At 34.2% G+C, this 115,343-nt stretch carries 90 protein-coding genes, 1 tRNA gene and 1 pseudogene (1 of these 92 running past the window's edge); 46 read left to right on the forward strand and 46 right to left on the reverse strand.

Going from position 1 to position 115,343, the window contains the following annotated elements; translation table 11 throughout:
* On the forward strand, positions 1-3,849 hold a 3,849-nt coding region (locus AAYQ05_RS12185), incomplete at its 5' end, for an Ig-like domain-containing protein (protein WP_343543627.1).
* A gap of 844 nt (positions 3,850-4,693) precedes the next feature.
* Here AAYQ05_RS12185 and AAYQ05_RS12190 read toward each other — a convergent pair.
* The 5 genes and pseudogenes from AAYQ05_RS12190 to AAYQ05_RS12210 form a co-directional block, all read right to left on the reverse strand.
* Positions 4,694-4,774 (reverse strand) — tRNA-Tyr (locus AAYQ05_RS12190).
* A 410-nt stretch (positions 4,775-5,184) separates the two neighbouring features.
* A pseudogene (locus tag AAYQ05_RS12195) lies at positions 5,185-5,571 on the reverse strand (TlpA family protein disulfide reductase); the annotation flags it as partial.
* 18 nt (positions 5,572-5,589) lie between these two features.
* Positions 5,590-6,351, reverse strand: a complete 762-nt coding sequence (locus tag AAYQ05_RS12200; protein ID WP_281633126.1) for a DUF4369 domain-containing protein — start codon at positions 6,349-6,351, stop codon at positions 5,590-5,592.
* 261 nt (positions 6,352-6,612) lie between these two features.
* Complete coding sequence (locus AAYQ05_RS12205) at positions 6,613-7,053, reverse strand: KTSC domain-containing protein (protein WP_111366992.1); 441 nt, start codon at positions 7,051-7,053, stop codon at positions 6,613-6,615.
* Positions 7,054-7,469: 416 nt separating this feature from the next.
* A complete protein-coding gene (locus AAYQ05_RS12210) occupies positions 7,470-7,715 on the reverse strand; it encodes a hypothetical protein (RefSeq protein ID WP_343543629.1) in 246 nt (81 codons plus the stop codon).
* Positions 7,716-7,799: 84 nt separating this feature from the next.
* On the opposite strand from AAYQ05_RS12210, the gene AAYQ05_RS12215 reads away from it, so the two are divergent.
* The 9 genes from AAYQ05_RS12215 to AAYQ05_RS12255 all read left to right on the forward strand — a co-directional run bounded on the left by AAYQ05_RS12215 (position 7,800) and on the right by AAYQ05_RS12255 (position 16,102).
* Positions 7,800-8,342 (forward strand): hypothetical protein, encoded by a 543-nt coding sequence (locus AAYQ05_RS12215; RefSeq protein WP_343543630.1) that lies wholly within the window; start codon positions 7,800-7,802, stop codon positions 8,340-8,342.
* A complete protein-coding gene (locus tag AAYQ05_RS12220) occupies positions 8,342-8,482 on the forward strand; it encodes a hypothetical protein (protein ID WP_343543632.1) in 141 nt (46 codons plus the stop codon). The genes AAYQ05_RS12215 and AAYQ05_RS12220 overlap by 1 nt, the downstream gene beginning before the upstream one ends.
* 116 nt (positions 8,483-8,598) lie before the next feature.
* On the forward strand, positions 8,599-8,832 hold the full coding sequence (locus AAYQ05_RS12225) for a hypothetical protein (protein ID WP_111289368.1): 234 nt from the start codon (positions 8,599-8,601) through the stop codon (positions 8,830-8,832).
* Complete coding sequence (locus tag AAYQ05_RS12230; protein ID WP_343543634.1) at positions 8,804-9,202, forward strand: YchJ family protein; 399 nt, start codon at positions 8,804-8,806, stop codon at positions 9,200-9,202. The genes AAYQ05_RS12225 and AAYQ05_RS12230 overlap by 29 nt, the downstream gene beginning before the upstream one ends.
* 106 nt (positions 9,203-9,308) lie before the next feature.
* Positions 9,309-10,427 carry a vWA domain-containing protein gene (locus AAYQ05_RS12235; RefSeq protein ID WP_289057374.1) on the forward strand — a complete coding sequence of 373 codons (1,119 nt, stop codon included), beginning with the start codon at positions 9,309-9,311 and terminating at the stop codon, positions 10,425-10,427.
* Positions 10,428-10,588: 161 nt separating this feature from the next.
* Positions 10,589-12,052 (forward strand): MoxR family ATPase, encoded by a 1,464-nt coding sequence (locus AAYQ05_RS12240; protein ID WP_343543638.1) that lies wholly within the window; start codon positions 10,589-10,591, stop codon positions 12,050-12,052.
* A 100-nt stretch (positions 12,053-12,152) separates the two neighbouring features.
* Positions 12,153-13,007, forward strand: a complete 855-nt coding sequence (locus AAYQ05_RS12245) for an EamA family transporter (RefSeq protein WP_343543639.1) — start codon at positions 12,153-12,155, stop codon at positions 13,005-13,007.
* A 452-nt stretch (positions 13,008-13,459) separates the two neighbouring features.
* On the forward strand, positions 13,460-14,746 hold the full coding sequence (locus tag AAYQ05_RS12250; protein WP_343543641.1) for a Glu/Leu/Phe/Val family dehydrogenase: 1,287 nt from the start codon (positions 13,460-13,462) through the stop codon (positions 14,744-14,746).
* A 132-nt stretch (positions 14,747-14,878) separates the two neighbouring features.
* Positions 14,879-16,102 (forward strand): sterol desaturase family protein, encoded by a 1,224-nt coding sequence (locus AAYQ05_RS12255; protein ID WP_343543643.1) that lies wholly within the window; start codon positions 14,879-14,881, stop codon positions 16,100-16,102.
* 379 nt (positions 16,103-16,481) lie between these two features.
* On the opposite strand, the gene susR is transcribed toward AAYQ05_RS12255, so the two are convergent.
* Positions 16,482-18,080 (reverse strand): SusR family glycan utilization regulator, encoded by a 1,599-nt coding sequence (gene susR, locus AAYQ05_RS12260; RefSeq protein WP_281633115.1) that lies wholly within the window; start codon positions 18,078-18,080, stop codon positions 16,482-16,484.
* A gap of 480 nt (positions 18,081-18,560) precedes the next feature.
* On the opposite strand from susR, the gene AAYQ05_RS12265 reads away from it, so the two are divergent.
* The 6 genes from AAYQ05_RS12265 (at position 18,561) to AAYQ05_RS12290 (ending at position 28,222) form a co-directional block, all read left to right on the forward strand.
* Entirely contained in the window at positions 18,561-19,082 is a 522-nt protein-coding gene (locus AAYQ05_RS12265) for a DUF5004 domain-containing protein (protein ID WP_343543646.1), read from the forward strand.
* 8 nt (positions 19,083-19,090) lie between these two features.
* Positions 19,091-20,173 (forward strand): hypothetical protein, encoded by a 1,083-nt coding sequence (locus AAYQ05_RS12270; protein ID WP_281633113.1) that lies wholly within the window; start codon positions 19,091-19,093, stop codon positions 20,171-20,173.
* Between the two features lie 28 nt (positions 20,174-20,201).
* The gene (locus AAYQ05_RS12275; protein WP_343543647.1) at positions 20,202-23,219 is read left to right on the forward strand and encodes a SusC/RagA family TonB-linked outer membrane protein; all 3,018 of its coding nucleotides are present in this window, start codon (positions 20,202-20,204) and stop codon (positions 23,217-23,219) included.
* A 28-nt stretch (positions 23,220-23,247) separates the two neighbouring features.
* Positions 23,248-24,759, forward strand: coding sequence for a RagB/SusD family nutrient uptake outer membrane protein (locus AAYQ05_RS12280; RefSeq protein ID WP_343543649.1), 1,512 nt, complete (start codon positions 23,248-23,250; stop codon positions 24,757-24,759).
* A gap of 174 nt (positions 24,760-24,933) precedes the next feature.
* Positions 24,934-26,178: a glycoside hydrolase family 99 protein gene (locus AAYQ05_RS12285; protein WP_343543650.1), complete on the forward strand. Its 1,245-nt coding sequence runs from the start codon at positions 24,934-24,936 to the stop codon at positions 26,176-26,178.
* A 25-nt stretch (positions 26,179-26,203) separates the two neighbouring features.
* Positions 26,204-28,222 carry a glycoside hydrolase family 97 protein gene (locus AAYQ05_RS12290; protein WP_343543651.1) on the forward strand — a complete coding sequence of 673 codons (2,019 nt, stop codon included), beginning with the start codon at positions 26,204-26,206 and terminating at the stop codon, positions 28,220-28,222.
* A 321-nt stretch (positions 28,223-28,543) separates the two neighbouring features.
* On the opposite strand, the gene AAYQ05_RS12295 is transcribed toward AAYQ05_RS12290, so the two are convergent.
* Positions 28,544-29,458 carry a hypothetical protein gene (locus AAYQ05_RS12295; RefSeq protein WP_343543652.1) on the reverse strand — a complete coding sequence of 305 codons (915 nt, stop codon included), beginning with the start codon at positions 29,456-29,458 and terminating at the stop codon, positions 28,544-28,546.
* Positions 29,459-29,633: 175 nt separating this feature from the next.
* On the opposite strand from AAYQ05_RS12295, the gene AAYQ05_RS12300 reads away from it, so the two are divergent.
* The 3 genes from AAYQ05_RS12300 to AAYQ05_RS12310 all read left to right on the forward strand — a co-directional run bounded on the left by AAYQ05_RS12300 (position 29,634) and on the right by AAYQ05_RS12310 (position 32,921).
* Complete coding sequence (locus AAYQ05_RS12300) at positions 29,634-30,110, forward strand: MarR family winged helix-turn-helix transcriptional regulator (protein ID WP_343543654.1); 477 nt, start codon at positions 29,634-29,636, stop codon at positions 30,108-30,110.
* 60 nt (positions 30,111-30,170) lie between these two features.
* Positions 30,171-31,592 carry an MATE family efflux transporter gene (locus AAYQ05_RS12305; protein ID WP_343543656.1) on the forward strand — a complete coding sequence of 474 codons (1,422 nt, stop codon included), beginning with the start codon at positions 30,171-30,173 and terminating at the stop codon, positions 31,590-31,592.
* 165 nt (positions 31,593-31,757) lie between these two features.
* Positions 31,758-32,921 carry a hypothetical protein gene (locus tag AAYQ05_RS12310; RefSeq protein WP_343543658.1) on the forward strand — a complete coding sequence of 388 codons (1,164 nt, stop codon included), beginning with the start codon at positions 31,758-31,760 and terminating at the stop codon, positions 32,919-32,921.
* A 73-nt stretch (positions 32,922-32,994) separates the two neighbouring features.
* Here the strand turns inward: AAYQ05_RS12310 and AAYQ05_RS12315 are convergent, their stop codons facing one another.
* Positions 32,995-33,429, reverse strand: a complete 435-nt coding sequence (locus AAYQ05_RS12315) for a DUF6526 family protein (RefSeq protein WP_343543660.1) — start codon at positions 33,427-33,429, stop codon at positions 32,995-32,997.
* Between the two features lie 300 nt (positions 33,430-33,729).
* Positions 33,730-34,215: a DNA-deoxyinosine glycosylase gene (locus AAYQ05_RS12320; protein WP_343543662.1), complete on the reverse strand. Its 486-nt coding sequence runs from the start codon at positions 34,213-34,215 to the stop codon at positions 33,730-33,732.
* Positions 34,216-34,386: 171 nt separating this feature from the next.
* Between AAYQ05_RS12320 and AAYQ05_RS12325 the strand changes: the two genes are divergently transcribed.
* Entirely contained in the window at positions 34,387-35,412 is a 1,026-nt protein-coding gene (locus AAYQ05_RS12325) for a helix-turn-helix domain-containing protein (RefSeq protein WP_343543664.1), read from the forward strand.
* Positions 35,413-35,651: 239 nt separating this feature from the next.
* The gene (locus tag AAYQ05_RS12330; protein ID WP_343543666.1) at positions 35,652-36,602 is read left to right on the forward strand and encodes a bifunctional helix-turn-helix transcriptional regulator/GNAT family N-acetyltransferase; all 951 of its coding nucleotides are present in this window, start codon (positions 35,652-35,654) and stop codon (positions 36,600-36,602) included.
* Positions 36,603-36,678: 76 nt separating this feature from the next.
* Here AAYQ05_RS12330 and AAYQ05_RS12335 read toward each other — a convergent pair whose 3' ends face one another.
* From AAYQ05_RS12335 to AAYQ05_RS12420, 18 genes are all read right to left on the reverse strand, one after another.
* Entirely contained in the window at positions 36,679-37,878 is a 1,200-nt protein-coding gene (locus AAYQ05_RS12335; RefSeq protein WP_343543668.1) for an NAD(P)/FAD-dependent oxidoreductase, read from the reverse strand.
* Between the two features lie 6 nt (positions 37,879-37,884).
* Positions 37,885-38,388: a low affinity iron permease family protein gene (locus tag AAYQ05_RS12340; protein ID WP_343543670.1), complete on the reverse strand. Its 504-nt coding sequence runs from the start codon at positions 38,386-38,388 to the stop codon at positions 37,885-37,887.
* On the reverse strand, positions 38,388-41,210 hold the full coding sequence (locus tag AAYQ05_RS12345; RefSeq protein WP_343543672.1) for an AsmA family protein: 2,823 nt from the start codon (positions 41,208-41,210) through the stop codon (positions 38,388-38,390). The genes AAYQ05_RS12340 and AAYQ05_RS12345 overlap by 1 nt, the downstream gene beginning before the upstream one ends.
* A gap of 137 nt (positions 41,211-41,347) precedes the next feature.
* Entirely contained in the window at positions 41,348-42,175 is an 828-nt protein-coding gene (locus AAYQ05_RS12350; RefSeq protein WP_343543674.1) for an MlaD family protein, read from the reverse strand.
* A gap of 22 nt (positions 42,176-42,197) precedes the next feature.
* Positions 42,198-42,974: an ABC transporter ATP-binding protein gene (locus AAYQ05_RS12355; protein ID WP_445709715.1), complete on the reverse strand. Its 777-nt coding sequence runs from the start codon at positions 42,972-42,974 to the stop codon at positions 42,198-42,200.
* Positions 42,975-42,978: 4 nt separating this feature from the next.
* The gene (locus tag AAYQ05_RS12360) at positions 42,979-43,737 is read right to left on the reverse strand and encodes an MlaE family ABC transporter permease (protein WP_343543678.1); all 759 of its coding nucleotides are present in this window, start codon (positions 43,735-43,737) and stop codon (positions 42,979-42,981) included.
* 266 nt (positions 43,738-44,003) lie between these two features.
* Positions 44,004-46,274 carry a glycosyltransferase gene (locus AAYQ05_RS12365; protein WP_343543679.1) on the reverse strand — a complete coding sequence of 757 codons (2,271 nt, stop codon included), beginning with the start codon at positions 46,272-46,274 and terminating at the stop codon, positions 44,004-44,006.
* Positions 46,258-47,313 (reverse strand): glycoside hydrolase family 130 protein, encoded by a 1,056-nt coding sequence (locus tag AAYQ05_RS12370; protein WP_343543681.1) that lies wholly within the window; start codon positions 47,311-47,313, stop codon positions 46,258-46,260. The genes AAYQ05_RS12365 and AAYQ05_RS12370 overlap by 17 nt, the downstream gene beginning before the upstream one ends.
* A gap of 224 nt (positions 47,314-47,537) precedes the next feature.
* Positions 47,538-48,005 carry a DUF1440 domain-containing protein gene (locus AAYQ05_RS12375; RefSeq protein WP_281633093.1) on the reverse strand — a complete coding sequence of 156 codons (468 nt, stop codon included), beginning with the start codon at positions 48,003-48,005 and terminating at the stop codon, positions 47,538-47,540.
* A 24-nt stretch (positions 48,006-48,029) separates the two neighbouring features.
* The gene (locus tag AAYQ05_RS12380) at positions 48,030-48,539 is read right to left on the reverse strand and encodes a DinB family protein (protein ID WP_343543682.1); all 510 of its coding nucleotides are present in this window, start codon (positions 48,537-48,539) and stop codon (positions 48,030-48,032) included.
* A 173-nt stretch (positions 48,540-48,712) separates the two neighbouring features.
* On the reverse strand, positions 48,713-48,925 hold the full coding sequence (locus AAYQ05_RS12385) for a hypothetical protein (RefSeq protein ID WP_343543683.1): 213 nt from the start codon (positions 48,923-48,925) through the stop codon (positions 48,713-48,715).
* 13 nt (positions 48,926-48,938) lie between these two features.
* Positions 48,939-49,319, reverse strand: coding sequence for a DoxX family protein (locus tag AAYQ05_RS12390; protein WP_281633090.1), 381 nt, complete (start codon positions 49,317-49,319; stop codon positions 48,939-48,941).
* 339 nt (positions 49,320-49,658) lie between these two features.
* Positions 49,659-50,390: a GNAT family N-acetyltransferase gene (locus tag AAYQ05_RS12395; protein WP_343543685.1), complete on the reverse strand. Its 732-nt coding sequence runs from the start codon at positions 50,388-50,390 to the stop codon at positions 49,659-49,661.
* Between the two features lie 69 nt (positions 50,391-50,459).
* Positions 50,460-51,065: a Crp/Fnr family transcriptional regulator gene (locus AAYQ05_RS12400; protein WP_343543687.1), complete on the reverse strand. Its 606-nt coding sequence runs from the start codon at positions 51,063-51,065 to the stop codon at positions 50,460-50,462.
* Between the two features lie 246 nt (positions 51,066-51,311).
* Positions 51,312-52,730, reverse strand: a complete 1,419-nt coding sequence (locus tag AAYQ05_RS12405) for a TolC family protein (RefSeq protein WP_343543689.1) — start codon at positions 52,728-52,730, stop codon at positions 51,312-51,314.
* Between the two features lie 128 nt (positions 52,731-52,858).
* The gene (locus AAYQ05_RS12410) at positions 52,859-56,023 is read right to left on the reverse strand and encodes an efflux RND transporter permease subunit (RefSeq protein ID WP_343543690.1); all 3,165 of its coding nucleotides are present in this window, start codon (positions 56,021-56,023) and stop codon (positions 52,859-52,861) included.
* Between the two features lie 12 nt (positions 56,024-56,035).
* Complete coding sequence (locus AAYQ05_RS12415) at positions 56,036-57,253, reverse strand: efflux RND transporter periplasmic adaptor subunit (protein ID WP_343543691.1); 1,218 nt, start codon at positions 57,251-57,253, stop codon at positions 56,036-56,038.
* Positions 57,254-57,501: 248 nt separating this feature from the next.
* The gene (locus AAYQ05_RS12420; RefSeq protein WP_111377152.1) at positions 57,502-58,095 is read right to left on the reverse strand and encodes a TetR/AcrR family transcriptional regulator; all 594 of its coding nucleotides are present in this window, start codon (positions 58,093-58,095) and stop codon (positions 57,502-57,504) included.
* 542 nt (positions 58,096-58,637) lie between these two features.
* Here AAYQ05_RS12420 and AAYQ05_RS12425 point away from each other — a divergent pair.
* Together AAYQ05_RS12425 and AAYQ05_RS12430 are read left to right on the forward strand one after the other, a co-directional pair.
* On the forward strand, positions 58,638-61,697 hold the full coding sequence (locus tag AAYQ05_RS12425) for an AAA domain-containing protein (protein WP_343543694.1): 3,060 nt from the start codon (positions 58,638-58,640) through the stop codon (positions 61,695-61,697).
* 157 nt (positions 61,698-61,854) lie between these two features.
* A complete protein-coding gene (locus AAYQ05_RS12430) occupies positions 61,855-62,289 on the forward strand; it encodes a cupin domain-containing protein (protein ID WP_343543696.1) in 435 nt (144 codons plus the stop codon).
* Positions 62,290-62,372: 83 nt separating this feature from the next.
* Here the strand turns inward: AAYQ05_RS12430 and AAYQ05_RS12435 are convergent, their stop codons facing one another.
* From AAYQ05_RS12435 to AAYQ05_RS12460, 6 genes are all read right to left on the reverse strand, one after another.
* Positions 62,373-62,717 (reverse strand): dimethylsulfonioproprionate lyase family protein, encoded by a 345-nt coding sequence (locus tag AAYQ05_RS12435; RefSeq protein WP_343543698.1) that lies wholly within the window; start codon positions 62,715-62,717, stop codon positions 62,373-62,375.
* Positions 62,718-62,737: 20 nt separating this feature from the next.
* On the reverse strand, positions 62,738-63,160 hold the full coding sequence (locus AAYQ05_RS12440) for a DoxX family protein (RefSeq protein WP_343543700.1): 423 nt from the start codon (positions 63,158-63,160) through the stop codon (positions 62,738-62,740).
* A gap of 329 nt (positions 63,161-63,489) precedes the next feature.
* The gene (locus AAYQ05_RS12445; protein WP_343543702.1) at positions 63,490-64,284 is read right to left on the reverse strand and encodes a helix-turn-helix domain-containing protein; all 795 of its coding nucleotides are present in this window, start codon (positions 64,282-64,284) and stop codon (positions 63,490-63,492) included.
* Positions 64,285-64,379: 95 nt separating this feature from the next.
* On the reverse strand, positions 64,380-64,712 hold the full coding sequence (locus tag AAYQ05_RS12450; RefSeq protein WP_343543704.1) for a hypothetical protein: 333 nt from the start codon (positions 64,710-64,712) through the stop codon (positions 64,380-64,382).
* A 184-nt stretch (positions 64,713-64,896) separates the two neighbouring features.
* Positions 64,897-65,541: a hypothetical protein gene (locus AAYQ05_RS12455; RefSeq protein ID WP_343543706.1), complete on the reverse strand. Its 645-nt coding sequence runs from the start codon at positions 65,539-65,541 to the stop codon at positions 64,897-64,899.
* A gap of 79 nt (positions 65,542-65,620) precedes the next feature.
* On the reverse strand, positions 65,621-67,180 hold the full coding sequence (locus AAYQ05_RS12460) for a T9SS type A sorting domain-containing protein (protein WP_343543708.1): 1,560 nt from the start codon (positions 67,178-67,180) through the stop codon (positions 65,621-65,623).
* A 705-nt stretch (positions 67,181-67,885) separates the two neighbouring features.
* Here AAYQ05_RS12460 and AAYQ05_RS12465 point away from each other — a divergent pair.
* The gene (locus AAYQ05_RS12465) at positions 67,886-68,119 is read left to right on the forward strand and encodes a hypothetical protein (protein ID WP_343543710.1); all 234 of its coding nucleotides are present in this window, start codon (positions 67,886-67,888) and stop codon (positions 68,117-68,119) included.
* 50 nt (positions 68,120-68,169) lie between these two features.
* Here the strand turns inward: AAYQ05_RS12465 and AAYQ05_RS12470 are convergent, their stop codons facing one another.
* The 5 genes from AAYQ05_RS12470 to AAYQ05_RS12490 all read right to left on the reverse strand — a co-directional run bounded on the left by AAYQ05_RS12470 (position 68,170) and on the right by AAYQ05_RS12490 (position 77,581).
* Entirely contained in the window at positions 68,170-68,637 is a 468-nt protein-coding gene (locus AAYQ05_RS12470; protein ID WP_343543712.1) for a hypothetical protein, read from the reverse strand.
* Positions 68,638-68,779: 142 nt separating this feature from the next.
* Positions 68,780-71,302, reverse strand: coding sequence for an HD domain-containing protein (locus tag AAYQ05_RS12475; protein ID WP_343543714.1), 2,523 nt, complete (start codon positions 71,300-71,302; stop codon positions 68,780-68,782).
* Positions 71,303-71,598: 296 nt separating this feature from the next.
* Positions 71,599-72,684 carry an efflux RND transporter periplasmic adaptor subunit gene (locus AAYQ05_RS12480; RefSeq protein ID WP_343543716.1) on the reverse strand — a complete coding sequence of 362 codons (1,086 nt, stop codon included), beginning with the start codon at positions 72,682-72,684 and terminating at the stop codon, positions 71,599-71,601.
* Positions 72,685-72,892: 208 nt separating this feature from the next.
* Positions 72,893-76,183: an efflux RND transporter permease subunit gene (locus AAYQ05_RS12485; protein ID WP_343543718.1), complete on the reverse strand. Its 3,291-nt coding sequence runs from the start codon at positions 76,181-76,183 to the stop codon at positions 72,893-72,895.
* Between the two features lie 12 nt (positions 76,184-76,195).
* Positions 76,196-77,581, reverse strand: a complete 1,386-nt coding sequence (locus tag AAYQ05_RS12490) for a TolC family protein (RefSeq protein ID WP_343543720.1) — start codon at positions 77,579-77,581, stop codon at positions 76,196-76,198.
* Positions 77,582-77,756: 175 nt separating this feature from the next.
* Here AAYQ05_RS12490 and AAYQ05_RS12495 point away from each other — a divergent pair, with 175 nt between their 5' ends.
* The 3 genes from AAYQ05_RS12495 to AAYQ05_RS12505 all read left to right on the forward strand — a co-directional run bounded on the left by AAYQ05_RS12495 (position 77,757) and on the right by AAYQ05_RS12505 (position 80,092).
* A complete protein-coding gene (locus AAYQ05_RS12495; RefSeq protein WP_343543722.1) occupies positions 77,757-78,794 on the forward strand; it encodes a sensor histidine kinase in 1,038 nt (345 codons plus the stop codon).
* Positions 78,791-79,495, forward strand: coding sequence for a LytR/AlgR family response regulator transcription factor (locus tag AAYQ05_RS12500; protein ID WP_343543723.1), 705 nt, complete (start codon positions 78,791-78,793; stop codon positions 79,493-79,495). Before AAYQ05_RS12495 ends, AAYQ05_RS12500 begins: the two co-directional genes overlap by 4 nt.
* Before the next feature lie 192 nt (positions 79,496-79,687).
* Positions 79,688-80,092 carry a hypothetical protein gene (locus AAYQ05_RS12505; protein ID WP_343543724.1) on the forward strand — a complete coding sequence of 135 codons (405 nt, stop codon included), beginning with the start codon at positions 79,688-79,690 and terminating at the stop codon, positions 80,090-80,092.
* 147 nt (positions 80,093-80,239) lie between these two features.
* On the opposite strand, the gene AAYQ05_RS12510 is transcribed toward AAYQ05_RS12505, so the two are convergent.
* The 6 genes from AAYQ05_RS12510 to AAYQ05_RS12535 form a co-directional block, all read right to left on the reverse strand.
* Positions 80,240-81,004 (reverse strand): SDR family oxidoreductase, encoded by a 765-nt coding sequence (locus tag AAYQ05_RS12510; protein WP_343543725.1) that lies wholly within the window; start codon positions 81,002-81,004, stop codon positions 80,240-80,242.
* A 107-nt stretch (positions 81,005-81,111) separates the two neighbouring features.
* Complete coding sequence (locus AAYQ05_RS12515; RefSeq protein WP_343543726.1) at positions 81,112-81,834, reverse strand: SDR family oxidoreductase; 723 nt, start codon at positions 81,832-81,834, stop codon at positions 81,112-81,114.
* Positions 81,835-82,155: 321 nt separating this feature from the next.
* The gene (locus tag AAYQ05_RS12520) at positions 82,156-83,079 is read right to left on the reverse strand and encodes a helix-turn-helix domain-containing protein (protein WP_343543727.1); all 924 of its coding nucleotides are present in this window, start codon (positions 83,077-83,079) and stop codon (positions 82,156-82,158) included.
* Between the two features lie 226 nt (positions 83,080-83,305).
* Positions 83,306-83,866, reverse strand: coding sequence for a 2'-5' RNA ligase family protein (locus tag AAYQ05_RS12525; RefSeq protein WP_343543728.1), 561 nt, complete (start codon positions 83,864-83,866; stop codon positions 83,306-83,308).
* A 24-nt stretch (positions 83,867-83,890) separates the two neighbouring features.
* Complete coding sequence (locus tag AAYQ05_RS12530; RefSeq protein ID WP_343543730.1) at positions 83,891-84,205, reverse strand: hypothetical protein; 315 nt, start codon at positions 84,203-84,205, stop codon at positions 83,891-83,893.
* Positions 84,206-84,772: 567 nt separating this feature from the next.
* On the reverse strand, positions 84,773-85,804 hold the full coding sequence (locus AAYQ05_RS12535; RefSeq protein ID WP_343543731.1) for a helix-turn-helix domain-containing protein: 1,032 nt from the start codon (positions 85,802-85,804) through the stop codon (positions 84,773-84,775).
* A 107-nt stretch (positions 85,805-85,911) separates the two neighbouring features.
* Between AAYQ05_RS12535 and AAYQ05_RS12540 the strand changes: the two genes are divergently transcribed.
* From AAYQ05_RS12540 to AAYQ05_RS12550, 3 genes are all read left to right on the forward strand, one after another.
* A complete protein-coding gene (locus AAYQ05_RS12540) occupies positions 85,912-88,305 on the forward strand; it encodes a TonB-dependent receptor (protein WP_343543733.1) in 2,394 nt (797 codons plus the stop codon).
* Between the two features lie 25 nt (positions 88,306-88,330).
* A complete protein-coding gene (locus AAYQ05_RS12545; protein WP_343543735.1) occupies positions 88,331-89,560 on the forward strand; it encodes a DUF4374 domain-containing protein in 1,230 nt (409 codons plus the stop codon).
* 135 nt (positions 89,561-89,695) lie between these two features.
* Complete coding sequence (locus AAYQ05_RS12550; protein WP_343543736.1) at positions 89,696-91,066, forward strand: PepSY-associated TM helix domain-containing protein; 1,371 nt, start codon at positions 89,696-89,698, stop codon at positions 91,064-91,066.
* An 85-nt stretch (positions 91,067-91,151) separates the two neighbouring features.
* Here AAYQ05_RS12550 and AAYQ05_RS12555 read toward each other — a convergent pair whose 3' ends face one another.
* Positions 91,152-92,090 (reverse strand): alpha/beta hydrolase, encoded by a 939-nt coding sequence (locus tag AAYQ05_RS12555; protein ID WP_343543739.1) that lies wholly within the window; start codon positions 92,088-92,090, stop codon positions 91,152-91,154.
* 408 nt (positions 92,091-92,498) lie between these two features.
* Here AAYQ05_RS12555 and AAYQ05_RS12560 point away from each other — a divergent pair, with 408 nt between their 5' ends.
* The 9 genes from AAYQ05_RS12560 to AAYQ05_RS12600 all read left to right on the forward strand — a co-directional run bounded on the left by AAYQ05_RS12560 (position 92,499) and on the right by AAYQ05_RS12600 (position 103,617).
* Positions 92,499-93,968, forward strand: a complete 1,470-nt coding sequence (locus AAYQ05_RS12560) for an MFS transporter (RefSeq protein ID WP_343543740.1) — start codon at positions 92,499-92,501, stop codon at positions 93,966-93,968.
* A 45-nt stretch (positions 93,969-94,013) separates the two neighbouring features.
* Positions 94,014-95,330 carry an MFS transporter gene (locus AAYQ05_RS12565; RefSeq protein WP_343543742.1) on the forward strand — a complete coding sequence of 439 codons (1,317 nt, stop codon included), beginning with the start codon at positions 94,014-94,016 and terminating at the stop codon, positions 95,328-95,330.
* A 98-nt stretch (positions 95,331-95,428) separates the two neighbouring features.
* Positions 95,429-96,268 carry a 5-dehydro-4-deoxy-D-glucuronate isomerase gene (gene kduI / locus AAYQ05_RS12570; protein WP_198857980.1) on the forward strand — a complete coding sequence of 280 codons (840 nt, stop codon included), beginning with the start codon at positions 95,429-95,431 and terminating at the stop codon, positions 96,266-96,268.
* A gap of 1 nt (position 96,269) precedes the next feature.
* Entirely contained in the window at positions 96,270-97,061 is a 792-nt protein-coding gene (locus AAYQ05_RS12575) for a gluconate 5-dehydrogenase (protein WP_343543747.1), read from the forward strand.
* A gap of 24 nt (positions 97,062-97,085) precedes the next feature.
* A complete protein-coding gene (gene uxaC, locus AAYQ05_RS12580) occupies positions 97,086-98,486 on the forward strand; it encodes a glucuronate isomerase (protein WP_343543749.1) in 1,401 nt (466 codons plus the stop codon).
* A gap of 111 nt (positions 98,487-98,597) precedes the next feature.
* Positions 98,598-99,617: a PfkB family carbohydrate kinase gene (locus tag AAYQ05_RS12585; protein ID WP_343543751.1), complete on the forward strand. Its 1,020-nt coding sequence runs from the start codon at positions 98,598-98,600 to the stop codon at positions 99,615-99,617.
* A gap of 12 nt (positions 99,618-99,629) precedes the next feature.
* Complete coding sequence (locus AAYQ05_RS12590; protein ID WP_343543752.1) at positions 99,630-100,298, forward strand: bifunctional 4-hydroxy-2-oxoglutarate aldolase/2-dehydro-3-deoxy-phosphogluconate aldolase; 669 nt, start codon at positions 99,630-99,632, stop codon at positions 100,296-100,298.
* A gap of 220 nt (positions 100,299-100,518) precedes the next feature.
* Complete coding sequence (locus AAYQ05_RS12595; protein ID WP_343543753.1) at positions 100,519-101,964, forward strand: tagaturonate reductase; 1,446 nt, start codon at positions 100,519-100,521, stop codon at positions 101,962-101,964.
* A gap of 30 nt (positions 101,965-101,994) precedes the next feature.
* Positions 101,995-103,617 carry a UxaA family hydrolase gene (locus AAYQ05_RS12600; protein ID WP_281633050.1) on the forward strand — a complete coding sequence of 541 codons (1,623 nt, stop codon included), beginning with the start codon at positions 101,995-101,997 and terminating at the stop codon, positions 103,615-103,617.
* Positions 103,618-103,920: 303 nt separating this feature from the next.
* On the opposite strand, the gene AAYQ05_RS12605 is transcribed toward AAYQ05_RS12600, so the two are convergent.
* Positions 103,921-104,949: a LacI family DNA-binding transcriptional regulator gene (locus AAYQ05_RS12605; RefSeq protein WP_343543755.1), complete on the reverse strand. Its 1,029-nt coding sequence runs from the start codon at positions 104,947-104,949 to the stop codon at positions 103,921-103,923.
* Between the two features lie 288 nt (positions 104,950-105,237).
* On the opposite strand from AAYQ05_RS12605, the gene AAYQ05_RS12610 reads away from it, so the two are divergent.
* From AAYQ05_RS12610 to AAYQ05_RS12640, 7 genes are all read left to right on the forward strand, one after another.
* Positions 105,238-106,677, forward strand: coding sequence for a glycoside hydrolase family 28 protein (locus AAYQ05_RS12610; RefSeq protein ID WP_343543756.1), 1,440 nt, complete (start codon positions 105,238-105,240; stop codon positions 106,675-106,677).
* Positions 106,678-106,707: 30 nt separating this feature from the next.
* The gene (locus AAYQ05_RS12615; RefSeq protein ID WP_343543758.1) at positions 106,708-109,836 is read left to right on the forward strand and encodes a SusC/RagA family TonB-linked outer membrane protein; all 3,129 of its coding nucleotides are present in this window, start codon (positions 106,708-106,710) and stop codon (positions 109,834-109,836) included.
* A 13-nt stretch (positions 109,837-109,849) separates the two neighbouring features.
* Positions 109,850-111,523 (forward strand): RagB/SusD family nutrient uptake outer membrane protein, encoded by a 1,674-nt coding sequence (locus AAYQ05_RS12620; RefSeq protein WP_343543759.1) that lies wholly within the window; start codon positions 109,850-109,852, stop codon positions 111,521-111,523.
* A 100-nt stretch (positions 111,524-111,623) separates the two neighbouring features.
* A complete protein-coding gene (locus AAYQ05_RS12625) occupies positions 111,624-112,562 on the forward strand; it encodes an alpha/beta hydrolase fold domain-containing protein (protein WP_343543760.1) in 939 nt (312 codons plus the stop codon).
* A gap of 12 nt (positions 112,563-112,574) precedes the next feature.
* Positions 112,575-113,540, forward strand: coding sequence for a DUF4861 family protein (locus AAYQ05_RS12630; protein ID WP_281633044.1), 966 nt, complete (start codon positions 112,575-112,577; stop codon positions 113,538-113,540).
* Positions 113,541-113,594: 54 nt separating this feature from the next.
* A complete protein-coding gene (locus AAYQ05_RS12635; RefSeq protein ID WP_343543761.1) occupies positions 113,595-114,794 on the forward strand; it encodes a glycoside hydrolase family 88/105 protein in 1,200 nt (399 codons plus the stop codon).
* 9 nt (positions 114,795-114,803) lie between these two features.
* Positions 114,804-115,343 carry the 5' end (the start) of a glycoside hydrolase family 88/105 protein gene (locus AAYQ05_RS12640; RefSeq protein ID WP_445709714.1) on the forward strand. It continues 666 nt past the right edge of the window, so the window shows 540 of its 1,206 coding nt (coding positions 1-540); it begins with the start codon at positions 114,804-114,806; its stop codon lies off the right edge, out of view.

Genomic DNA, 115,343 nt, shown 5'->3' on the forward strand with positions numbered 1-115,343 from the left:
TTTAGATGGTATGCGGATCAGACAACGACTACGGCGCTATTTACAGGAGATACTTATAGCGTAACACCTGCAATAACAACAACGTATTATGTGAGTGTAAGCGGTGATGGAGTCTGCGAGAATGCCATTAACACCAGAAAAGCGGTTGTGGTTACTGTGAATAGATTAGGCTTGGATGCTGATATCACGGCCTCAGATGTCGCAATTTGTACGGGTTCATCAACTGCGCTTACAGCTTCAACGGCTATTACAACGCCAATTTTTAGATGGTATGCGGATCAGACAACGACTACGGCGCTATTTACAGGAGATACTTATAGCGTAACACCTGCAATAACGACAACGTATTATGTGAGTGTAAGCGGTGATGGAGTCTGCGAGAATGCTATTAACACCAGAAAAGCGGTTGTGGTTACTGTGAATAGATTAGGTTTGGATGCTGATATTACGGCTTCAGATGCTCTAATTTGCGCGGGTTCATCAACTACACTTACAGCTTCAGCTACTGGAATAACAAATCCAGTTTTCAGATGGTATGCTGATCAGACAAGTACCACAGTATTAAATACAGCAGATACATATACTGTAACTCCGGCAACAACAACAACGTATTACGTCAGCGTAAGCGGTGACGGAGTCTGTGAAAACGCGATCAATACCAGAAAAGCGGTTGTTGTTACTGTGAATAGATTAGGTTTGGATGCTGATATCACGGCTTCAGATGCATTAATTTGTACGGGTTCATCGACTACGCTCACAGCTTCAACAACTATTACAACGCCAGTTTTCAAATGGTATGCGGATCAGACAACGACTACAGCGCTATTTACAGGAGATACTTATAGCGTAACACCTGCAATAACGACAACGTATTATGTGAGCGTAAGCGGTGATGGAGTCTGCGAGAATGCCATTAACACCAGAAAAGCGGTTGTGGTTACTGTGAATAGATTAGGTTTGGATGCTGATATAACGGCTTCCGATGCTGTAATCTGTGCAGGTTCATCAGCCTCGCTTACAGCTTCAACGACTATTACAACGCCAGTTTTCAAATGGTACGCTGATCAGACAACGACTACGGTACTTTTTACAGGAGATACTTATAGCGTAACACCTGCAACAACGACAACGTATTATGTGAGTGTAAGCGGTGATGGAGTCTGCGAGAATGCTATTAACACCAGAAAAGCGGTTGTGGTTACTGTCAACAGATTAGGCTTGGACTCTGATATCGCAGCTTCCGATGCTGTAATCTGTGCGGGCTCATCGGTTGCGCTAACTGCCTCGTCTGCAGGAGTAACTACACCAGTATTCAGATGGTATGCTGATCAGATAACAACTACGGCACTTTTTACAGGAGATACTTATAATGTAACACCTACAGCAACGACAACGTATTATGTCAGCGTAAGCGGTGATGGAGTCTGCGAGAATGCTATTAACACTAGAAAAGCGGTTGTGGTTACTGTGAATCGATTAGGCTTGGATGCTGATATAACGGCTTCAGATGCTGTAATCTGTGCAGGTTCATCTACTATTCTTACTGCTTCAACTACCGGAATAACAACGCCAGTTTTCAGATGGTATGCGGATCAGACAACAACTACCGCACTTTTTACAGGAGATACTTATAATGTAACTCCTGCAACAACGACAACATATTACGTCAGTGTAAGCGGTGATGGAGTCTGTGAAAATGCCATCAATACCAGAAAAGCGGTTGTGGTTATTGTAAATAGATTAGGTTTGGATGCTGATATTACGGCTTCAGATGCAGTAGTTTGTGCAGGCTCTTCAGCTTCGCTAACAGCCTCATCAGTTGGAGTAACAACACCAATTTTCAGATGGTATGCCGATCAGACATCGACTACGGCACTCTTTACAGGAAATACTTATACCGTAACACCTCCAACAACGACAACGTATTATGTCAGCGTAAGCGGCGATGGCGTCTGCGAAAACGCCGTCAACACCAGAAAAGCGGTTGTGGCAACAGTCAATCCTTTGGCTTTGGCTTCTGATATTTCAGCAACTACTTCAAATGCTTCTTTATGTACTGGAGGCAGTGCATCAATTACAGCTTCTAGTGCTATTACTAATCCTATTTTCAAATGGTATCAAGATGCTAATTTATCTGTTTTGCTTTATACAGGTCCGACCTTTGTAACGCCTGCTATAACGGTAAATACATCTTACTACGTTACAGTGCAAAACAATGCTATTTGCGAAAATAGTATTGGCAATGCGTTAAAAGTTGATCTAACAGTTATTTTGTGTTCTGATATTGCTTTGACAAAATCGGTAAGCAATATGTCGCCTTTCGTTGGTGATCAGGTTGATTTTACAATAACTGTAAGTAATCTTGGGCCAAATGATGCTACTGGTGTACGTGCTAATGATGTATTACCGTCTGGTTATACTTTTATTAGTGCAAACAACAGTGGAGTGTTATCTGGAAATACAATTACTTGGCCGACTTTTAATGTTTCGGTTAATAATCCTGTTTCATTGGTTTACAGAGTCAGAGTTAATACAGCGACTGGAACAGCGGATGAATATAAAAATGTAGCTCAAATAATTGCTTCGGATAATTTTGATCCAAATTCAACTCCAAACAATAATGATCCAGCAGAAAATGATCAAGATAGTGTGATTTTGACTCCAATTATACCACAACCGTCAATTTTATTATATAAAGATGCTTCTTTCACCGCATCTAATGATAGTAACGGAAATGGTTTTCCTGATGTAAATGAAACAATTACATACACTTTTGCAGCGCAGAATACAGGAAATATTAGATTAGAAAATGTAAAAATCAACGATCAGTTTTTAGGCATAACTAATTTATCAGTAACGCCTAGCACTTTGGATCCTGGACAAACGGGCAGGGCTCAGTTAATTTATACAATCACGGAGTCAGATTTTGAGAAAGGAGTAATTTACAATAGCGCAATTGCTCAGGGAAATACACCGCCGACACCAGATAATCCGGGAGGTACTACTGTTACCGATACTTCTGAAGATCCTACAAATCCTGTTAAGCCGGGTGATGAATATTATGATCCGAATTGTCCGACTTGTACTGTAGTTCCGTTGCCAAATATTCCAAAAATTGCAATTGTTAAGGAGATTTCTTCATTTAGTGGAAACTTTAATAATGCAAAAGTGGGTGATATCATAAGTTATCTTTTTACGGTAAGCAATATCGGAAATACGCGTTTAAGTAATGTAAAAGTAACAGATCCGCTTCCTGGAATGTCAACACCTGCACTTGATCCTGTAGATTCGAGCAGTAAAACGGGAGACCTTAATTCAAACGGATATCTAGATACAAATGAGAAATGGCTTTATAGAGCTGATTATGTTATCACCTCAGATGATTTAGCAAAAGGTCAAGTTGTCAACCAGGCTTTGGCAGAAGCGAAAGGGCCTCCAACACCTGTAAATCCTAATGGGGAAGATGTTAGTGACTTGTCAGATAAATCGTCGCCAACTAATGAGGACAATGATCCAACAGTTCTTGATATAGTGGGTTGTCAAGTAGTCGTTCATAATGCATTTTCTCCAAATGGAGACAACGTAAATGATAGGTTTAAAATTGATGGTATTGAATGTTACCCAAACAATACGGTTGAAATTTATAACCGCTGGGGAGTAATTGTTTTTCATACCGATGGATACAATAATCAAAACAATGCTTTTGAGGGTTATTCTAATGGAAGAGCGGTGATCAATCAAAGCAAAGGACTTCCAACTGGTACTTACTACTATATTCTCAGATATCAAAATTCAGATCAAAAAGAAGTAACAACTGCGGGTTATCTTTATTTAAGCATGAACCAATAATGAGACCTTGAACATCTTTGCTTTTTAATTTAAGTTTGAACTGTTTTTTTATTTTAGTTATTGTAAAAAAAAGTTTTTTAAAATTAATGTGAAATATTTTTGAAAAGCCTGATTGCGCAATCAGGCTTTTCTCATATTTATATCAGTTTGGAATCTCATATATTGAAAATTATTTATATGAATACTCACTATTTTTTGCATTTCAAATATGCAAAAAGGTATGAGACAGGATTCTTAAACAAATTTTAAAGTGTTTTTTTCTTTATCTTTTTTATAGCTATGAATTTAGGGTTCTGTCGCATCTGTTACATAACTATTATCTTTAGATCTAAAAAATACATTAAATGAATACCAAAGGTCATTGTTATTCTAAAGCTATTATTTTGCAGGCCGTTTATTTCAAATTGCGATTTACAGTAATGTTGAGGGAATAATGAGAATGCACGGAATAGCAGTTGATCACGCTACTTTTCAGCGTAGGAGATTTAAATTTTCGCCTTTAATAGACTCGGCACTCACGAAGAGAAAGAACAGTGTAGGAGCCAGCTGGCGAATAGAAGAAACTATATAAAAATAAGTTGTAGATGTGTTGAGAAAGAATCAGATGCTTAAGCCAGGAACAAGTATGTTCAAATCATTTTGTAAATTAATTGCATAATTTTATGGCAATTGATTTATCTGTAATTGATATGGCAGATGCAACAGAACTCACGATTTTGTCACAGAAATTTTGGGAGGTCTTAAAAAATTTGGAAAGTATTATAAAGAAAAAAACTGTGAATCTAAGGATTTTCGGGTTTTTGTATATATAAAAAAAGTCCTAATTTTCATTAGGACTTTTTTGTGGGGAGAGCAGGATTCGAACCTGCGAAGTTCACACAGCAGATTTACAGTCTGCCCTCGTTGGCCGCTTGAGTATCTCCCCGATCTCAGCTTGTTGTGCTTTGTTGTTCTAAGCGGTGGCAAAGATAGGAACTCTTTCTACATTTCCAAACAAAAAAACGACTTAATTTTAAGTTATTTTATAGTTATTTTTTAATTCATTGGAATTGAATAAAATAAAATTCGATTAAATATTCTTTTTTAAAATTTATTTACCAAAGTAGGATTAGGATTACGGTAGATATAAGATCTTTTCTTTGAACTTAATCTTTCATAAACTCTTCACTTATTGTATTTATTGATCCTTGGAGTGAAATGTTGAAGAAAAAAGAAACTATAATGCGATAAGCTGAAATTTTATTTCTTCTTATGAATTTCTATTTCTAAGTTTATGGATTATGCCGTAAAACAAAAAAATCTCCACTAGGGAGATTTTTTTTATTTCAAGATATATTATTTAGCTAGCAATTCTTGAATCTTTGCTTTCAATTCATCACCTCTTAAATCTTGTGCAACCACTTTTCCTGATGCATCAAGAATGAAAGTAGCAGGAATAGCTTCAACATTATATTGTCTAGCAATTGGATCTTCCCAGAACTTTAAATTAGAAACCTGAGTCCAAGTTAAACCATCTTTTGCAATAGCTTCTTTCCATTTTGCAGCATCTTTATCAAGAGATACTCCAACAATATTTAATCCTTTCGAGTGAAATTCTTTGTAAAGAGCTACAACATGAGGATTTTCTTGTCTGCATGGTCCGCACCAAGAAGCCCAGAAATCTACAATAGTAACTTTGCCTAAACTTTCTTTAAGCGAAACCATTTTTCCTTCTGGATTTGGAGCAGAAAAATCTGCTCTTCATTTAGCGCTGCCTACCGCTGGAGCTGTAGCACCAACAGATGGCATTTTTGCTTGACCAAATCTAGTTTTGATTTCTTTACCTGGAGCAGTATTTTTTAAAGACTCATCTAAACCATTGTAAAGTCCTTCTAATTTTTTCATGTCAGCTGTTGGATCATTCAATAAACTTTGAATAATTAAAGCTGTAATGAAAGATTTTGGATGACTTTCAGCATAAGTCATGTATTTCTTTTTGCTGCTTTCTTGTACTTCTTTCTGAATTTCCATGTATTGCTTCATCAAGCCATTGATAACTGCTGTATCTTGCGCTTGTTGAGCTTGTTTCATTTTATCGTTGTTCTTTTTTTGGAAATCAATTAAACTTTTTTGAGTTTTGTTCATATCTTCCATGAAAGCAAAGTACTCGTCATTGTTGTAAGTTCCAGAGATTTTAGATTTATGGATACTATCTTTATCAATAGCAACATTAATTTCTCCAGTTTCAAGGATAAATGGAATAGGACCATTAGCACCTTGCAAAATTAATGTATGGAAAGCTGGTTCTGTAACTTTTCCTTTTATTTCAAATTTTCCATTTTCAACTTTTACTGTATCAAGAGAAACTGGCATTCTTGTAGCTGGGTCTTGACCTTGCAAAATGATCGTTTTTCCGTTTTCAATTCCTGTAGCAGTACCAGTAATAAGGTATTCTCCATCTTTAACTTTGCTGCAAGAAATGATAGCTGCAGAAGCTGTAAGTACAAAAAGTATTTTTTTCATTATAAAAAATTAATTAGTTAATTGATTTGTGCAACAAAAGTATCTAAAATTATAAAACATACAGAATTTTGTAACCTAAAATTTTGTTATAGTTTTTTTGGTTGTAAAACGCATAAAATCAGCTTGTTTGCTGGCTTAATCTGATTAAAAACTCTTAATGTGGAACATATTTGAGAGATCTCTATTCAAATTTTTAAATTTCGGACATAAAAAAAGCACTCGTTTAACAGAGTGCTTTTTTGTAAAATATAGTGGTATAAACTATTCTTGATTTGTTTTCTTTCTCCAAGTAAAAGCATTTAAAATATGTCTTTTTGCAAATCTTGCAGGAGAATCAGCATTTACCATTTTTACGTAAGTTGCTTTAGGAACACTAATGTATTCGTAAACACTTCCGTTAGAAAAGTCAATGATTAAACGTCCTTCAACAAATTTAAAATCTGTGATAGAACAAGTTGAAATTGTCTCTGTGTATTCAGGTAAATTAAGTTTGATAGTATCAGGGTGAATACTTACTAAAAAGTGGTAAGCTTCGATAATCGTTTTACTTTTTTCTTCTGCTTCTTTTAAACCAGCTTCATTTCCCACAAATTTATCAGGATGAGATTCTTTCATCGCATTACGATAAATTGTCTTTAAATCTTTTAACTCTGCAGTTTTTTCTACGTTTAGTAACTTGCGGTATTCAACTATTTTTTTCATAAATAAAAGGTAACTACTTGTCTATTAGTTTGAAATCGTTTTGTTTTAGTTCAAATCGACAAATTTTTTGCAAAGGTACACTTTTTTTTAACTTTTCAGTTTTGATCGAAAAAATATTGAAAAAAGTTAACTGAAAGTTTATTTAACCGTAAAGGGTGCAGGGATTTTTTAACCGCAAAGTACGCAAAGGTTTACGCAAAGTACACTAAGATTTTTTTAACCGCAAAGAACGCTAAGATTTACGCAAAGCACGCAAAGAATTTTATTTATAGATTATTTACAAAAGAAAAGTTCGCAAAGCTTTATATCAAACTTTGCGAACTTTGCGTAAATCTTAGCGTTCTTTGCGGTAAACTTAACCGTTCCAACAAAACTTGAAACTTGAAACTTGAAACTTGAAACTTGAAACAAAAAAACTATTCCGGCTTATGATTCGCCTTATCGAAGTTTCTTGATTTTTTAGGATATTTATCGTAACTCATGTCGCTTGGGTTTTCAATAACAGACTTTATTGTAATCCAATCGCCTTCTTTAAATTTAGCTTGAACCATTTTGTAGTCTAAAAGATATTCTCCGCAGAAATAATTATTGTTTTCATCTTTTTCGATAATACCGGTAAAAACTCCTTTTTGTGGCATTTTTTGTTCTGAATCTATAGACATGATTTTTTGTTTTGAATTAAAGTACAAAGGTAAGCAATTTAGGTTTGTTTTGGGGAGTTCGCTGTAATCTGAGTATATTTGCACATGCAGAAAAATTTTAAGCCACATCCTAATTCTTTTAAAAATACCTTTTGCGCATTTAATGAAGTGCTTCCAGAGGCCATTAAAGGATTGAAAAAGCAATTTGAAAGCAAGGCGGGAAGTAGTTATTACTATACAGAAGAAGGAATGTATCGTGTTTCAAATCATTGGGGGAGACTGGCAAACAGTAAATGGCGTCTAATTGCCCGTAATCCAGAAACAGAATCTAAAACTAAAATAGGTTTTGCAAAATGGACAGAATTTTATCCTGATAATGCCGAAGAAAAACTGTATTATATTAAAGCTGATTTTGAAAACAACCTTGCCAATTACGAGCACAAAAATAATCCGGAGTATGATGGAAAAGCAGTTTTAAGAACAAGTTTTGAAACCACAAAACGGTTAAAACAGATTCGAAACCTGCAGCAGCTGACCAATTGGGCAAAACATTTTGACTATGACGATATTGATGATTTGCGAAAACAAATTATCAACGAATTGATTTTTACTGAAAAAACGTTAGAACAAATTAAAAGAGAAGTGTAATGGGACGCAATAACGAAAGGAACATCAAAAAGCACAATGATAAATTGCACAAAGCCCAGGCAAAAGCCAAACAAGCAGAAATTGCAAGAAAAGAAAAATTAAAGGAAATCGTAAAGAAATTCAACGAAAGTAAAGATTAAATATAAGTTGCCGCGAATTTCACGAATTAGCACGAATTTTATTTAAAATCTGTGTTCAATGCAAATTAAAAATTAGTGAAAATTGGTGTAATTCGTGGCGAAAAAAACACAAACAAATGAATTCAAAATTTGAAACACTAAAAGCAAACGTGCAAGAGATTATTGATTTGATCGCTGCAAAAAACGATAGAGAAGCAAACAATAAATTATTGGAAGTAAGCGAAACACTTGACGAAATGATTGATTTTGCTGAGGAAGACGAAGAAGTGAGAGAAATCACTCGTTATCAGGTTTTGTTAAATCAGCTTCATGTAAAAATTAATGGAGAAGAACCAGTTGATGGAGAATAAAAAATGTTTCTGCGATACAGGATTGCCTTTTGAAAATTGCTGTGAATTGTATTTAAGCGGTAATCAAAAAGCTCCTTCGGCATTAGCTTTAATGCGATCTAGATATTCAGCTTATGCAACACATAATGCCGATTATTTGATGGAAACCACTTATGTTTCAGAAAGAAAATATTACTCAAAACCTGAAATTTTAAGATGGGCTGTTTCTAATAAATGGCAGAAACTTGAAATATTAAGTTTTACTGAAAATACAGTCGAATTCAAAGCTTATTTTTTAGATTCAAACAATAATCCGCAAGTACATTACGAATTCTCTACTTTTAAATTCGAAAATGGCGCTTGGTATTATGTAGATGGAAAGTTTGAATAATTATTATATCTAACACTGTTAGCTGTGGATTTTGGTTAAATATTTTAACTAAAAATTAATAAACGATTCGTTTTTCATAATTCTAAAAAGATGTAATTTTAGATTTATGAAAAACGAATTTAAAAAAGGCTTTTATTTTAAGACTTACGAAGCTCCTTTTCAGTCTCCGTTTGACAAACTTTTTACGATTTTTAAAGAGCTAATCACCCATACTTCGGGCGATTTTGATGAAGCAATAAACTGGCTTCGGGAACTGGACAAAGAATACAAACTTACAGACGAAAATTATACAATTGACGACTTTATTGAAGATCTGAAGAAGAAAGGATATATTAGAGATGAAGTAAAAGGAGATGGAAGTTCTGGTTTTGGAATTACTGCAAAAACAGAAAGAGCCATCAGACAGCAAGCTCTAGATCAGATTTTTGGAAACTTAAAAAAATCAGGGAGCGGAAATCATAAAACAAAATATGCGGGAAGCGGCGATGAGCACACAGGAGAATTCCGTGAATATAATTTTGGCGACAGCTTAGAAAGAATTTCTTTAACCGAAAGCCTTCGAAATGCTCAAGTTAATAACGGTGTCGAAAGTTTTATGCTCACTGAAAATGATTTGATTGTAGAAGACGCCCAATACAAAGCGCAAATGAGTACGGTTTTGATGATCGATATTAGTCACAGTATGATTTTGTATGGTGAAGATCGAATAACTCCTGCAAAGAAAGTAGCAATGGCTTTGGCTGAATTAATTACAACAAGATACCCAAAAGATACGTTAGATATATTGGTTTTTGGAAATGATGCTTGGACAATTCCTATTAAAGATTTACCATATTTGCAAGTTGGACCTTATCATACTAATACGGTTGCGGGTTTGCAATTGGCGATGGATATTCTACGCAGAAAGCGTAATACCAACAAACAGATTTTTATGATTACCGACGGAAAGCCAAGTTGCGTTCGCGAACGTGATGGTTCTTATTATATGAATAGTAACGGTTTGGATGAATATATTGTCGATAAATGCTACACACAGGCACAGCAGGCAAGAAAATTACACATTCCGATTACGACTTTTATGATTGCCAGAGATCCTTATTTACAGCGTTTTGTGAATCAGTTTACAGAAGCTAATCAAGGAAAAGCATTTTATACCGGAATTAAAGGTTTGGGTGAAATGATTTTTGAAGATTACGAAGCGAATAGGAAGAAGAGGATTAAGTAGAGTTGCTAAGGTTCTAAGATGCTAAGATACTAAGGTTTCTTTGCGCCTGAATATACGTTGCGTATATCGTAGAGACGCACCGCAGTGCGTCTAACACAAAGGAATGAAACAATGCTCATTTCTTTAAAACAAAACAATAATAAAATCTATATTTCAACACAATGGAAATAAATACTATAAAGACATTAGGTCAATTAAAAGCCGCTGGATATAAAAGTACAAGTATAAAGGACGAATTACGAAATAATCTTCGTGAAAAAATCAAATCGGGAAAACCTGTTTTTGAAGGTGTTCATGGATTCGAGAATACTGTAATTCCAGAATTGGAACGCGCAATTCTATCTCGCCATAATATTAATTTACTAGGACTTCGCGGACAGGCAAAAACTCGTTTGGCTCGTAAAATGGTAGAATTATTAGACGAATATATTCCGTTTGTGGAAGGTTCAGAAATTAACGACGATCCGTTAAATCCAATTTCCCGTTTTGCAAAAGATTTAATTGCTGAAAAAGGAGATGAAACACCGATTTCATGGCTACACAGAAGCGAACGTTTCTTTGAGAAGTTGGCAACTCCAGATGTAACAGTTGCTGATTTAATTGGAGATGTCGATCCAATAAAAGCGGCAAATTTGAAATTGTCTTATGCAGACGATCGTGTAATTCACTTCGGAATGATTCCAAGAGCGAATCGCTGTATTTTTGTAATCAACGAATTACCCGATTTACAGGCGAGAATTCAAGTAGCGTTATTCAATATATTGCAAGAAGGAGATATTCAGATTAGAGGTTTCAAATTGAGAATGCCTTTAGATATGCAATTTGTTTTCACTGCAAATCCAGAAGATTATACCAACAGAGGAAGTATTGTAACACCTTTAAAAGATAGAATTGGTTCACAAATTCTAACGCATTATCCGGAAAGTATCGAGATTGCACGAACAATTACTGAGCAAGAGTCTAAATTAGATCAAAATCAGACTGATGTTGTATATGTTCCGAGTTTAGCGAGAGATATTTTAGAACAAATTAGTTTTGAAGCACGCGAAAGCGAATACATTGACAATAAAAGTGGTGTGAGCGCCAGAATGAGTATTACGGCCTTCGAAAATTTAATTAGTACAGCCGAGCGTCGCGCTTTGATTTCGGGAGTTGATAAGACAACATTACGTTTATCGGACTTTGTGGGAATCATTCCAGCAATTACAGGTAAAGTAGAATTGGTTTATGAAGGAGAGCAGGAGGGAGCCGATGTTGTGGCCGAAAGCTTAATTGGTTCTGCAATCAGAACTTTATTCCCTGAATATTTTCCTAAAATCGAAAAATTGGAAAAACCAGACGAAAAAACGCCATACTCTGATGTGGTAGAATGGTTTTTCGCAGAAAGCGGTTTCGAATTATTGGATGATGCTTCAGACAAAGAATACAAAAGTATTTTAGATGAAGTAACGCCATTAGATGAGTTATTAAAAAAATATCAACCTCAATTGGCAAAAGAAGATGTTTATTTTATGAAAGAATTTATTCTTTGGGGATTGGTAGAATATAAGAAACTGAGCAAAGACCGTTTTGCAAAAGGAAGTCAGTTTAGAGATATTTACGGAAGTTATATTAGTAAATTTTAAAAACATAGTACTAAAATATAATCTGGTCTAGCTGGTTTTTTAAAACCGGCTGGACTTTTTTATTTTACAATAGCTACTTTTACAATCCAAAAATAAATTTATGTTATTTCTTATATTAAGTATTCTTTGCAGTGTTATTGTAGGTGTTATATTCAAAATTTCTAGAAAATATAATGCTAATCCGTCACAAATTATTTCGTTTAATTATATCGCTGCGATTACGCTTTGTTACTTTACTTTTGCACCAGATCTAAATGCATTAGACAATAATGCGCCATTAGAAATCTACACTTCTGTTGGAATTTTACTTCCGATTTTATTTCTGTTTTTAGCACTTTCTATAAAATATATGGGAATTGCAAAGACTGATGCAGCGCAAAGATTGTCGTTATTTATTCCTATTCTAGCAGCTTGGCTTTTGTTTAATGAAGGATTTAATACTTATAAAGTTGTAGGAGTTCTAGTTGGTTTTGCTGCACTTTTATTCATCTTAAAAAAGGCAGCGGACAACGCAGAAAACAAATGGATTTATCCAGCAACAGTTTTACTTGGTTTTGGAGTTATTGATATTCTTTTTAAGAAAATAGCCTTATATACAGTTGTTCCTTATACAACATCTTTGTTTTTTGTCTTTCTAATTGCTTTTGCTGTTTCTATTCTTATAGTGATTTATAAGTTCTTTATAACAAAAGAAAAATTTGTTTTAAAAAGCATTCCTTTCGGAATATTGGTCGGTATTTTTAACTTCGGAAATATATTATTCTACTTAAAGGCTCATAAAGCATTTGCAGAAAATCCGTCAACTGTTTTTGCAGGAATGAATATGGGCGTAATTATTTTAGGAACTCTTATAGGTGCTTTTTTCTTTAAAGAGAAACTCTCAAAAATTAATATTTTAGGTTTGTTTTTGGCTCTTATAGCAGTTGTTTTTATATTTTTATCACAATTACAGTAATTTTTTTTAGTTCATAAACCTTTAATTTACAGTTGTTTTTGTAAGTAAATTAAAAATCTTTTAAATTAACTCTACTAATTCTATAGAATTTATAAATATATTTTTGTAGCTTTGTCTCAACAATGAAAAACTATAGTCAAAATATAAGAACGTCTTTTCCATGCTGCTTTGCGATGTGCTGCATGATGAATCACGTTTTGAAATGGCGTTAATAGAGAAAGTACTTGTTAGTTATTTTTTTTTTAGCCTTTCATTGCACCATGAAAGGCTTTTTTTTGAATCATTAAAAAATCAAGATATGAGAACCAACAGAAATATGAAAATTTTGATGCGCCGTTGCCTAATCAAGATTCCGTGTTGCATCGAATTTGAATAATAAAAGAGAACGCATCTTCAAAAAAGAAGAAGATCAATAAAAATAAAAAGATAACCCAAACCTAACACTATATATTATGAGTTCAGAAATTATAAAACACAATCCGTTTCAATCGATGATTGATCGCTTTAATATCGCTGCAGATATTTTGAATTTAGATGATTCAATTAAACAAAAACTACAGCGCCCTGAAAAACAAATTACCGTAAACTTTTCCATTACTTTAGACAACGGAAACGTTCAAAATTTTGAAGGATATCGCGTAATTCACAATACAGCTTTAGGTCCTTCAAAAGGTGGAATTCGTTACGATACGGCTGTAAATTTAGATGAAGTAAAAGCACTTGCTGCCTGGATGACCTGGAAATCTGCTGTAACTGGAATTCCGTTTGGTGGTGCTAAAGGCGGCATTATTTGCGATCCGAGAAACCATTCTAAAACCGAATTAGAAAAAATCACACGAGCATATACCAAAGCTTTAGCTGATATTTTCGGACCAGAGAAAGATGTTCCTGCACCAGACATGGGAACAGGTCCAGACGAAATGGGCTGGTTGATGGATGAGTTTTCGTTATTGCACGGAAGACCTATTCATGCCGTTGTTACAGGAAAACATCTTCATTCTGGAGGATCTTTAGGCAGAGTAGAAGCTACTGGAAGAGGAGTAAGCATTATTACGCTTTTGGCGCTTCAAAAACTAAAAATCAGACCTGCAAGAGCTACGGCAGCAATTCAAGGTTTTGGAAATGTTGGATTGCATTCTGCTTTATTCCTTCATGAAAAAGGAGTGAAAATTGTAGCGGTAAGCGACGTTTCCGAAGCATTTTATAATCCGAACGGAATTAATATTCCAGAATTGATCTTGTATTATAATCTGAATAACAAAACGATAAAAGGTTATCCGAATTCGGTTGCTATAAAACATGAGGATTTATTGCTTTTAGATGTTGATGTTTTGATTCCGGCTGCAAAAGAAGATGTTATTACGCAGAAAAATGCTGGAGATATTCAAGCCAGAATTATCGTTGAAGGCGCCAATGGTCCAGTTGCTTCAGATGCAGATCAAATTTTACATGATAAAAATATATTAGTTGTTCCTGATATATTAGCCAATGCCGGTGGTGTTACCGTTTCTTACTTCGAATGGCTTCAGAATTCGCTTTTGGAGTCTTGGAGAATTCACCAGATTAACAAACGTCTGGAAGATATTTTAGAGAAAGGTTTTGAAACTGTTTTTAGAGTTGCAGTAAAACACAATGTAACGCCTCGTATTGCTGCTTATATTATTGCTTTGAAAAAAGTGGCCGGAACACAGTCGGTTAAAGAAGTGGCACTGGAAGCACCTTTATTTAAGCAGAATTAAAAATCAGGTTTAGTTCGTAAAAGATCATTTTCGTTGATTACGTTTTTTGTCTGCTAAAAACGTAATTGATGGAAGTGTCTTTTTCGTTTGAACCAGTAATTATAATTTTTAGAATCGAAAAGTATTAAATAAATGAAAAATATCAATTTTCTAGCATTTGCCATGCCGGCCTTTTTTCTTTTTTTGTTTTTGGAATATAAGCTTGCTCAACGCAGAAAAAAGCCTGAAATTTTTAACTATGAAAGTTCTGTTTCCAATATTTCCATCGGAATTGCAGAGCGTTTGATTAACTTATTTGTTGCTGCGAGTTTTTACCAATTGTATTATTTGATTTATGACGATTATAGAATATTTGAGATTCCGAGTAATGCTTTAGTTTGGTTTGCATTAATTCTAGCTACCGATTTTGTCTGGTATTGGTATCATCGATTAGGGCACGAAGTCAATTTTTTCTGGGCTGCGCATATTGTGCATCATCATAGTGAAGAATTTAATTTTACCGCTGCAGCTAGAATTACGACATTTCAAGCCATTATTAGAACAGGATTTTGGTGTGTTTTGCCCTTAATTGGTTTTCATCCTAAAATGGTTATTACAATGTTGATTGTTCATGGCGCTTATTCTTTCTTTACGCATACACAGCTTATCGGAAAAATAAAATGGTTGGAATATGTTTTTGTGACACCTTCTGTTCACGGCGTGCATCATGCTTCTGACGAAAAATATCTCGATAAAAATTACGGCGATATGTTTACTTTTTGGGATCGCCTTTTTGGAACTTTCCAAACCGAAGAGGAAAAACCTAAATACGGATTAACGCATCCGCTGAAAAGCTATAGTTTCTTATGGCAACATTTTCATTATTACTTCGAAATCTACGAATTATGGAAACGTTCCAGCGGATTCAAAGCCAGATGGAATGCAATTTTCGGAAGTCCAGCCGATATGGATCAGGATATTCGTCCGATTCTCGAAAAACGTTTTCTGCAAGATAAAGCAGCTCCAAACCAACGACTTCGATTTAAAAATTACCTTTATATACAATTAGGAATTTGTACGCTTATTCTAACTGCTTTCACTTATTATTTCGATTATTTAGAAAGCTACGATAAAATATTTGTGCTTTCGCTGGTCATTATAACTTTAATAAACTGTGGTGCTTTGTTAGAACAGCGAAAATGGATTTATTATCTAGAATATGCTCGTTTAGCCTTGATCTCAACTTATTTTTTATACGAAGAAGATTTAATCGCATTTTTCTTTGTTCCGATTGCCGTAATGATTTTTGCAGAGCAATTGTTTTCATTGAGTACGATTTACCAGAATACCATTTTGCAGCTGGAGTCTGCAGAATAATTTTTTTTTTTGCCACGACTCGAGCGATAGCGACTGGCGAAGCAATTCACGAATTATTTTTTTAATATCTATTTGTGTAATTATTTAGTACAAATTTCACGTATCATTTTAAATAAAAATTTGTGAATTTGTGGCTAAAAAAACTTAGTCCCAGAGGGACGAAATATTTATAGAAAAGAATTTGCAGATGTAGAAAAGCCCCAGCGGGGTGACATATATTTATGTCACCCCGCCGGGGCTTTTTTGATGGTCGTTTAAATTGCATTCTATAAATATGCCGCTCCTCCGGAGCTGTGATATTAAAATATAATTCGTTAATTGCTTTGCCAGTCCTTATAGCTAGAGCCGTGGCTAAAAAAAACTTAGAACCTTAGCAACTTTAAATAGTCTTTATCTCCATAATTTTCTGCTCAAACGTATCTTTAAAATCAGATTTGCTTTTAATTCTGGTTTTGTACGTATAAATTGTAGCTACCGAAAGTTCTAAGAATTCTGCCATTTGACTGCTATCTTGAATTCCCAATCTGTACAAAGCAAAAATTCGCAATTCAGTATTTAAAAGTTCGCCTTTTTTGACAATACATTTATGATCGTTTGGAAACAAATTATTGAAATCGGTTACAAATGTTGGAAACAATTTCAAGAAGATTTCGTCAAATTGATGGAACAGATTTTCGCGTTCTTCTTTCACATTATAACGCTTTAAGCTCGCAATAACTTCATCTGTTTTTTTGGTGATGATTTTATGCAGCGTACTTTTCTGAATATGGTCTATTTTATTAATGAAGGCTGATGTTGCTTTGATAAAATAGGTAATATATTCTTCTTTAATAGCATTGGCTTCACTCAAACTCACATTCATTTCCTGCAACTGCAAGTACGAATCGGCCATGATTTTTCTTGCTTTATTTTTCTCTTTTAATTGTTTAAAAATGATGCCGAGGAAAACGAAAATGATAACCGTTAAGATGGTCAAGAGAATAATAATCTTCTCCAATTTATCATTCTTATCCTTTACATTATTAAGCTGTGCTTTTTCGATAATAGGCAAAATAGACGAAATCTCAATTTTTCGATGTCTTGCATTATAAAACGTAGCATCATCCATTGCAATATTGATGTACTCGTTTGCTTTATCCAAATAGCCCATTTTAAAAAGTTCATTGGCTAAATTTCGGAGCGCAACGGTTTCTTTTGTAGCATTTTTAACATCGGCGATAGCTGCAAGTGCAAGATACTGAATGGCTTTTTTGGTATAACCCCGCTCAGAATAAATATAACCAAGACTCGAAGTAGCGATTCCGTAGTAATCCGGAGGCAGATTATAGTTGTTTATCCAGTAACTGAAAGCAAATTCGGCACCGCGCCAATCTTGTTGTTTCAAGCGTTTTAGGCTTTCGGCAGCCCAATATTCATTAGTATTGGTCCCGATTAATTCTAAAGCTTTCTTTAAGAAATGATTTCCTTGCTGTACATAATGGATATTAAAGCGTTGATCACGGTTGTAATCGGCTAAATCGTAATAAGCACGGGCTTTAATATTGTAATATTCAAATTTATTTCTTTGATCCAGTTTAGTATCATCTATAACATTTAGGGTATCAATCGCTTCTTTAAAAAGTCCAGAAGATAGAAGCACAAAACCTTCTTTTATTCGGCTTTTAGATAAATACTTCGGGTCTTTTAAGATTTTAGCTTTGATTTTGGATTGCTCTAAATAATAATAAGCCGAGTCGTATTTAAAAGATTTGTATTCATCAAATAAAGACATATAACAATTATACAGTTCTTCATTATTTTGGCTAAGGGTAAACTTAGAGACATTTTTCTTTAAAGCTTCAATTTTTCGATATTTCTGTTTCAGGTAAATCTCTTTTTTTAAGAGTACCTGATCTAATTCTTCTAAATAAGGATTTGTCTCTTTCGCAGTAAGAGAAAAACCTGCCAGGAAGAAAAGCAGCATCAATATTCTTTGCATGATTTTGTTTTGGTTTAGGGAAGTTGGTTGATAGATATAGTTAGTTAATTCGTTTTAAAATTAAGAATAAGTTTGAGATTAAGCTAAACCTGTTTTTCAAGAATCTTGTAAAATGTTTAATAACATAGCTTTAAAAGGTGATTTTCGGAGTGAAAATAAGCTGTAAATGTTAAAAACAGGTAATTTATTTGCAATTATACAATAAAAACTAGTTATATATATGCATAGTGAAAAAAATATACTGATTATTTTACATATTGTCATTTTTACCATATAAAAACTGCTTATTTTTATCTAAACAGCGTCTTGATTTTTTACTAAAATATAAAAAGTTAAATAACTGATTATTAGTTAATTGTGTTTTTTATTCTTTGAATTTCATCTTGATTTTTATCAGATTTTTTTTTTAAGATTTATTTAACGGCTAGTTTCGCTGTATCCTTTTGAAGGGGATAACAAACTAACAAAAACCAAAAATTTATGAAATGTAAAAGTCTTTATTGGCTAGCTTTTATGATGTGTTTTTTTGCAATTGGATGCGATAACACAGATGACGGAAGCTACGTAGCACCAATTACTCTTTATGAAAAAGTAAACGGGAATTGGGGATTAACAAATCTGAAAATGGTTGATGAAGTTGCGAAAGCAAATAATATCGAACCAAACGAAGAAAACTTGAGTACTTATTTTAACTACGAAGATTTTAAAATCAAATTTAACGTAGATGAAAAGAACAATCCAACAAGTTATGAAGTAACTGGAGACGTCCCTCCGTTATTTGCTCCTAAAGGATATTGGGCATTGAGTTCAGATTTTCAGCAGACCAACGGCGTTGGAACAAAAATCTACTTGTACAGCGATGCTCAAAAAACGCAGAAAACAGATGAATTGCGATTGGTTTCAGTTCCAGGTAAAACCAAAGAACTGCAGATTCAATTAACACATGCTTCTGGAGGTGTAGATTTTGTGTCTTATGTGTTTAAATTAAATGCTATTAATTAAAAAGTAATATGAAAAAGTTTATATATACAATTTTACTTGCCTTGTTGATGGCTCCTAATTTTATTCAGGCACAAGAAGCCGCTGGAGCTGTAGGGCCAATATCATCATTTCCTGTTATCTACAAATATGATGAAAAAGTTACGTGGTACTTTGATATGTCGGCATCGACATTTGCTGAGACAGAAGATTTGTACATCTGGATCTGGTCTCCATCTGAACCAGATGCAGGAAACTGGGAAAATTCATCAGATTTTGCAAAACTGAAATATGAAGGAAACAAAATCTGGAGTTTTACTTTGACTCCAACCACATATTTTTCTAAGACTCCAGAGGAAATAGCAGCAAGTGCAGGATTCTGGTTTCGTTTGAAAAATAAAAACGGTTCTAAACAAAGTGATGTTGGCAATGTGCCTTATACTGATTTTTCATCTTTCTATACTTCAGGTGAATTATTTAGATCGTACCCATCAAAACCATTAATCGATAAACCAGTAAGTATTATTTTTAATGCAAATCTTAATCCTGCATTTGCTGGCACTCCAAGTGTACATATGCATGGTGGTTTAAATGATTGGGCTATTCAGCAAATGTATGAAGCTGCAAAACCAGAAATTGCCGAAAAAACAAAATTGAAAGATTTAGGTAACGGTTTTTATAAAATGGATTTTGTTCCTAAGCAGTACTTCAATGCACCAGATGATTTTGTAATGGAAAAAATAAACTTTCTGATGGTAGCAGAGAATTGGACAGCAAATTCTGGAGATCAGGTTATTTACGCAGGAGAATTTGTTCCGCCACCGCCACCAAGTTTTGCTTTCTTTCCATCACAAATCAGTCAAAAAGATTTTCTTGGAATGTCGAGAAAAAATAACGAAGCAGGTGTAACCAAATTAATCTACACTATTACAGCTGGACCTAAAACAATTTCTGGTGAGTTTACTGGAGGAACTGCAGAAATTAAAGGTTTTGTCAATTTAGTTTCAGAGTTAAACGGAATTCCGAGTTTAAGCGAAATCCATGTTTTGGTAAAAGACAATAAAGACAAAACGATTTCGGATACAACGATTCCGCTTAAAACTTTAGATAAATAATCACTATTAAATTAAAACACCAATTCTAATGAATAGTAAAAATACAAAAAGCGTCCTGCATCAAATGTGGACTGCTAAAGGAGCGGTATTGATGATTTTTATGCTTTTTCTTTCTGCTAGTACTTTCGCGCAGACGAAAAAACAAATCTCAGGAACCGTTTATGACAATACGGGTACGGTATTGCCGGGAGCTTCTATCATTGAAGTAGGAACAAAAAACGGAACTACAACAGATTTTGATGGTAAATTTAGCCTTCAGGTAGCCGTAGGAGGTGCAATCGAAGTTTCGTTTATCGGATCGACAACACAAAAAATCCAAATTACAGGAAGTACTTCTAATGTTGAGGTGCGTCTGCAAAATGATGGATATACATTGGCAGAAGTTCAAGTAGTTTCTGTAGGTTACGGAAAAGTAAAAAAATCAGATTTAACTGGAGCAATTTCGACAGTTGGAGCAGATGATTTAGTAAAAGGAACTATTTCTTCTACAGAGCAAGTTTTGCAAGGAAAAGTAGCAGGATTGAATATTATTCGTCCTTCTGGAGATCCTGCAGCGGGTTCTACAATCCGTCTTCGTGGAGGAACTTCTTTAACAGCTAGCAACAGCCCGTTAATTGTGGTAGATGGTATTGCAGGTGTTGATATTAACGTGGTTCAGCCTTCAGATATTAAATCGGTTGACGTTCTTAAAGATGCTTCAGCAACAGCAATTTATGGTTCTCGTGGAGCAAATGGGGTAATCATGATTACAACAAAATCTGGCACAAAAGGTGTTTCGGTTGTGTACAGCGGATTATCTAGTGTTGGATATGTTAATGATAACTTAGATTTATTATCTGCAAATCAATGGAGAGGTTATGTTCGTCAGAACGGAATTGCTGATGCGGTTGATTATGGTGCAAATACAAACTGGCAAAAAGCAATTGAGCAGACAGCAATTTCTCAGTCTCATACTTTAAGCATCAATTCTGGAAAAGCTGACAGTGGTTTTAGAACTTCTCTTTCTTACTTAAACAATGAAGGAGTTATTAAAAAATCTGGTTTAGAAAGATTAAGCGGAAATGTAAGTGCTTACCAATTTTTGGGAGACAACAAAGAAGTAAAATTTGATATGGGATTATTTGCAAACATTGACAAATGGCACCCAATTGATTATAGAATTTTTGAAAGAGCTTACAACTTAAATCCAACAATTCCAGTTTACGATGCAAATGGAGATTTTAGTGTTGTAACAGGAAACCTTTATCAAAATCCAGTTGAGATTTTAACCAATAGAACTTTTGATAACGAAAGACACAGACTTTTAGGTTATTTTAAAACAGATGTGAAATTCTTGAATGATTTTACTGCCACTGCAAATATATCGTTAGAGCACAATGCGGTAAAAGGAGGAACTTACAAACCATCTTATGCGGTTATGGAAGGGCAGACTGAAGGCGGTTTTGCACAAAGAACGTATGGAGAATACACAAATGCACAAGGGGAGCTTTATGTAAATTATAGCAAGATTATAGATAAGCACAATATTAGCGCTTTGGCTGGTTATTCTTACCTAGAAAATATCTACGAAGGTTTTGGAGCGCAAAGAGGAGGATTTGTAACAGATGCTTTCAGCTACAATAATTTAGGAGCTGGTTACAACTACCGTTTAAGTGATGTGTATTCATACAAAGGAAAATCAAATTTAGTTTCTTTTTATGCTCGTGCTAACTACGGTTACGATGGCAAATACTTATTGACAGCAACTGTAAGACGCGACGGATCTAGCCGTTTTGGTGAAAACAATAAATGGGGAACTTTCCCATCTGCTTCTGCTGCTTGGAGAGTTTCTAATGAAGAATTCATGGAATCTTCAAAAGGATGGTTAGACAACTTAAAATTAAGAGTAGGTTGGGGGATCACAGGAAATCAAGATGGAATTGGTGAATACAAATCGCTTTCTATCTTAGGAGTTGGAAATGACAGTTATTACGATCCAGTTACTAAAACTTGGAGTTTGGCTTATTCTCCAAAACAAAACCCAAATCCTGATTTGAAATGGGAGTCTACAGAACAGGTTAACATTGGTTTCGATTTTGGTCTTTTCAATAGAATTACAGGATCTTTTGAATGGTATTCTAAAACAACAAAAGATTTATTATACACTTACGAAGTGCCTCAGCCACCATATTTAGTGGGAACAATGCTGGCAAACGTTGGAGAAATGTCAAACAAAGGGGTAGAGTTAACTTTGAATGCTGATATTATCAGAGGAGATAAATTCAACTGGAATGCTAATTTGACTCTTGGACACAACGTTCAGAAAATCGAAAAGCTTTCTAACCCAACTTATAAAACAGATGTTATCTACAGCGGATCTCTTCATGGTTTAGCTGGTATGTCTGGACAATATTCTCAAATTATTGCTGAAGGATATCCTGTTGGTACTTTCTGGGGATTCAAAAACGCAGGTTTAGATCCTAACGGAAAAATACAGTATTACAATGCCGCAGGACAAGTTGTTGACGAAAGCGCTTTGGTTGATGCAGATAAAACAGATTTAGGAAACATTCAGCCAGATTTGACAGTAGGTATCGGAATGAATTTTACATACGGAAATTTTGATCTTGGACTTTCTGGATACGGAATGTTTGGACAAAAAGCTTTGAACGCGACAAACATGATGTTGAACGATCCAACTAGATTGCCAGCGTATAATGTGCCAGATGCTTTCTTAAGCAGCGGCATTACTTCTGCGCCTAAGTATTCTGATTACTGGATCGAAGATGCTTCTTTCTTTAGACTTCAGACCTTAACTTTTGGTTATACTTTACCATTGAAATACAAAAAATCTAAAGTTAGAATGTATGTAATGGGAGAAAACTTATTTGTAATTACAGGTTACAAAGGTGTAGATCCAGAGATTGGTTTAAATGCTCAGGACGGAATTGGCCAGACGGGCGTAATGGATCAAACTGGTTTGGCAGCTCCTGGAATTGACAGATACAACAATTATCCTCGACCAACTACTATTTCTGTTGGATTAAATTTTACGCTGAATAACTAAGCGAATTGATAACCAAAAAATATTAACAATGAAAATCAAAATAACAGCAGCAATACTTTTAAGCATGCTTTTTACAGTATCTTGTACTGATTTGAACGAGCAGCTGTATGATCAGGTAGAAGATGGAAATTTCGGAAATACAACCAAAGAAGTTGATGCGCTGGTAGGTGGAGCTTATTCTTCTTTAAGAGGATTCAAAGATGATATCTCAAATAATTACCCGACTTGCGAATATGTTTTCTTTTTGAATGAAGTAGTTTCAGACGAAGCTACAATTCCGACAAGAGGTACAAACTGGTACGATGGAGGACAATACCAAGATGCGCAAAAGCATACTTGGAAATCAGATAATAGAATGATTCTTTCGGCGTGGCGTTACAACTATACCGGAATCGCTAAAATCAATGCAATTATCTATCAAATCAATAAATCATCTCTTAGCGACAAATCGAAAGAACCGATTTTTGCTGAATTAAAAGCGCTTAGAGCCTATTACTATTACAATCTTTTAGATTTATTCGGAAATGTGCCAATTGTAACCAATTTTGAAGATACAGATCTTCCAACCAATTCAACAAGAAAACAAGTTTATGATTTTGTTGAAAAAGAATTGACAGATGCTCTTCCATTTTTAAATCCAAATGTGGTGTATTCTAAGATGACTAGAAATGTTGCATATTCTATTTTGGCAAGATTGTATCTTAATTCAGAAGCGTTTATCGGTCAGCCACGTTGGCAAGAGTGTATCAATATGTGCCAAAAGGTTACAGGATACAGTTTGACACCAGATTTCTTTTCGAATTTCGTAACAGAAAATCAGACTTCGCCAGAAATTATTTTTGCGATCCCTTACGATTCAAAAGCAGGAACAGTTGGAAACTACATGAACTCAATGTCTTGCCATTACAGTCAAAATCTAGCTATTTCTGCAATTCCAAATAATTATCCTTGGAGTGCAAACGGAATGTGCGCGCAGCCAGGAGTTTATTCTTCTTTCGCAGATACAGACAAAAGAAAAAAATGTATGCTAGAAGGCGATCAGATCAATCTTGCGACAGGAAGCGTAATTATTATGAGTAACGGTGAACCTCTTACTTATACAGAGAACCTAACAAGTTTAGAAGATGCAAAAGAAAATGAAGGAGTTCGTTTGCATAAATACGAAATGAAAGCAGGAGAGCAATGGGAGCGTGATCATGATTTTGTATTAATTCGTTATGCAGAAATCTTAATGATGCAAGCAGAATGTTACGTTCGTTTAGGATCGCCAGATTTAGCAAGACCATTTGTACAGCAAGTTGCGTCTCGTGCAGGCGAAGAATTGCCAACAACAATTGACCTTAAATTTATTGATCAAGAGTTATTGAAAGAATTCACATTCGAAGGAAGAAGAAGAACAGATAACATTCGTTTTGGAACATTCTTCGAGCCATGGTGGTCAAAAGGCACAACGGAAAAATACAGAGCAATTTTCCCAATTCCTAGTACTGTTTTAACTACTAATAAAAATCTAAAACAAAATCCTGGGTATCCAAATTAGGTTACTAGAATGTCAGTCTTCCATGTTGGTTAGTCGTGGAAGGCTGACATGTTTTTAAAATGATTATCTGCCAGGCTTTATTTAGCCACAGATTAAAGGATTTTCACAGATTAATAATCCTTTTTAATCTTTTAATCTGTGGCAAAATATAAAAATAACAAACAGTACATCAATATGAAAAGATATATCACATCGTTGGCTTTTGGTTTGATGAGTATTGTGATGGTTGCCGGTTGCAGCAGCGATGACAAAGGCTCAGACCAACCAGTAGAACCAGAAATAACAAAACCTGTTGCGATTGAGAAAACCAACAGCACCAAAATTTATATGCACTACATGCCGTGGTTTGAAACTAACGAAAGCAGTGCCGATAAAAAATGGGGATATCATTGGACAATGGCAAACAAAAATCCGAACAACGTAGGAGCAAACGGCCGTAGAGAAATTGCATCGTACTATTATCCGCTGATTGGACCTTATCACTCAGGCGATAAAAATGTGATCGAAAATCATTTATTATTGATGAAATATTCAGGAATTGATGGAATTCTGATTGATTGGTATGGCACTTACGATGTAAATGATTACGGAATGATCAAAGAAAATACAGATCAGCTAATTGAAATGCTAGATAAAGTAGGTTTAGAATATGCCATTGTATACGAAGACCGATTTCTAACAAATGTTGTAAACGCAGGAAAAGCTATTTCGGTAACCGGTGCAGCAAAAACAGATTTGGCTTATGTAGAAAAGAATTATTTTTCTGATGCTAATTATATTAAGATTAATGGTAAACCGCTGTTAATGAATTTTGGACCAATTGTACTACAGACCCCAGCTGAATGGACAAATGTCTTTAATACTTTAACAGCAAAACCTACTTTCTTGACACTTTGGGATCACTCTTCAATGGCAGGAGAAAATGCTTCCGGCGAATATGCTTGGGTATACAAAGACAACACTTATCTCACAAACTTTTATACCAACACCAAACCAAAATTGAGTGTAGCAATGGGAAGTGCTTATCCTGGTTTTAAAGATTTTTATGCCGCAGGCGGAGGTGGAGCAGCAATTGGATGGACGATCGAACATAACAATGGAGCGACACTTGACGAAACTTTGACTTTAGCAAAAAACGCCAATGTAAATTGCCTGCAGCTGATTACGTGGAACGATTTCGGAGAAGGAACCATGATCGAACCAACAGCAGAATTTGGATATTCTTTTATCGAAAAAATCAAAACTTTTGCGGGAGTAAAAAGCACAGAAAGCGTATTTCCAGATATCAGCAAATTGTATGATTTGCGCGTACAGAAAAAAGGAAATGTCGACATCCAGAAAAAACTCGACCAAGCGTTTAATTATTTTGTTTCGATGCAGCCAGCAAAAGCAAAACAAATAATAAGCGAAATAAAATAGAGCTGTAATTAATACAATTTAAATAATGAAAAACAGAAAATATAGATACTGTCTTGTGGCTTTAGCATCAATGCTGGTTATGGCCTGCAGTACTAAAAAAACGTATAAAATCAGTTCTCCAGAAAAAGTCTCTGAATTAACTTTTGAATTAACTCCTTCAGGACAGCCGCAATACAGTTTTTCTTCTAACGGAAAATCGGTTATTGAACCTTCACTTATGGGATTTGAATTTCAAGGTTTAGCTAAAATGACAGATGGTTTTGAAGTCGTTTCTACAGAAGAAAAATCGGCAGATGAAACTTGGGAACAGCCTTGGGGCGAATTCAAAAAAGTAAGAGATCATCATAACGAACTGATTGTTCATTTAAAAGAAGCAAAAGGCGAGGAGCGCTTAGTCGATATTATTTTTAGAGTTTTTGATGATGGAGTTGGATTTCGTTTTGAATTTCCAAAACAGCCTCACTTAGGAAAAGTCAAAATTTCTAATGAAGTGACGCAATTTACTTTTAAAGATAATAACGAAGTTTGGTGGATTCCAGTTCATCGCGAAAACAGTTATTACGAAAGTGAATACCGCAAGACGTTAATGAGTAAAACCGATACTATTAATACGCCAGCCACTTTTGAAACCAAAGACAAATTGTATGTAGCCATTCACGAAGCCAATTTAACAGATTTTGCTTCAATGACGCTTTTAAAAACTACAGACAAACAATACAAAAGTGATTTGGTGCCATGGGCAGATGGTGTAAAAGTATATGCAGAAACACCATTTAAAACACCTTGGAGAACTATTGTTGTGGGTAAAACTCCTGGAGATGTAGCAACTTCAACTATTATGCTGAATTTAAATGAGCCTTCAAAAATTGAAGACTTATCTTGGATTACTCCTTCAAAATATATTGGAATCTGGTGGGGAATGCATTTAGAAAAATATACTTGGGGACAAGGTCCAAAACATGGCGCAACAACCAAAAACACAAAAGAATACATTGATTTTGCTGCGAAAAATGGTTTTGATGGAGTTTTAGTGGAAGGATGGAATGAAGGCTGGGATGGCGACTGGACTGCTGACGGTTCTGCATTTAGTTTTGTAAAAGCCTACCCAGACTTTAATTTGGAAGAAATTACCAAATATGCAGCTGTGAAAAATGTTCGTTTAATAGGACATCATGAAACGGCTGGAGCAACTAAAAATTATGAAAACCAATTAGAAGATGCGTTCAAGCTGTATCAGAAAATGGGAGTAAACTCAGTAAAAACGGGTTACGTAAACAAATATTTGGATAAAAAAGAATGGCATGATAGCCAATACGGAGCGCGTCATTACAGAAAAGTAATCGAAACTGCTGCTAAATATCATATCATGATCGATAACCACGAACCAATGAAAGGAACGGGTTTACAGCGTACATATCCAAACTTTATGTCTCAAGAAGGCGGACGTGGACAAGAATATAATGCATGGTCGGTAGACGGAGGAAATACACCAGAGCATTTAACAACTTTGCCATTTACAAGAATGCTTTCTGGACCATTTGATTACACACCTGGAAACTTCAATTTTGATTACAAAACTCCATCTGGAGCAAAAGTGCAAACTACATTAGCAAATCAATTGGCATTGTATGTTATTATTTTCAGTCCGTTACAAATGGCATCCGATTTACCTGAAAATTATGAAGGCAAACCAGAATTCCAATTCGTAAAAGATGTGCCATGTACTTGGTCTGATACTAAAGTATTAGATTCTAAAATTGGAGAATACACTACAATTGCCCGTAAAGATTGGGATGAGAAAAATTGGTACTTAGGATCAATCACAAATAGAAATGCAAGAGACTTAAAAGTAGCCTTGTCATTTTTAGATAAAGACAAAGAATACGAAGCAGAAATCTATGCAGACGGACCTGGAGCAAATTATAAAACCAATCCGTATCCAGTTACAATCTCTAAACAAAAAGTAAACAGTAAAACTGTTTTAGATATCAAATTGGCAGCTGGCGGAGGAACAGCAGTAAAATTCTCTCCAATCGAAAAATAAATATTTTGAGTTAAGTTTTATTTTGAGTTAAGTTAAGTAAGTTTAAGTTTGGCAATAAACCCGATAGCTGGAGAGTTATCGGGTTTATTTTTTTTTTGTTTCAGGTTTCAAGTTTCAGGTTGGAGATACTTTGAGTATAATTTTACCGCAAAGAGCGTAAAGTTTTTACGCAAAGCACGCAAAGATTTTTTTAATACAGATTTTTTTAAAACGCAAAGTTCGCAAAGTTTTGTATAAAACCTTTGCGAACTTTGCGTAATCCTTAGCGCTCTTTGCGGTTAAAAAAACTTAGAACCTTAGCATCTTAGCACCTCAGAATCTTTATTTAGTTACTTTAACATGTTTTCCAAAAGTATACACCGCTGTTATTGTTGGTCCGTTGTATCCCCATTTTAAGAAACCGTTTAAACGTTCTTGAACCGTGTCTACTCTAAAATTCAAGCCGGTATAACCTGCAGTAAGACTAAAGTTGTCTACTACATTATATAGAACCGATAAATTATAGCTTATGATTCGGCCATCGGTGTCATTAATTTTTACAGCAAGATAATTTACGTTGGCATATAAACCCCAGCGTTTTCCGAGAACAAATTCTCCCCAAATTCCAACATCTGGCAGTGGAGCAGTAAAGTCAAACTTATCATGATATTCTAAACTTTGTGTATTGGCATTTAATTTTAGACCTAAATCTGCAAAAAGAACATGCGCACCAATTAATAAACCAGCTTGATATTTTGGTTTGGATAAAATAGCGTAACCATAAGCAATTCTAGCAATCTGAACATTAAAAGTACCACGAACACTTCCATTCAATGGGTAAGTATGGTCTCCGAAATTTATATCTCTTTGCAATGTTTTTGTTGCAGTTCTATCTAGTACAAAATATTCAAAACCTAGTCGTGATCTTTTGGAAATACGCCAATCAAATGTTCCTAAAAATGATACGGTCGATTTAGAAAATCCTAAATCATTTTCAAGATCAATTTCAGTTCCTATATTTCCGTTATTGCCTTCAACTTTAACTTGAGTATTATTTACAGGAAAAAAACCACCAGCAGTAACTTTAAATTTTCTATTGTGCCAGGGCAGATCTTCTAAAGACGTATCTTGAAAATCATCTTTTTCAGTTTTTACAATTGTTGTTAAGTCTTCGTCTTTACTGGTTTCTGCAACTGTTTGAGCATTTAGCGGAATCCAAAGGAGCATCATTACCAAAAAAATAAATAATTGTTTCATCAGAGTAATTTTTAAGTTTTTATTAGGCAATATTTAACAATTAAAGTTAGTAAAAATAATCGTTCATTTTTCTTTTTTTCATCGAATTATTTTTATAAAATGATTGTATATCAGTAAAATAAGGAATTGTTTAGAAAAATGGTTGACATGTCACTCTTTTTTGTAATTTTGTCGCATGGAAATTAAACACACCGATAAAGAGAATTTTTCAAATTTTTGGAAAGAGGAAATATCAGATAGTTTCTTCTTCCAGATTCATCGTATAAAACGAGCAATTTTCAGACGTACAAATGCGTTAATGAATGAAGCTGGAATTACATTGCAGCTGGAACAATTGCCATTATTGATGATTCTGCACCATAAAAGCCTTTCGCAAAGAGAATTGTCAGACAAAACAATGCGTGACAAATCGTCGATTTTAAGAAGCATTACAGCACTCGAAAAAAAGAATCTTGTTGAGGTTGTAAAAGACAAAGTGGATAAACGTAAAAATATTGTAAGTCTTACAAACGAAGGAATTACTCTAGCCAAAAGCATTAGATCTTTGATGAAAAGAGCCGAAGAAGAAGTGATGTCTGTTTTTACTCCAAAAGAAAGAGTAGAAGCGCTCGATGCAGTTAGATCGTACGCAGACAAGTTAGAAACGCTTTAATTTTTTTTGAACTTTAAAAGTTGATATGTCAACTGATTTTTAAATAACTATTTGAACTAAATGAAAAAAAACGAATTGTTAGAAGGGCCAATCCTTTCTTCATTATTAAAATTAGCAGTCCCGATTATGATTGCTAATCTTTTACAAGCCGCATATCAGTTGGTAGATGCTTTTTGGGTAGGGCGTTTGGGCGGAGATGCCGTTGCGGCAGTTTCGATCAGTACGCCTGTAATATTTTTAACCATTGCTTTAGGAACGGGATTGGCAATTGCGGGTTCTATCTTAATTGCGCAATATTTTGGAGCCGGAAACCAGAAAATGGTCAATCACGTGGCAGCTCAGACTTTATCAATGGTAATTATTGTGTCTGTTTTTCTGTCAATTATAGGTTACATTTTGAGTCCGTATTTTTTATACCTATTAAAGGTCGAGCCTACAGTTTATGTAGATGCTTTAGGTTTTATGAGAGTGGCTTTTGTGGGACTGGTTTTTAGTTTCGGATTTATGATTTTCCAATCGATTATGCGTGGAGTTGGTCGCGTGACGTTGCCCGTTTATATTGTTCTCGGCACTGTTATTTTGAATTTTGCGCTAGATCCGTTATTTATTTACGGATGGAATTTCATTCCGGCATTAGGTGTAAAAGGAGCAGCTTTGGCAACTTTATTTACACAGCTTTTGGCTATTATGATCGGATTTGCAATTTTGTTTAGAGGAAAACACGGAATTCATCTACGCATTTCCGATTTTAAACCAGATTACAAACATATAAAAAGAGCTTTTGAAATTGGATTTCCATCTTCAATCGAGCAGTCAATGCGTGCTTTAGGAATGATGGCGATCACATTTTTGATTGTACGTTTTGGTACTTTAACTGTCGCTTCTTATGGTGCAGGTTCCAACTTGATTCAGCTGATTTTAATTCCGGCTTTGGGTCTATCAATGGCGATTGCAACTCTTGTTGGACAGAATATTGGAGCAGGAAATGTTGATCGTGCCGCTGAAATTTCAAAACTAGGAGCGTATTTAGGTTTCGGGTTATTGACTGGTCTTGGAATTATAGCTTTTATTTTTGCTCCGTATTTAATTGCATTCTTTGTTCCAAATGATCAAGCAGTTATTGAGGGTGGAACAGAATTGCTGAGAATTACTTGCCTTTCTTGGGGATTTTTAGGTTTGCAGCTTTGTTTGACAGGTGTTTTTAGAGCTGTTGGAAATACCAAATTGCCTATGATTCTGACTTTGGTTTCGCAATGGGTAATACAATTTCCGCTTGCTTTTATTTTGTCGCATAATACTTCATTAGGCAAAATTGGAATTTGGTGGGCTTTCCCAATTTCTTCTGTTGTAACGGCTTTAATTACTTTAATTCTTTATGTGAAAGGCGATTGGAAAAAAGAAAGATTAACAGGAAAAACGAATAAATTAATAGATAAGGTCGAAAGTGAAATAGTGAAGGAAGGGTTTGATATTTCTAAATAGAGGTTCTGAGTTGCTAAGGTACTAAGGTTTTTTAAAGACGCACATTGTGCGTCTTTTTTTTAGAATTTTTCTTATATTTTTTACTATCGAAGAAACAAAATTTCAGTATCTTTCAAACTTTGTAAATAAAAACTTAGAATCTCAGAACCTTAGCACCTTTTAAAAATGACCAAAAATCTAAAACGTTATTTTATAAAATCTTTTATTGTACTAGCCTTAATTCATTTAGCCTATTTTTTATACGGTTATTTTACTTTTAAAGGAATCGGAAAAATCAATATCTATGCAGAGTTTTACCGATTTAAGTTTTATGATGACGTTTCGATTTCTCATTTTTTTGTAAGCGGATTGTTTCTGCTTTTCTTTTTGATTTTTCTGGTTCGTAATCATTCGAGGGAAAATTATAAAGGAGGAAATCTTTTTAAAGTGGCCGTTTGTCTGCTGCTGATTTCGTTTTTGACTTTTTCGTTTTTCATGAGTTATAGTTTCGGAATGAATGCTAAACTGAAAACGGAATTGTCTGAAAATGATTTTAATAATGACAAAAAACTGCTGAATGTTTTAAATCCGTTTTTGTATGGATATACTTCTTACAGTTCTGAGAAATTATTTAATTATGAGAACATTTTATATCCAAAACCATATCCTGTAATTAAGCAGGACGATACTATTTCGCCTGGTGAATATCCGATAATAGAAACGAGTTATTATAGTGTTGACACCATAAAAGCCCTAACAAGCAGTTTTGATAAAACAACAAATAAAGCAGATAGCATTTTTGATATTCTTGGTTTTGATAAAGAAGAATTATACAAAAGAGTAATCTCAAAAACAGTTTTGGGAGATAGCACCGAAATTGTTTTTAAAAGCATTCAGGTGCATCCCGAACATGATGAGGACATTTGTATTTTTCTAGAGAATAAATCGTTATTCAATCCAATTAAAGGCGATTCTATTAACAAACAAACGTATCACGCAGCTGTAGATCGTTATAAATTGCTGTACAATTCTAAGAAAGATTCGCTAACGTATACTTTCCAGAAGTTGGATACGCTTTTGAAGAAATACAATATAGAAACAAACGTGATTCCAAAGCTTTTGACTCAAGATGTTTATCATTACAGAAATAATCAAGATGAACCTCTTAACGGAATTAGAAATAATTTTGATAGAAAAGCTTTAACCGAAAAATTCACGACTTTAGACAAACTGTTTTATAATCCTAACTTTCTGCACCCAAATATCAGTGCAATTTATTTTATTGTGATTTTTTCAGTTTGGATTATCTTGTTTCTGTTTTATCTTATTTTCAATAGAAAGAAAGTTTAATAGCAATATTCAATAAGAAAGCTCCATTTTGAAAACTTCAAATGGAGTTTTTTATTTTAATAGCATTGTTATTTTAGACCCTATGGTAATCTGCTTTCCAGTGTACGATTGCTTTTTTGATAGCATCGCCAGTTAAGCTGTTTTTTAAAACATCTTCTACAAGCGGAATCAATTCGTTATCTGGCGCAAATCTAAGAGCAAATATTTGATCGTCTGTAAGTTTGTATTCAAATTCTTCAAATCTTTTGCCAGTTAAAGTAAAATAACGATAACGCATTTCTAATCGTACAATTCTATTTTGAAGCGTCAATGCATAGTGCTGACGAAGCATATAAGCCAGTACAAAAAGAAAGATAAAGGCAACACTTATAAATGCCCATATCAAATGATCTTCTGTTGTAATGCTCAAATAAATGCTTGCAATCAAGAATAAAATTAAAACAGGATAGTATATAAAATGGTGCGGGGTATAAAATCGTATATGATTATAATATGTCTGAATTTTCATGTTTTTATTTTTTAATGGTAGCCTATAAAAACAAAACTACTCTATATTTCTATAGAGTAGCTTTTTCCCAAAAATAAACTAACATAACCAATGTTCTCTTTATAGACTAAACTTTTTACAGTTTGCTTTGTAAATTTTAATAAGAAGAAAGCCTTTTCATTTCGGTAATCAAATCTTCACTAGGGCTTATTTTTCTTTGATGTAAAATTAGATTGAGAGTGGCTATATTTTGTTATACTTTAAACGGAAAAAGTTACATGATTTCAATATTCATCTTTTTATTCTATAAAATAGCAGTATCTATAATAAGGTTTTAATGACTTTCCATTCGTTTAATTTGTCTTGAAAAGTCTTGCCAGCATTGGCTGGACTTGTAGACGGAAGTGTAAATGTTTTATACTCTTTGTTTAAATGAACATACTTTTTAAAAAACGCCTCCGCTTTCTGTCCGTTAAAAAGAATGTTCTCTATTTTAGGATGAGTTTCTAAGAAACTTTCAAAATCATTTGCGATTTCATTTTTAATAGCGCTATCCAAGCTTCCAACACGATCGCAAAATTGTAAGACATCCCAAAGCGCGATATTATTTTTAATTAACAGGTTTTTTCGTATTTCATAATCATTGGAAAATTCTTCGTCAAGAATTTGAAACATAAATTTCCAAAAGTTATTTTGGTTATGACCATAATACTGACTTAATTCTAAAGATTTTGTTCCTGGCATTGTGCCTAAAATCAGAATTTTGGAAGTTGGAGAACTTATTGGAGCAAACGAAAAACTTTTCATATTTATTTTTTAATGTAATTCTGGTTTGTGTTAAAATAAACATTAATAAGGAATTATAAAACAAAACCGAAAAATTATATAACATTTTTGGTCTGTCTTTAAACGAACTTTGAATTTCAGATTTCTAGAAATAATCTGTTTAGCAAATTATAATTTTAAATCCGGCGGACCATGAAAATAGTTACTATAAATACAGAAAAAACTCAAAATATATTTGACGAACTTCAAACTAGTTTTGGCGGAAAAGTGACTTTTGACTTAGACGAATATTCACTTGAAGTAGAAAACAGTTTTGCCGAAGGTGCAATTATTGGAGCTTCTTTTAATGATAATATATCGTACGTTCAGTTTGATATGACATTTTCTACAGATGTCAGGTTGGATATTCTGAATGTAAAATCGTCACCAATTTATTTTGCTTATTGTTCTAAAGGAAATCTTTCGCATAGTTTTGGATTAAATGGTGAGGAGCGAAAACTAAAAACTTTTCAGACGGCAATTGTTACATCAAAACACAATCAGGACAATGTTTTATTCTTTGAAAAAGGAAAGAAAACAAAACTGACTTTAATTATTGTTGGAACTCAAGTTGATGCTGTGAGTCAGACGCATTCTTTAAACCAGCAAGTAAAAGATACCTTTTTTGAGAATAATCAGGTAACAGATTTCTTTTACATCGGATCTTATAATTTGCAGATTGCGGAGAAAATCGAACAGCTTAATTCGATTACTCAAACCGGAATTGTTAGAAATTTATTGAAAGAAGGGATCATGAGAATTATCCTTGCCATGGAAATTCAGCAGCATTCTGACGATTTACATGCTTTTGCAAACGAAGCAAACGGATTGACATTAAGAGAACTAGAAGAAGTAAAAGAGCTTTCTGAATTTATAAAATCAAATCCAGAAGAAGCTTTTTCTATAAAATCGCTAAGCAAAAAATCGGGTCTTTCTCCAAATAAACTTCAGGAAGGTTTTAAAATGATTCATAATAGAACCGTAAATGATTATATCACACACATGAGAGTTCTAAAAGCAGAAATCCTCATCAGAACTTCAGATCTAAATATTTCAGAAATAGTCTATTGCATTGGTTTTACTAGTAGAAGCTATTTCTCTAAAATTTTCAAACAAAAATTCAACTGCAGCCCAAAAGAATACAAGTTTAATTTGAATGCATTGGCTATTACGGCCTAACGGCCGGAGTTGCTAAGGTTCTGAGATTCTAAGATACTAAGCTTTAAGGAGAACTTACAGCCTCAGAAGCTTAGCATCTAAAAAAAAATAAAGTCGCTAGCTATAAAGCACATTATATACACATTAAGGTTCTAAGATTCTATAGTTTTCAAAAAAAACTTAGAATCTTAGAACCTTAGTTTCTTAGTATAAAAAAAAATTATACATTTGTATAACTGGTTATATAATTAATTATTGTTATGGAATTTTTTAATAAAGTTGGAAAAGCGGCCTTAGGAAGTCGTTTACGTTTAATGACTGCTGTTGTTACAGACGATGCTGCGAAAATTTATGAATTGTATGGTGTTGAATTTGTGCCGAAATGGTTTCCTGTGTTTTATACGTTAGCGGAGGAACGCGAAATTACAATTACCGAAATCGCTAATGAAATTGGGCATTCTCAGCCTTCTGTGAGTAAAATTATTCAAGAAATGATTGGCGCTGGGCTGGTTGAAGAAACTGAAAAAACAGAAGATAAAAGAAAGAATAATGTCGTTCTTACTGAAAAAGGAAGTTTGATTTCTAAAAATATCAAACAGCAATTGGAAGATATCGATGTTGCAATTGATGAAATAATTGCAGAAAGCAAACATAATCTATGGGCAGCATTAGAAGAATGGGAATTTTTACTGGAGCAAAAATCTCTGATTAAAAGAGTTCGTGAACAAAAGAAAAAGAGAGAAAGTAAAGACGTAGAAATTGTGGAGTATAAAGCAGAATATCAGCAAGCTTTTAGGGAATTGAATGTAGAATGGATCTCGAAATATTTTGAAATGGAAGAAGCCGATTATAAAGCGCTGGATAATCCTGAAGATTATATTTTGAAAAAAGGCGGAAAAATTCTAGTGGCTTTATATCAAAATGAACCTGTCGGTGTTTGTGCTTTGATTAAAATGAATAATTCGGAATACGATTTTGAAATGGCAAAAATGGCTGTTTCGCCAAAAGCGCAAGGAAAAAGCATTGGCTGGCTTTTAGGAAAAGCAATTGCGGAGAAAGCAAAAGAACTCGGAGCAAAAAAAATATATTTAGAAAGCAATACTATCTTAAAACCTGCCATAAATTTATATTATAAATTAGGTTTCGAGAAAGTTTTCGGTCTTGAAACTCCGTACAAAAGATGTAATATTCAGATGGAGTTGGTGCTCTAAGTTGCTAAGTTTCTGAGTTGCTAAGTTTCTAAGTTTTTTTCTCAGAAACTTAGAATCTTAGCAACTTAGTATCTTTCTAACGCCCAAACCTATAATACTCCAAATCTGTATTTTTTTTGTTATGAAGAGAATCCAGGATTGAGTTAATTCCGAGGACACTGAAGGTGATTCCGTTTCCTCCGAAACCTAGAATATAATGTTCGTTTTTCCTCGGATTTGGTTTGCCAAAGTAGGGAAGACCGTCTTTGGTTTCTCCAAAAGTGCCTGCCCAGGAGTAATCGATTTTAAAATCCAGATCGGGAAAGCGTTTGTAAAATTGTTTTAATAGATATTGCTCTTTTTTAGGCAGCAGTTTATCACGTTTATTGGTGTCTTTAAAATCTTCATCTCCGCCACCCATTATGATGCGATTATCTTCGGTTGTTCTTATGTAATGATATGGAGAAGCGGTATCCCAAAATATAGCGTGTTTAAAATTTTCAGGAAGATCAGGCTGACTTTCAGAAGCAATAACGTAAGTGCTTTTTAAATCGACTACTTTTTCTTTTAAAGTTTCTGTGCTTTCGTAACCCGTGCAATGAATAATATGATCGGCTGTAATGACGTGTTTGGAACCTGTAGTGGCAATAATTTTGCCTTTTTGATGCTGTATGGAAGCAATATTAGTGCGGTCAAAAATCTGCATTCCTTTTTCATGACAATGAAACAAAAGGTCGGTCGCCAATTTAAACGGATCCATAACTGCTGCGGTTTTAGATTCTATACCCGCAATGGCATTCAGTCCCATTTTTTGAAGTTCTGATCGGCTGAGCCAGCTGATCTCAAAACCATGTTGTTTTCTGGCTTTAAATTCGTTTTTTAAATACGGAACATCTTTTTTTAACGTGGTAAAATAGATGCTTTTTTTGAATTCAAAACCGCAATCACAGCCTACTTCATCAATAATATTTCGAAGATCAAAAATTGCTTTTTTTCCATTTTGATAACTGTCTACCGCACATCTTGCTCCTCGAAGTTTGATGAGCTGATGTAAAGGAACATCAATTTCATATTGCAGTAAAGCCGTACTGCCCGAAGTGCTTCCGCCGCAGACATCCCGACGGTCTACAAGAACAATTTTTTTTCCTTCATTTAATAATTTATAAGCCGTTAAGGCACCTGTAATGCCACCGCCGATAATTAAAACATCGGTATGGATATCAGAATTAATAGAAGGATAACTTTGCTTCTGGGCATTTTTTAATGGCCAATAGGTTTCGGTAGAACTTAGTTTCATTTCTGGTTATTTTTTAGTGCTGTTTTTGGAAGTCCTTTTCGGTTTATTTGGTTTTATTTTTTTCTCCATTTTACGATTATGAAGCTCTTGTGCTTCAGCTATAGAATGTGAGGTTTTAATGTTTTGGTCTTTTTTGGCAAGTTCACTCAATCGATGATAGTATTTCTGAATGATGATCATTTCTTCTTCGGTCATGCTTTCAATATCCACAAGACTATTGCTGGATAATTCATTTGAAGCCACGAGTTCGTTTAATTTTAACTGGATGGCAAGTGAGTCTTTGTTTTGTGCTTTCTGAATTAAAAACACCATTAAAAAAGTAATAATTGTAGTGCCTGTATTAATGACCAGCTGCCAGGTTTCTGAATAATCGAAAACAGGACCCAAAACAGCCCAAAGCACCACAAGAATAAATGCACCAATAAAAGCGGGCGTGCTTCCTGCAGCTTTGGAAACTTTTGTGGCAAACTTTTCGAATGCGCTGCTATTATGCTGAGATTTAGAATTCATTATTTTTTTGTTTTGGATTTGCTTACTTTTTCTTCTCGAATAACTTTATTGTTTTTTTCATCATAAACAGCCGGATCAATTTCTTGTCCTGTTTTACTGAATATTTTGATTTTTGGAGCTTCATGCGTTCCAGTAATTACAATTGGAAAACCTATAATTCCGAAAAGCGGAAGACCTAAACGCATTCTTAGATCCAGAAGTCCGTCAAAGCTTGTAGTTCCTTTAATAGTCGGTCTGAAACTGGCGACATTAAAGGTAAATGGCTCAATATGTATAAGATTTTTATCAATAGTCGATTTAATTTCAATTCCTTTCATATCAGGATTATTCAAACCGCTTTGTCCCGTTTTAGAACTGATTCCGTCAAAAAGTTTCAGTCCTTTAATTTTAACATCACGTAAATTAATCGTTCCTCCACCTTGCATAGATTCATAAATTGGTCCCATATTTCCGTTCAAATCGCCTTTTACATTGTAATCAACAGAGATTACTCCATGCGCTTTTTCGGCTGCAGTAACCATATCATGAAACATTGGAATCTCTTTGTAAGCTCTCTGAACATCAAAGTCTTTTGCTGTAAAATGAGCATCAAAATGTGCAGAAGTAGGAGACTCGTCTTTGTACAATGCATTAATGCCTAAAACACACCCAATGATATTAAAGGTAATATTTTCTAAGTAAAATCCTTCTTTTTTTATTCCGATTTTTCCATTCAGTTTGTTAAAAATCAATTTATTGTACTCGATTTTGTCAGCATTTGCATTTAAAGTGACATTTAAGTTTTCTGGAATTATGACAACGCCACTCATTTTTGGATGGTCTTCTTTGGCATATTCTACTTCAATATTTCGATCGTTGTTTTCACCTTCTTTAAGCGCCATAAATTCGTCAACATTAATCAGTTTTGATTTTAGGTTGAAGTTACCGCTCAAAGTCCCTTTAGATTCTAAGAAATAATTGATGGTATTGAGCAAATAACCGTTAATGTCAAAATCTGATTTTCCGTAGGAAGCGTTAAACTTCTCAAACCACATTTTTTCATTTTGAAAACGGAAATGTCCTTCTTTAATAAAGAAAGCTTTCGGGAACAATTCGGAAGTTGCTTTTATGTTTTTTAGCAATAAAGTCCCTTTATTATCGAGTTTATCATATTGGCCAGTTGTGGCGTAACTTTGTTTTCCTTTTAAAGAAAGATCAGCTTTGGCATAACCTGTTAAATCCAAACCTTTTTGAGAAAAAACCTGATAGATTCGACCAACATTCAATTCGCCTTTAATTTTGGCGTTATAAGCCAGATCGCTAAAATCGGATAAAGTAGCATTGACATACACTGGATTTCCTTCAAAAGTGAAAGAAGCAGGTGCTACCGCAACAATCAAATCCTGATAAGTTCCTGCTTTATTTAGCATATTGGCTATAAAAGTGATATTGGTAATAGGATTTGGGTAATATTTCGTTTTCAGCCATCCGTTTCTTAAAGAAATACCGCCAATCGTTTTAGGAAATAATTTTTTAGAAGTGCTAAAAACTCCTCGAGCCTGAATATCGGTTTTTAGAATTCCTTTCAAATCAATATTTTCCAACCCTAATGCGGCGTCAACAATAGCAAGATCCAATGCACCTTTTACGCTTGCATTTATCGACATTTCGCTTAAACCTTTGCTGTGCAGATAAGCATTAAAATAATCTTTGTCGCCTACTTTAAATTTCAAGGTTCTCAAATTAACCAGCAATTGTTCGGTGTCGAGAGACGGAAGCATCGCATTCAAATCCATTTGAAAATCGGTTAAAGGAACTGGCGCATTTTTATAATTTACCGAACCTTCATTAATTTTTAAATTGAAAGCCAAGTTTGGTTTTTGTTTTTTCGAAACATTATAATCTCCTTTGAAAGTAAGCAGTAAATCGCTTCTTCCGGAGATTTCAGTTTTTTCAAGCCACGTTAAATATTCGGGTGGCATTACAGAAAGTAAATCTTTTACCGTTGTATTTTCTGAAGCTGCTTTAATGTTGATTTTGTAGCCTTCACGTAAGATGGTAAAAAGTCCAGTAAATTTTAAAGGCAGTTTATTAATATGAAGTTCGTTTTTCTGCAGAATAAAAGTAAGCGCATGAGTATTGATGCGGGTAATTAAATCGGCACTCACTTTTTTTCGTCTTAAATAACCAGTTCGGTCATAATAGAAATCAAGATTATCAATTTTGGCATCTGTTGCGAGATCAAAAATATCATCGCTCAAATTCCCTTTTCCAATATAATTAAAGCCTTTTGCATCGACGAGAATCTTTGCAGAACGATCATTATATTTTACATGACAATTTTGTAAATCTATACGTTCTAGTCTGATTGCTGTTCCTTCTTCTGGAGCATTCGGATCTTCTTTTTTGTTTCGATCCTCGGGTGCTACGTAAATATTATAATTCGCCTGACCCTTTTCATTGACCATTACATTGATTAAAGCATCTGAAACATATAGTTTATTGATTTTAACTTCATTGTCAAAAAGCAGCCTTTTGATATCAATTCCAAAAGCAACTTGATCTGCTTTTAATAAAGTATCATTGCTGAATGGCTTAGATCCCGTTAAAGACAAATCGTCTAGCGAAACGGTTAGTGAAGGAAAATGCGTGAAAAATGAAAGTTTAGATTTAGTAAATTCCAATTTGGTATCCAGACGCTCATTGGCAATTTTCTTCACTTCCGAAGCAATTTTCCCAGGAAATAGCAGCGGAATAATAAACAGCAAAAATAAAATCACCGCAATCGTGATTCCAGTAATTTTTAAAACTTTTATGGCGGTATGTTTAAATGTACTAGGCATATACTTTTTAATTGTGAATTGTGAGTTGTGAATTGTGATATGCTGGATTTGGATTTTTTCTAATGCTTGTTTTTTGACTTCGCTCAGGAGAACATCAAATGAAAATTGGAATTTGAAATTTGAGATTTAACACATAATTACTTTTTCTCAGTTTCAGCTTTTTTAGCTTCTTCCTGTTTTTGCTGTTCCTCTTTCTTTTGGTCGTCTTGCTTCTCTTTTTTTGCTTCTTTCTTCTCTTCCTTCTCTTTTTTAGCTTCTTCTTGTTTCTCTTTTCTTTCCTCTTGCTTTTCCTTTTTCTCTTTTTCTTTTTTCTTGAAGTAGCCTCTAAATAGGAAATTGCTTTTTGCAGCTTCCATGTTCTCACTGAAACCTTTTGTTCCCGTTTCTAGATTAGAAAGCGTATTGGAAACGCTGTTTGCCATTTTATCATCTTTAACCAATCTTGCCAAAGCACCGTTTCCGTTGTTCATGCTGTGGCTGAAAATGGCTATTTCGTCTGAAATCACACCAATATTATCAACGCTTTTTTTCACGCTTTTCATGATATCATGCATTTCAATTCCGTCAACAGAAGCAATCTGTCCGTTGTCTTCAATCTCTTTTTTAGACTTGACGCCTGGCGAAATGGTCAGCACTTTATCTCCCATTAAACCATCTGAACCAATACTAGCTGTTGCATCGGTTTTAATGAATTTTCGAACTTCTTCTTTCATTACCAAAACTACCACGACGGTTGAGTCATTTTTTAGCTGAATTTGTTCGACTGTTCCCACATTAATTCCGGAGAAACGAACATTATTTCCGACTTCTAAACCGCTTACTGTTTTAAACTGAGAAGTAATATGAAACGTTGAACCAAAGAGGTTTTGTTGTTTTCCGATAAAATATACCGCCAGTATAAAAAGCAGTAACCCTATCGTTACAAACATTCCTAATTTCCAAGTATATCCAGATTGCTTTTCCATGATTTCCATTATTTATTTTGCTTTATTCAAAAAATGAGCGAACCCATTCGTCTTCGTCTTTTTCTAATTCTTCGTATGTACCTTCGGCGTGAATTACACCATCTTTTAAAACCACAATTCGATCGGCCGTCATTTTTGCACAAGCCATATCGTGCGTGATAATGATCGAAGAGGTTTTTTGTTTGTGTTTGATATCTAAAATCAATTCACTGATTTCTCTTGACGTTATCGTATCCAAACCTGTTGTAGGTTCGTCGTAGAGAATAATTTCAGGTTTTAAGATTAGCGTGCGCGCCAGACCAATTCTTTTTTTCATTCCTCCAGAAAGCTCAGAAGGCATTTTGTCAATGGCGTCGGCAAGTCCTACATTTTCTAATGCTTCCATTACTTCATTTTCGACTTCGTCAGCACTTAAATCACGTTTGTGTTTAGTCAAGGTAAAAGCGAGATTTTCTCTAACGGACATCGAATCGTAAAGTGCTCCACTTTGGAACAAAAATCCGATTCGGACTCTAATTTCATTCAGCTCGCTTTTTGAAATATTAAGAACGTTTTCATTAAAAACTTTGATTTCTCCTTTGTCTGGTTCAATCAATCCAACGATACATTTTATCGTGACCGATTTTCCAGAGCCTGAACGCCCTAAAACCACCAAATCTTCGCCTTTATTCAAAGTGAGATTTACGCCTTTTAAAACGGCATTATCTTTTCCAAAAGTTTTGTGCAGATCTTTAATCTCAATAATCGGAGTTAGATCTTTTTCTTTTGTTTTAGGTTCTTTATGTAATTTTTCCTTCATCATTTTAAAAGAATAAATCGGTTATTTGAACAGCGACCATATCAATTATAAAAATGCTTAATGATGCTGTAACTACTGCAGAATTTGCTGCTCGTCCTACACTTTCTGTTCCGTTAGAAGCATTAAAACCTTTGAAACAGCCAATAATTCCGATAAAAAATCCAAAGAAGAAAGTTTTAAGAGTGGCAGGAAGAAGGTCTAAATATTCTAAAGATTGGACGATTTGAGTTAAAAACCTGTAAAAATTGACATCTCCATGAATGTTTATGCCGACGTAGCCACCAATAATTCCGATAGCATCTGCAAAAAACACTAAAATTGGAACCATCAGAGTGCAGGCTAGAACTCTAGTTACAACCAAATAGTTATACGGATTTATAGCTGAAACTTCCATGGCATCAATCTGTTCGGTTACTTTCATTGATCCTAATTCGGCACCAATTCCTGAAGAAATTTTTCCTGCACAAATCAATGCAGTGATTACAGGAGCAATTTCTCTAATCAGCGAAAGCGCCACCATTCCCGGAAGCCACGATTCTGCTCCAAATTTTACTAAAGTCGGACGAGATTGAAGCGTAAGCACCAAGCCCATAATAAAACCGGTAATAGCAACCAAAGGCAGAGATTTATATCCTATAACATAACATTGTTTTAGGAACTCTCGAGTTTCGTAAGGCGGAACAAAAACCTCCTTAAAAAACCTTTTGGCGAATATTGTGGTTTCTCCAATTTCGGCGAATGTATTTTTAATAGCAAGGATCAAAATGTTCTGGTTTTAAGGTGAATGATGTGAATTGAAAATCAATTATTTAACAGTTTTTTCAAATCATTAAATGATATAGGAAAGTTAGCTCAATACTTGTTAAAATATATTACACAACTTTTTATGAGCCTTATATAATTTTCATAAACTCACAATAATTAAAACAGTTTGACGTTAGTGACCGCAAACAAAAAATCCCTTTCATTAAGAAAGGGATTTTCAGGGTTTAAAAAAGTGAAGTATTTGGTTAGCTTCAATATCTTTTCTTATAAATTTATGGCGATGCCGCTTCGTGATTTCATTAACGGAATAACGCGTGATTGTGACAGTGCTAGTTTTTCCATTAATAATCTTGCAGTCAAATAACAAACGGTAGATTCTGCACCTTGATTTAAGTTTACATTATGTTTCTCAAGTCCGTCGTAACCACCGCCACTTACTGGATTATACATAATTTGGTTCAAATGATTTTTACCTAAAAACCAGTTAAAAGCAGCTCTCATTTTCTTTTTGTATTCTGGAGTTTTGAATGCATTGTAAAACGCATTTAAACTCTGAATTGTATAGGTAACATCTATTGGCTGTTCGCCGTATTCATGTGGCTCAGAACCTTTATGATGCCAGCTTTGATTTGAAATAGCCTTAAACGTTCCTTCTTTAAAAGTTTTAGAAATTAGGAAATCTAACGAATCTAATGCTACTTTTTTGTAGACCGGTTTATTGGTAATTAAATAAGCATAAAGCATAGATTCTGGCAAAATGCTGTTTCCGTAAGTTAGATAATTTTCAAACCATTGCCAGTCTTCTGTTGCCGTATCTTCGTAGTTGGCCAGTAATTTTGCATTTAGTTTATTAATAATTGCTGCAACATACAAATTCGGAATGGTTGAATGGTATAGATACAAACCTTTTGTAGCAAAACCAATTGAACGTGGCGACTGAATATTTTCGGCCCATTTTAGGGTGTTCAATAAACATCTTGTGGCTTTTTTGGTAATCGCTTCAGGCAGAATGTCAGACATTGAAACAACAGTTCCTAACGCCCAAATGGCTCTGGCATTAGAATCTTCTAAATTTACTTCGGCATTTTGCTCAATATGTTCGCGGTTTTCCTGATCGACATAATTGATAAAATCTCCTTTTGGTTTCTGGCAACGCTGAATAAAATCTAAATAGATTAAAATATATGCTAGATCATCTTTGTCCTGAGTTAGTTTATAATGCATGCAAAACGCAATTAAAGCTCTTGCATTATCATCTAAAGTATATCCTGAATCTAAATCTGGAATAGAAATTTTACTAAACTGAATAATTCCTAATTCGGTAGTTAGTTTTTTGATATGTTTTAATTGAATAGGAGGATAGCTGTATTTAATTTCGGATGGATTTTTAATGAGTTTTTGATAGGTATTCATTTGAGTAATTCCAACATTTTCCCATGAAGAAGCTCTCATTTTTGTAAAAGAACTAATTCCCATTTCATGTCTTAAATTTTCATCTTCGATTAATTTAATGGCTGCTTCCGCAAATTGATCGGAATTTCCAATATCACACAAAATTCCAGAATCTGAAGTTAATACTTCTCTGGTATGCGGAATTTTAGAGGCTACAATTGGGCACGCGCAACTCATAGCATAAGCAAAAGTGCCGCTCACTGCCTGATTTGGATCTTTTGAAGTAAACATGTAAATATCTGTCGCTTTTAGATATTCTAAAAGTTCATCGGTATCTAAATATTGATTGATAAAACGAACATTGTCTTGAACGTTTAATTCTTTGACGATACCTTGTAATTTGTCACGATAAGCATCAACACCATCTTTGATTAAGTTTGGGTGCGTTTTACCAATAATTAGATATAAAGCATTTGGCGCTTTTTCGATAATTTTTGGCAGAGCCTGTAAGCCTGTCTCTATATTTTTACCTTCGCCCAAAAGTCCGAAAGTAGAAAGCACTAATCGATCTTCAATGTTTAATTTTTCTTTTGCTTGTTTTGGAGTTTCATATATTACAATGTGGGTTCCATGAGGCACGCAAGTAATTATTTCTTCATTGATGTCGTAGTCGTTAATTAGAATTTCTTTGGATTTATTAGTCATTACAAAAACCGAATTGCTGTAGCTTAACAGCAGTCTCACAAAAGTTCTCAATTCGTCATTCGGATTTGGAATTACGCTATGAAAAGTAAAAGTGACAGGGGCTTTAATAACATTTAAAAAATCTAAAAGATGATCTCCATAATTTCCTGAAAACAAACCAAATTCATGCTGAATATGAACTAATTTGACAGTTTCATCATTATTGATTTCTTCTGCTACTTTAGCATATTCTGCTCTATTTTTTGTGTTTAAGGTAAAAGCTTGCGTTGGTTCTTCAATAGGCTCTGTAACCAATTCGCATATTTCACATTTTATAGATTTACCATAAACATCTGTAATTCCTTTGATGGTATCTTGCGTATAAGTTGCTATGCCGCATTGCGTTGGCGGAAAAGTTGATAAAAAAACGATTTTTGATTTATTAGATATTGTCTTCATGAGGATTCTTTTTTAGCTCGGTTAATAACTCGCTCAGGTTCAAAGATGCCACCGCAATCTTGTCATCGGCAGCGCCATAATTAATATATAGTTGGCCGTCAAAAATGGCAGTTCCTGTTGGGAAAACTACGTAATTGACATAACCATGTCTTTCATAATATTCGGATGGAGTAATAATGGGTTTTGGCAATCTTCCAATTACTTTTTTTGGGTCTTCTAAATCCAGCAAAACAGCGGCAGCGTGATAAACCAAACCTTTTACTCTTTTTTCGGCAGCATGATAAATTAAAAGCCATCCGTCTGCCGTTTCGATCGGAGGAGCCCCTGGACCAATATGACTGGTTTCATGATCATATTTTGGTTCCATTACAATATGATCTGGAAGATTCTTTAAATACTCTTTCCAAAACTCTTCTGTTAATTCTGATTTCTTTTCAAAAGAAACTATCTGAATAGAGGGAAACAAACGGTGCAGCACAACAAATTTCCCATTTATTTTCTTCGGAAAAAGAACTACATTTTTATCCCATACATACAAATGCTCTTTCATTGTTTCCGTTAGCGGATAATTTCTTTCTGTATTAAACGCCAATATTCTTGCAATGCTGGGGTTTTGTAAATGCTTTCTAATAAGATTGGTGAATTCGTTTAGAATAAATCTCGGTGTAATAATTCCTTTCTTTTTGAACTTTACCAAATCCTTAGAAACAGCCAAAGCTCCGCAAGCATTAAGACCATCGTAAGTGACATAAGTCATATAATACAGATCGTCTATTTTAGTAATTCTTGGATCTTCGACTCCATGAATTTCATAAATATATTCTGGAAGAAAAATCGGATTTGAACGTCTTTCTACCAAAGTTGTCGGTCCTTCAAAACGACAATAACCAATAGTAGAGAAGTTTCCTTTTTTTGCCGCTCTGTAAAACATGTGTACATTATTTCCTTCTTGATAAATCGCTGGATTTAAGACGCCTAATTCCTCAAAAGTTCGATCTGTTTTTTCTAAAATGACGCCATGTTTCTTAGCTTCTTCCATTATGCGTATAAATTTTATTTAAAATTACTTTGAGATAGAAGCGACGATTAATGCAATCCATTAAAAAATTAACTCAAAAGCATAAACATGGTAATTCTGTAAGGCTCTTAAATAATAGTGAAAGAGGCGTGTAGTTTGTATTTTTTTAGGTTCAAAGGATGATAGTTATATAGGCTCAAAGATTTTCTTTGTACCTCTGAAACTCTGAACCTTTGTCCCTTTTTCTAATACCATTTTGCATAATATTTCCGAGTAATAAATGCTATCGGAATTCCGACACAGCAGATTACAATCAATATGGAAAGCAAAAGCGGAAAATCTAATTTTTTTTCTGGTAGAACCGGAAATACAATAGGTAGAACCACGAGGTTCATTACAACCCAAATAAAGAAACCATAGGAGACTCCCGAGAGCAAAGTGTTTATTTTGAAAAAAGGGATATAAGGGAAAATCTTAAAATAAAACCAAGCAAAAATAAAAGCAATTAGAAAATGAAGTCCCAAACCTGCAAAAGTCATTTCTGCTCCGCCTGTGTATGCTTCTTTTTTAAAAATTCCGCTTGCTATAGACTGCAAAATTTTTTCGGCTGTTGTTTTATGAAGTATTACAGCATAAACCACAATAGCAGCAGTGATGTCTAATGTTCCTGCAACTAAACCCGATGAAACAATGGTTCTAACTTTTGATCTCATAAAAATAGTTTTGATTATACTGATCTATTGTTTTTTCATATACTCGTAAATTGATTGCAGTTGGCGTGTATGTCTCTGTGTATGCACAATGGCAAAATGAAGCCATTCGTAAATGGTAAAATGATCAAATCCTGGTACTTTCGTATCCATGCATACAAGCGTCAAATCGTAAGTTTCTGCGGCTTCAAATAAATCATTTTGTATTTTTTTGACAGAAGCCAGCAGCGTACCTTTTTCATAGTCGATAGCAGGAGGTTTTATGTTTTCAGGTGATTGATATTTGGTAGTATAATCTAAAAATATAGCGTCTAGTCCTTTTACGTTTTCGTCAGGTTCTCTAGTGGTTTTCTCGGTTTTTCCTGCAAAAAGCATTGTCAAACCTGAGCACGCGAGAATTATATGCTGTACCGTTTGTCCTGCTGTCCAGCTTCCTTCAAAAGGAACAATATTGATTTCTTCTTTTGAAAAAGAGGAAATTAAATCACCTAGTTTACTGTAGGTTTCTAGTATGGTATTTTGAATAGCGCTTTTCATTTTTTTTAATTTTAAAAATTAAAAATTCGATTGTATACCGATTGGTTTTAAAACCTCAGTACATTAAATCTGTGAAATTAAATTTATAGAATTAGGGGAAAATGATACTCCTTCAAATATACAATAAAAAATATTAAAATGCTATAAATCAAATATTTGTATATTGTTAATTTTTATGGAAGGACTTCGCAGAAATAGCCGTGCGAATTTAAAATGGAGATAATTTTTGTATTCGAAATGGAGGGTGCATGAATTCGAAGAATTTTGTCGCAATCTTCTAAATCGAAGTTGATCGAACTATTTGGAAAATGCTCAAGAAGATTCTCAATGATAACTTGGCATTGAGATTCTTCCTGAACATTTGTTTTAAAAACTTCAATAATCATAAAGTTTTGATTTTTAGAGTGCTATGTTTTTATAACGCTGTATTCTATGATATGTTACATACGATACAATTAAAACTGCAAAAACGATTAAAGGAAAGAAGCCCTGAAAACCAATTCCGTCAACTGCAAAATGGCTTATTGATGCAAAAATAAAATCGAATGCAAATCCGGCATAAGCCCATTCTTTGATTCGTCCAGGGACTTGCGGAATGATTAGAGCTAAAACGCCAAGGATTTTAAATACAACTAATGCATTTCCGAAATATTCGGGATAGCCAAGGTGTCTGATTCCTTCTTTTGCTAGTTCACTCTGAGAAGTTAATGCCGGCATAACGCCTTCAAATAAAAAAATAAGAATTGTAGTAATCCAGAAAATGATTTTGGTTGTTTTCATGGGGTATTTGTTTTTAAGTAGTTATTAGTTAATGTATTACAAATATACTATTCTTGTTTTTTTACAAAATACCTATTTATGACTATTTTGGGGGCATTTGGGACAAGATTCTGATTTTAGATTTTAGAATGTAGATTTTAGATTGAAAATAGTTCCCGCAGATTTGGCAGATTGAGCAGATTAGATTTTTAAGCAAGTGATAAATAATCTGCTCAATCTGCCAAATCTGCGGGAAACAAATCCTTTAATCTTTTTTAATCTGTGGCTTAAAAATAAAATTTTGCGACTTCGCTCCCGATAACTATGAGGATTGCGAGAGAATTAATTGGAATTTGGAATTTACGTCAATTGGTAATTCGTAATCGTAAATAAATCCTCAAAACCCAATCTTGTATATATGCCTTTTCCTAAAGCAGAAGCTTGCAGTTGCGCATATTCACAATCGGCGTCAATAGCTTCGTTGATGGCAAATTTCATGATTTCTTCTGCAAAACCTCTTTTTCGCATTTCGGGAATAACACCAACACCGTGAATTCCCATTGTGTTTTCGGTCTGAAAAAGAGTCAGGGTTCCAATCGCTTTTCCTTCAAAATGAACTAAATAAAATTTAGCATTTTCGTAATTGTTAACTAAAGTTTCCTTACTGATTACATAACTAAAAGACAGCGGATAAATATCTGACCAAGTTTTGGCATCTTCTTCATTTAATACTCTTTTAAAAGTAAGATTGTTTTCAAGTGCGAATTTTTCTCGTAGTTTTAAGGCCATAGCTACAAGCTGAATTCGGATATGAAAGCCGTTTTTTTCGAAAATTTCTTTAGAATTACTTCCAAAAATATCCCAATACGGAACAACCAATCCTGGTTTTTTCTCCATGATTTCCTGAATCAGCGGAAAATTTTCTTCAGTAATATCTTCTCTAGACCATAATCTATTTGGCCAGCCAGAGTTTTTGATTTGAGAAACCTCAAAAGGATCATTTTTATGATAGGAAAGAAGAGGAGTGGCAACGGTTTTCCAAAGAGTGGTTAGGTTGTCGATATTATCTTTGATGAGGTTTGTATGATCCATTTTTGACGTGTTTTAATTATAAAACAAAGATAATTTGGCTATTTCAAAAAAGCCTTTACATATGTTGATTTACAATTCTTTTTCCAGACTTTTTCTAATTCTGCTTAGCTGAGTTGGTGTAATGCCCAAATGCGAAGCGATATGCAATAATGGAACGCGATCTGCAATTGTAGGATGCCTCTCCAGAAGATTAAGATATCTTTCTGTTGCATTCTGCATGACTAAAGCGACTTCTCTTTGTTCTTTTTCAATAATCCAATTTTTTTCTAAGTATGCTATATAAAATGTTTTGAGATCATCATTTTCGCTAATCAACTTAGTATATTTTTTGTAATCAAGATTGATTAAAATGCAATCTTCTAAAGCTTCAATTGTAAAGTTAGAAGGAGTTTGCAAGATTGATGAAACTTTAGAGCATGCAAGTTTGTTTTCGAGGAAAAGGTTTTTGTTATAAAAATTTCCTTGTTCGTCTGTAATAAAAGTTCGTAAAATTCCTTTGGCAATAAAATAAAGATTTTTGCAGACTTCTCCATTTTCTAGTAGTATTTCTCCTTTTTTAATTGTCTGGAAATGTGTCAAGCTTTCAATCAAATTCCAAGACTTTTCAGAAATTGGAGCGTAACTTTCGAAATATAATTTTAGATTGTTGAGGTATGTTTCTTTATTGAAAGTCATAGATTGTTTTGTTTTTGCCACGAAGGCGCTAAGGCACAAAGTTTACTGCCACGAATTTCACGAATTTTTGCGAATTATTTTTACAATTAGAGAGAAAAGAAATTAGTGAAAATTCGTGAGATTCGTGGCAAACAAAAAAACTTCGCGCCTTAGCGCCTTCGTGGCAGAAAATAAAAAACGCCATGAAACCCAAAGGTCTCACAGCGTTTTCATCTCAAAAAATAAATAATTAACGGGTAACGGGTATTATTTCCAGCCTCCGCCTAGTGCGCGATACAAATCTGTATTGGCTGTAAGTTGTTGTCTTTTAATATCAGCAAGTTCTAGTTCACTTTGCAATAAATTTGCTTGTGCAGTTAAAACTTCAAGATATTCTGCTAAACCGTTTTTGAATAAAAGGTTTGCGTTTTTAATCGCTTGCTGTAATGTTTTTACTTTTTCTTTTAAGAAAGTTTCTTGCTGCTGTAATTTTTCTACTTTAACCAAAGCATCCGAAACTTCACTTACCGCAACCAAAACTTGTTGTCTAAAAGCTAAAACTGCTTTTTCTCTTTCCGCGACAGCGATATTGTATTGCGTTTTAAGTCTTTTGTTGTTTAAAAGCGGTTGTGTTAAACCTCCTGCAACAGTTCCAAACAAAGAAGCCGGAATGTTGAACCAATTGCTAGTTTCGAAAGAGTTTACACCGCCTTGAGCTGTAATTCTTAAAGCCGGATATAAATCGGCTTTCGTGATACCGACATTTGCATTGGCCACTTTAAGAGCCAATTCGGCACTTTTTACATCTGGTCTTCTGCTTACTAACGAAGATGGAATTCCGATTGCGTTATTGTTTTTAACTTCAATAGTGCTTAAACGAATTGTTCTTTCTTTAGAATCAGGAAACGAACCAGTCAATACACTTAAGGCATTTTCCTGAATTGCAATATTTTGTTCTAATAACGGAATCAATTGCGCTGAGTTTAATTTCTGTGCTTCAGATTGTTGAATCGCCAAAGTGGTTACCTGACCAGCATCGTATTTTAATTTGATAATATTGGTTGTACTATCATTTAAACGAAGATTTTGTCTGGCAATATCCAATTGTGCATCCAACATTAAAAGATTATAATATCCTCTAGAAACATTAGCAACAATATTGGTCTGCAATGCTTTTTTTACTTCTTCAGATTGAAGATATCCTGCGTAAGCCCCTTTCTTTTGGTTTTTGATCTTTCCCCAAATATCAGCTTCCCAAGAAAGAGAAGCTCCAGCAGAATAGTCGTCAATATGTTTAGCTCCAATTGCCTGGTTTAAGTTCAATCCCGTAAAACTATTGTCAGACGGATTGCTTGTACTTGCGTTTACAAATAAATTTACCTGTGGCACGTTTCCCCATTTTGACTGAGTAAAACGGTATTGAGCAATTTCGATGTTCTTTTCGGCAATCTGAAGGTCGTTGTTTCTTGCAACGGCACTGTCAATTAATTTTATAATATCTTTTTCTGTAAAGAAATTTTTCCACTCCACATCGGCAATACTAGTTGTATCACTCGAAACCGATGCATTCCTGAAATTCTCAGGAAATGCATCTTTTGGAGTTTCAATATCCTTTGAGACTTTACAGGATATTAAAGTCGTGATCAGAATGGCGAAGGTCACGATTTTGGTTATATGATTTTTCATTTAGTTTTTTATTAAATTTCTGTACAAGTATCTTTTCTGGTTTCTAGATCTCTAGAGATTCTGTACGATATATATCCGATGCCAAATATGATGGCAACAAGTATGGTTGTGATATAGTTTTCCATTTATTATTTTTCTTCGTTATGAATTACGGCAACTGGTTTTCCAGAAACCTTTTCTTGTAAATGTTGGAAGATGATGAATAAAACAGGAATGATAAACAAACCTAAAATTACTCCTGAAATCATACCTCCGGCGGCACCAATACTAATAGAGTGGTTACCTTGAGCTGACGGTCCTGTGGCACTCATCATTGGCACTAAACCAACAATAAAAGCAAGAGACGTCATGATAATTGGTCGTAAACGTAATTTGGCAGCATCAATTGAAGCTCTAACTAACGCTTGTCCCGATTTTCTTTTCTGGACGGCAAATTCGACGATCAGAATGGCATTTTTGGCCAGAAGTCCAATAAGCATGACAAGAGCAACTTGTACGTAAATATTGTTTTCAATTCCAGTTAAGCCAATAGCAACGAATACTCCAAAAATACCTGCAGGGATTGACAAGATTACGGCCAAAGGCAAAATGTAACTTTCGTACTGTGCAGCAAGTAGGAAATAAACGAATATCAAACACAGTAAAAATATAGTTGCCGATTGTCCTCCTGACGAAATCTCCTCACGTGTTTGGCCCGAGAATTCAAACCCGTAACCTGCAGGTAATTGTTGTGCTGCTACTTCTTCAATTGCTTTAATGGCATCTCCAGAACTAAATCCTGGTTTCGGAATGGCATTAATAGAAATTGAATTAAACAAATTGTATCTAGAAGCGGTTTCAGAACCATAAATACGAGTCAGTTTTACTAAAGTATTTATTGGCACCATTTCGCCAGTCTTGTTTTTCACAAAAACTCTGTCAATTGCTGTTGGATCTGCTCTGTCTTCGATATCGGCCTGAACAACCACACGGTAATATTTACCAAATCGGTTAAAGTCAGATGCTTGTGCACTACCAAAGTACGCTTGCATGGTTTGTAAAATGTCTTTTACATTAACACCCAATTGATTTGCTTTTTCGTCGTTAACTTCCAATTGCAATTGTGGATAATCGGCTTTGAAAGAAGTAAAAGCAACTGCAATTTCCGGACGTTTCATTAATTCGCCGATAAAATTTTGAGAAATACCGCTGAATTTATCCAGTTTTCCTCCCGTTTTATCTTGAAGAACCAAATCTAAAGCCTCAACGTTACTAAATCCGGGAACAGTTGGGAAACTGAAAACGAAGAAACTTCCTCCTGAGATTCCGCCCAGTTTACCGCGAACCTGATTCATGATTTCGTCAATGTTTTTAATATTGCCTCGTTCTTCGTTTGGTTTAAGCAACACGAAAATTACGGCTGAAGATGGGCTTGTAGAATTCGTCAATAAGTTGAAACCTGAAATCGCTGTAACGAATCTAGAAGCGTCTAATGCTTTTAAAGTATTCTCAGCTTCGGTCATTACTTTTTGAGTTCCGTCCAATGATGTTCCAGATGGTGTGTTTACTGCAATCGCAATAAATCCTTGATCTTCTGTTGGAATAAATCCTGCAGGAGTTGTTTTAACCATTACAACAGTTGCTACAACAATTAAAGCTAATCCGCCCATGCTCAACCATTTTCTTCTGATTAAGAATTTAAGTCCGCCTACGTAACGATTTGTCAACGATTCAAAACTGCTGTTGAAAGCGGTAAAGAATTTCTCTTTAAATCCTTTTTTCACATAAGGTTCATTGTGATCGTGTGCTCCGTGATTATCTTTTAAAAATAATGCCGCAAGCGCCGGACTCAATGTTAAGGCATTAACAGCCGAAATTACAATTGCAATCGCCATTGTAAAGGCAAACTGACGATAGAAAACCCCTGTTGAGCCTTCCATAAAACCAACCGGCAGGAATACAGCAGCCATTACCAGCGTAATCGAGATAATAGCACCCGTTATTTCGTGCATTGCTTCATGCGTTGCGATTTTTGGAGACAAACGTTTGTGCTCCATTTTCGCATGCACCGCTTCGACTACCACAATGGCATCATCGACCACAATACCAATCGCCAGAATTAATGCGAAAAGCGTTAAAAGGTTGATCGAAAATCCGAATAACTGCATGAAGAAGAACGTTCCTAAAATTGCTACAGGTACAGCAATAGCCGGGATTAATGTTGATCTAAAATCTTGCAAGAAGATAAATACCACAATAAACACCAGTATAAAAGCTTCTAATAATGTATGCTCAACTTGTTCGATAGATTGGTCAAGAGATACTTTTGTACTATAGAAAATATTGTGTTTGATGCCTTTTGGAAAATCTTTAGAAGCTTTTTCCATCATTTTGTTAATGGCAATTTGAATATCATTAGAGTTCGATCCAGCCAGCTGAATAACCCCAATTACAATTCCTTTTTTACCATTTAAACGCGTTAAACTGTTGTAAGAGTAAGCACCAAGTTCAACTCGCGCTACATCTTTTAAGCGAAGTACTGAGCCATCTGCATTAGAACGTATAGCAATATTTTCATAATCTTCTGGTTTAGTTAATTTCCCTTTGTATTTAATAACGTATTCAAAAACTTCTTTGCTTCGCTCTCCAAATTTTCCTGGAGCCGCTTCCAAACTTTTGTCCTGAATCGCGCCCATAACTTCGCTTGGCGTCACTTTATAAGTTGACATTTGCGTTGGATTCAACCAAACACGCATAGAGTAATCTTTTACACCACCAAAAATACTGGCAGAACCTACACCCGGAATACGTTTTAGTTCCGGAATAATATTAATCTGTGCATAGTTGGCAACAAACGTCTGATCGTATTTTGATTCATCTTCGGTGTACATACCAATTGCCATGATGAAACTGTTTTGTTGTTTCGCCGTAACAATACCTTGCTGTACAACCTCCGCAGGAAGCTGACTCGTTGCCTGTGCAACTCTGTTTTGTACATTTACCGCAGCTTGATCGGCATCAGTTCCTAGTTTAAAGAAAACGGTGATTGCCAAAGTACCGTCGTTACTCGCTGTAGAACTCATGTAAGTCATGTTTTCTACACCATTTATAGATTCTTCGATAGAAGGTGCCACAGAACGTAAAACGGTTTCTGCGTTGGCTCCCGGATATACCGCCGTTACCAAAACCGATGGAGGCGCAATATCAGGAAACTGTTGTAAAGGCAGTTTAGTTAAACCCAATACTCCCAAAATCACCAATAAAATGGAAATTACGGTTGCCAGTACAGGTCTTTGTATAAATATTTTGAACATTATTTCTTCTGATTATTTTTTGTTAGTTACTTCGGCAACTTTAGTTGATTTTTCTGGCTGAATCGCTTGTCCATCCTGAAGTTTGTCAATACCGCTCATCACGATTTGATCACCAGATTTTACGCCGTCTTTAATTAAATAATTGGTACCGTTTTTACCTATAACTGTAATAGGCATTTTAGTCACTTTGTTGTCTTTGCCTACAGTGAAAACAAACACTTTATCCTGCATTTCGATTGTAGCCGCTTGAGGTACTAAAATCGCATCGTCGTGGTTTAATCCTAAACGAATTCTTCCTGTGTTTCCAGAACGTAAAATTCCGTTTGCATTTGGAAAAGTCGCTCTAATCGTGATCGCTCCTGTAGTTTTATCAAACTGACCGTCAACCATATCGATTTTTCCTGTTTTTGGATAAGCGCTGTTATCAGCCAAAATCAAAGTAACTGGAGGAAGTTTTTTGATTTTATCGCCTAATGAACTTCCAGCATATTGTTCTTTAAAGTGAATGAAATCTGTTTCACCTAAAGAGAAATAAGCAAATACTTCGTGTACATCTGATAAAGTCGTTAAAGCTTCAACATCAGAAGCAGAAACTAAACTTCCTTGTTTTTTAGGTAATCTTCCTATGTAACCGCTAACTGGAGCTGTAACGTTAGTGTATCCTAAATTAATTTTAGCAGAACCTACCATTGCTTTAGCCTGTTCGATATTGGCAGCAGCAATTTTTTGAGAAGCTTTAGCTGTTTTCAATTGATAATCAGAAACTACTTTGTTTTGTACTAGAGGAGTCAATTTATCTACTTCTAAATTAGCGTTGATCAAAGCCGCTTCTGCAGCATGAAGACTTGCCAAAGCATTGTTTAACTGCTCACGAAACGGACGCTCATTGATTTTGAATAAAGTTTGTCCTTTGCTTACATAAGCACCTTCGTCTACAAAAATTCTGTCTAGGTTTCCGCTAACTTGAGGACGAATTTCAACATCAACAGTTCCTTGTATAGCTGCAGGATATTCAGCGTCAGTTGTTGTATTGGCGCTTGTGATAGCCAAAACTGGTAAAACCGGTGGAGGTGTAGCAGTAGGCGCCTGATTTTTATCGGCACAGCTGCTTAATACTAGGGCCAGAATAAAACTGGTTATAATTACATTTTTCATTTTCATTATGGTTTTAATTGGTTGAACATTTTCTTGGATAAAATTCTTAGGTATTCTGGCATTCTCGGGATTCATATTTAATTGAATTAAATTATCTAACGTTGTTAAGTAAAAGTGCACAAATTTCCATACAGTAAGCCTTTCCAATTCTATTTCGAATCAGTATTAAATTATCTAACGTTGTTAAGTAAAAGTCTAAAAAAAGAGCTTTTATTACCTTTATTAAATTTTCTAACAGTGTTAAGCGAAAGTTATAAAAAAAAGGATTTTACATTATCCCGTTTAAATCATTTTACACTGTTAAGTAAAATTGAAAATTTTTTTTACTGTATAGATTTGATGATGCCAGTAATAGCATCCTTCAAAATCTGAGCATTTATTGTTTCTAAAATATCACTTTTGTTAATGATGTTGATGGCGATTAAACCATGGATAACAGAAAAGAAAGTAAAATATTTTTGTTTAATGATATCTTCACTAGGATTGCTGTCTTTCATAATTTCAGCAATAACACCAGTAAACAATTTGTAAGGTGCTTCCTGAGCCGAACATCGCTGTGCACAGCAAGTCATTTGAACACCAAACATAAGTTGATACATTTCAGTATTAGTAAAAGCGAAATCCCAATAAGTCATCCACATGGCTTCTAACTGATCTTCGGGTTTCTCAAACTTGTCTTTTGCAGTTTGCAACTCTTTAGCCAGTTTTAAAAAACCTTTGCCTGTCAGTTCTTCTAGTATTGCTTCTTTATTCGAGAAATATTCATAAATAATAGGAGCAGTATATTCGATTCTGTCGGCAATTTTACGCATACTCAAACCATTCCAGCCTTCATCTTTTACGATATCATAAGCAGCGCCAAGGATATTGTTCCTTGTCTCTTCTTTTTGTCTTAAAATTCGATCTTTGCTAGCCATTGTATTCAAGTATTAAATCGTTTAACACTGTTAGGCAAATGTATGGCAGATTTTCGAATTTCAAAATGTTTTTATCATAATATTTTCTTATTGTTCCATAGATGGATTAGGAAGCCTTGAATTTATTGAGGTTTTCGCTTTTAATATTTTTTAGAAGCAGGACATTTTTCGTTTTTAAGAACGTTTTGTCCCGCTCTACATTATATTTTTTGTGGTGAACCCCACCACAAAAAGATGTCATTTCGATCGGGGCTAGGAGAGAACATAAATTTTTTCATTAGAACTTTCTCAAAGTTTACCACAAAGTTTGTCATTTCGAGGAACGAGAAATCTTCACAAGTAGCTCCGCAAAGATTAATATTGCTTATTATATAAGTTACAGACTTTTGTATTTACATGAAGAACATTCGTAGAAGAGTCAATACTTTTTAAAAATGTAGTATATTAGCTATATTTTAAAGCTTTTTTTATAGAGGAAATCATTAAAATTTGTAATGTAAGATGCAATAAAGAATTAGAACTTAAAAAAATAGAGCGAAAAATTGAAAAAACAAGATATACTGAGATTCTGGAGGGATATCGAAATATTTAGCCTTCCTGATTTTAATAAAGATGCTATACTTCTAAACAATGGAGTGCTATTGCCTTGGCAACAAATTGTAAAGAGACCTAAGAAGAATTATAAGTGGCGTTATACGTTGGTTTTTGGAAAAATAGAAAAAAAGCTAATTTTACACCATCTCAGTACTTTACTCAGAACAGAGACGGTTAGTGATTGGGAAGAACCAATACAAGGTTTTACTTGTCTTTCTGCATTGATATTAGATGAACAAGGTCGTCCTCAACAGGACAGCTATGTTACTGCAAGTTATACGTTTGGTATTAAAATCCTTGAAAACAATGGAAATTTAGCATCTGTTTCTGAGGATTTGGAAAATGCAAGGATGGAGTTTTTGGAGCGATATAATATTCCCGAAATTAATGTTGATAATGATAATAATGAACTAAATCTTAAAGGTGATATTGTCAATTGGAATCATTTAGAAAGTGAAATTAATTATCTCGAGAAACTTAGTTTATGGCGAAAAGATAAAATCAAGGTTTATTTGTTATTAGAAGAAGTTCCTAAGGATAGTGAGACTAATTCAAGTTTTTTGAATAGTTTTTACTTAGATGACTTAAACTACTTATCGAATGCTGAAGAAAAACAATTAAGTATTTCTCTACAGCAATATTTAACAATTCAACCAATAGAAAAAGAGAGAAGAGACCTTATTCAAAACAAAGAAATGTTTTTTGAAACTTTCAACCCGAGTCAAATGACATCGGGTAGATGGCCTTCTAAAATAGAATATGGGCTTTATGCTGCACAAGTTGGAGCTGTTAACACTATATTTTCTAAATTAAGAGATACTGATGGAGTACAAGGTGTTAATGGACCTCCGGGTACAGGAAAAACAACACTATTATTAGATGTAATAGCAGAAATCATTGTTGAGAGGGCTAAAGTAATTTCTAAGCTAGGTCATGATAATTTATTTGAAAAAGGATCTATAAAGGTTGAAAAAGAGTCTTTTACATTCCATACTTATAATCTAACTGCTTCGCTTCGAAGAAATTTTGGTATTGTAGTGGCTAGTAATAACAACGCTGCTGTTGAAAATATCAGTAAGGAATTACCTCTTAGAAGCAAAATTGACGTTTCAATCTTTCCTGAAGCAGATTATTTTTCACAATGTGCCACGGCACTTATTGAGGATGAAAGTTGGGGAGTATTAGCTGCTGCTTTAGGTAATTCTAAAAATAGAAATAATTTTAGAAAAGCATTTTGGAAACCAGAAAAAGACAAAGGTTTTGTCGGTTTTCATGATTTACTTTACGAAGTTTACAAAGATTCTACAAACGACAAAAGAGATTTTCATTGTGAATCGTTTGAACTTCAAAATAAAAAATTTAAATCCTTGCTCAAGGATTTTGAAGAATTTAAAAAAATAGCAAGCTCATTTCATCAACAACTACCGATCTTTCTTGAAAATAGAAAAAAACTTACTTTGCTGAAAAAGGAATTAAAACAAATTGAAAATAAATTATCCCTACTTTCTGAACAAAAAAAGATCGTTGCCGAAAAAGAAAATCAAGTTAAAAAAGATGCTGATAGGCTCGTAGCGCTATTGCATCTGCAAATCCAAGGTAAACCCTCTTTTTTCTTCTTCCAAAAATTATTTAAAACTGAGAAGTTTAAACAGTGGAATATTGAAGCAGATAATATTAAAACCAAACTTAATTCAATCAATACCGAGTTAGAAGAAATCGAAAGGCAACTAAATAAAAATGAAGAAGAAACTCTAGTTCTTCGGTCAAATGAAAGTAAAACCAAAAAAACTTTATCTCAATTGGATGTGTTTTTTAGTGACTATCAAAAGCTTCAAAATAAATTGACAAAGAAATATGAAATTATTCCAGAGAATCTTTTAGATAGTATATTATATGAAAAAGATTTATCAAGTGTTCACCTTCTAAATCCATATCATTCACCTAAAATCGCTAAGCTTAGAAGTGACATATTTATTACTGCATTAAATTTACATAAAGATGCCATTTTAGCAAATGCTAAGAATATTAAAAATAACGTAAATGCTTATTTTGAAATGACCGCAGGATGGGTTAAAGTAAATGAAACAATTGCCCAGAATTTATGGGATACTTTTTTCCTTTGTGTGCCGGTAGTCTCTACTACTTTGGCATCAGCAAGTCGTCTTTTTCCAAATAATACTCCAGAGCAAATAGGATGGTTATTAATAGACGAGGCTGGACAGGCAACGCCTCAATCTGCAGCAGGCTTGATTTACCGTTCTAAACGTTGTGTGATTGTAGGTGATCCCTTGCAGGTTGAACCTGTTGTTACAATGCCTGAAAAATTAATTGCAAAAATAAGAAATGAACATTCCGTTTCAGTAGATTGGTCACCTTATAGAACATCTGTTCAGCAATTAGCTGATAGGGTTTCACTTTCTGGAACCTATATGGATGTTGGCAATACTGATGAAAAAATTTGGACGGGATTTCCTTTAAGAACACATCGACGTTGCGATAATCCAATGTTTTCTATTGCAAACAAAATTGCTTACAGTAATCAAATGGTAAAAGCTGTAGATAGTAACTCTACAGAAAATTTAATTGGAGCATCTTCATGGTTTGATGTAAGTATGACACCTACGTTAATTAATAAACATGTTATTAAAGAAGAAATTGATCTTTTAGATATAAAGATTACAGAACTTAGAAATATAGGATATGAGGGAGAAATTTATGTGATTTCACCCTTTAAATCAATAGCTTCTTACTGTAATGAATTTTTTAAAACACATCAAAAGATATCCTGTGGAACAATACATACTTTTCAAGGTAAAGAAGCAGATATTGTTTTTCTTGTTTTGGGCAGTGACCCTAAATCATTAGGAGCAAGAAACTGGGCTTCACAAAAACCAAATATGCTAAATGTTGCACTTACAAGGGCAAAGAAAAGATTTTATGTTATTGGAAATAGAAAACTATGGGCGTCTTGCAATTACTTTAACACAATGTCTAAAATGTTAAATTGATTCTTTTTTAATTCCAAAGATTGACGATTTAGATTGTGGAGTTTCTTGCGAAGATTTCTCCTTCGTCGAAATGACAAAATGAGAATATCCTTAATTTCATAAGAAATTTGAAAAAGTTTATTGCAATTTTTTTTTCGTAACATTACAACAAAAAAAAATGAAAACCCTGACTATCCTAAAAACCACAATTGCAGTTTTATTTTTCCAACAAACCTTTTCGCAGGAAACGAAAAAAGAAACAGCATCGCCACAATACAACATCGAAAACTGTGTCAATCATTTTGATATAAACAAAGCCACCAAAACCAAAGTGGGGTATCAATATTGGTTTGCTAATAAAGATTTTACTCAAGAAAATACTTTAAAAATGAGTATTGTCGAACCTGGAAAATCGACACACGCGCCACATCACCATCCTGAAGAAGAATTTTTCTATATTTTAGAAGGAACCGCCGAATTCTTCCTTGACGGAAAAACCGTTACAGCGGGTCCAAATACAAGTTTCTATTGTCCGCCTAATGCCGAACATGGAATTAGCAATGCGGGTAAAACAGATTTGAAATATTTGGTTATTAAAAAGGATTTGAGGTAAAAAATCTTTCTTAATGTTCTGTAAGAGCTACGCAAATGTCTCTGACTTTGCGCAGCTGTTCAAGAGGCTATTAAATATCTTGTTTACTTCAAAATGACAACCTCTTCGGGAATCATAAACAAAAGTGTACAGCCTGTTCTAGAAAATACAGAATGCGTGCTTCCTGGAGGCATGTACAAATAATCGCCAGCTTTTAATTCGTCTTTTCCAGAGCGTACTTCGCCTTCTAGAACATAGATTTCTTCGCCAGCAGGATGCACGTGATTTGGGTACGATGCGCCGGGTTCAAATTTTAAAAGAAAAGTAGGAGGACGGTTAGTAGCGGCATCAAAGCGTAATACTTTAGCATAAATTCCGTCTGTTTTTACACCTTCTTCTTGAAGTGGTTTCCATTCTAATTCATTGCTTTTTGTGATTTTAGTTTCCATAGTTATTCAAATTTAATTAGTTAATTTTTCAAAAGATATTCATCCAAACTCCATCGGTACTTGTCAGTGGTGGCTAAGAGAAAAGCGCCCATTGAAAAGACAAATACGGAATAATCAAGAGGGTTTTTTATTCCGAACGAATAAGTCATTGCCAATGCAAAGAGAAAAGTTAAGATAGAAGCACCAACAGCAGTTTTTCTGGTTTGATATCCAATCAGCAGTAAAATAGCAAATAAGGTTTCCAGAAAAGTGCTGATAATTGCAATTGACGGAATGAAACTTTTTGGTAAAAAAGAATTTACTTGTTGTGTGTACCCCAGAAAATTTTCCCATCCCGAAGATTGTTTCCCAAGCAAACCCAACCGACTCGAAACGGTAGATAAAAATCCAATTGCCATTGCGATTCGTAAAAGCAAAATGGCATAATCTTGATATCTTTTCATAAACTATTTTATTAGTAATTAATGAGACACAAAGATCAGGCAGTAGTGCTTTTTAAAGAATAGAGAATCTTGGAAAAAGCATGTAATTATGCTTGAAGTCAAAAAGTCTTTTGACTAATATAACGTACTATTTGTCATTTCGACGAAGGAGAAATCTTCGCAAGAAGCTCCATCTCGTAAGTTGCCAATCTTTATGGAGCTTCTCACGAAGATTTGCTTTGCCTGTTCGCTATTGCTCGGGTCTCCTTCGTCGAAATGACATAAAATGAGATAAAACTTTGCAAATCTGTGACTTTGTGAGCAATTTTCTGCGTTCAACAAAACATTCGCTACAATTGAACAACTTTCTCCTTATAAGATTTCGGAGAAATATTAGTGTGTTTTTTAAAGAAGTTCGAAAAATAGAAAGGATCATTAAAACCTAAAGCATAAGCGGTTTCTTTTACCGATAATTTCTCGTAGGTAAACAAACGTTTTGCTTCAGAAATTATTAGTCCGAAAATGATATTTTGTGCCGTTTTATTGCAATGCAGTTTAGAGAGTTCGTTTAATTTGGCTTCGGTTGTGCCGATTAAATTGGCAATTTCATTAACCGAAAGATTTTTGTCAAAATTACCGCGAATGGCTTCCAGAAAATGAAGAAACAAAGCGTCTGGTTTGTAGATTTCTTCTCCTAGTTTTATTTTAGAACGATTGATTTCGACTAAAATCAATTGAATTCTAGAATGAATAGAAATGAGGTATTGATACGGTTTTTGGGCAATTTCCTGCTGAATAAGCTCTAAAGCATCAACAACCAATTTGTCGTCATCTACTTTTATCACTTCATTCATTGCAAAATGACAGAATAAGCTGTTGTGGAAAATCAACTCAATGTCATTATCATTTTTGCAGAAAAAATCATAGGTAAATTCGAGAACAAATCCGACTGCATTTTTGCTGTTTTTTATAAAATGAATTTGACCTGAGGTTATAGTTAAGACTGAATTTCTTGTGATTAGATATTCGTTTTCATCTACCGAAAGGGTTATCTCGCCAGATGTGCAAAATAAAAGCACATATTTTAATACACGTCTAGGATGCTTTAAATCTTCTGCTTGTTCAAACGTCTTTATTTCAATCATTTGTTTTTGAATTTAAACGCAATCCCGATAGCTTTCGGGAGCTTAGATTTTGTAAAGTTATGAATTTAAAGAAATTGTTTTCTCTCTTTATAACATTAATCAATATGTTTTTCAAAGTAATTAGAAGCCATTTCTAGAATTGACTCTTTTGTAGTAAAATTGTACTGAACTCCATTATTGAGTGTATAAGAATCTCCCATCTTTGGATCATACTGCTTTCCGTCTACATGAAATGATTCTAGAAAAGAAAGCCAGAGATTGCGATGTTGATCTTTGAAATAAAACTGATCCCGATTTGAAATGACTAGGATTGTCCCATTATCATTGTCAAGAATCGAAAAAGTGTTGCTGTCCACATCTTCCAAAATGGTAATATTGGTATTGAATTTTTTGGACAGCAGTGCTGCAAGTTTTTTTGTTAGTGGCATAAGAAGTGGTATTTAATTTGTCTTGAGGACAGTAAATTTAGAACCTCAAATTTGATCAAAACAGCCCCTAAAAGTTTTTTTTGTATTAAAATAAGGTTTTTTAATTTAGCGATTTGAGTGAAGCTTTTAATTCTTATTTCGACTAAAGGCAAATGTTTCAAATTTTTTGTTTTTTATTCGTTCGCTATAATTTTAATGTTATCAAATAAAGAATGAAAGCAAGCAGTAGTGATCCAATTCCAACTAGTAATATAGGATCGACTTTATCAAAAAGTTTAGGTTTTTTAGGAAGAGAATATACGATGGCCGTTAAAATTGACAATGAAAACAAAATCAGAAAAATCCTTTTCCCTCCTCCAGTATCTTCTTCATTTCTGCATCTAAGATTGAGGTATTCTTTATCATTTTTGATCAGCGAATGAATTTTACAAGAATTTTGCGTATTAAAATCATCCATATCATCTTTTAAAATAGCAATTGAGATGGTATCTCCAGTTTTTATTTCATTTATAACTTCTTTATCATTAACACAACGATAGTCATAACTGGCAATCTCGAAAGTACTTTGATTATTAATGCAGTTAAATTCTATCCATTTTCTGCTTCTTTTTCCTTTTCTTTCTTTGAATTTTGGAGCGTTCGAAATGATCAGGTTTTCATAAACTTCAAGATCTGACTGTTCTATGGCATAACTTCCACTTATGACTTTGATAAAAAAATAAGTTCCGAAAATGAGACATAATACAGATACAACCAAATAACCTTTTTGCTTTTCTTCCCAATCACTAATGCTGTCAATCATATTAAAGTTTGTGAGATTTATATTCAAAAATAGGAATATTTTTTGTCGAGATTTTGGTTTTAGAGTTGTTTGTATTCACAAGCGAAACTCTCGCGACCAGACGTTTTTATCTTTTTATAATTTTTTGAGTATGTTTTTTATTTGAAGAAAATGCATTAATAATATACATGCCCGAAGTAAGCTGTTGTGTATTAATTTGGTTGGTTTTCTGATTTTGTTCTAGTATTATCTTACCGTTCATATCAGTAATAGTAACTTTATCAATCGGTTCTCCATTTTGAGATTCAAAATTTAATACAGAAGAAACAGGATTTGGATAAGTAATAAAATAATCATTTTTGAAATCATCTACAGATAAATGATCAGAAGCAAATTTAACGATCCATCCGTCTGCAGACCCTTTTAAGTTGGTGACATCTTCATTATTAGAAAAAGTATATCCTGCCATAATATAGCTTCCATCATTATTCGAGATAATTGATTCTATACGATCATAACTATTTCCGCCAATATTTTTTTGCCATTGTAGATTCCCCGTTTGATTTATCTTTACTATCCAAGCATCAGACGACCCTTTGTTTCCTGTTAGATCTTTATCTAAAGAAGAAGATGATGCTGTAAAAACATAACCCCCATCAGAAGTTGGAAAAATATCAGTTCCTTCATCATTTGCAGTTCCGCCAAAAACTTTTTGCCATTCAATAACTCCCGAAACATTAATTTTTACAACCCAAACGTTACTGCTTGTATCGTTAGAGGTTACATCTCCATCTGTTGACACAGTGCTTCCAATAACAATAAAACCACCATCAGAAGTTAATGATATAGATTTAAAAGTATCAGTTTTGCTTCCGCCATATGTTTTTTGCCAATCTATATTCCCTAAACTATTTAATTTAACTATCCAACCGTCAGAATATCCTTTGTTTACTATAAGATCTCCATCATTAGATCCGCTCATTCCGCATAAAATATAACCGCCATCGGTAGTTTGTTTAATGCTATAGGCATACTCATCCTGTGTACCTCCTAAGGCCTTCTGCCATGTTATATTTCCTTGTATATTTAGTTTTACAACCCATATATCATATGCATTCGTAGTGCCATTACTGTGCAGACCACTAACATCACCATCGTTAGAAATGCTGTTTCCTACAACAATATATCCTCCGTCTGTTGTTTGCGAAATGCTATAAGATCTTTCTGTTATTGATCCTCCTAATGATTTCTGCCACTCTATAACACCTAGCGAATTCAATTTTACAATCCAGTAATCACCACTAGTATAAGTTCCATGATTAAAGGTGGCATCTCCATCATTAGATTCTGAATATCCTGTTACAATATAACCTCCATCATTGGTCTGCTGTACACAATCTGCATAATCTTGTTTTGAGCCGCCGTATGTTTTCTGCCATTCGGTTACTAGATTTGAATTCAGTTTTACAATCCACGCGTCATATTCTCCTTTGTTTATTGTTAAGTCTCCATCGTTTGAACTTGTTGCGCCAGCTACAATATAGCCTCCGTCTGAAGTTTTCTTTATGTTGCTAAAGCTTTCAGTTTTTGTTCCTCCAAAGCATTTTTGCCATTCAATTGTAGGCGCCTGTGCATATATGTGTAGTGATAATGGAAATATAAAAGAAAGGAGTAATCTTTTTTTCATAGCAAATGGGGTGGTTTTTTGGTTAGATTTTGTTAGTATTATTTGTAAATTAACATAGTGGTTACGACAAATATATTATTTTTTGATTTTGATTGACGATGTGTCTTTTGCTTGTGAAACGGAACAAAAAAAGAGCAATTCCTCTCAAACCAAAGTAAAACAGCCCTTTAAACTAATTTTTAAATTTGTGTTTCTAAGGAGCTGTATAGTTTTTGTAGTATTTTAATTTGATCGCTTTATTGTTCATGAGCGAGACGCCTATGCTAGATTGGCGATTTAGATTACGGGACTTCAACTTCGCTCAGCCTGACAAATGTTTCATTTTTTTTTTACGTATAGTTTGTCTATTGGTTTAGTTTGTCATTTCGACCGAAGGGAGAAATCTTCACAAGTAGCTCGACAAAGATTGTCGATTTAGATTGTGGAGTTTCTCGCGAAGATTTCTCCTTACGTCGAAATGACAAACATGCGATAAATGCCTGCTGAAATATAGATTTCTTATATTTGATAAAACGAATATATTTATTGAAAGAAAAATCTTTCTTTTTAAAAAGTTTTCTTACATTTGAAGTTCTTAAATCTTCACATTAAGACAACATAAAATTTGCCCTCGTGCTATGTAGTAAAGCTCCGAAAGGACTTTGACGCCGTGAAGAAGCGTAAGACTGCTAAGGTATGAGGGTTTTTTCTTAAATTCTTCACTTTATGAAAAACAGCACCCTTTCCAAAGAAGCCGAAACAAGGCTGATTGATTTTTTTAACCATATTATAGATCCCGAAGATATGGCTAAAATCTTAAGACAAGTAAATTGCATTTTAGCTCTCGGCGTAATGCGACAACACGAAACCCTCCAAATTGGACTAACCAATTTTGAAGACAATTATTATTGGCTCAATGAATTGGCGGAGATTTTAAATCCTTATTTGAGTGAGGAGTAAGATTTTTAAAATGGAAAAACCTCGATTTTTTAAGGTCGAGGTTTTGATATTTATATACGATAATCCTTTTCAAGTAAAGATTTTATTTCAATAAACTCCTCAATGTAATTATTTTTTACTGTGTGAAAATTATCACCATAATTATTTAGAATTATTTCATTGGAAGGCTCATAATCTAAATTTTCTAAATGATAAATTTTGATGCTCGCTAGTATTTTATCTAAATTTTCTAAAGTGAAATAATTACTATCTTCATTTATTTTTATAATTATATTTTCAATATGATTGATGATGTTCTCCTTTAAGTCATTTGAAATTATAAACTCATTAAAATTAATAAAGCCAAACATATCTATTAATATATTATCGATGTTTTGAACGAGTTCTTTTTTTAGTTCAATAAAATCTTTATTATCATTTTTAAGTTCGTCAAAAAGGAAAATATAAAATACTAATAAAAAAGCATCTTTGACCCAAAGTGTTCCATACTTGTATTTTAATTGACTTTCTGATGGCATTTTATATCTAATTTTTTATTCAAAGTCAAATTTAAAGTAAAAAGTTTAGTCCTCTTACAATTATTTTTAAGTTTAGGAACTCTAAGTATTCACGAGCGAGACGCTCGCGCCAGCTGGGGGAATAATAAGAAATTGAATTTTATTATTTTTCAAATTCAGTTTCTTTTTTATAAAAATAATCAATGAATTTTTTTAAGTTTTCTTTTCTATCATTATCGAGAAAAAGTTTATCTAACACTCCTTTATGAATTGCTTTCCCAATTATATAATTAATTTCTTCTTTAGATTTATTATCGAAGTTATTTCTTGAAATATCGGGTACAAATTTTCTTGTATTAATATTTATAATGAGTTTTTCGATTTCAAATATTGTTGCTAATGTGATTATTTCGATACGGAAAGATTGTATCAAAACATTTCGAACATATACATCTCTACGATGATGGTAAAAATCAAAGGGTAGAAATGAAAAATTCGATGGTATCAATTTATTAAATGGAATATAAAGTTCGTTCTTACGACCTTCATATAATAAAATACTTTGAATGCTTACGGCAGTTTCACAGCTTTCGCAATGGCCAAGTGAAATAAGTTTTTTAAAAGTCAAATGAGGAAGTACATAATCATCTTCGTTCGTCATTATACATTCTTCAAGAGTTTCTTGCAGGTTTTTTGGGATTAATATTGAAATCCAAGTCAATTCACGTTCAAGCTTTGATATAACTTCGTCTACATCATCTGCAAATTTTAAACCGTTTAAATATTCAGTTTCTAAATTTGGTTCGACAACAGGGATGTTTATAAATTTTATTTCATTATCGACTATGTAATCATCTAGATTAAGGGTTTGAGGAGAAATTACTTCTTCAATCCCGTTGGACTCATCATAGATATAAAGCTTCCCTTTAAATCCTAAATCATTAACTGTTGTTATAAATTCATTTTTTGGTTTTATAATTGCATATCCATAAAAATCTTTTAAATACTCTGACAGATCAATATCTATAGATATAGAATTATTAATACTTGAGTTTGGTTTTAATAAATTTTTGATTTCATTTTTTGTTTTGCTTGTTTTGTCAATTAATTCAACAGTAATATTATCTGTTAAAAAATATCTTCCAAGAAATTCTCTTATTGTTTCAAATTTATTGGAAAAGACATTCATAAAATCTTCGTAATTAAGAATTACTTCGGTGCCATGAAATGTTACGTCTTCTGTTTTCGTAATTGCTGTATATTCATTATTTCTTTCTAATTCAACTATATATTTATCTTTAGATTCATAATGTCTAGTTATTACTTTAACGTTATCAGAAAGCATAAAACAAGATAAAAATCCAATTCCGAAATTTCCAATTGGTTTATAATCAAAGTCTTTTAGTCTAAATTCAGTTGATGTATAATATGAAACTCCAATATTTAAAAAATGTTTTTTTATTATATCAATGGACATTCCTGTTCCATTATCTTTGATAATTACTTCATTTTTTGATGAGTCAAGTATAACTTTTATGACTGGTGAAAATTTTTCTTCTCCAAATTCTAGTTTTTCGTTTTCACTTTCTTGCCTTATTCTACAAGAATCTATTGAATTTTGAATTAATTCTCGAAGTCCCAAAGATTTATTTCCATATATTTTATCTCCCATTAGTAAAGCGCTTATTGCCTTAAAATCTAATGTCATTTTATAATCTGGTAATGAATATCCTTCCGTTTGAATATTTATTTCTGGATTTGAATCATATATTAAATTATATTCTGAAGACATAACATTTACCAACTTCATAGAATCATTTAGCTCTGTTTTTACCCAATCAATATAATTTAAAATTTTTCTATGAATTTGTGCACTTTTTGAACTGCCATGAAATACAATTTTTTTCTGTTTTGTTGTTTCGTTGTATTCAATTTTAGAATTATTTGAAATAACAAAATGTTGTTTCCATTCTTCATTACTTATTCCTGTAGGGGCAATTAATTTATATAAATTGTATGGAGTTCTGTTAGAATCAATATCTAGAATATCAGCAAGACGAAGTACACATGCAAGAAATTGAGAATTAAAATGATAATTACCTTTTATGTCTCGAACATTTAAATTATTTTTTATCCAATCAAAATCTTTTGTATGGCTTTCACAAATGAGAGCGAGTTCTTTTGAAAAATTTAAAGAGAGATTTGGAATTTTAAAGTTTTCTGAATTTTCATTTATCCATTTTGCTGATAGCGACGAATGAAATTTTCGAATATATTCTTGTAAGGCCAATTCTTCATTTTCATTGATTACTTTTTTAATTGCTGAAAGATTTATATCAAAATACGGAAAATCATCATTTTTAATTAGATCAATATCAGTTTGACTTACAGCCATTCCAATATCATGCAATAATGCAGAGTAAATCATTAAAACGATTTCTAATTCGTTTAGTTTATTAAGATCTTGAACAATATCGGCCATGTATTGCATTATTCGTAATGAATGACCAGTATTATGCAATGTGTAATTTGGAAAAATAATAGGTATACGGGTATCTAGAATTTTTTTTACCTCATTGTAAAGTTCCGTTATTTTGCCAAGAAAAGGACTTTCTATTGATTTAAGATGTTGGATAAGCAGTAAATTATCAATTTGTAAATCTTGTTCAAGATTAGATTCTTTCATATTAGTTTATTTTTGGAATAGATGTTTTTACTACGATTTTCAACAAGTTTTATTTTCAAATATATTATTTTTTCTTACAAATAAATAAATCATTTTATTTTTAAAATCAGATAACGATAAATAAATTAAAATTATAAGTTGATATTTGTATTTCTATTGAGTTAAATTAAAAAAACAAAAAAAGGACAGTCCCTCCAATTAAAGAAGAACTGCCCTTTTAGGCAAATTTTTAGATTTGCATTCCTAAGAATGCGTACAGTTTTTGGTAATCACTAAATTGAAGACTAAAACGCAGGTTATTCGTTTATGACATCGCCTTCCTTAGTTTCTTCGCTGGCAATTTTCACCAGTTTATCGTTTGGAGTTAAGTCGCCGAAAATTTCAATTTTATCTTCGATTTCTCTTCCTTTTTTAATGTCAACTCTTGTCGCTTTGTGGTTTACAACTTTTACCACATAAATTCCTTCTGCAGAACTTACTACGGCAGATTTTGGTACTACAAATGTGCTGTCTTTCGCGTTAAGCGGTAATAAAACTTCGGCAACCATTCCAGGCAATAAATTTCCTTTGGTGTTATGAACGTCCATTTCAACTCTTTCAGAACGCAGTTTTAAATCTAAAGCGCCAGACATTCTGGTAATTTTTGCTGTAAAAGTATCTGGTAGCGATTTTACATTAAAACTCATTTCGTCGCCTGGGTGCAAATATCCTGTGTACAATTCTGGAACAGAAACCGCTAAACGTAATTTACTTTGCTCCTGAATCGTTAATAAAGGCAAATCAGATCCTTTTCCTGCTGGGCCAACAAATGTACCTAAATTCACATTTCTAGCCGCTACAACGCCATCAAAAGGAGCACGAATTTCTAAGTAGCCTCTCATAATCGCAATTTCTTTATGAGCCGCAATTGCCGCTTGAAGCTGTGCGTAATCAGAATTCTTTTTACCGCTTGCCATTTCTAAATCGTTTTTAGAAATCGTTCCTTCCACCTTGCTTGTTTCATACAAACGGTTGTAAGTGCTTTTGCTGGTTGCGTAAATCGCTTCCATAGATTTCAATCTCGATTCGGCTGCAGCCAATTGCGAACTGATTTCTGGAGCTTCTAAAACAATCAAAAGCTGTCCTTTCTTTACTTTAGAACCAATATCAACTTTTAATAATTTTACGAAACTGCTCACTTTTGCATACAAATCAACTTGTTGGAAACCGGTTAATTCTGCTGGCAAACGCAATTCTGTTGTTAGTTTTTCTTTCGCTAAAGCGAAAGTTTCAACCTTAGGTTCAATTTCTGCTTTCGCAGTTTCTTCTTTTTTCTTTTCACAGCTTAGTACAGCCAAAGCTGTAAATAGTATTGCTGTAGATTTTATAATGTTACTTTTCATTTTTTGGTTTTATATAATGAATATGTTTTTAACTGTTTGGGAGTAATTGTTTTAACACATAGATACATAGCTTTTCTTTGTGCACAAAAGGCGTTTCACTTTTAACAAAACACATAGCTATGTGTGAAAACTAGTTTTTTCTTTTACCTTTTTTTATTTAAAACTAAAATCTATATTTCTATGTGTTAAAATTATTACACTCAACGAGTTATGACTTTCCAACTTTCGACTTACTTATTGATGAAATATAATGGATGCTTTCTTCGTCTTCAGGATCTAAAGAAACAGATTGTGTCGATGTTTTTTCTTGTGCCCACGCAAATATCTGCGGAAGGATTAATAATACGGCAAAAGTAGAAAATAATAATCCACCGATAACCGCTCTTCCTAACGGAGAAACCTGATCACCTCCTTCGCCGTGACCAATTGCCATTGGAAGCATTCCCGCAATCATCGCAACAGATGTCATGATAATCGGACGAAGACGCAACGCAGCTGCTTCACGCGCAGATTCTAAGGCATTTCCGTTTATTTTTCGAAGCTGTTCGGCATTCGTGACCAAAAGTACGGCGTTGGCAATAGAAACCCCAACCGACATAATGATTCCCATGTACGATTGCAAATTAAGCGTAGAACCTGTAATAGTCAGCATTAATAAAGCACCTAAAACTACGGCAGGAACTGTGGTTAGAATTACCAGCGAAACTTTGAACGACTGGAAATTAGCGGCCAGCATTAAGAAGATTACAAACACAGCGACCAATAATCCTGTTTGCAAGCTGCTTAATGTCTCTGTTAGTACAGTACTTAGTCCGATTGGCGTGATAAACAAACCACGAGGCAATTCGCCCAAAGAACTAATTGTTTTGCTCACATCTTTTGAAGCCGTCCCCAAATCGGTTTGATAGATGTTTGCAGTAACGGTAATGTACGGCATGGCCCCTAAATTGTCATTTTCACCGCTTACAAAGCCTGGTGTAATTTTGGCAACGTCACTTAAAACAGGACGAAGCGAATTTTTCAATACCGGAATTTCTCCAATATCGGTTTTGCTTTTCATTTTATTTAATGGCACTTGAACCTGAACAGAATACGATAATCCTGCTTTTTCATCGACCCAGTTATTTTTTTCGGTATAACGTGAAGATGAAGTGGAAGCCACAAGCGAACGAGAAATATCATTCATATCAACTCCCAATTCGGCTGCACGGGTTCTGTCAATATCAATATTCATTGCTGGATAATGAATTGGCTGACCAATTTGAACGTCTCTGAAATACGAAATTGCTTTTAGTTTGTCTACAATTTGAGTAGCGTAAAATTCGTTTCTTTTTTTGTCTTTTCCAGCCACTCGAATCTCAATTGGAGTAGGAGAACCTTGGCTTAAAACTTTATCTGTCAATTCGATTGGCTCAAAAGAAAGTTTAGTATCAGGAAGCACTTTTTTAAGTCTTGCTCTAAACTCATCTTTAAAATCGTCCATATCTTCATGATAGTCTTTCAAGCTCACTTGGAAAACCGCTTCGTGAGAACCTGCCATGAACAGATAAATTGGGTTGATCGAGAATAGAGAAGGGTGCTGACCCACATATACAGATGTGATTCCGATATGATCTTTACCGACCATTTTTTCCAATTCTTTTAAAACAATTCTGGCTTGTTCTTCGGTTCTTTCCAAACGCGTTCCGTCTGTTGCTCTCATTCTCAACTGAAACTGACTAGAATTGGTTCTCGGGAAAACGTCTTTTCCGATAAAATTGATCAATAGAACTGCTAAAAATGTTGCTCCAACCAAATAGGTTACAGTCGTTATTTTTTTATGAACAAACAAACGGTCTAAAGTTCGCATAAAACGAATCTTGAAACGTTCGAAAGCACTAATTTTTCCGTTGTTATTAGTATCTGCTCTTTCTACATAATCTTTTTTCTGAGTGATTAGATTTTGTTCTGATTCTGGTGTTAAACCGCTGTCGTTAAACTCAGCTTCATCGTCTGTAATTTCTGGTCCGTGTGCGTGTTTTTCATGTCCTTTCATCATCCAGTTGGCCATTACAGGAACAAAAGTCTGAGACAGTAAAAACGAAATAACCATTGAGAAACCAATTGCCAAAGCCAAAGGCAAGAACAACGCTCCAGGAATACCCACCATGGTAAATGCTGGTGCAAATACGGCAAGTATACAAAGAAGAATCAATAATTTAGGTAAAGCAATTTCCTGACAGGCATCCCAAATGGCGAGTGCTTTTGGTTTTCCCATGTCGAGATGCTGGTGAATATTTTCGATGGTTACGGTACTTTCATCCACCAAAATACCAATCGCCAAAGCTAATCCAGATAGAGACATTAAGTTGATGGTTTGGCCGAATAATTTCAGGAATAAAACTCCAGAAATAATCGAAATCGGAATTGTCATAATTACGATTAAAGCGGCACGACGGTCACCTAAGAATAATAAAACCATTAATCCGGTTAGAACTGCACCAATAATTCCCTCAGTAATCAAACTTTTAACCGAGTTGATCACATAAACCGATTGGTCAAATTCGTATGTAATGTTTACATCTTCAGGAAGCGTACTTTGAATTTTAGGAAGCTCTTTTTTCAATTTCTGAACCACATCCCAAGTCGAAGCGTCTCCCGCTTTTGCAATACTAATGTAAACCGAACGTTTTCCGTTTACCAAAGCATAACCTGCCGTGATATCCGCACCGTCTTTTACAGAAGCAACATCGCCTAATTTTAAGTTCTGAACTCCTCCTTTGAATAACGGAATCTGTTCAAAATCTTTAACTTCTTTAATCGTATTATTTGTTGGTGTAATATAGTTTTTGTCGCCCATACGTACGTTTCCAGATGGCGCCGTTTGGTTGTTCAAACGAATCGCATCAACAATCTGGTCTGGCGTCATATTATGAGAACGCAATAAATCTGGATCAACGTTTACCTCAATTGTTCTTGGACTTCCTCCAAAAGGAGCTGGAGATAATAAACCAGGAATTGCAGTAAACGAAGCACGAACATAAACGTTGGCTAAATCCTGCAGTTCGTTGTTTGAACGTATTTTACTGCTCAAAACCAATTGCCCAATTGGAAGTGAAGAAGCATCAAAACGAATGATAAACGGAGGCTGAGTTCCCGGTGGAAAAGCCGCTTGGATTCTGTTTGAAAGCGCACTTAACTCGGCAGCCGCCTGAGCCATGTTGGTTCCTTCATAATAGGTTAATTTCATAATCATTAACCCCTGAATATTTTTGGTTTCTACCGATTTGATACCGTTCGAGAAAGGTAAAACGTTTACGTAGTTTTTGGCAAAATAAGCCTCCATCTGATCTGGCGTGTAACCTCCAAACGGGTGCGCAATATAGATAACCGGCAAATTCATTTTTGGCAGAATGTCTACTTTAATGTCTTTGATGGCACCAATTCCGAAGAAAAATAGACCCGCAACCAATACTAAAATGGAAATGGGTTTGCGGAGTGCAAAACGTATTAAATTCATTAGGATTTATAATTAAAATTCATTTATAAATAAGTCAAAATTTCCTGTTGCAGCGACTTTTAATAAGTACGATTGCCACACATTGTTATTGACAATATCTCGATCGATTTCAGCGCGATTTAGCGTAAACATGGTTTGAGTTAAATCAGTTAAATCGGTTAAACCATTTTTGTACAACGTCGATTTCTGAATGTAAGCTCTTTTTGCGGCATCGACCTGAATTGGCGCTTCGGCATAATTTTCCAAAGTAATTTTGATTTTATCTTCGGCAAATGTCAGTTGCGATTTCAATTCTCTATCGGCCTGATTGTATTCTTCTTGCAAAGCCTGAGAAACAAATTTCTGAGCGCTTACTTGTTTGCTTGATCTGAAAGGCGTGGTTAAATTCCACGTAATTCCGACTCCAACCAAATAATTGGTGCGATCTGGATTTACGCCATCCCAATAATTTCTTGTAAAAGCATTTTGATTGGTTGCATACGAATTGTCAAATCCTGAAGCTCTGGTTTGTAAAACCCCAAAAGCGCTCATCGTTGGATAATAGAAACGTTTGTACAATTTAACCTGCTGATTGCTGTAATCGATTTTGGTTTTATAAAATTGTAATAAAGGGTGAAGACTGTCTGCAGCAGTTTCTTTGGTTACCAATTCTTTCGGAATCTGAGTTACAAAAAGTGTATCGGTAACAAAATTCTGTGGCGCAACGCCCATTAAATCGACTAATTTGTTGTTTTGTTCCTTAACAAAGTTTCTGGCTAAGTTTAAAGCGATTTTTGCTTTAGAAACTTCGGCTGTAGCCAATGTAGAATCTACTCCGGCCAATAATCCGTTTTTAACTCTCGCAACGGCTGTCTTTTTGAAGACTTCTGCGCGATCTAAGTTTTTTTGCTGCGAAATCAGCAATCTTTGGCTAGCCAATAGATTTAAATAAGCAGCCGAAATTTTGATTTCCTGCTGGAATTTTTCCTGCTGTAAATCTTTTTCTTTAGCCTGAACATCAATTTTAGATAAATTGATTTTTTCCTGTGTTTTTCCGAAGGTGAAAAAATCCCAGTTCATGTTGACTAAATAAAGTGCGCCAAAAGCCGAGTTCCAGTTTTGCTCTGGTAACGGAAGTCCAGACGATGCAACTCCTAAACCTCCAAAACCATAAAGCGGTCCGTTTTGTCCGTTTACGGTTCCGTAATCCTGCTGTGCCGATAAGTTAAGGTTTGGCAGGTAATCACGGCGAGATTGTTTTAGAGTCTCTTTTGATGCATTGGTGTAATTGTTTTTTGCTCGGATAGAACCGTAGTTTTCAAGACCTATCTTTAATGCTTCTTTTAAAGACAGGGTTTGAGCATAACCGATTGAGGCAAAAATCAATAAAAATAATAAGGTAATTTTTTTGAAATACATAAACTCAAGGTGTGAATAGAAATGTTTTTTGATGCAACAAATTTATTTCTCTTATACTGATATAAGTCAGGTTAAGTGATGTACTGCACTAGTAAATGACGAATTGAATTGGTCATTTTTTGAAAAAAATAATTAAATAATTGTTCGTACTTTGTAAACTATTTCAAAATTAAGAATGAACAAAAGAATTGATAACATACTGGATAACAAATGGTGGCAGGAGGTTGCCGTTGTCCTTTTTTCATTTACAATATATACCCTGAAAAATGATTGGATGTTATTTAGTTCCTTCATTTCGATTGCAATGGGTGTGTTTTTTTATTGCATTTTGTATATGCATGCCCAATTTAATCGCTTTTTTCTCCTTCCGATTTTATTTAAAGCAAACAAACCTTTTACGTATATCATTTTAACGTTATTTGGAGTTTTTGTCTTTTCTGTCATTTTGTATGAAATTACAAGAATGGATATGTTTGCCAAATGCCATTTGTATCAAAACTCACATCAGAGAAGTTATGCGTACCAATTGGCAAGTGTTTTAGGAACTTTGGTCTGCATTCTAAGTCCGATTATTGTTTTTAAGTTTTATCGTATTCATAGAAAACAAACCGATGCGGCTTTATTGTTCAATCAAATGCAATTAAATTCATTGAAAGGACAATTAAATCCGCATTTTTTGTTCAATACTTTTAATACGCTGTACGGAATCAGTCTTCAGTTTCCAGACAGAACGCCCGATTTAATTATGAAGGTTTCGCAGTTGATGCGTTATCAATTGGAAAGCAACAGTAAACAATGCGTATCTTTAGAAGACGAACTGGAGTTTATAAATAGTTATGTGCAGTTAGAAAAAGAACGTGTCGGCTATCGCTGCGATATTACTTTTGAAAGCAATGTTGATAACGAAAATGCATATAAAATTTCGCCTATGCTTTTAATTGCTTTTATCGAAAATGCTTTTAAACATGGAACTTGTGCTATTGAAAAATGCTTTGTAAAAATCACGATTTCAGTAGAAAAAGGATTGCTTCATCTTCACGTTGCGAATTCAATTCCGAAGAAAAATGATGTGGTTTCAACTAAAATCGGTTTAAAAAACACCATTGAACGTCTGAATTTAATTTATGGAAAAGATTATAAATTAGATGTTAAAGACGATAAACAGACTTATATTGTAGATTTAGAAATACAGCTTAAAAAGTTTGTAGGATGAGAGAAACAAAAAGATGCATTATTGTAGATGACGAACCCGCTGCGCATTATGTTTTGGCGAATTATATCAAACAGAATCCGCAATTGGAATTGGTTTTTCAGGGATATAATGGCATTGAAGCGATGAATTATCTCAGAGAAAATCCAGTCGATTTAATGTTTCTGGATATCAATATGCCTGAAATTTCGGGAATGGAATTGCTTAAAATTCTTCCAACGCATCCTAAAACTATTTTGACTACAGCATATTCTGAATTTGCGCTTGAAAGTTACGATTACGGCGTAATTGATTATTTGCTGAAGCCAATCTATTTTCCAAGATTTTTAAAAGCAATTGACCGTTTTTTTGCGACCGAAAGTGTAAAACAAAAAGCAGAAGAAACGGTAAATTCGGTTAGCGTAAAAGTAGATGGTTATTTGATGGATATTGAATTGGATCAGCTTTTATACGCGCAGAGTTTTGGCAATTATGTAAAACTTCACACAATCAAAAGAACCTATCTGGCTTCTATTACCACAACAGAGTTTGAAAAATGCCTGCCGGAAAAGAGTTTTATGCGTATTCATAAATCGTATATCGTGGCGCTGGATAAAATTGATGCAACTGAAAAAGATTTTGTCGTCATTAAAAATGAAAGAATCCCAATCGGAATTACTTATAAAAGAGAACTAACCGATCGATTAAAAAAGCTCGAACTGTAATTTAATACTTGATTTTAAAGAGTTTTCTCTGGGGATAAAAAATGTTAATTTCTTCGTGTTATCGTAAGATAAAAATTATTAATTTTAATACGTTGCTGAAGTTTAATTTTAAAAAATGAAACTATGAAAAACGTGTTTTTATCTTTTACTTTTTTGTGCAGTAGTTTTTTAATAGCCCAAGAGGGAACCAATATGAAAAAAGTTGTAACACCGCCAGATGTGGTTCGAACAGCTTTTGAGAGGGAATATCCAGGAAAAGTTCCAGTTTGGTCTGAAGAATATGTTGGAGACGACGCAGATGAGATTCGATTTGAAGCGAGATATAATGTAAGTGATAGAACGAAAGCTGTGGCGATTTACGATAATCTAGGAAACATGAAAGCGTATGAATTGCAGATTCCGTTTAAAGAGCTTCCGATAAAAGCGCAGTCTTATCTAAAAAAGAATTATAAGGCAAAAGCGATTCAAGAAATTGCTATGGTGGTAGACGATAAGAAAAAGACAACCTACGAAGTTGGTGTAGAAAAAGATACTAAATTTTACGATATTGTTTTTGACGCAGAAGGAGGCTTTGATGTCTCTATAGAAAAAAATTAAAACGCTTACTAATTCAAATATTATTTGAAATGACAAACCCGATGAGTTTTTGGTTACTTATCGGGTTTTGTTTTTTGTAATAGTTATGAGTTATGAGTTATGAGTTATGAAGTGCCACTAACCATCAACTATAAACCATCAACCATATTAAAGCATCATTCCTCCAGAAACTTCGATTCTTTGAGCGTTTATCCAGCGTGCATCTTCGGTGCATAAAAAGGCAACAACGCCACCAATATCATCAGGAAGACCAACTCTTCCTAAAGCGGTTACAGAAGCAATTTGCTGGTTCATTTGCTCATTGTCGCGAACAACACCTCCGCCAAAATCGGTTTCGATTGCACCAGGCGCAACTATATTGGCTCTAATTTTTCTTGCGCCCAATTCTTTTGCCTGATATTTTGTCAAAGTTTCCATTGCACCTTTCATAGAAGCGTAAGCTGCATAACCAGGAAACGAGAATCTTGCTAAACCAGTTGAAATGTTTACGATTCCGCCACCGTCATTCATTACGTTTAATCCTTTTTGAGTTAAGAAAAATGGTCCTTTGAACTGAATGTTAGTCAATTGATCAAATTCGGCTTCTGTTGTTCCAATAAATGAATTGTGAATTCCGATTCCGGCGTTGTTTACTAAAAAGTCAAATTTATCAGTTTTAAAAGTGTCTTTCAAAACTGTTTTTACTTGCTCAAAGAAAGAATCAAAAGTGCTTGATTCAGCAACATTTAACTGTAATGAAGCCGCTTTTTGACCTAAACCTTCAATTTCTGAAACTACCGCATCAGCTTCTTCTTTTTTGCTATTGTAAGTGATAATTACATCAAGTCCTTTTTTTGCAATCGCAATTGCCATGTTTTTTCCTAAACCTCTGCTACCGCCTGTAACAAGTGCTATTTTTGTATTTACTGCCATTTTTTATAATTGTTTAATTTGTAAAATGTTAGATGTAAAATGTGAGTTGTGAAATGCTAGATGTGAATGTCTCTGTCTTTTTACATTTCACCTTTCACATCTTACAATTATGGATGCATTGCATTAAAATGATTTCTTAACTCTTCAGCGCTTGCGTTTAATCTAGTTTCACTTGTGCCGAAAGTCAGTTCTTGTCTGCCTTCTTTCAATTGTTCAAAAATAGATTCGATAAAACTGCTTACACTTGGATGTGCATCGTGAAGTCCGATTCCGCCTAAATCTGTGTTTAACGCTGGTGGAATTATTTCTACAACTTCAATATTTTTTTCTTTTAATAAATGACGAAGCGAAAGTGTAAATGATCTGAAAAACGCTTTTGTAGCCGAATAAACTGGAACCTTTGCAAAAGGAGAAAAGGCTAATCCAGAGGTTACATTCATCACGGTTTTAAGAGCTGGTAACTGAATAAATAATGAAGTTAAATGCAATGGAGCTTCAATATTAGTGCTAATTTCTGTTTTCATGCTTTCGTAAAAATCTGCATCTGTAACCGAAACCCATTTTTGAATTCCCGCATTATTAATCAAAACATTTAAATCAGGATGATTTGCTGCAATCCATTCGTAAAGTGCGATTCGTTCTTGTTCTATAGACAGGTCGCATACTTTAGTAATAATCGAAGGAAATTTTGCTTTTACGTCGTTTAAAACCGATTCTCTTCTTCCGCAGATAATCACGGTATTGTTTTCCTGAATAAATCGTTCGGCAAGCCCAAGTCCGATACCGCTTGCACCGCCAGTAATTAAAATTTTGTTGTTTGATAATTTCATCTTTTCGTTCTTTTAATTTGATGAGACAAAGGTAGGAGCGAAGTAGAGTAGGGGAGTTGTAAATATCAAATAGATGTTTGCGAAATTCAAATCACAATAGTGAAATTCCAAATTTTTAAAATTCCAAATTCCAAACTTCAGGTTTAACCGCAAAGAACGCTAGGAATTACGCAATCCCGATAGCTATCGGGAGCAAAGTTTTTTACGTAAAGCTTTGCGAACTTTGCGTTTATATTACATAAAGTTTAGAAAAAACCTTGCGAACTTTGCGGTTAAACACACAAAGAATATCAACTTGAAACTTTAAACTTGAAACAAAATTTAAGCTCTAAAAGCAATCGGCGTAAAAGAAGTCTGTTTTTTAAAGAAATTAGAGAAATGCGCTAATTCTTCAAAACCAAGTGAATAGGCGATTTCAGAAATATTCCAATCGGTTTGTTTCAAGAGTATTTTAGCTTCGTTTGTTAATCGGTTTGTAATTAATTCTGTTGTGGTTTTTCCGGTGTTTTCCTTTAAAACCTTATTTAAATGATTCACATGAACAGATAATCGTTCTGCAAAATCTTTCGCTGTCCTCAATTGCAATCTTTGATTTGGGGATTCAATAGGGAATTGTCTTTCTAATAATTCAGCAAATAAAGAAGAAACCCTAGCAGCCGAATTATGTTTTGAATACAATGCTGTTATAGGTTGTAATTTTTGTCCGAAATGAATTAATTCAGCCACATAATTTCGAATTAAATCGTATTTGTAAATATAATCAGAATTAATTTCTTTTTGTATTTTGTTGAAAATCAATTCAACTTCTGAAACTTCTTCGTCAGAAAGCTGAAAAATCGGATAACCGTCTGAAGCGAAAATTGGAAGTTCGTCTAGATCGATTCCGCTTTTACTTTTAGATAAAAATTCGCTGGTAAAAACACAAAACTGTCCGCCTTGATTGGTGTCTTGGGGTAAATAATTGTACGGAATTTTTGGTGTTGCAAATAGCAATCCCTGTTTTTCGATTTCGATTACTTTATCGGCATATTCCGCTTTGTTGTGACCTCTGATTAAACTTATTTTGTAATAAGCTCTTCTGTCATAAGGCATTCCAGGCTTTCCTTTCATGCGTTCCAAAAGTTCTTTAATATCGAAAACATTAAAATGCCCGATTTCTTTCTGAATGTCGTTTGGCAATAATGAAGTAGGATCAACAGTTGAACCTTCGGTAATATCTTGGTAAAAAGAATCTAGAGATTTCATATGAGGATGAATTGCGAAATTCAAATATACGAAAAAATGTTTTTTGCCACGAAGACACTAAGGCGCAAAGTTTTTTTTAAGATCCCTCAAATTGTAACGCGATGCAAATCAAATTCACAGTTCCCGTGGTTTAAACCACGGGCTATAACCAAAATGATTACCTATCGTTAAACAATTTCGCAAAAACAAAAAAACTTTGTGCCTTAGTGCCTTTGCGGCAAAACCTTTAAAACAAACTTCCCTGAACAAACTCAGGCTCTGGATTGCTTCCGAAGGGAAAAGAATCCATTACAAAAAACTGCTTTATTTTGGGATCAAATTCCCTTAAAACAATTTCATTGCATTCAAATTGAAGATCTATTGTGGTAAAAAGTTGGGATGCTATTGTAAGATTTTCTGAGGTTAATCGTCGTCCGATTGATAGATGAGGATTATCGCTTTTTTTAAGTTTTAAGAACTTTAAAGTTTCATGAATCTTTTTCATAATCGGAACGAGATTATTTTTAGAATCTTCATTAGCTCCAATAAAAAAAGCGCCTGCAGTCGGAAAAGAATCAAAGTGATTCAAAGACACTTCGAAAGGCGTAAAAGTATCAGCTATTTTAGAAAGCTTTTTTTTGATTGAATCCAATTCAGATTCGTCAATTTTAAATTCGCAAATCGTAATATGTGCTTCAGAATTACAGCTGTTATACCAATTGATTTTGCTTTTTAAAGAATCTTTCAATTTTTTAACTGGCTCAACCAAGGTTTTAGAATAAAATACAACTGAATATGTTTTTTCCATTTTTTGAGGCTTTGAATAGCAAATTTAAAGCTTTCCTTTTAGATGCAATCGATGCAGAATTTCAGATTTTAATAAACCGCTTCCGCCTCCAAAATGCTCAATGACTTCAACATCTGACTGATGTTTTAAACAGAAAGAAGTAAATTCTTTTTCGACATGATCTTCAATTGCAGAACTTAAAAGCACAATATCAATTTTATTGTTTTGAAAGTATTCCTGTGCTTCTTTTTCATTATTAAAAGCCACACCATTCCAGTTTTCATCTGCATTAACAAGACGAAGTAAAATAGCTAAAATGGCTTCATTTTTTCCGAGTAATAAAAATTGCAGTTGTTTCATTTTTTCAAGATTTAAGATTCTGAGGTTCTACGATACTAAGCTTCTTAGATTCTCATTTAATTATCTAATTGTCCAGATTATCTCATTCTCTAATTAAGATCACAGGCAAATGTAGGGAGGGTTTTGAGAAATACGGCTTAATCTAGGACAAGAAATATATTTTTTTCGCGTCTTTTTGGCGCATCTATGAATAGGAATCTAGTATTTTCTTTCACAAATTTACGTTAAATAGGGTTTTGGCAATATTTTGCGGTACAATTACTTAAGGTTTTAAATTAAAGTTAAGAATGTTAATTTTTTCACACAATGAGGAAAACCGTAAGGTTATCTATAATGTGAATTCTAATTTTGGCCTGTAGAAATTTAAAAAAGATGATAGCCTTTACCTTTTTGGGTATCATTTAAATTTTTACAGAAAACTGTTTTTGGAGAAACGTTTTTACATTGAATTTTGACATATTCATTTGATCGTGGGTAATTGTATATAAGTTTGCAATATACATTAATGTCTAATTTTTTTAGGGTTTTAAGATTAAGTCGACGGACGTAATTTTAAAACCCTTTTTTTTACCACAATAGTGAGAAGCCAATCAGCCAAAACTGTATGATATCGGTATTGATTTTAAACTTTTGAGGCGAAAATCCGTAGTAGTTTTTAAACGCCGCAGAAAAATGCGAAACATCTTTATAGCCGCATTTATAAGCAGCTTCGGTTACGGTTGCTGTTTTGCTTTGAAATAGTTCTTTGGCGTGTTCCATTCTCAGCTTAATGATGTAGCTTTTTACAGTGGTGCCAAAACACGCTTTAAAACCTTTTTTTAGTTTGAATTCGTTTAGCGAAATAATCCGTGATAGTTCGGGTAGAGTAGGAGTGTTTCTATAATCGTCATCTAAAATTTTTTTTGCTTCTAAGAGTTTGCTATAATCTTCGTCATTGATTTGTTCTGTTGCTAGAGGCTTCATATTTAAGGTTTCTAGCTGATGAATAAGAAGCTCTTTAATTTTACTTTCGATAAAAATTCTTTTTAAAACACCTTCTCGCGTACAGTTTTTTATTTCGGATGTAACCCACTGAATTGCAGGTGTAAAAGGAAGGTATTTTGAAGTTAAATAGCTGGATTGTTTCTCAAGAATTTTTTTAGAAAATTTTTCATGCAGCTGCCAATCTTCGTTGATTATATTGAAATAAAACGCTTTTGAAAGAATAATTGAAAGGTAATTTGTATGTGTGTAAGCTGGAATCGTAAATGATCCTTTGAAATTATTGGTGTAAAAAATATTATGCGTGTTTTCTCTAGAATATTGTTCACTTTCAAGTTGATCAATATGGGTTTCGACATTACTACTGTAAATAAAGTTCATGACAACCGATTCTTCGTCAATTTCATAAATTACGGTTTTACTGCTTGAATAATACATTTGAGTATCAAGAAGAACCAATCCTTCCGTGATTAGATGACGGCTTACAATTTTTTCCGAATCTCCATTCTGAATATTGATATTCTCTTCGGTTAAAATACTTTTCGGACAATATTGATCTCCAATCTGAATTTTAATAATTGGCGTTTCTGACGTTAAAAGGGTGGCGTTGATTTTCAAAATTTAATCCGTTTTTACAAAATAATAATCCGTTTTTCCCTATCTTTTTTAAAGACGTTGATGGTACTTTTGCAGCAAAGTTATTTATAATTAGTCTAATTAAAGATATGTCAACTCAAAAAATTTTATTTGCCAGTTTATTTTTTCTAACTACGTTCTTATCATTTTCCCAGCAAAATCAAGGCTTCGAAGTGTCTGGAAAAGTTGTTGAAAATTCTGGAGAAACAATTCCGTTTGCAACTGTTGTTGTCGAGAAAACAGGTTTAAGCGTTATGTCGGATGAAAACGGAAATTATATTTTAAAAAATGTACCATCAGGAAAACATACGATAAAAATCTCTGCAATGGGATTTGCTGTTCAGAAAAAACAGATCGAAGTCGCAGGAAGTAATTTAGAGATTACAATTAAAATGGAAAGCGAGTTACAAGAACTAGAAAGTGTAACAGTTCTTGGAAGATCACAAACCGAAAAAGTAAATAAACAAGCTTACAGCGTAACGGCAATTGATGCTAAAAAACTACATAATTCAACTCTAGATTTGTCTCATGCCTTAGATCGCGTTTCTGGTGTTCGTAACCGTGAAGCGGGTGGAGTAGGTTCGAGATCAGAGCTTTCGATCAACGGATTTTCGGGAAATCAGATTAAGGTTTTTATTGACGGAGTTCCAATGGATAATTTCGGTTCTTCTTTTCAAATGAATAATATTCCGATCAACCTTGCCGAACGTGTAGAAGTTTACAAAGGTGTTGTGCCAATCTGGTTGGGAGGAGATGCTTTGGGTGGAGCGATAAATATTGTAACCAATAGCAAACCTAGAACTTTTGTAGACGCTTCTTATTCGTTCGGATCATTTAATACACATCGTTCAAGCATCAATGCGGGTTATACTGCAAAGAGCGGTTTTACAACCGAAATTAATGCTTTTCAAAACTATTCAGATAATAACTATTGGGTAAATGTAGATGTAGCCGATTTAAATACGGGGGCTTATTTCCCGAATCAGAGAGTGAGACGTTTTCATGATAAATACCGTAACGAAACGGTGATTTTAAATGTTGGTATAACAGGAAAAAAATATGCCGATAAATTAATGATCGGTTTTACGGGTGGAGAAAATAAAGCAGACATACAGACTGGTGCCAGAATGGTTAGCGTATTTGGACAGATTTATAGAAAAGGAAGTATTGTAATGCCAACTTTAAAATATCAGGTTAAAGATTTATTTACAAAAGGACTTAATGTGAATGTTACAGGTAACTACAACTTTGGTTACGAACAGAATATTGATACCGTTTTTAGAAGATACAATTGGTTTGGCGATTACAAACAGTATGCGGGAGCAGGAGGAGAAAGAAGCAGAACGTTGCGTAAATTCTATAATAATAATGGTATTGCAACAGCGAATGCAACTTATACGTTAAACGATAGACATTCATTTATGGTCAATAATACGTTTAATACGTTCGATCGTAAAGAAAGTGACGAATTGGTTCCTGAATCATTAGTGTATAAACAGCCTAAAAAAACACAAAAGAATGTTTTAGGATTGGGGTATAAATTAGATTATAACAATAAATGGAGTACTTCTATATTCTTAAAAGATTATTCATTAAAAACTACTTATTCAAGAAGTTATAATCCTTCTGGAGCTACTGGAGATATTGCGTATCAGAAATATGTAGATCATACTTCGACAACTGGATATGGAGCCGCTACAAGTTATTATCTGAAACACAATCTGCAGATTAAAGCTTCTTATGAAAAGACATACAGGCTTCCAACTCCAGAGGAAATCTTTGGTAATGTGAATGATAATTTAGAAGGAAATCTTGCTTTAAAGCCAGAATCTAGTAACAACTATAATTTAGGAGCGAGTTATCAGACTAGTTTCCGCGAAAAAAATGCTTTGTCTTTTGATGTAAATCTTTTGCATAGAAATGCTGTGGACTTTATTCGACCAACATTAAATAACAATCAGACCATGACCACCAATGTCAATCAAGGAAAAGTGACCAATTATGGTATCGATGGCGAGATTAGATATTCGTACAGCAATCGTTTTACGGCAGGTATTAACACGACTTACCAGAATATTCGAAATAAAACAATGTACGAGCCAAATCAAAATTATGTATCTCCTTTTTATAATGACAGAATTCCAAACATGCCATATCTATTTGGAAATGCAGATGCGACAATGTTCTTTAATAATGTATGGAAAAAAGGAAACAATTTATCTGTAGGCTATAATCTGCTATATGTTCACACCTATTATTTGTCATGGCCAAGTATGGGAAGCAAGGATAGCAAATTAGAAATTCCGCAACAGTTTAGCCATGATTTAAATGCTGTTTACACAATGGCAAACGGAAAATACAATATAGCATTTGAATGTAAAAACCTTTTAGACAATAAACTTTACGACAATTTTTCATTGCAAAAACCAAGTAGAGCTTTCTATATCAAGTTGAGATATTACTTCAGTAAATCAAATAATTAAATTTTAATACAAACACCATAATACAATGAAAAAAAGTACAACATTAGCGTTATTATCAGCTGTTATAGCTTTTACAGCTTTTTCTTGCAGCAGTGATTCTGATAAGCCAGGAGAAACTGGCGGAGGAACAGATACAGGAAAAACTAAATATATTATTACTGCAACAACTGGTGCAGCAGGAATTGCAGATTATTTGTTAACTGCAGATGATGTTTCTACAGGATCTATCACAACTACAGGAAACGGATTAGAGCAAGACGGAACATACCGTTACTACATTACAGCACAAAACAACTTCTTTAGTTTGCTTTACGGACAAGGAAATCCAGGAGCTGTAACAACTTACAACTTAAATGCTGAAGGTAAATTGGTTAAAAAATCTGATTTTCAAGCTGAAACAGTACACGTATTTGCTGCTGTAAACAAAGATATCTTGACGGTTAAAGTTCCAAGAAGTGGTGCTTCTATCGCTTCTATGTATAAAATTGATGCTGAAAAATCACTTATTACTGGTGAAGCACAACAAGATACTAAGAAATTGGCTGGAAACGGTGAAAGAGCTTTCTATACTTGGGCAACTCAAGTTGGAGATAAAGTGTATATGCCTTATATGAGTATAAAAGGAGATGGAGTAGACAACTTTGGTACTGCAAATCCAGATAGTACTTGGGTTGCGGTTTACAATTATCCAGAATTGAAATTAGAAAAAGTAATTAAAGATAACCGTACAAGTTATTTAGGAGCTTATTTTACAAACGGATTATTCCAAGATGAAAATGGAGACGCTTACGGATTCTCTGGTGCAATTGCTACTAGTAATGCTGTAATGACTTCTACAAAACCTTCAGCGATTGTGAAAATTAAAAAAGGAACTACAGAGTTTGATAAAACGTATTTCTTCAATGTTCAAGAAAAATCTGGTGGGTACAAAATTTCTTCTACAAGCTACATTTCAAAAGGTAAATTCTTATTGTTAATGTACGGAAATGTAGGTAAAAATAACGGTGCAGTTAAAATGGCTATTGCCGATGTTTACAACCAGACATTTACTTGGGTAACAAATGCTCCTGCAACATTGACTTCTGTAACGAGCCGTTACAATATTACTTCAGAAGACGGAAGTTCTGCAATTGTAGGGATCAATACTCCCGACGGAAACTGGATTTACTCTATCAATGGTACAACTGCTGTTGCAACAAAAGGTATGAAAGTGGAAGGCGGACAAATTACTGCAATCCAGAAATTAAAATACTAATATTTTTTTGCCGTAAGTCCCTTTTTATGAGGACTTACGGTTTTTTTATTTATCCTATTTATCTATCCAATTATGTTTTCTTCTTCAAAACCAAATAATAAGAAAAAAAGTAAAAAGTCGCTTTTTAAGCGCATCATGGCCTGGCTGCATTTGTGGCTTGGTTTAGCATCTGGAATCATTGTGGTCATTGTCAGTCTAACAGGCTGTATTTATGTTTTTGAAAATGAAATAAGAGACTTTATCGAAGACTGGCGTTTTGTAAAACCTCAGGAAAAAGCATTCTTACTGCCGTCTCAATTGGTGACAATTGCAGATAATAAAATGAAAGATAAAAAAGCTACAAGCGTAACTTTTGGAGCAAAAGATGAAGCTGCAATTGTTGGTTATTTTGTGGAGAAAAAAGAAAATGGCGAAAGAGGAAGTAAAGAAGAAAATAAAAAAAGCGAAAGAAGAAAAGATTTTGCTAAAAACGAAAGCAAAAACGAAAAATCTAAGTTAAAAGCTCAGAAGAATGAAAAAGGTATAGGCAAAGGAAAAGATGAAAAGCGTAAAGGTGGCAGAAGACAGGGAACTTTTATTAGCGTTTACATGAATCCTTATACGGGAGATATATCAAATATAAAATCGGTTTCTAGAAGTGATTCTCCTGACTTTTTCAGATGGATTTTAAACGGACATCGTGCTTTGTGGCTTCCGTATGATATTGGAAGACCAATCGTTGGAGTCGCGGTTTTAATTTTTGTTGTTTTACTGATTTCTGGAATCGTTTTGTGGTGGCCTACAAAATGGATTAAATCTATTATTGATAAAAGTTTTAAAATAAAATGGGATGCGAGTTTTAAGCGTGTCAATTATGACATGCATAATGTATTTGGTTTCTATAGCTGTATTTTCCTATTTTTTATTGCCGTAACAGGCTTAGTTTGGAGTTTTGGATGGTGGAGTAAATCCTTGTATTGGGTTACTTCTGGCGGAAAACCATTGGTTGAAAACCGTGAATCTCCAAAATCTGATACAACTCACGTAAAAGCATTTAATATTACAACAGCAGATAAAGTTTTATTGAATCTAAGAAAAGAGAATCCTCAAGCAGCAGGAATCATGATTAGTATTCCGGCAAAACCTGCAGATCCGATTGGTGCTTTTGTATACAAACAAAAACATACCTTTTACAATATGGATCGATATAGTTTTGATCAGCAGACTTTAAAAGAAATATCGATTAAAACACCATTTTCAGGAAAATATGTAGAGGCAAATATTCCAGACAAAATTAGACGTATGAATTACGATATTCACGTAGGAAGTGTTCTTGGGCTTACAGGGAAAATCATTGCATTTTTGGCTAGTTTAATTTCTGCTAGTTTACCCATTACCGGATTTATTATTTGGTGGGGAAAACAAAAATTTGGTAAAAAGAAGCCTGCTGCAAAAACAAAAGTGGCAACTAAAGCAATTCCTGTTTCTAAATTGAAAAATATTGCAGAACAAGAAGTTACTGCTTAATCATATTAAAATTGGTTTTTTAATTCCTTTTTGTTTTTTTTTTTTGATAAAAGGCAAAACTTGTAAAAGTTTTGCCTTTCTATTTTTAATTATAATTGTTTGCTTTTAGCCATTCAGCACAATCTCTTGTCCAAAATTTGCTTGTATCGCCAACACCTAATCCAAATCCGTGGCCACCTTTTTCATATATATGCAACTCAGCAGAAACTCCATTTTTCTTTAGCGCTAAATAATAATTGATGCTGTTTTCTGGTATAACGACAGTATCATCTGTAGCATGAATTAGGAAAGTGGGAGGTGTTGTAGAAGTCACTTTCTTTTCGTTCGAAAAAGAATCTATTAATTCCTTTGAAGGATTATTTCCAAGTAAATTGGTTTGCGAACCTTTATGAGTAATTTCGTTTTCCATTGAAATTACAGGATAAATCAATAATGAAAAATCCGGACGTGCACTCACTTTATATGCTGATTCATAAACTTTATCATCATAATGCGTGGAAGCCGTTGAAGCGAGATGACCACCTGCAGAAAAACCTAAAATTCCTATTTTATTAGGATCAATATTCCATTTCGAAGCATTTTGTCTTACATAACGAATAGCTTCTTGTGCATCTTGTAATGGCCCAACATTTTTGTTTTTCATAGTTAAATCGCTCGGCATTCTATATTTTAGTACAAAAGCTGCAATTCCTAAGCTGTTAAACCATTCTGCAACTTTTGTTCCTTCTTTATCAAAAGCTAAATGTGTATAACCGCCTCCTGGACAAATAACAACTGCTGTTTGATTTGGTTTTGCTTCTTTCGGAATAAAAATACTTAAAGTTGGTACAGAGACTTGGCTTGTGCTTTCCATTTTTCCATTTTTAAGAACTTCTTTTTCTTTGTAATTGGAGGCTTTTACTTCATCTGGAATTTTATCCCATAATGGAATTACTTGATTTTGTGCGCTCATAGAAAATAGTCCTGAAAAAAGAAGAAAACTCAACGTAATTCCTCTTGAAAATTGTGTTCTAGTAGTTTTCAATTTAGTTTGTAATTGTTTGATTTATAATAGTATGCGTTTCGTGCTTAAAAAATTGCAACCGATAGCCTAAATTAGTCAAAATTGACAAAAAATGCTTTTTTTAATTATGATTTTTAGGACAATTTTACTCCAAAAAAGGATGAATTTCACCCATTGGCTTTTAACAAATATATTGTTTAATGTGTAATTTTGTATTCCTTTTTTTATGTAATATGTTTATTTGATAAGCCAAAATAATTTTTTACACAATATTATTTGGATTGTACAGATTAAAAACTATATTTGTGCAATCGATTACATTATTTTTCTTTTAAGGTGTTAATTTATTGATTTTAATATTTTTAGAAAGCAGTAAATATAGTCTTTTAAGATGACCAAAAATTACAAAAACTATAATACCCACTTACTATGAATCAAACCGAAACTGTTGCAGTAAATCAAGGCATCAAAACAACTGGAAAATACCGTTGGAGTATTTGTGCATTGCTATTTTTTGCAACTACAATCAATTACCTGGATAGACAAGTGCTGTCGTTAACATGGAGCGACTTTATCGCGCCAGAATTTCACTGGACCAATAACGACTACGGAAATATTACCGCTTTGTTTTCTATTTTTTATGCAGTGTCATTATTGTTTGCGGGTAGATTTGTAGATTGGTTGGATACTAAAAAAGGATTTCTTTGGGCAATCGGAATCTGGTCAGTTGGAGCCTGTCTTCATGCATTCTGCGGTATTGCGACTTCGGGAATTATTGCAGGAGAATGGTTTGTAGGGTTTCACGGTTCAAAAGATATAATCAGTACAATAAGCGATACAGCATTGGTTATCAATGTAAGTGTTGCTTTATTTATTTTTGCTCGTTTCGTTCTAGCAGTTGGAGAAGCAGGAAACTTTCCCGCAGCGATTAAAACTACAGCAGAATATTTTCCTAAAAAAGACAGAGCTTTTGCAACTAGTATTTTCAATGCAGGAGCGACAGTTGGAGCCTTAGCAGCGCCAATTACAATTCCTTTTATTGCAAAATCTTTCGGATGGGAAATGTCATTTATCATCATCGGAGCTTTAGGGTTTGTTTGGATGGGATTTTGGATGTTTATGTACGACAAACCAGAAAAACATACAAGAGTTTCTCCAGAAGAATTAGCTTATATTCAGCAAGACGATATTGCAGACAGCAAATTAGTTGGTTTCGTGCCAGAAACAAGCACAAAAGTTTCTTTAGCAGATTGCTTTAAATACAAACAAACTTGGGCTTTTGCATTTGGTAAATTTATGACAGATGGTGTTTGGTGGTTCTTCTTATTTTGGACTCCAGCGTATCTAAGTTCTGTTTACGGAATGGATTCTACAGAAGCAGCATTACCTCTATTTGTACTTTACATGATTACATTATTGTCAATTATTGGAGGCTGGCTTCCAACGTATTTCGTAGAGAAAAAAGGAATGAATCCATACGAAGGAAGAATGAGAGCAATGTTAATATTTGCATTTTTCCCATTATTAGCCTTGATTGCACAGCCATTAGGATATATCAGTTATTGGGTTCCGGTAATTATTATTGGAATTGCAGGTGCTGCGCACCAATCTTGGTCGGCAAATATTTTTACAACAGTAGGAGATATGTTTCCTAAAAAAGCTATTGCAACCATTACAGGAATTGGAGGTTTAGCAGGTGGAGTTGGTTCAACCCTGATTAATAAAGGATCTGGAGTATTGTTTGATTATGCAAAAGATACCAATATGGCTTTTATGGGATTCAAAGGAATTGAGGCTGGATATTTTATCATATTTTCTATTTGTGCAGTTTGTTATTTAACAGGCTGGATTGTAATGAAAACATTGGTTCCAAAATACAGTCCGATTACAGATCTCTAAAGAGATTTCAAAAACTAACTAACCAACCTAAACCACAACCACATCATGAACCAAGCTAATGCAGCAATAGGAAAATACCGTTGGACTATTTGCAGTTTAGTTTTTTTTGCTACAACTGTTAATTATCTAGATAGAAATGTAATAAGTTACCTCAGGCCTTTTTTGGCAGAAGCGTTTCACTGGACTCCCGAACAGGAGGTTATAGATTACTCGAACATCGAACTAGCATTTAAAATTGCATACGCTCTCGGAATGCTGGTTGCAGGAGGAATTATTGATAAGTTGGGGACTAAGTTGGGTTATGCCATTGCAACAGGATTATGGAGTTTAGCCGCAATTGGACACGCGTTGGCAACAGGAACAGGAGGTTTTTTAATTGCCCGAGTGTTTTTAGGAGTAACAGAAGCAGGAAACTTTCCGGCAGCAATTAAAGCGACTGCAGAATGGTTTCCGCAGAAAGAAAGAGCTCTGGCAACAGGGATCTTTAATTCAGGAAGTAATATTGGTGCCATAATCGTACCTTTAACTGTTCCTCATATTGCTGAAAAGTATGGATGGCAATGGGCATTTATCATAACAGGAATTGTTGGTTTTATCTGGCTTGCTTTATGGTTTTTATTGTATGAAGTGCCTCAAAAGCAAAAACGTTTATCTCAAGCAGAATTAGAATATATTACTTCTGATCAAGTAGAGGAAGTGGAAGAGGAGTCAAAAGAAAAGGTTTCTTGGATAAAATTATTATCATTTCGCCAGACTTGGGCTTTTGCAATTGGCAAATTATTGACAGATCCAGTTTGGTGGTTTTATTTGTTCTGGTTACCAGACTTTTTGATGAAGCAATATAAGCTTAATGCGACAGAAATTATCTGGCCTTGTGCATTAGTTTATATGATTGGAAGTATTGGAAGCATTGGGGGAGGCTGGCTTCCATTAAAATTGATAAATAACAATTGGCCTGCTTACAAAGCTCGTAAAACAAGTATGTTGCTTTATGCTTTTGCTGTATTGCCGGTTTTATTCGCTCAGCAATTAGGAGCTATAAATATCTGGTTTGCAATTTTAGTGATCGGATTGGCTGTTTCGGCGCATCAGGCATGGAGTGCCAATATCTTTACAACAGTATCCGATATGTTTCCTAAAAAAGCAACAGCATCTGTAACCGGATTAGGTGGAATGTTTGGAGCACTTGGTGGAATTTTGCTGACATTGCTAGTTCAGAAAAATATGTTTGTTTACTATACCAAGCTTGGAAAAGTAGAAACAGGTTATTTTATTATGTTCTGTATTTGTGGAGCATCGTATTTATTGGCTTGGCTGATAATGCATATTCTGGTTCCACGAATGAAAAAAGTCGAATTATAAAGAAAAATGAACAGAATTGAAACATTTTTTCGTTTTCAATTATGCTATTTAAATATAAAAATATAATTTTGTGCAATCGATTACATTAATTTAAAATTATGACAAAATATAGTTCAAGATACGCGTCAAGCCCTGAAGCTGTAAAAAAATATGACACACAGCAATTGAGAGAAGAATTCTTAATTGATGACTTAATGCAGGAAGATGAAGTTGTATTGGTTTATTCGCATTACGACAGATACATTGCAGGTTCTGCAGTTCCTGTAAAAGGGGATTTAGCTTTAGAAACAATTGATCCTTTAAAAGCGCCTTATTTTTTAGAGCGTAGAGAATTAGGAATCATCAATGTTGGAGGAAGCGGTTCTGTTGTAGTAGAAGGAACAACTTATGAGTTAGGTTTTAAAGATGCTTTGTATATCGGAGCTGGAAATAAAGAGGTGGTTTTTAAAAGTGATGACAAAAGCAATCCTGCTAAATTCTATTTAAACTCTGCACCAGCACATACCACTTACCCAACTAAAAAAGTAAGTTTAGCTGAAGCTAATAAATTACAATTGGGAACAATGGAAACGGCAAATCACCGTACTGTAAACCAAATGATTATTGGTAGTGTAGTAACAACTTGCCAATTACAGATGGGAATGACGGAATTGAAGCCAGGAAGTGTTTGGAATACCATGCCAGCTCACGTTCACGACCGTAGAATGGAAGTATATTTTTATTTAGATATTCCGCAAGATCAGGCAGTTTGCCACTTTATGGGACAACCTCAGGAAACAAGACATATCTGGATGAACAATCATCAGGCAGTAATTTCTCCGCCTTGGTCTATTCACTCAGGCTCTGGAACTAGCAATTATACTTTTATCTGGGGAATGGCTGGTGAAAACTTAGATTACGGAGATATGGATGTTTGTAAAATCACTGATTTAAGATAAGATGACAAATTTGTTTGATATAAAAGGAAAAGTTGCCTTAATAACAGGAAGTACACACGGACTGGGAATGGCAATGGCAAAAGGATTAGGTCAGGCGGGTGCAACAATTGTTGTGAACGGAAATTCTTCTCAAGAAAAAATTGATAATGCTGTAGCCGAATTAAAAAGTGAAGGTATTAATGCAGTAGGCTACAAATTTAATGTAACCGAAGAGCAGGAAGTAAAAGAAGCGGTTGCCAAAATTCAGAACGAAGTTGGACCAATCGATATCTTGATCAATAATGCGGGAATTATCAAAAGAATTCCGCTTTTGGATATGGAGGTTGCTGATTTTAGAGAAGTGGTTGATATCGATCTTGTAAGTCCGTTTATCGTTTCTAAGCATGTTGCTAAAGGAATGATTGAAAGAAGAGAAGGAAAAATCATCAACATTTGCTCTATGATGAGCGAATTGGGACGAAATACAGTTTCTGCTTATGCTGCTGCAAAAGGTGGTTTAAAAATGCTGACTAAAAATATGGCAACAGAATGGGCAAAATACAATGTTCAGATTAACGGAATCGGTCCTGGATATTTTGCAACAGAACAGACAAAACCAATTAGAGTTGATGGAAATCCGTTTAACGATTTTATCATTAGCAGAACGCCAGCTGCAAAATGGGGAGATCCAAGCGATTTGGCTGGAGCGGCGATATTTTTATCATCTAAGGCGAGTGATTTTGTAAACGGTCACATCTTGTATGTTGACGGTGGAATCCTTGCCACTATCGGAAAACCTTCAAACGAAGAATAATTTTCAAATTATATTTTAAAAGACATGAGCCAGAAATTCATACACGATAATTTTTTATTAGAAAATAAATATGCTGAAGAGTTGTACCACAATTACTCTAAAAATCAGCCCATTATAGATTATCATAATCACTTAAATCCACAGTTTATTGCAGAAGATAAAATCTTTGACAATATCACGCAAGTTTGGATTAATGGTGATCACTACAAATGGCGTGCAATGCGTACATTAGGAATCAACGAGCAGTTTGTAACTGGAAATGGTTCAGATAAAGATAAATTCTTAAACTGGGGAAAAACAGTTCCGTACACAATGCGTAATCCGTTGTACCACTGGACGCATTTAGAATTGGCTCGTTATTTTGATATTTATGATTTGTTGAATGAAAAATCGGCAGAGAAAATTTATATCGAAACTTCTGAGAAAATAAATTCTCAGGCGTACAGCACGCAAAATCTTCTTAAAAAAGTAAACGCTGAATTAGTTTGTACTACAGAAGATCCAATCGATTCATTAGAATTTCACCAAAAATTCGCAAATAATTCGACTGGAATTAAAATGAGTACGGCTTTCAGACCTGATAAAGCCATCTTAATTGCTAATGATGGATATAATGCATATCTGGACACATTAGGGGATGTGTCCGGTATTGCAATTAACACCTATGCTGATTTACAGTCTGCTTTAAGAAAAAGAATCGAATTCTTTAATGCAAACGGATGTAAATTAAGTGATCACGGATTGAATCAGATTGATTTTGAGAACTATACAGAAAGTGAAATCAATTCTATTTTCAAAAAGAAAAGAGAAAATGGCGAATTGTCTCCAGAAGAAGTCTTAAAATTCCATAGCGCTATTTTAGTTTTCTTGTCAGAAACTTATCATGAGTTTGGATGGGTACAACAGTTTCACTTAGGTGCATTGCGTAACAATAACGCTCGTATGCACAGAATTTTAGGTCCAGATACAGGATGGGATTCTATTGGAGATTATCCGCAAGCGCAAAAATTATCAGCTTTCTTAAATGCTTTAGACAGCAAAGATAAATTGACTAAAACGATTATATATAACCTAAATCCTGCTGATAACGAAGTTATGGCAACGATGATTGGAAACTTCAACGACGGAAGCGTTCGCGGAAAAGTACAATTTGGTTCTGGATGGTGGTTCTTAGATCAAAAAGATGGAATGACAAAACAATTGAATGCGCTTTCAAACATGGGCTTAATTAGCTGTTTTGTTGGAATGCTTACGGATTCGAGAAGTTTCTTATCGTTTCCAAGACACGAATATTTCAGACGTATTTTATGTAATCTTTTGGGAGACGAAATCAAAAGAGGAGAACTTCCAAACGATATGGAATGGATCGGAAAACTAGTTTCTGATATTTCATACAACAATGCTAAAGAATATTTTAAGTTTTAAATAAAGTCTAACCGCAATCCGGATAATTATCGGGAGCAAAGATTACGCAAGGAATACTAAATGAAATCCTTTTTAATCATTGTAATCTGTGGCAAAAAAAAATATAAATAAATGAGTAGAGTAGTTGCATTTGGAGAAATCATGTTGCGTTTATCGACAGAAAGACATTTGCGTTTTTCGCAATCTACAGCATTTGGTGCTACGTATGGTGGCGGTGAATTTAACGTATGTGTTTCTCTGGCTAATTATGGTGTAAATGCTGAATTTGTTACCAGATTACCTGAAAATGAAATTGGTTTTTCTGCATTAAAAGAAATCAGAAAGATGAATGTCGAGTCTAAAAACATTATTTATGGAGGAGAACGTTTAGGAATCTATTTCTTAGAAACTGGAGCAGGAACTCGCGGAAGCAATGTGGTTTACGATCGTGCTCATAGCGCAATGTCGACCATAGAAAAAGGACAGGTTGACTGGGACAAAGTCTTGGAAGGTGCAGAATGGTTTCATTGGAGCGGTATTACACCAGCAATTTCTGAAAGTGCAGCTGAAGCTTGTTTAGAAGCAATTAAAGTCGCTCATAAAAAAGGAATTAAAATTTCATGTGATTTAAACTATAGATCAAAACTTTGGCAGTATGGAAAAACGCCAAGCGAGGTTATGCCAGAAATGCTAAAATACAGCAATGTGATTTTAGGAGATATAGATACAGCGTATTTCATGTTGGGAATCCCGAAAGTAAATCCGAATTATCAGGACGAAAAATCACTTCCAGCAGTATATGATAAATTGTTTGAGTTGATTCCGAGCTTAAAAATTGCGGCAACGACACTACGTTATTCTGTTAGTGCTTCTCACCAGAGAATTGGCGGAATTTTATACGACGGAAAAGCAATTTATAGCGCAGCCGTAAAAGAAGTTACTCCGGTTGTAGACCGTGTAGGAAGCGGTGATGCTTTTATGGGCGGATTAATCTACGGTTTATTGGAATATAATAAGAACCAGAGAGCATTAGATTTTGCAGTTGCAGCTTGTTGTTTAAAACATACAATTGCAGGAGATTATAACTTGGTTACTTTAAAAGAAGTTGAAAATATGATTGATGGTGATGGTTCTGCATTAGTATCAAGGTAATTTTAAATAAAAATGGCAAAATATTCAAGAATAGAAGTAGCTCAGACAATGAAGGAGAATGGTATGGTTCCGTTGTTTTTTCATTCTGATATTGAGCTGAGTAAAAAAGTTTTAAAAGCATGTTATGATGGTGGATCTCGATTAATGGAATTTACTAGCCGAGGTGATTTTGCTCACGAAGTTTTCGGTGCTTTAAACAAATATGCTTTGGCAGAACTGCCAGGAATGATTCTGGGAGTTGGTTCTATTACAGATGCGGCTTCGGCTTCGTTGTACATGAGCTTAGGAGCAAATTTTATTGTAACTCCAGTTTTTAGAGAAGATATAGCTATAGCTTGTAATCGCAGAAAAGTGCTTTGGTCGCCAGGCTGCGGTACTTTGACAGAAATTGCAAGAGCAGAAGAATTAGGCTGTGAAATCGTAAAACTATTTCCAGCTGATACTTATGGACCAGAGTTTATTAAAGCGATAAAAGGTCCGTGTCCGTGGACAAACATTATGCCTACAGGCGGTGTTTATCCAACAAAAGAAAGTTTAAGTTCATGGTTAAATGCGGGAGCAACCTGTGTCGGTTTGGGCTCACAGTTAATTTCAAAAGATATATTAGACAACAAAGACTTCGACGGACTTACTTCAAAAGTGAAACAGGTTCTTGACATTATAAAAGATATTAGAAAATAGATTAAGGAGTAATCATGCCTAACTCCTTATTTTATAAGTTTTTTTTAGATTTTTAGAGATTGTAATTGAACATTACGCTTGAAAAATTTAGCTAGCCATTCCTCACAGCCGGCTTTATTTTACTCAATCGAGTGTAATGTTTCATTTACAATTTAAAAGGCAGAAATAATGAAATAAGGTTTGTAAATGGTTATTTATAACGCATTAAAGAGAATTTAAAATGAAAAAATTAAATAGAATAAATACAGGATTAGAAAAGTTACAGCCAATTAAAGTAGTTCAGTTTGGAGAAGGTAACTTTTTAAGAGCCTTTGTTGATTATGCTTTTGATAAACTAAATAAAGAAGTTGATTTTAATGCCGGTATTGCAGTAGTTCAACCATTGAAAGACGGTATGGTAAATATGATTAATGATCAGGACGGCCTTTATACCTTGTTTATGAACGGAATTAAAAAAGGTGAAAAGATACAAGATATTGTCTTGATTAATAATATTGTAAAAACTATAAACCCATATACTGAATTTGCAAATTATTTGGCTTTAGCTAAAGAAGAAGAACTTCAGTTTATTGTTTCTAATACTACAGAAGCTGGAATTGAATTTATTGAAAGTGATACTCCAGACATGCAGCCACCAGTATCATTTCCTGCAAAATTGACGGTTTTGTTATATGAAAGATTTAAGCATTTTAATGGAGATGCTTCTAAAGGAGTTACAATAATTCCTTGTGAATTAATTGATTATAACTCTGAAACTCTTAAAAAATATATTTTGCAATATGTTGATTTATGGAAATTGGAGGATGCATTTAAAGCTTGGGTATCAGATGCTTGTACCTATCATAGTACTTTGGTGGACAGAATTGTCCCTGGATATCCTAGAGCTGAAATTGAAGAATACAATAATAAATTAGATTATGAGGACAACTTAATTGTTGCGGCTGAACCTTTTTTCCTTTGGGCAATTGAAGGTGGAGATGATCTAAAAGCAAAATTGCCTTTCCACAAAACAGATTTGAATGTAAAAATCGTTGATGATATACGTCCTTTTAAAATGATTAAAGTTCGTATTTTAAACGGTGCGCATACGGCAATGGTTCCTTTTTCACTTTTGCATGGTAATAAATTAGTAATGGAAACTGTTGACGGAGAATTTACAGGGAAATTTGTAAATAGCGTTATTAGTGAAATTAGTGAAACTCTTGATATGGACAAAAACGAAATTACGGCCTATTCTGAGGAAGTAATGGACAGATTCAAAAATCCATTTATCAAACATGCACTTGCTGATATCGCATTAAATTCTGTATCGAAATTCAAAGTAAGAGTTTTGCCTAGTTTATTAGGATATTATAATGCGAACAAAAAATTGCCTGTTAATTTGACTTTTTCATTAGCGAGTTTAATTCGTTTCTACAAAGGAACTTGGAATGGTCAAACTTTACCGGTTAAAGATGGTGAAGATATTACTACATTCTTTAACGGATTATGGAAATCTGATGATTACGAAAAAATCGCTCGTTTGACATTGCAAAACAAAGGTTTCTGGGACCAAGATTTAACTGAAATTCCAGGTTTAACAAGAGCAATTACAGTTGCTTTAGAAGAAATTGATTCAAACGGAATTGAAGCTGGCTTTGCTAAGTTTCAAGAAAGAATAAAATAAAAAACACAACAAAAAGAACAAAGGTTAATTATGGCAACGCAGAAAAAATTAATAAAAGTACACCCAACCGATAATGTTGCGGTTGCTTTGGTGGATCTTACTGCAGGCGAAGTGATTGATTTTGAAGGACAATCAATTACCGTAGAGTCTGATGTAAAAATGAAACATAAGATTGCAATGGTTCCTTTTAATGTAGGGGACAGAATCATTATGTATGGTGTTTTGGTTGGAAAAGCAAGCGCTAGAATCGAAAAAGGCGGATTGCTTTCTACAGCAAACGTAAAACACGAAAGTGATAAAGTTACTGGTAAAACAGAAACTATTGGCTGGAATGCTCCAAATGTTGATAAATGGAAAGACAGAACGTGGCAGGGCTATCATAGAGAAGATGGGCAGGTTGGAACAGAAAATGTGTGGTTATTTTTTCCATTAGTTTTTTGTGAAAACAGAAACATCGAAATCTTAAAAGATATTTTCGAGAAAGAATTGATGAAACCTAAAGAGAACGATTATCAGTTATTGTTACGTTCTTTGGTGAAATCAGAAACGGGTGGAGCAGGAAATCAAGAAGCTTCAAACGACGCTAATTTATTCAATAATATTGAAGTAAAATTCATTACACACCAAGGTGGATGTGGCGGAATTCGTCAGGATTCTCACAGTTTAGCGAAGCTTTTGGCTGGTTATGTAAACAATCCAAACGTGGCTGGAGCAACGGTATTGAGTTTGGGATGCCAGAATCTTCAAATTTCAATCTTCAAAGAAGCTTTAGATGCAATTAATCCAAACAGTAAAAAACCTGTTTTGATTTACGATCAGCAATCTATCGGAACAATTGAAACGATGTTGAGCAGTGTGGTAAAAGACACTTTTGAAGCTATTAAAAAAGCTAATGAAATTAAGAGAGAGCCAGCTCCATTATCTAAGCTAAGAATTGGTTTAGAATGTGGTGGATCTGACGGATTCTCTGGAATTTCTGCAAACCCAACATTGGGAGTTTTATCAGATCATTTAGTTGCTTTAGGAGGAACTACAATTCTTTCTGAATTTCCTGAATTATGTGGAGTAGAGCAAGAATTGGTAAATCGTTGTGTAGATGATAAGGATGGAAAACGTTTCTTAGACTTAATGAAATGGTACGAAAAAACAGTTGTTGATGCAGGTTCAGGATTTGATATGAATCCTTCTCCAGGTAACATTAAAGACGGTTTGATTACAGATGCTATGAAATCGGCGGGTGCTGCTAAAAAAGGTGGAACATCGCCAATTACAGGTGTTTTTGATTATGGAGAATATATTAACGAGCCAGGTTTTACATTGCTTTGTACGCCAGGAAATGATGTAGAATGTACTACTGCAATGGTTGGTTCTGGTGCAAATATGGTATTGTTTACAACAGGTTTAGGAACTCCAACAGGAAATCCAATTGCTCCAGTTGTAAAGATTTCATCAAACACACAATTAGCAAACAAAATGTCTGATATTATCGATATTGATACTGGTGGAATTATCACTGGAGAAAAATCAATTGACGAAATGGCTGACGAAATGTTAGAATTCATTATTGACGTTGCTAGTGGTAATATTAAAACAAAAGCAGCTATTTTAAATCAGAATGATTTTATTCCTTGGAAAAGAGGGGTATCGCTTTAGTTTTTTAGGTGCTAAGGTTCTAAGGAGCAAAGTGACAAAGGTTTATATAGAAGACGCACCATATAGTGCGTCTTTTTTTTGAGAAAGCTTCGGAGAAGCGAAATATTTATAGATAAAAATTAGTCATCGAGAATAAAGCTCCAGGGGAGCGACATATTTTTTTTGCAATCTAAATATATGTCGCTCCCCTGGAGCTTTATGTTGTAACCGGTTAATCTTTTCCTATAAATATTTCGCTTCTCCGAAGCTTACATAAAAAAAGCCCATTCTAAAATGGGCTTATATAACTGATATGGTAAAAAATTAAAAATTACTTCTTGTAGAAGATTTACGAATATGTAATTCTGGTGCAAGAACAACTTTCTTTTCAATTTTAATAGTATCTGTTTTGTCCACCTGTTCTAAGAAAACTCGGGCGGACATTCTTCCCATTTCTAATGGCGACTGATCTACAGAGGTAATAGATAATTCCATGAATTTTGTAAAAGGTTCGTTACTGAAACCAGCAACACAAAACTCACTTGGAATACTGATATTTCGTTCTTTTAGCTCTTGAATAGCTCCCAATGCGGCAAAATCACTCGAAGAAAAAATGGCATCAGGCGGAGTTTGTAATTGTAAAAGTTTGTCGACAGCCTCTTTACCAGCATCTACGCTACTTTTAGTAAAAATGACATATTCATCACTAAAAGGAAGTCCGTTATCTAGCAATGCTTGTTTGTATCCTAAAAACCTGTTTTTGAAAATGTCTAATGATTGATCTCCAGAGAAATGAGCAATGTTACGGCAGCCTTCATCAATAAGGTGTTTTGTAGCTAAATAACCGCCTTTAAAGTCATTAATGGTTACAGAACTTACGCCGTCAATGTGTTTGCTTCTATCGAAAAATATTAGCGGTACATTTTTCTCCAATACATTTCTGAAAGCACTGTCATTCTCATCTGAAATGCCAGTAACCGACATCATAATGCCATCAACTTGAGCATCTACAAGTGTGTGAAGGTTTTCATTTTCCCTTTTAATGCTTTCGTGAGTTTGGCAGATAATAACCTGATAACCGTGAGGATAAAGTTCTTCTTCGATTCCACGAATAACCGATGCGAAAAAATTACTGTCAATACGCGGCACAATAACTCCGATATTATTACTTCGGCCACTTTTTAAAGCTAGCGCCAGTTTATTTTGCTTGTAATTCATTGCAGCAGCAGTCTTGATAACCAACTCACGTGTCGCTTCCTTTATTTTAGGATTATTATTTAACGCTCTGGAAACGGTTGCAGCTGTGATGTTTAGTTTTTCAGCAATATCGTAAATAGTTACTTTTTCACTCATTCAAAAAAAGTTTATCGAATTATTTTTAAACAAAAGTACATTTTTTTTCATTACGCAATAAATATTGTTATCGATTACCATAATTTAAAATTCAAACGTTTTAGGTTTTACAATGATAATAAATTATCTAAATTTTTGCATTAAATGTAATTAAAATTTGTAATAAAAATTAAATATATAATTTTTTTCTAAATTAATTTGGTGTCTCAGAACTATTTTTCTACTTTCGTGTAATCGATTACATAAAATATGATGTTTTTGATACTCAAACTAGAAAAATCTGTGCAAATGATTACAAATAAGATAGTCGCAATAAAAAAGATTGTTTTTTTAGCCTTTTTAGGGCTTTTAGTGTCATCATGTGTAAGACATTCTTCTTCTGTTTCTTCGGAGAAGCCATGGGAAACAATGGATTTGGTTCTAAAAAGTATTCCGCAGGTCCATTTTTCAGATAAAGTTTATAATATCAACGATTTCGGTGCTGTTGCTGATGGAAAAACGTTAAACACCTTAGCGTTTCAAAAAGCTATAAAAGAATGCGCTGCAAATGGCGGTGGGAAAGTCTTAGTTCCAAATGGAAAATATTTAACAGGAGCCATTCATTTAGAAAGTAATGTCAATCTGCATTTGGAAGACAATGCTGAGATTCTTTTTAGTTTAAATCCGAAAGATTATCCTATTGTTCATACTTCTTGGGAAGGAACCGAAGTGATGAATTATTCTCCGCTTATTTACGCAAAAAACAAAACCAATATTGCCGTTACAGGAAAAGGCACTTTAAATGGTCAAGCGGATAGCACAAACTGGTGGATTTGGTCAGGTGGAAAAAATTATGGATGGAAAAAAGGCATTCCGTCTCAAAATGACCCAACAAATCGTGAAGTATTAGTCGATATGGCAGAAAAAGGAGTTCCGGTTTCAGAAAGAGTTTTTGGAGAAGGACGTTACTTAAGACCAAATTTTATTGAGTTTTTTGAATGTAATACTGCTTTAGTAAAAGATGTTAAAATTATTAATTCTCCATTCTGGATTTTGCATCCAATAAAAACAAACAACATGATTATTGATGGGGTGACGGTTAATAGCCATGGCCCGAATAATGATGGTTGCGATCCTGAATATTCCCAAAATATTATAATTAGAAATTGCACTTTCAACACAGGCGATGATTGTATTGCAATTAAAGCAGGACGCGACGGAGACGGTAGAAGAGTAGCAATACCAAGCAAAAATATCATTGTACAAAACTGTAAAATGATTGATGGTCATGGAGGAGTTGTAATTGGAAGTGAAATTTCGGCTGGAGTAAATAATGTCTTTGTTGAAAATTGCGTCATGGACAGTCCAAATTTGGATCGCGCCATTCGAATCAAAACCAATTCAAAAAGAGGCGGAATCATTGAAAATATCTACGTAAGAAATCTTGAAGTTGGAACCGTAAAAGAATGTGTTCTGAAATTGAATATGTTTTATAATGTCTACGGATCCCAAACAGGAAACTTTATACCGACCATCAGAAACGTAAGCTTAGAGAATGTGACTGTAAAAAATGGCGGAAAATATAGCGTTTGGGCAGAAGGCTATAAAGAGTCGCCAGTTGAGAACATTACGCTGAAGAATGTAAAAATTCAAAAAGTAGACTCACTCTATTTATTAAAAAACGTTAAAAACATAAATTTTATAAATACCTATATCAATGAGAAAAAAGTAGAATCTATTACTAACTAAACACTATCAATTAACCAAACTTTAAACCACATGAGTATTAAACAATTATCTGAGAGAAAAGATAAGTACTTTGTATTTTTCTTTTTCCTGAATTTTTTGCTGTGCACTTCTATATATGCACAGTCAACCACAATTGAAGGAAAGATTACCGACGCCACTGGTATGTCACTGCCAGGGGTAAACATTAATGAAAAGGGAGCAAAAAACGGAACTTCAACAGATTTCGAAGGAAGTTTTAAAATTAATGTATCAAGCAGTAAAGCTACTTTAGTAATTAGCTATTTAGGATTTCAAACACAAGAAGTAAGTGTTGCTGGAAAATCAAAAATCAATGTAACTCTTGTTGAACAATCCAATTCATTAAACGAAGTTGTCGTTGTTGGATATGGCTCTGTAAAAAAGACAGATCTTACAGGTTCTGTTAGTACAATCAGTGCAGCAACAATCACAGAAAGAAATACAATTAATCCTTTAGAGGCTATTCAGGGGAGTACACCTGGGGTTCAGATTTCATCATCTTCTGGACGTGCAGGAGACGGATTTAAAGTAGTAATTAGAGGAAATAATTCCCTAATCGCAGATTCAAATAATCCAAGTGTAGTTGGTTCTTCACCTCTATACGTTGTAGACGGTGTACCAATGGATGGGATTGATTTCTTAAATCCGCAGGATATTGCCAGAATGGATGTTTTAAAAGATGCTTCTTCTGCTGCTATTTATGGATCTAGGGGGTCAAATGGTGTTATTATCGTAACAACAAAAAGCGGAACTAGTGCAAAAGCAGGAATCAGTGTAACTTTTGACACTTCTTACGGAAATAAAATTGCGACTAGATTACCAAAAATGATGAGCGGTGAAGAGTGGTGGAAGTTCCATCAAGTTGCGTATATGAGTGCAACGCCTTTAACCCAAACTCCAGCACAATTGGCTGCTTTAGCAGGAAATCAAAGTCCATTATTGGTTTCTCGAGCTAACAGCGGATATAATTTTGATTGGTATGATGCTGTGCTTCAATCAGGAATGACGGAGAATAATTATTTAAATATTTCAGGTCGTTCAGATTCTGGCTTAAGCTATAATTTAGGATTTGGAATTCAGAGCGATCGTGGTCTTATAGAAAACGATGCAACAGATAAATACTCTTTTAAATTAGGATTGAATCATAAAATAAATGACAAATTTTCTACAGGAGTAAATGTTACAATTGCGAGATTGAACAACCAATTAGGAAGTGATTTAGCAATGCAGGACGCTTTCAGATTAAGTCCGCTTATGTCTCCTTGGGCAATTGATGCTGCAGGAAATGAAAAAGTAGGAACTTTATTTTTTCTTCCAGGAAAGTTAACTTATCCTGATGGTTCTTGGGCTATTAATAAAACTTCGACAGTGAATCCGTTAATGGAGATTGCTAATTCTTCTCAGAAAGAAGACACATGGCAGACCGTTGGAAATGCGTATTTTCAATACCAGCCTCTAAAATGGCTTTCGTTTAAAACCACTTTTGCTGCAGGAATCATGAATAGTAGAGATTCATCTTCTTACACAGCGCAAACTAATGCAGGGGTAACATTAAACGGAAAGAATTCTGCAACGTTAGAAAGTTCAGACAACTTTAATTATACTTGGGACAATCAAATCGATTTGAAGCATACTTTTAATGAAGTACATGATGTTAGTGTATTATTATTACAAAGTTTGTACTCAAATGTTGATGAAAGTTCATATATGTATTCTAATAATCAGCCTTTTGATGTCGGAACAGACAATATGGGATCTGGAGCACAAACAAGTTATGTGATAAAATCTGCTTATGCAAAAAATACTTTAAACTCTTATGCAGTACGTTTAAACTATGCATTTAAAGATAAATATTTGGTTACAGCTTCTACTAGATGGGATGGCTCTTCAGTTTTGTCTGAAGGTAATAAATGGGAAAGTTTTCCATCATTGGCTTTAGGATGGAAACTTAGTAAAGAATCATTTTTAGCAAACAGTTCAGTTGTTTCAGATTTAAAATTGCGTGCGAGTATTGGTTATACAGGAAATGATAACGTAGCACCTTATACTTCGCAAGCATTATTAAACCAGCAGACTTTTTATGCAATGGGCTCAAATGTTGTTCCAGGATGGCAGTCAGAAAACTTAGCAAATCCAAATCTAACTTGGGAGAAAACAAGAGAATATAACTTAGGAGTTGATTTTGGATTCTTGAAAAATAGAATTACAGGTAGTGTAGATGTTTATGACAGATTATCAGACAATTTGATCTACAAACAGCAATTGCCAGCAGAAACAGGCTGGAAAAATACATTTGCAAATGTTGGATCTGTTAGTAATAAAGGTATAGAAGCTTTATTGACAACAAAAAACATTAAATCAGGAAAAGTAACTTGGGAAACGACTTTTACATTTACTAAAAACGTAAATAAATTAGAGTCAATTTACAATCAGGATAAAGTAAGTGATATTGGAAACAAATTAATTCTTGGCGCTCCATTAAACCCGAACTACAATTATGTTTACGACGGAGTTTGGCAAGAAAGTGAAGCAGCACAGGCAGCTTCTTACGGAATGGCTCCTGGACAGGCAAGGCCAAAAGATTTAAACGGAGACGGGAAATTTAATCAAGATGATAGAACTGTAATTGGAAACCCAAACCCAGAGTGGCAGGGAAGTTTATATTCAAAGTTAGTTGTAGGTCAGTTTGATTTTAATTTCTCGGTTTTGACAAGTCAAGGGCAAACAGTTTTAAGTACTTTCCACCAAAATTTTGCCGATGTAAGTGATCGTGGACGTCAGAAATTAGCAATGGATTATTTTATTCCGACTAATGGAGCAGGTATCGAAGCAAATGCAAATACAACAAACCCAAGACCAGGTCCTGTAGCAACAGGTGCGGGTGCTTATTGGACTTCTTTATTTGGTTACTACAGAGATGTTTCTTATGTGAAAATCAAAAATATATCTTTAGGTTATACTTTAGATTCTGAATTATTGAAAAAACTAAAAATTTCAAATTTCAGAATTTATGTAAACGTTCTAGATCCATTTGTGTTTACAAAATTTGATGGTTATGATCCAGAATGGGCAGCTTCTCCTTTTGGGGTGAACCGTCCAGCATCAGTGACAACACAATTGGGATTAAGTGTTAAATTTTAATAAAGATATTCAAATGAAAAAAATATTAGTAATGATAGGAATAATTGCTGCTGCTGCAAGTTCATGCAGTAATTATATAGAAGAAGATAGCCGTTCGTTTGTACCAGCAGATGCAACATATAAAACTGCAACAGGATTTCAGTTATTGGTTAATTCTAATTATGCTTGGTTAAAAGGAATTTATGGTGGTAATCCATGGCTTTTTGAAGCAGGAACCGATATGTATGCAGAAGGAAGAACTCCTGAGCCTGCAGGTTTAAGTCAATATGCGCTTTTAATTCCGTCTTCAGACAACGTTGCCGATTTATACAATTCTTGTTACCAGCAGATTCAGGCAGTAAACAAAACAGTGTATTATTCGACAGTTACAGAGCAGACACCAAACATAAATACACTTTTAGGAGAAGCACGTTATTTAAGAGCAAATGCCTATTTCTTATTAGTACAGACTTATGGTGGTGTTCCAATTGTTCTAGATAATATAACTACCCCAGTTTTATCTTTCACGAGAAATAGTGCAGAAGAAGTATATACACAAATCATAGCCGATTTAGAATTTGCTTTAGCTAATGTTGGAACCGCTGCTTATAGCACAGCTGGAAAAGTAAACAAAAGAGCAGTAAACGATTTGTTGGCAAAAGTATACTTAACAAGAGGATATGAAACTTTTGGTAAAGCAGATGATTTTTCAAAAGCTGCTACTTATGCCGATGCTGCAATTGCAGGACAAACTTTAGCATTAGCTTACGATCAATTGTTTAAGCCTGGAAACGATTTAAATGCAGAAACGATTTTTTCTGTACAATATGACAAAGCTTCAACAAGTACAGATCCAACAAAATTGGGTAATAACCAATTTTACTATTTCAGTTCTTATTTAGGAGGAGCAGAAACAGGAGCGCCTTTAAGAAGCTACAATTTATGTCCTACAGATTATGCTTTAGGTTTATACGAAAAAGGCGATGCTAGATGGAATGCGACTTTTATGACTGAAATTGTAGAAGGTCCTGAAACAACAAACGGAGTTACAAAGACTATTTTATATTATCCGTATTACAGAAGTTCAAATCCAGCGTCGTTAAAAGTGAGACATTTTTACGAACCAAAATGGTTTACAGCCGCTGATAAAACGGCTTGGATGACAGCTAATGCTTCAAGATTATCGGCAACATTTGTATATCATCCTTGGGGAGAATATTCTGCGGCACATACGCTAATTAAAAACTTAGATTGTTACACGATTCCTGTTAAGAAATTTGATGATCCAGATCCAACTACGCCTTCAAGCACAGGGCCTGTAAGTACAAGAGATATTATTGTTTCGAGACTTGGAGAAACGTATTTAATTGCTGCAGAAGCTTATTTAAAAGCAGGAAATCCAGGAACAGGTTTAGCTCGTTTAAATGAAGTGAGAAGAAGAGCAGGTGTGGCAAATGCTACTTTAGCCCAATTTAACATCGATTATATTCTAGACGAAAGAGGAAGAGAACTATTGGGAGAATATAAACGTTGGTTCGATTTAAAACGTACAGGAACTTTGGTAGCAAGAGCTTCGGCTTATAATTATAAAATTAAAGAAGCAAATTTTGTTGGTGTTGATGGTAAGCTTAAAATTTTAAGACCAATACCACAATCTGCTTTGGATTTAAACCAAAATAAAGATTTTCCTCAAAATCCTGGTTATTAGTAATTTGTTAGTTTTTTGAGAACTATGTTTTTTGAAGTAGTTAAAAAGGAGTTTGACTATAGGTCGAACTCCTTTCTTAACTAAAAAGTAAAGATTAGAAATGCGAAAATTTAAATTAATCTTAGTGTTGTTTTTTAATGTAATTGTAATGCAAAGCCAGCAATACAAGGTAGACACGTCGTATACGATTAAAAGCACTTATGCTAAATTAATTAAGAAGTATCCATTTATTACTATTCCAGAAATAAAAGCAAATCCAGATGTTAAGGAAACATTTGATTTAGTTTACAATAAAGAGCAAAATCGTGTTTTACATTTTGATGCTTTTATCAATACTAAAAAGAAAAAAAATCCTGCTGTAGTTATGATTCATGGCGGAGGGTGGAGATCGGGAAATAAAAATCAAATGCAGTTTATCGGAAAAGAAATTGCAGCAAAAGGTTATTCGTGTTTTGCGATTGAATACAGATTATCATTGGAAGCAAAATATCCTGATGGGGTTATTGATGTCAAGAATGCGATAAAATTTATAAAAGACAATGCGGTGAAATTTAATGTAGATCCAAACAAAATTGCGGTTTTAGGCTGTTCTTCGGGAGGTCAGATGGCAGCTTTGATTGGTACAACAAATAATGACCCGCTTTTTGAAGATAAAAATTTTAAAAGCAGAGCATCGTCAAAAGTCAATGCGATAATTGATGTAGACGGTGTTTTGGCATTTAAACATCCTGAATCGTCAGAGGGAGATATGGCAGCATTTTGGCTAGGAGGAAAATCAGATGAGATTCCTGAGAATTGGAAGAACGCATCTGCATTGAGTCATACAGACAAAAATACACCACCGGTATTATATATCTGCAGCAGTATACCGAGATTTCATGCAGGAAGAGACGATATGATCCAGATTTTGAATAAATATAAAATCTATAATGAAGTGCAGACTATTCCAGATTCGCCTCATTCATTTTGGTTTTATGACCCCTGGTTTACACAGACAATCTCGTACAGCGTACGATTTTTAGATACAATTTTTAAATAATTTAGAATACAAATGAAAGCAAAAATCACCACAGCAGTTTTATTTTTCGCAGGTATAACAGCCATAAATGCGCAGAAATATGATATCAAAACCAATAAAACGTATGCCGAAATATCTGCAAAAACAGACGGAAAATGGGAAGGAAGGAAATATAAAGGAGGTACTGTGTTTAAAAATGTGGACAGATTAAAGCTGGCTCCAGAACATACCGACCATTCTTTTGATATTCGTTACGAAGGTCCAGGATGGGAAAACAATAGAATTGGATATCGTTTATACTTAGACTGGAGAAATGCTATTGATATTTTTGGAAAAAAGACGTCAGAAAATATTTTGCCAAAAGTAGGGCAGGACGGTTTTGATTCTTATCATGAAATGAGCGATTGGGGAGCCGATATTTTAAAAGCAGGAAAAGGAATCGGAATCGGTTCTATAGACCGTTATTTAAACAAAGAAAAATTACACTTCCGTGAAGTAGATTCAACAATTGCGACAGTGGCTAATAAGTCGAATGAATCTACAGTAAAAGTGAATTATTATGGATGGAAAACAGCTTCAGATAAAATCGATTTTGTGTCAGAATTGACAATTAAACCAGATCAGCTTTATACTCAACATACCATAAAAGCTTCGCAAGCAATCAAAGGAATTTGTACTGGAATTGTAAAAACAAAAACAGCTGAATTGCTTAAAAAAGATAGCAAAAATAAAAAATGGGCATATTTAGCAACTTACGGAGAACAATCTTTGGTTCCAGATAAGCTAGGAATGGCAATTTTTTATGAAATTAGTACTATCGAAAATATTGAAGATACAGACTTAGATTATCTTTTAGTTTTTAAGCCAACAACAAAAGCGGTGACTTTTTACCTTTTAGGCGCTTGGGAACAAGAAGTAAACGGAATTAAAACTAAAGAAGAGTTTGTTCAGTATTTAGACAAACAATTGGAAGTACTGAATAAAAAAGGAAAAATGTAAATTGTTTTTTGCCACTCCCGATAGCTATCAGGAGTGGCTAAAAAAAATATAAATATGAAGTATCAAAAAACAGCCCTATTGTTATTTCTGCTTTTTAGTGTTTTTGCAATTGCGCAAAATCAGACAGAGGCATCAGACAATGCAATTCCGTACGATTTAAAATGGTCAGAACGAACCGCTCTTTCTATTTTAAATAAATATCCGAATGCTTGGCAGCTTGACGGAAACGAAAAACCAAAATGGGATTATAAAATGGGTTTTGTATTGTCTGGTTTTGAAAAACTATACCAGAAAACAAACAATAAAAAATACCTCAATTATATTAAAGAATATGTTGATGGAATGATTGACAGTACTGGAAATATCAAAAAATACGATATTAAAGAATACAATATCGATTGTCTGAATCCGGGAAAACTACTGTTTAATTTATACGATGTTACAAAAGATTCGCGCTATCTGCAGATTATCGGGAATTTAAGAAATCAGTTAGAAAGTCAGCCGAGAACACCTAGTGGAGGATTTTGGCACAAACAGATTTACCCAAACCAAATGTGGATTGACGGTTTGTATATGGCAGAACCTTTTTATGCACAGTTTACGGTTAAATATGAAAAAGGAAAAAGTTTAGATGATATCGCAAAACAATTCGAACTCATTCAAAAACATATTGTAGACAAAAAAACAGGTTTGGTGTACCAAGCTTGGGACGAAAGTAAAGAAATCGCGTGGGCAGATAAACAAACAGGAACTTCGCCAACTATTTGGGGCAGAGGAATTGGCTGGTATATGGTTGCATTGGTGGAAACATTAGATTATTTCCCAAAATCGCATCCAAAATATAAAGTTTTGGTGGAGTACTTGAATCAGATTGCAAAAAATGTAAATCAGTACAAAAGCGAAAATGGGTTATGGTATCAAGTAGCAGATAAACCAGACTTATACGGAAATTACGTAGAATCTTCTGCTTCTGGAATGATTATTTATGCATTTGCAAAAGGAGCCAATAAAGGATATTTAGCTTCAAGCTACAAAACAACAGCTAAAAAATCATTTGACAGTTTTGTAAAAGAATTTGTGAAAGTAGATAAAAAGGGAGAAGTGAATGTATTGAATGTTTCATCAAATGTAGGTTTGGGCGGAAAACCATTTCGCGACGGAACAAACAACTATTATTTGTCTTCCAAAACAAAAGAAAATGGTGCAATAGGATTGGGTGCTTTTTTATTAAGCGCAATCGAATTGGATAAATAAATGTTTTTAATGGATAGAAAGAAAAAATATTTTGGTTTACCACTCATGGTTATTGGCTTGCTGTTTTCATTTATGAATGCAAAAGCTCAAGAAACGACAATTGTTATTTCTAAAGACTTGAAGTGGTCTGAGAGAATGGCTCTTTCTATTATGAAGCGTGACCCAAAAGCTTGGCAAATTGATAATAATGAAAAACCAAAATGGGATTATAAGCTAGGGCTTATGATGACTGCTTTTGAGAATCTGTACAATAAAACACAGAATCCGATTTATCTCAATTATGTTAAAGAGTATTACGAAACAGTAATAAACAGTTCTGGTGATATTCTAAATTATAAATTAGAAGATTACAATATTGATTATATAAATGCTGGCAAAGGACTTTTTGAAATTTATAAGCAAACCAAAGAAGACCGTTATAGTAAAGCGCTACAGCTTTTAAGAAAACAATTGGAAACGCATCCGAGAACAAATTCGGGAGGATTTTGGCATAAAAAGATTTACCCAAATCAAATGTGGTTGGATGGATTGTATATGGGAACTCCATTT

This window comes from Flavobacterium movens, assembly GCF_039581425.1.
Taxonomy (GTDB): domain Bacteria; phylum Bacteroidota; class Bacteroidia; order Flavobacteriales; family Flavobacteriaceae; genus Flavobacterium; species Flavobacterium luteolum.

What these genes read in the sequence shown, in the direction of transcription:
- AAYQ05_RS12200 (WP_281633126.1), bottom strand. Translation starts at nt 6,351, where the DNA reads ATGAAAAAAATACTTTTTGTACTTACAGCTTCTGCAGCTATCATTTCT.
- AAYQ05_RS12205 (WP_111366992.1), bottom strand. Translation starts at nt 7,053, where the DNA reads ATGAAAAAAATAGTTGAATACCGCAAGTTACTAAACGTAGAAAAAACT.
- AAYQ05_RS12210 (WP_343543629.1), bottom strand. Translation starts at nt 7,715, where the DNA reads ATGTCTATAGATTCAGAACAAAAAATGCCACAAAAAGGAGTTTTTACC.
- AAYQ05_RS12215 (WP_343543630.1), top strand. Translation starts at nt 7,800, where the DNA reads ATGCAGAAAAATTTTAAGCCACATCCTAATTCTTTTAAAAATACCTTT.
- AAYQ05_RS12220 (WP_343543632.1), top strand. Translation starts at nt 8,342, where the DNA reads ATGGGACGCAATAACGAAAGGAACATCAAAAAGCACAATGATAAATTG.
- AAYQ05_RS12225 (WP_111289368.1), top strand. Translation starts at nt 8,599, where the DNA reads ATGAATTCAAAATTTGAAACACTAAAAGCAAACGTGCAAGAGATTATT.
- AAYQ05_RS12230 (WP_343543634.1), top strand. Translation starts at nt 8,804, where the DNA reads ATGGAGAAGAACCAGTTGATGGAGAATAAAAAATGTTTCTGCGATACA.
- AAYQ05_RS12235 (WP_289057374.1), top strand. Translation starts at nt 9,309, where the DNA reads ATGAAAAACGAATTTAAAAAAGGCTTTTATTTTAAGACTTACGAAGCT.
- AAYQ05_RS12240 (WP_343543638.1), top strand. Translation starts at nt 10,589, where the DNA reads ATGGAAATAAATACTATAAAGACATTAGGTCAATTAAAAGCCGCTGGA.
- AAYQ05_RS12245 (WP_343543639.1), top strand. Translation starts at nt 12,153, where the DNA reads ATGTTATTTCTTATATTAAGTATTCTTTGCAGTGTTATTGTAGGTGTT.
- AAYQ05_RS12250 (WP_343543641.1), top strand. Translation starts at nt 13,460, where the DNA reads ATGAGTTCAGAAATTATAAAACACAATCCGTTTCAATCGATGATTGAT.
- AAYQ05_RS12255 (WP_343543643.1), top strand. Translation starts at nt 14,879, where the DNA reads ATGAAAAATATCAATTTTCTAGCATTTGCCATGCCGGCCTTTTTTCTT.
- susR (WP_281633115.1), bottom strand. Translation starts at nt 18,080, where the DNA reads ATGCAAAGAATATTGATGCTGCTTTTCTTCCTGGCAGGTTTTTCTCTT.
- AAYQ05_RS12265 (WP_343543646.1), top strand. Translation starts at nt 18,561, where the DNA reads ATGAAATGTAAAAGTCTTTATTGGCTAGCTTTTATGATGTGTTTTTTT.
- AAYQ05_RS12270 (WP_281633113.1), top strand. Translation starts at nt 19,091, where the DNA reads ATGAAAAAGTTTATATATACAATTTTACTTGCCTTGTTGATGGCTCCT.
- AAYQ05_RS12275 (WP_343543647.1), top strand. Translation starts at nt 20,202, where the DNA reads ATGAATAGTAAAAATACAAAAAGCGTCCTGCATCAAATGTGGACTGCT.
- AAYQ05_RS12280 (WP_343543649.1), top strand. Translation starts at nt 23,248, where the DNA reads ATGAAAATCAAAATAACAGCAGCAATACTTTTAAGCATGCTTTTTACA.
- AAYQ05_RS12285 (WP_343543650.1), top strand. Translation starts at nt 24,934, where the DNA reads ATGAAAAGATATATCACATCGTTGGCTTTTGGTTTGATGAGTATTGTG.
- AAYQ05_RS12290 (WP_343543651.1), top strand. Translation starts at nt 26,204, where the DNA reads ATGAAAAACAGAAAATATAGATACTGTCTTGTGGCTTTAGCATCAATG.
- AAYQ05_RS12295 (WP_343543652.1), bottom strand. Translation starts at nt 29,458, where the DNA reads ATGAAACAATTATTTATTTTTTTGGTAATGATGCTCCTTTGGATTCCG.
- AAYQ05_RS12300 (WP_343543654.1), top strand. Translation starts at nt 29,634, where the DNA reads ATGGAAATTAAACACACCGATAAAGAGAATTTTTCAAATTTTTGGAAA.
- AAYQ05_RS12305 (WP_343543656.1), top strand. Translation starts at nt 30,171, where the DNA reads ATGAAAAAAAACGAATTGTTAGAAGGGCCAATCCTTTCTTCATTATTA.
- AAYQ05_RS12310 (WP_343543658.1), top strand. Translation starts at nt 31,758, where the DNA reads ATGACCAAAAATCTAAAACGTTATTTTATAAAATCTTTTATTGTACTA.
- AAYQ05_RS12315 (WP_343543660.1), bottom strand. Translation starts at nt 33,429, where the DNA reads ATGAAAATTCAGACATATTATAATCATATACGATTTTATACCCCGCAC.
- AAYQ05_RS12320 (WP_343543662.1), bottom strand. Translation starts at nt 34,215, where the DNA reads ATGAAAAGTTTTTCGTTTGCTCCAATAAGTTCTCCAACTTCCAAAATT.
- AAYQ05_RS12325 (WP_343543664.1), top strand. Translation starts at nt 34,387, where the DNA reads ATGAAAATAGTTACTATAAATACAGAAAAAACTCAAAATATATTTGAC.
- AAYQ05_RS12330 (WP_343543666.1), top strand. Translation starts at nt 35,652, where the DNA reads ATGGAATTTTTTAATAAAGTTGGAAAAGCGGCCTTAGGAAGTCGTTTA.
- AAYQ05_RS12335 (WP_343543668.1), bottom strand. Translation starts at nt 37,878, where the DNA reads ATGAAACTAAGTTCTACCGAAACCTATTGGCCATTAAAAAATGCCCAG.
- AAYQ05_RS12340 (WP_343543670.1), bottom strand. Translation starts at nt 38,388, where the DNA reads ATGAATTCTAAATCTCAGCATAATAGCAGCGCATTCGAAAAGTTTGCC.
- AAYQ05_RS12345 (WP_343543672.1), bottom strand. Translation starts at nt 41,210, where the DNA reads ATGCCTAGTACATTTAAACATACCGCCATAAAAGTTTTAAAAATTACT.
- AAYQ05_RS12350 (WP_343543674.1), bottom strand. Translation starts at nt 42,175, where the DNA reads ATGGAAAAGCAATCTGGATATACTTGGAAATTAGGAATGTTTGTAACG.
- AAYQ05_RS12355 (WP_445709715.1), bottom strand. Translation starts at nt 42,974, where the DNA reads ATGAAGGAAAAATTACATAAAGAACCTAAAACAAAAGAAAAAGATCTA.
- AAYQ05_RS12365 (WP_343543679.1), bottom strand. Translation starts at nt 46,274, where the DNA reads ATGAAGACAATATCTAATAAATCAAAAATCGTTTTTTTATCAACTTTT.
- AAYQ05_RS12370 (WP_343543681.1), bottom strand. Translation starts at nt 47,313, where the DNA reads ATGGAAGAAGCTAAGAAACATGGCGTCATTTTAGAAAAAACAGATCGA.
- AAYQ05_RS12375 (WP_281633093.1), bottom strand. Translation starts at nt 48,005, where the DNA reads ATGAGATCAAAAGTTAGAACCATTGTTTCATCGGGTTTAGTTGCAGGA.
- AAYQ05_RS12380 (WP_343543682.1), bottom strand. Translation starts at nt 48,539, where the DNA reads ATGAAAAGCGCTATTCAAAATACCATACTAGAAACCTACAGTAAACTA.
- AAYQ05_RS12385 (WP_343543683.1), bottom strand. Translation starts at nt 48,925, where the DNA reads ATGATTATTGAAGTTTTTAAAACAAATGTTCAGGAAGAATCTCAATGC.
- AAYQ05_RS12390 (WP_281633090.1), bottom strand. Translation starts at nt 49,319, where the DNA reads ATGAAAACAACCAAAATCATTTTCTGGATTACTACAATTCTTATTTTT.
- AAYQ05_RS12395 (WP_343543685.1), bottom strand. Translation starts at nt 50,390, where the DNA reads ATGGATCATACAAACCTCATCAAAGATAATATCGACAACCTAACCACT.
- AAYQ05_RS12400 (WP_343543687.1), bottom strand. Translation starts at nt 51,065, where the DNA reads ATGACTTTCAATAAAGAAACATACCTCAACAATCTAAAATTATATTTC.
- AAYQ05_RS12405 (WP_343543689.1), bottom strand. Translation starts at nt 52,730, where the DNA reads ATGAAAAATCATATAACCAAAATCGTGACCTTCGCCATTCTGATCACG.
- AAYQ05_RS12410 (WP_343543690.1), bottom strand. Translation starts at nt 56,023, where the DNA reads ATGTTCAAAATATTTATACAAAGACCTGTACTGGCAACCGTAATTTCC.
- AAYQ05_RS12415 (WP_343543691.1), bottom strand. Translation starts at nt 57,253, where the DNA reads ATGAATCCCGAGAATGCCAGAATACCTAAGAATTTTATCCAAGAAAAT.
- AAYQ05_RS12420 (WP_111377152.1), bottom strand. Translation starts at nt 58,095, where the DNA reads ATGGCTAGCAAAGATCGAATTTTAAGACAAAAAGAAGAGACAAGGAAC.
- AAYQ05_RS12430 (WP_343543696.1), top strand. Translation starts at nt 61,855, where the DNA reads ATGAAAACCCTGACTATCCTAAAAACCACAATTGCAGTTTTATTTTTC.
- AAYQ05_RS12435 (WP_343543698.1), bottom strand. Translation starts at nt 62,717, where the DNA reads ATGGAAACTAAAATCACAAAAAGCAATGAATTAGAATGGAAACCACTT.
- AAYQ05_RS12440 (WP_343543700.1), bottom strand. Translation starts at nt 63,160, where the DNA reads ATGAAAAGATATCAAGATTATGCCATTTTGCTTTTACGAATCGCAATG.
- AAYQ05_RS12445 (WP_343543702.1), bottom strand. Translation starts at nt 64,284, where the DNA reads ATGATTGAAATAAAGACGTTTGAACAAGCAGAAGATTTAAAGCATCCT.
- AAYQ05_RS12450 (WP_343543704.1), bottom strand. Translation starts at nt 64,712, where the DNA reads ATGCCACTAACAAAAAAACTTGCAGCACTGCTGTCCAAAAAATTCAAT.
- AAYQ05_RS12460 (WP_343543708.1), bottom strand. Translation starts at nt 67,180, where the DNA reads ATGAAAAAAAGATTACTCCTTTCTTTTATATTTCCATTATCACTACAC.
- AAYQ05_RS12465 (WP_343543710.1), top strand. Translation starts at nt 67,886, where the DNA reads ATGAAAAACAGCACCCTTTCCAAAGAAGCCGAAACAAGGCTGATTGAT.
- AAYQ05_RS12470 (WP_343543712.1), bottom strand. Translation starts at nt 68,637, where the DNA reads ATGCCATCAGAAAGTCAATTAAAATACAAGTATGGAACACTTTGGGTC.
- AAYQ05_RS12475 (WP_343543714.1), bottom strand. Translation starts at nt 71,302, where the DNA reads ATGAAAGAATCTAATCTTGAACAAGATTTACAAATTGATAATTTACTG.
- AAYQ05_RS12480 (WP_343543716.1), bottom strand. Translation starts at nt 72,684, where the DNA reads ATGAAAAGTAACATTATAAAATCTACAGCAATACTATTTACAGCTTTG.
- AAYQ05_RS12485 (WP_343543718.1), bottom strand. Translation starts at nt 76,183, where the DNA reads ATGAATTTAATACGTTTTGCACTCCGCAAACCCATTTCCATTTTAGTA.
- AAYQ05_RS12490 (WP_343543720.1), bottom strand. Translation starts at nt 77,581, where the DNA reads ATGTATTTCAAAAAAATTACCTTATTATTTTTATTGATTTTTGCCTCA.
- AAYQ05_RS12495 (WP_343543722.1), top strand. Translation starts at nt 77,757, where the DNA reads ATGAACAAAAGAATTGATAACATACTGGATAACAAATGGTGGCAGGAG.
- AAYQ05_RS12500 (WP_343543723.1), top strand. Translation starts at nt 78,791, where the DNA reads ATGAGAGAAACAAAAAGATGCATTATTGTAGATGACGAACCCGCTGCG.
- AAYQ05_RS12505 (WP_343543724.1), top strand. Translation starts at nt 79,688, where the DNA reads ATGAAAAAAGTTGTAACACCGCCAGATGTGGTTCGAACAGCTTTTGAG.
- AAYQ05_RS12510 (WP_343543725.1), bottom strand. Translation starts at nt 81,004, where the DNA reads ATGGCAGTAAATACAAAAATAGCACTTGTTACAGGCGGTAGCAGAGGT.
- AAYQ05_RS12515 (WP_343543726.1), bottom strand. Translation starts at nt 81,834, where the DNA reads ATGAAATTATCAAACAACAAAATTTTAATTACTGGCGGTGCAAGCGGT.
- AAYQ05_RS12520 (WP_343543727.1), bottom strand. Translation starts at nt 83,079, where the DNA reads ATGAAATCTCTAGATTCTTTTTACCAAGATATTACCGAAGGTTCAACT.
- AAYQ05_RS12525 (WP_343543728.1), bottom strand. Translation starts at nt 83,866, where the DNA reads ATGGAAAAAACATATTCAGTTGTATTTTATTCTAAAACCTTGGTTGAG.
- AAYQ05_RS12530 (WP_343543730.1), bottom strand. Translation starts at nt 84,205, where the DNA reads ATGAAACAACTGCAATTTTTATTACTCGGAAAAAATGAAGCCATTTTA.
- AAYQ05_RS12540 (WP_343543733.1), top strand. Translation starts at nt 85,912, where the DNA reads ATGTCAACTCAAAAAATTTTATTTGCCAGTTTATTTTTTCTAACTACG.
- AAYQ05_RS12545 (WP_343543735.1), top strand. Translation starts at nt 88,331, where the DNA reads ATGAAAAAAAGTACAACATTAGCGTTATTATCAGCTGTTATAGCTTTT.
- AAYQ05_RS12550 (WP_343543736.1), top strand. Translation starts at nt 89,696, where the DNA reads ATGGCCTGGCTGCATTTGTGGCTTGGTTTAGCATCTGGAATCATTGTG.
- AAYQ05_RS12560 (WP_343543740.1), top strand. Translation starts at nt 92,499, where the DNA reads ATGAATCAAACCGAAACTGTTGCAGTAAATCAAGGCATCAAAACAACT.
- AAYQ05_RS12565 (WP_343543742.1), top strand. Translation starts at nt 94,014, where the DNA reads ATGAACCAAGCTAATGCAGCAATAGGAAAATACCGTTGGACTATTTGC.
- kduI (WP_198857980.1), top strand. Translation starts at nt 95,429, where the DNA reads ATGACAAAATATAGTTCAAGATACGCGTCAAGCCCTGAAGCTGTAAAA.
- AAYQ05_RS12575 (WP_343543747.1), top strand. Translation starts at nt 96,270, where the DNA reads ATGACAAATTTGTTTGATATAAAAGGAAAAGTTGCCTTAATAACAGGA.
- uxaC (WP_343543749.1), top strand. Translation starts at nt 97,086, where the DNA reads ATGAGCCAGAAATTCATACACGATAATTTTTTATTAGAAAATAAATAT.
- AAYQ05_RS12585 (WP_343543751.1), top strand. Translation starts at nt 98,598, where the DNA reads ATGAGTAGAGTAGTTGCATTTGGAGAAATCATGTTGCGTTTATCGACA.
- AAYQ05_RS12590 (WP_343543752.1), top strand. Translation starts at nt 99,630, where the DNA reads ATGGCAAAATATTCAAGAATAGAAGTAGCTCAGACAATGAAGGAGAAT.
- AAYQ05_RS12595 (WP_343543753.1), top strand. Translation starts at nt 100,519, where the DNA reads ATGAAAAAATTAAATAGAATAAATACAGGATTAGAAAAGTTACAGCCA.
- AAYQ05_RS12600 (WP_281633050.1), top strand. Translation starts at nt 101,995, where the DNA reads ATGGCAACGCAGAAAAAATTAATAAAAGTACACCCAACCGATAATGTT.
- AAYQ05_RS12605 (WP_343543755.1), bottom strand. Translation starts at nt 104,949, where the DNA reads ATGAGTGAAAAAGTAACTATTTACGATATTGCTGAAAAACTAAACATC.
- AAYQ05_RS12610 (WP_343543756.1), top strand. Translation starts at nt 105,238, where the DNA reads ATGATTACAAATAAGATAGTCGCAATAAAAAAGATTGTTTTTTTAGCC.
- AAYQ05_RS12615 (WP_343543758.1), top strand. Translation starts at nt 106,708, where the DNA reads ATGAGTATTAAACAATTATCTGAGAGAAAAGATAAGTACTTTGTATTT.
- AAYQ05_RS12620 (WP_343543759.1), top strand. Translation starts at nt 109,850, where the DNA reads ATGAAAAAAATATTAGTAATGATAGGAATAATTGCTGCTGCTGCAAGT.
- AAYQ05_RS12625 (WP_343543760.1), top strand. Translation starts at nt 111,624, where the DNA reads ATGCGAAAATTTAAATTAATCTTAGTGTTGTTTTTTAATGTAATTGTA.
- AAYQ05_RS12630 (WP_281633044.1), top strand. Translation starts at nt 112,575, where the DNA reads ATGAAAGCAAAAATCACCACAGCAGTTTTATTTTTCGCAGGTATAACA.
- AAYQ05_RS12635 (WP_343543761.1), top strand. Translation starts at nt 113,595, where the DNA reads ATGAAGTATCAAAAAACAGCCCTATTGTTATTTCTGCTTTTTAGTGTT.